This is a genomic window from Mycobacterium heckeshornense (assembly GCF_016592155.1).
Lineage (GTDB): Bacteria > Actinomycetota > Actinomycetes > Mycobacteriales > Mycobacteriaceae > Mycobacterium > Mycobacterium heckeshornense.
The window spans coordinates 3,952,754-4,066,386 of the sequence record NZ_AP024237.1 but is presented as its reverse complement, the minus strand read 5'-3'; the positions used below and the strand labels follow the sequence as shown (position 1 = coordinate 4,066,386).

Genomic DNA, 113,633 nt, shown 5'->3' with positions numbered 1-113,633 from the left:
ATGCGCTTGTACGATGACGTCAGGAAAGCGTTGGGGGACAATCCCATTCCATACTGTTTCCCGACGAGCCGTTTCGTAGCCTGCGGCACCGCGGAAGAAGGTCTTACCGGCAACGTGAAAGGTCATTGTTTAACATCGGTTTTGGCTTGATGACGTGTTGCTGACAGGTAGTCTGCGATCTGCTGGGCCAGCGGTGTGGCGGCGCGCCGGATGGCGCGCAGTGGGCCGTTGGGCGGAATCCCGTATCCGATCGCGAACATTCCGGCACCGAGGTGCGAGGCGAAGCCGCCGCGCGGGTTGCCGTGTTCGTCGAGAACGCCGAGGTGGCCGACCAAGCCCTCGAGATCCGGCCGAAAGCCGGTGGCGGCGATGATCACCTGCGGCGTTACCGAACTGCCGTCGGCGAGGATCACGCGTTCGGACTCAAGCGCCTGCACGGCGGCGACCACATGCACCCGGCCGGTCCGCACGACGTCGATGAGTTCGTCGGCCAGGGTGGGGATCCGGCCTCGCTGTTCCACCGTGGCCTTTAGCCCGAGCGGTGGCCGCCGGAACCCACACTTCGACAGATCGCCCCATATAAGGTGGTTGACGCGCTCGATCAGCGGGTCGACCTTGTCCGCAGGCACCCGCGCGAACAGCTCGAGTAAGACATCCGCCGGGACCGGACCCAATGCGCGCCGCACCAGGTGCGGTGGAGTGCGCACGGCAAGCCAGATTCTGCGCGCACCGTCGTAGGCGAGCTGGACCGCGATGTCGGCAGCCGAGTTGCCCGCGCCGACCACCAGGACGTCGCGGCCCGCAAAGGGCCACGCGTTGGTGAACTCGCCGGAGTGGATGAGTTCGCCGTTGAACTGACCAAGGCCCGGCCATCGGGGGATGGTGGGGGTGCGGTAGTTGCCGGTAGCCAGGACGATCACCGGGGCAAGGATTTCCCCCGACGATGTGTCGAGTCGCCAGCCCTGTGCACTGCGGTCGATATGGTTGACCTCGCAGCCGAGCCGAAGCGCGATGTTCTGCACGCGCACGTAGCGGTCGAAATAGCGGACCATGTCCTCTTTGGTCGGCCAGCGGCCCGCGGTCACCGGAATCCGTTGTCCGGGAAGGTGGGATAAGAAACCGCTGGTATTGAGGCGAAAGTCGTCGTAGCGCGTGCGCCAGGCGATCGCGGGAGCCAAAGCTCTTTCGAGGACAAGCGTCTTGATCCGGTGCCGGTGCTCGAGCTGACGCGCCACGGCCAGACCAGACGGCCCTGCCCCGATGACAACAACGGTGGTCGTTGAAGACCCGGCGAGGCCGTGGTGGTTACTCATCAATGGCGGCACGACTCCTTACCCACGGCTTTGGCAACTAACACGGCGCGAAGACGCGCGGGGTTCACCGCGAATAGGTCAGCTTTGCCGTGCGGTGAACTGGAAGCGCCCGCGAGTCGTGTAACCGGTATGCCAGCGAAGCAACGAGTGGTTGACCACATCGTCGAGCACCTCGCGGCAATCGGGGTTGGCCACATCTTTGGTGTCGACGGGGCCAACATCGAAGATCTCTACGACGCCGCATATTTCCGGTCAGATATCACTGCGGTACTCGCCAAGCACGAGTTTTCCGCTGCCACCATGGCCGACGGGTACAGCCGCTGCGGGCAGAAATTGGGTGTGGTGGCCGCCACGTCGGGCGGGGGAGCGCTGAACCTTGTGCCCGGGTTGGGGGAATCGCTGACCAGTCGGGTACCGGTCCTGGCATTGGTGGGCCAACCGTCGACGACGATGGACGGACGGGGCAGTTTTCAGGACACCAGTGGCCGCAACGGATCGCTCGACGCCGAGGCGTTGTTTTCTGCGGTGTCGGTTTTTTGCCGCCGGGTGGTCAAGCCCGCCGACATCATCGCGGCTCTGCCCGCCGCGGTCGCCGCGGCACAACGGGGCGGACCCGCTGTCTTGTTGTTGCCCAAAAACATTCAACAATCAGACGTTGGCGCAAACGGTTACGGTGAGCAGTGTTTTGAGCCGTCGCGCACCGTCGGTGATCCCCACCCGATCGTCAGCGCCCTGCGCCAGGTGAGCGGGCCGGTCACGATCATCGCCGGCGAGCAAGTGGCTCGCGATGACGCTCGCGCTGAGGTGGAGTGGCTGCGCGCCGTGCTGCGCGCGCGGGTGGCGTGTGTGCCCGACGCGAAAGATGTCGCCGGCACACCGGGATTCGGGTCGTCGTCGGCGCTGGGAGTGACCGGCGTGATGGGCCATCCCGGCGTTGCCGAGGCGCTGGCCAAGAGTGCGTTGTGCTTGGTGGTGGGCACCCGGCTGTCGGTGACCGCACGCACCGGACTCGACGACGCGCTTGCTGCAGTTCGCGTGGTGTCGATCGGGTCGGCGCCGCCGTACGTTCCCTGCACCCACGTGCACACCGACGACCTGCGGGCGTCGCTGCGTATGTTGACAACCGCGCTATCCGGTCGGGGGCGGCCAACGGGTGTGCGGGTGCCCGACGCGGTGGTGCGCACGGAGTTGACGCCTCCGCCATTCGACGGTCCCGGTGTGCGCTACCGCGACGCGATGAGCGCGGTGGACGCCGTGTTGCCCGACGGCGTCGACGTCGTGGTCGACGCGGGCAATACCGGCGCGGCGGCCATCCATCACTTGCCGGTGCGACGCGGGGGCCGGTTCCTGGTCGCCCTCGGCATGGGCGGCATGGGCTACAGCTTCGGCGCCGGTATCGGAATGGCGTTCGCCCGCACCGGCGAGCAGTCTCCGGCCCGACGGGTGGTAGTGATCGCGGGCGACGGTGCGTTCTTCATGCACGGCATGGAGGTGCACACCGCTGTGCACTACCGGTTGCCGATCACGTTCGTGCTGCTCAACAACAACGCCCATGCCATGTGCGTGACCCGCGAGCAGCTCTACTACGGCGATAGGTACAGCTATAACCGCTTTGCGCCCAGCCGGCTGGGTGCTGGGCTGGCAGCGATGTTTCCGGGGCTGCCGTCGGTCGACGTCAGCGACACCGACGGGTTGGCTGCCGCGTTGCGCGCGACGCTAGATGTCGACGGCCCGTCAGTGGTGAGCGTGGAATGCGCAGCCGATGAAATCCCGCCGTTTGCACCATTTCTCAGCGCTTCCTCAGCCAAACACGCTGTAAGTCACGAAAGCTCGACCACAAAGGAGAACCGCGCAGATGTCGCTGCCAGCGCTTGACGATATCCACGCCCACACCGGCACAAGCGAGCCGATCGACGGAGTGGTCCGCATCGAGACCTCGCCACTCGAGCAGACTGCTCCGATCTTCCTGGCGAGAATGCGCTCGGTGTACTCGCACGACGAAATGTTCGGTCAGTACTGCACGGTCAATGACTACGTCGACTGCCCACCGGACGAGCTGTTCGAGTACATGGCCGACACCCGCAGTCTCGAGGAGTGGACCTATACGCTGCGTGGTTTCACTCCGACCGACGAGCCAGGGCTGTGGGTGGCCTACGACCGGTTGCTCCCGGAGACCAAGATCTATACCCGCACGCATGCCAACGCCGAGGCCCGCACCGTCGACTATCACTGTGCGTGGGACCAGGGCAAACACCTGTGGATGATCTATCTGATGCGGGTGCTCGACGCGCAGGTGGTGCTCAACAAGCCGGGTTCCGTTGTGCTGTGGACTAATTGCCGCCATCCGTTCTACAACGACAACCCCTACCCGGAGGCGGCGCCGCCACAGCGTTCCGGCTGGGTGGGAGACTTCTGGGACATTTTCGGTCCCGGTCATGCGTTGGAGCTGAACAACCTCAAGACGATCGCGGAATACCGCCACCGCAACGGCCTGCCGATCACGCCGGCGTGGATGCGATGAGGAGGAGCGCCGCCATGATGTGCGGCGGCGACGATGCAGAGCGAAGCGATGAGGAGGAGCGCCGCCATGACTGAAGTCAGCCTCACCGACGTTTCCACTTACCTGCCGGGCGAGCCGATCAGCGCCGATTACTACGCGCAATTCGCCGGATCAGATGAGTTGCGTGACAACCTGATGTTCCGCGCGCCGAGGTTTCGCCATCACGTCGGACCCGACGAGAGCGCGATCGACATGGTCGAGCATGCCGCGCAAGGACTGATCGAGCGGCATGGCCGCGATGTCATAGAGCATATTGACGTGTTGATCACGCACACCCAGATGCCGGATATGCCTTTCTATGGTGCGGGCGGTGGCATCGCGCACCGCTTAGGCATGCGGCCGTCGTGGGTGCTGGATCTTCACAACGGCGGATGCGCGGCATTTGTGCTCGGGCTCAACGTCGCTCGTAAACTACTGTCGTCCGGCGAGGGGCGCACCGCGCTGATCGCAATTGCGCAAAACGCGGCGGGGCAAGTCTTCGATCAGCCGGGTGTTCGGCGCATGGCGCAGGCTGCGGTCCCCGGCGACGGTGCCGCAGTCGGATTGGTCACGCTGTCGGATCAATCGCCGATCCTTGATGTCGAGTGCCGCACCTACGGCGAATACGCCGGAGACATGACGCTCGCGATCGATCCTCCGCGCAAGTGGTGGCAGCCGGGACGCGGAGAAGGCTGCATCGGGTTCACCGAAACCAAGATCACCAAAGTGCTGGCCCGCGGCAACCGCCAGGTTCCTGAAGTGGCGCTCGCGGTTTGCGATCGAATCGGCTTGGCGTCCAGGGATGTTGACCTGCTCGTCACCAACCAGCCCAACCGGGTATTCCTGCGCAATTGGCGAGAAGCGCTCGAAATACCGCCCGAGCGTCACCGCGATACCTTCGACGAGTGCGGCAACCTGTTCGGTGCCGGTATCCCGATCAACCTCGATCGCGCTATCTCGGACGGTCAGATCAACGCCGGCGACGTGGTGCTGATGGCCGCCTTCGCCCACGCCGGTGACTTCGCCGGAGCGGCCGCAATGCGGTGGGGTGGACGCGGCTAATGACGATTGCCGCGCAGAGGAACTCGATCACCGCCGAGATCCTCGGCGCATTGCCGCAGGCGGTCGATCCGCTGGCGTTGTCGTTGAATGAGAATCCGTTCCCGCCGCTGCGGGCGGTGCGAAAAGCGTTGGTCAAGTCGATCGACGCAGTCAATCGGTACCCGGAGTTCCTGCCCGAGCGGCTGCGCCGCCTGATAGCCGATCACATCGGGGTGCCCGAGGATCAGGTGGTACTTGGTGCCGGTGCAACCGGTGTGGTGATGCAAGTGTTGCAGGCCCTGACCTATTTGGGTGACACCATCGTGATGGCATCACCCACGTTCGACGGGTACCCGATCATCGCACAGATCGCGCGGCTGATCCCGGTGACGGTTCCGCTCGACGAACGCGGTCATCACAATCTCGATGCGCTGGCCGACGCCGCAGCCGCGGCGCGGGTGGTGGTGCTGTGCCGCCCACACAATCCAACTGGCACAATGGAGCCTGCCGTCGAGGTGATGCGGTTTCTGCGGAGGGTGGCGGCGGACACCGTGGTGTTGCTCGACGAAGCGTATATCGAATTCGCCGGGGCGGAGCAGCGGATCAACGCGGCTTCATTGGTCGCCCGCTTTCCCAATGTGGTTGTGGTGCGGACCTTTTCCAAGGCCTACGGGCTGGCCGGGCTGCGGATCGGTTACGGAATCGGTTCGCCGGAACTGACCAGGGCGCTGTGGACCAAGCAGTTGCCCTTCGGCATGGCCAGCACCGCATTGCTCGCGGTCGCGGCCTCCTATGCCGCCGAAACCCAACTGCTCAAGCGGGTCCGGCTGATCACCGCCGAGCGGCGCTATCTGCAGAAGCAACTGCGCGCAATGGGAGTCCGCAGCACCGACGCGCACGCCAATTTCGTCTACCTGCCGTCGAGGGATCGGCCGTGGAGCGACGTGCTGGCGGGCAGTGGTCTGCAGGTCCGGCACTATTCGGACGGCGGCGCGCGGATCACCGTCGGCAGCCGCGCATCCAGCCTCGCGGTCCTCTCGGTGGTGGACAAGGCGCTGGGGTGACGGCCGCTTTTGATGTCGTAGCTGTGGCGCACGACATCGTCGTTTCCCGTCGGCGCCACCACCTGGCACGGCGTTCCTGCGCGCAGCGGCGAACGGGATCCGCCCGGGCGCGTTGGCCCGGAGTGCGGTAAGAAAGGGCGTGGCCGCCAACCAACCGGACAAGCGATCCGACCGCCGCGACCCGATCGCCCAGGCCAGGGCCAACTGGGAGCGCGCCGGATGGGGTGACGTCGCGCTGGGCATGGTCGCCGTGACGTCGGTGATGCGCGCCCACCAGATTCTGCTTGCCCGGGTCGAAAACGCCTTGCGCCCCTACGATCTAAGCTTCTCCCGCTTCGAGCTGCTGCGCCTGCTGGCGTTCAGCCGGACCGGGGCGCTGCCGATCACCAAGGCCTCCGACCGGCTTCAGGTGCACGTCACCAGCGTCACTCACGCGATCCGCCGGCTGGAAGCCGATGGGCTGGTGCAGCGCATACCGCATCCGACCGACGGTCGCACCACGCTGGTGCAGATCACCGCTCTCGGCCGCTCGACGGTCGAAGACGCCACCGTCACACTCAACGAGCAGGTGTTCGCCGACATCGGGATGGCGGACGCCGAAGCGCAGGCATTGGTGTCGTCGATCGAAACGTTGCGGCACAACGCTGGCGACTTCTGAGCGCGAGCAGACGCAGAATCGCCCTAAACGCTGATGAATAGGGCGATTCTGCGTCTGCTCGCGCTACTTAAGGGTCGGGGGCAGCGGAATCGTCGCAGTCACCGCCGTTCCGGCGCCGGGCCGCGACCGGATGTTGAGCCGCCCGCCGACCAGCTCCGCGCGCTCGGCCATCGACAGCACACCGTAGCCGCCCATCTCGTCGCCACCCAGCGGATTCTCGAAAGTGTCGAAACCCACTCCGTCGTCGACGATTTCCAACCGGGCGATGTCGCCGTCGACCCCGAACCGCAGCCGGGTTCTGGTGGCGGCGGCGTGCTTGACGACGTTTTGCAGGCCCTCCTGCGCGATGCGGTACAGCGCAAGCTCGATGTGCTCGGGCAGCCGGGCATCGGACAGGTCGAGCTCGGTGTCCAGCTGCGGCATCGACCGCGCCAGGCTGGCCAGCCCACCCGCCAGACCCAGGTCGTCGAGCACCGGCGGTCGCAGCCCGCTGATCGCGGCGCGCGCTTCCTCCAGCGTCAGCTCAGCGAGTTCGCGCGCCTCGTTGAGGTGCCGGGAGGCTTGGGCCGCGTCGTCGTCGCCGACGGCCCGCGCGGCCGCATCCAACCGGTATGACAGCGTGATCAGCCGCTGCGAGATGCCGTCGTGGATGTCGCCGGCCAGTCGCCTGCGTTCGATTTCCTGCGCCTCGATCACCTGCTCGACGAACAACTCGTGGGCGCGTTCCCGAGCCACCAGCTGGCGGTGCAGCCGCGCCTGATGCAGTGCCCCGGCAATCAACCGGCCGATAACGCGCAACAGTTCGACGTCGTCGGCGGTGAATTCGCGTCGCTGCACGGTGTGCACGTTGAGCACCCCGACCAAGCCGCCGGGGTCGGTCTCCATCGGCACCGACACCATCGACGTGAAATCCCGCCCCCGCAGCGACTGGATCGGCAAGTACCGCGGGTCGGCCTCCTTGTCATGGGTGATCACCACCGGCTCGCGATGGCTGGCCACCCAGCCCGAAATGCCGGAACCCAGCGGCAACCGGATTTTTCCCACCTGCCCGTCGAATGGTGGCGTCGCCCCGGCCAGGGTAAGCGAGCGGTCGGTGTCGTCGAGCACATGCACGAAGCAGACGTCGGTACCGGTGGCCGCGGTGATCATGCGCGCGGCCGCGGCTGCCAGCGGTTCGACACCGGGGCCGCTGGAGGCGGCTTGAATGAGTTCGCGCAACAGCGCCAGTTCACGGTCGGCGCCGACGACGTCGCGCACCGCGTTGGGCCCATGAGTGCTGTCGGTCAATGGTAGATGCCTTCGCGCAGCGCGGTGGCCACCGCTCCCGTGCGGTCGCTGACGCCGAGCTTGCGGTAGATCGAGCGCAGGTGGCTTTTGACGGTTTCCTCACCGATCACCAGCTTGGTGGCGATGCCGCGGTTGGATAACCCGGTCACCATGTAGGACAGGATCTCGCTTTCGCGTTGGGTCAGTCCCTGCCGCGCCCCCGGCCAGAATTCGTCACGCTGCATCCGCGCCGCGGTGTCGACGGCGCGGGCCGCCATTCCCGGGTCGATCACTGTTTCGCCGTGGTGGACCAGTTCCAGCTGGCGCACAAGCTCGTCGCTGCTGATGCTCTTCAACAGATAGCCGCGGGCGCCCACCCGCAACGCCTGGAACAGGTATTGCTCGTCGTCGTAGACCGACAACATGACGACCTTGCGGTCCGGGTCGCGTGCGCGCAGTTCCCGGCACAGATCCAGGCCGCTGGAACCTTGCATGCGGACGTCGCACAGCACGACGTCGGGCTGCAGGTCATCGATTATGCTGACGGCGCGTTCGGCGCCCACCGCGTGCCCGACCACCTGCACCCGGTCCTGGAACGCGGCGAGCATCGCCTTGAGTCCTTCGATGACCATTTCGTGGTCGTCGACGAGCACAAGCCGGACGGGTTCGGTGGCTCGACCAGTGCCTGGTTGGATGCCGGCAGCCGCCATGGCATCACCTTAGAGCTGTGCGCACCGACGCACCGGGAGATCGCCACGCGGAATCCCCCTAATGGGGGACGCCCACCGGGCGACGCCCGGCCACGCTGAGAGTGTGACCATGCCGGCGGGCACCTTTCGGCGGCGGACGTTCTGGTGGGACCGGGCCCGGCCCGTCGACGCCGATATTGCGCCCCTGCGTGCGGTGATCTTCGATGCCGACGACGCGCTCGCCGAGGCGGGGTGCGCCGGCGATCTGGCGCCGCGTGCCGGTCTGATCGACTTGGTCATGAACTTGTTCGTCGCCGGCATCTGGGTCGGTGTGGTCAGCACCCGTGCGCGGGCGTGGGCGGAAACGCTGGTGCGGCAACTCATCGGCGAGGGACTGGTCGAGACCATCGTTACCGCCGACGACGTGGAGCGACCCGACGGCAATATCGACCTGTACCGGCTGGCATTGTGGGAGTTGGGAATAACGCCTCAGGATGCCCTTGCCGTGGCGGGCTCAGCGCATGGAGCACGGGCAGCCACCGCTGCCGGTTTACCAGCATTGCTCGTCGCACCTTGCGCCGCAGCGGAATTCACCGGCGCAGCAGCTGTGCGTTGCGGTTACGACGGTGCGACGCCGCTGCTGGCCGCGGGCTGCCGAGAGCTGCACCGACGATGGTGGATCGCCCGCAGGCGGTCGCGGCTTGTGGCCAGCAGGTGAAGCTCAGGACTGCCGAAGCATCTCGATTACCGCGCTGAAGTCTTTGTCGGCGTGGTCGACCGCGAACTTGGCATAGATGTCGGCGGCATGGCTGCCTAACGGCGCGGCTGCGCCGGTCGAGGCCACCGCCTCCATCGCCAGGCTCAGATCCTTGTTCATCAGCGCGGTGGCGAACCCCGGCGCGAAGTCGTTGTTGGCCGGCGATGTCGCAACCAGGCCCGGCACCGGGCAGTTCGTGTGCACCGCCCAGCAGTTGCCGGTCGCGCCGGTGATCACGTCGAACAGCGACTGCGCCGACAGGCCGAGCTTTTCGGCCAGCACGAAGGCTTCGCCGATGACGATCTGGTGGACGGCCAGCACCATGTTGTTGCACAGCTTCGCGGCCTGACCGGCACCGGCCGCGCCGCAGTGAATGACCTTGGCCGCCATGGGTTCTAGCACCGGCCGCGCCCGCTCCAGCGCCGACTCGTCGCCACCGACCATGAACGCCAGCGTTCCGGCGACGGCGCCGCGCACCCCGCCGGAGACCGGTGCGTCGAGTTGGGCGAAGCCCCGCGATTCCGCCAGTGCGTGCACCTCGCGGGCGTCGTTGACCGAGATGGTCGAGCTGTCGATGAACAGCGCGCCTTGCTGTGCGGCGGGCAGGATCTCGGCGTAGCAGCGCTTGACCACGTCGCCGTTGGGCAGCATGGTGATCACCACGTCGGCGTCGGCGACCGCGTCCGGGCCGCTGTCGAACACCGCGACACCGGTTTTGGTGGCTGCCGCCGCGGCGGTGGGCAATGGGTCGAAGCCACGGACGAAATGGCCGGCGGCCACCAGATTGGCCGACATCGGGCCGCCCATGTGGCCTAGCCCAAGGAAAGCGATCCTGGAAATTTCAGTCATCGCCGTGGCCTTCCTGTGCGGTGGCGTTATGCGGTGGCGCGGGCCCGCGCGGCCTCTGCCCGGCCGATGACCACCCGCATGATTTCGTTGGTTCCTTCCAGGATGCGGTGCACACGCAGGTCGCGGACGATCTTCTCCAGACCGTACTCCCGCAGATAACCGTAGCCGCCGTGCAGCTGCAGCGCCTGGTCGGCCACCTCGAAGCAGGCGTCGGTGACATAGCGTTTTGCCATCGCGCACAGCTCCACCTTGTCGGCGGCGTCGTCGTCCAGCGCGCTTGCCGCCCGCCACAACAACATGCGCGACGTCTCCAGCGCAGTGGCCATGTCCGCCAGGGTGAAGCGGATGGTCGGCTCGTCGAGCAGGGTGCTACCGAAAGCCTGCCGGTGCAGCAGGTACGATGTCGCCTTGTCGAAGGCGGCCCGGGCGCCGCCGAGCGAGCATGCCGCGATGTTGAGACGGCCACCGTTGAGGCCGTTCATCGCGATCGAAAAGCCGGCACCCTCTCCGTCGGCGCCGCCCAGCATCGCATCCGCCGGCACCCGCACCCCGTCCAGCACCACTTGGGCCGTCGGCTGCGCGTGCCAGCCCATCTTCTCTTCCTGGGCACCGAAACTCAGCCCGGCGAGGCCTTTTTCGACGATGAAGGCCGAAATGCCACGGGATCCCTCGCCGCCGGTGCGCGCCATCACTACGTACACGTCCGAGGCGCCGGCCCCGGAAATGAACTGCTTGACCCCGTCGAGGACATAGTCGCCGCCGTCCCTGACGGCCCGGGTGCTCAACGCGCTGGCGTCCGACCCCGCGCCCGGCTCGGTCAAACAGTAGCTGGCGATGGCATCCATCGACGCCAGCCTCGGTAACCACCCCTTGCGCTGTTCTTCGGTGCCGAACGTGTCGATCATCCATGCGCACATGTTGTGGATCGACAAAAACGCGGCCGTGGTGGGATCGCCGGTGGCCAACTCCTCGAAGATTCGAACCCCGTCGAGCCGGCGCAGCCCGCTGCCGCCGACGTCCTCGCGGCAGTAGATGGCCGCCATGCCCAGCCCGGCCGCCTCACGCAGCACGTCGACCGGGAAATGGTTGGTGGCGTCCCACTCCAACGCATATGGCGCCAGGCGTTTCTCGGCGAACGCAGCCGCCGTCTGGGTGATAACCCGCTCGTCGTCGTCGAGACCGAAGAATGGCATCGCGCAGCTATTTCATTGTCGGGATGACGAATTCGGCGCCATCCTTGATGCCCGACGGCCAGCGCGACGTCACCGTCTTGACCTTGGTGTAGAACTGGATCGATGCCGGGCCGTGCTGGTTGAGGTCGCCGAACCCGGAGCGCTTCCAGCCCCCGAACGTGTGGTACGCGACCGGCACCGGGATCGGCACGTTCACACCGACCATCCCGACCTGCACGCGCGAGGTGAAGTCGCGGGCGGTGTCGCCGTCACGGGTGAAGATGGCCACGCCGTTGCCGTATTCGTGCTGAGAAGGAAGCGCTAGTGCTTGTTCGTATGTCGTGGCGCGCACCATGCACAGCACCGGCCCGAAGATCTCGTCGGTGTAGATCGACATGTCGGGGGTGACGTGATCGAACAGCGTCGGCCCGATAAAGAAGCCGCCCTCGAGGTTGGCGTCGCCGAACGCCAAGTCGTCGCTGGCGCGGTCTCGCCCGTCGACGACGATTTCCGCGCCCGCGGCCACGCCTTGGCCGATGTAATCGCGCACCCGTTTGAGCGCAGCCTCGGTGACCAGCGGACCGTAGTCGGCCTTCGGGTCGAGGCTGTGGCCCACCCGCAGGTTGTTGACTCGCTCAACCAGCCTGCCGCGCAACCGTTCTGCGGTCTGCTCGCCGACCGGTACCGCAACGCTGACCGCCATGCAGCGTTCGCCGGCACTGCCATATCCGGCGCCGATCAGCGCGTCCACCGCCTGGTCGAGGTCCGCGTCGGGCATCACGATCATGTGATTCTTGGCGCCGCCGAAGCATTGCGAGCGCTTACCGTGCGCGGCCGCCGTCGCGTAGATGTACTGCGCGATATCGGAACTGCCGACGAAGCCGACAGCCTTGATGTCGGGATGGGCCAGGATGGCGTCGACGGCTTCCTTGTCACCGTGCACCACCTGGAACACACCCGGGGGAAGACCGGCTTCGATGAACAACTCCGCCAGTCGCACCGGGACTGACGGGTCGCGCTCAGAAGGCTTGAGGATAAAGGCATTTCCGCATGCCAGGGCAGGACCGGCCTTCCATAGCGGGATCATCGCCGGGAAGTTGAACGGGGTGATGCCGGCGACCACACCCAGCGGTTGGCGAATCGAATAGACGTCGATGCCCGGCCCGGCGCCCTCGGTGTATTCGCCCTTGAGCAGATGCGGGATTCCGATGCAGAACTCGATCACCTCGATGCCGCGCTGGATGTCACCGCGGGAGTCGGCCAACGTCTTGCCATGCTCGAGCGAGAGCATCTCGGCCAGCTCGTCGGTGTGCTCGTTGACCAGCTCGATGAAGCGCATCATCACCCGCGCCCGCCGCTGCGGGTTCCACGCGGCCCAGCCCTTCTGCGCCTCGACGGCCGATGCCACCGCGGCGTCGACCTCCCTCGTTGTCGCCATGGGAACCAGGGCCTGGACTTGGCCGGTGTTGGGATTGAACACGTCGGCGGTGCGCGGCGAGTCAGCGGCAGTACGCCGACCGTCGATGAAATGCGGAATCCGTGAAGTCATAGATGCCCTCGTCGTACGCGAAACGAACAGGTGGTTTACTAGGACATCCTAGTAAATGGAGGGGATGGCTGACAACCCGGGGTCGCTGGCCCGGCGGCACCGGCCCCGGCAGGCATGTCGCCTACCTCCGGGCTTTTCGGCTTCTCCGAGAGTGGCTGAGCCGTCACGGCGATCAGCGTGGCGGGCGACCTTCTGGCGGTGGCGGTCTCGGGCCGACACGGTTCACCGGTGGTGAACTTCTCGCCGGCCTCCAGCGTGTTAGCAGCAGGAGGTCGAGATGCCGATACCGCATGCCCCGTCGACTCGCCCGCTTCGGATCCTTGTCGTCGGCGCGGGTGTGGGCGGCCTGTCGGTGGCTCGGGGCTTGTTGCGCGACGGTCATGACGTCACTGTGTTCGAACAGCGGCCTCATCTGACCCCGGGCGGCGGCGCCGTGACCATCTGGCCGAACGGCGCGACGGTGCTGCGGCAGCTGGGTGTCGACATGGAGGGGACCGGCCAGCTGATCTCCACCGTGCGGGTCCACACACTTCGGGGATTTGCGATCACATGTTTGGACGTGACGGCGATCGCGGACCGGCTGGGCGAGCCCGTGCGGATGGTGCCCCGGCGAGTCCTGCTGGAACGGCTGCTGGACGGCTTTCCGGCTGACCGCGTCCGATGCGATGCCCGCGCCGTCACGGTGCTCGACACCGGCACCGGCGCGCGGATCGAGTTCGCCGACGGCAGCTCGGCCGAAGGCGACGTGCTGATCGGCGCGGACGGGGTGCACTCCGTGGTGCGCGAACTCGTTGGCGCACCACGCGCCAGGCCCACCGGCTGGTGCAGCTGGCAGGGACTGGTCACGCTCCCAAACATCGCGGACAAGCACATCGCGCTGATGATGATCGGCGAACACGGAAACCTTGGCCTGTGGCCGGCTGGAGGTTGGGCCGTGCAGTGGTGGTTCGACCTGCCGTGGTCTGCGGACTTTGTCCGACCGCAACGTCCACTCGACATGATCCGATCCAACTTCACCGGATGGGCCGATTGTGTCGATCAGGTACTTGCCACATTGACCGACGAGGATTTGGCCCCGTCGCCGTTCCCGCATTTCCGGCATCCGGTTCCCCATGCGGGCCAAGGCGCGGTGACGTTGCTCGGCGACGCCGCGCATACGATGCCGCCAACGCTTGCGCAAGGAACCAATCAGGCGCTGCTCGACACGATGGTGTTGTGCGAGGCGCTGTCGGATTCCCGTGTCGATGTCCAGGGCGCGCTGCGCTGGTATGAAAACACCCGGCGACGCAAAGTCAAGGCCGTTTCGTGGCTGACCACCCAGCAGGTATCTCACAGCGAAGCTGCGCTGAAACCGATGGCGATGGTTCCGGACCGGTTCATGACGTGGGCACTGACCACATTTCTGCGCTGGACCAGTCACGCCAAGATGTCGGCGCGGATCAGCCGAGACCTCTACACCCGCGACCACCATCCCGTCGTGCCCCTGGTGTCGACGGCGATGAACCAGTCAGGAGGTGTCGAGCATGGAACCGGTGAGCCACCCGGATGAGCCCGTCCGGGTACGAGGTGGTATCGACGCGCCGTCACGCTGGCTCTGGCTTTTCAAGTGGTGCGTGCTGGCCGTGCCGCACTATCCCATCTTGATCCTGCTCTACCTGGTGTATCTGCTGCTGACGGTTGTCGCCGGCGTCGCCGTCTTGTTCACCGGCCGCTACCCGCGCCCTATCTTCGACTTCAACGTCGGGGTGCTGCGCTGGTCGTGGCGAGTCATGAACTACCGATTCCCGATGAACAGCACCGACAAGTATCCGCCTTTCACCCTCGCGTCTCGGCCCGACTACCCGGGCGATCTCGAGGTCGACTACCCGCAACGGCTCAAGAGGTGGGGTGTGCTGGTGAAGTGGTGGCTGTTGGGGCTCCCCCAGATACTCGTCTGCTGGGCGATGGAGCCGCTGCTGCAGCTGGTTTGCGTTATCGCCCCGGTGTGGTTGTTGTCCACCGGCACGGTCTCGCAGGGCATGTTCGATTTTCTGATGGGCATGGTTCGCTGGAGATATCGCGTGGCCGTGTATGTCTCGTTGATGCGTGACGAATATCCGCCGTTCCGAATGGATCTGGGCAGCAGATGAGACGGCGTTATTCGGCGCTGATCGCCGCGATGATGTTCAGCCGGGCGGCGCGCAACGCGGGCGGCACCGACCCGAGCAGGCTGAGCACCAGCGCGCCCGCGGTAAAGGCGACCGCCGCCGGGCTCGGCCGGAAACCTACCGCGAAGTTCATGATGTCCCCGCTGACCAGGCTGTAGAGCCACTGGTCAACCAGGCCGAAAACCAATCCCGAGACGCCACCGACGACACCGATGCCGGCGGCCTCGGCCAGCACCATTCGCAGCGTGAACCGGCGGCTAGATCCCATCGCCCGCAGCACGCCGAGTTCTCGGCGCCGGTCCAGCACCGAAAGCGTCAACGTGTTGAGGACCGCGACGGCGGCGACGAACACCACGATCACCAAGACCGCGTTGGCGATGAACATGCTCTGGTGCAGCGGCGCCTCGAGGCCGGACAGCGCAACATGGCCGTCGTACACATAGTTGGGCGCCGGCACGATGCGGCCCACGTCCGCCAACAGTCGCGCATGATCTACCCCGGGTGCGGCGAAGATCTGCAGTGTCGTCGGCGCCGGTCGGTCGAACCAGGCCCGCATGTGGTCGAGGTCCATCCCGACGGTGCCGATAACGGTCGAGAAGTACGGAACCACGGCCAGCACCGTTGCCCGCCGCGGGCCGTGGGGCGTGGGTAGCCGCAAACCGTCGCCGACCCCGACACCCAGGGTCTTGCCCAGATTTTGGGTGAGCACCACGCCGCGGCCGGCCAGCACCTCGTTGCGTACCTGTTCATCCAGCGCGCGATAGAGCGCATCGTGGCTTCCGCGGGCAAACCCGTCAAGCAGCACGCGCGTGCCACCGACCTCAGCGAACCCGCATGCGCCCTCGACGACCCGTGCTACGCCCGGAACTGCGGCCAGCTTCCCCGTAACACCTTGCGGCAGAACGTCTGTGGGATAGCGGTCAGGAGGATCCGCGCTGACCCACACATCGACACCTGCGACCGGCGCGAAGATGGCCCGGGCTGAGCGGATCATGTCGGTGTTGGTGCCGGTAATCACCACGGTGGTAACGACCGCGATGAGTACGGTCATCACCGTGGCCCATACCCGCCGCGGCGCACGCTCGATCGTGGCCGCCGCCAGTGCCCCGACCGATCCGAACCGTCGAGCGGCCGCGGCGGTGGCCTTGACGATCGGCCCGGTGAGAGCGAAGCCGAGCGCGATCTCGGAACCAAGCAAAGCGAGCGCTGCGACGAACGGGAATGTGCAGTGCCGGCCGAGCGCGAGCAGGATCGAGGCGGCCAGCACCGCGACGGCGCCACACCCGCTTGCGATCCGCAGCCACCGTGGCACGCGGTCGGCAGCTGAAACCCCGACCGGCGCCAGTGCCTCGATCGGGGACACCCGGTATACCTGGCGCGCGGCCATCGCCGAGGCAGCCACGCTGGTGAGCACGGTCGCCGCGAGGGCGGCTGGTATCGCGTGGCCGGGCAGCCAGTACTGCACACGCGCTTCGAGCCCTTGAGTCATTGCCGGTGGCAATCGAGCAATTGCGGTGCGGCCCATGACAATCCCCATACCCGATCCGACAGCGCCGCCGATCAGCCCGAGAACCGCGGCCTCCAGCAGCATGTCACCAACGATGGTTTCGCGTCGCCCGCCGATCGCACGCAGTATCGAGATGACCGGCCGGCGTTGGGCAATCGCCATCGTCATCGTGGTGTAGATCAAAAACGCACCCACCACCAACGCGACCGCCGCGCCGATCAGCGACATGTAGTTCATCAGCTTGACACCGTCGCCAGCGCGGGTTGCCCGCATGCTCGGATCTGCGACGATTGCCCGGCCGTTCACCGCGTTGGTGATCGCGGCGCGGACCGCGGCGCGATCCACGCCCGGTTTCATGGTGACCAGTATCGAGTCGAGTTGGCGTGGCCGACCGGTAATCTGCTGCGCCAAGGGAAGCGGAGCCAGGATGTAGTGTCCGCCGTTGAGCTCTGCCAGTTGCTTTCCCTCCAGCACGGCCGCGACGGTGACCTCCGCTGAGCCCAGCCGAAAGCGCTCGCCTTTCGCATAGCCGACTCCCGGCCCGACCTGGACACCGTTACTCACGCCCGGCGGCGCTGCCGGCGGTGCCCCGACCACATCTTTCAGGGCGCCGCGCAACGCGGCACTCTTCTCGTCCGCGCCGAACAACAACACCGGTCCCGATGGTGTGGACGCAGACGTGCGGATCATCGGTGCCGCGGCGGCAACGCCGCGAACTGCGGCGACATCGGCCGCGACGGTGTCCGGGAATCCCGCGTCGGTGATACCCGATATCTCGAGTGCGGCGATCCCGGCAATCGCGTCGGCCAACCGGTTAACCGACCCGGTGATCGACCCGAAGATGCCGAACACCGCGACCAGATACGTTGCGGCTATTGCCATCACGGTCATCGATGCGATCGTGCGCCGACGGTGTACGACGAGTTCGCGAACGCTGAACAGCCGCAGTCGGCTCCCTGCGGCGATCACCCCGGCGCGGCGTTTGACCACGGGATCACCCGATCGGCGGCTCACGGCCGCGCCGCCCGATCGCGGCGACGTCGACCGTTGGTGGCCCAGAATCGGCCTAGCCCGAGGCGACCCCACACAACGGTGAACTCGTCGGAACCGAGCCGACCGTCCCGCAGGGTGATCACCCGATCAGTCGCCGCGGCGGCGTCTACGTTGTGGGTCACCATCACCACCAGCTGGCCGCGGCCGTCCTCATGCGCCACGTCGGCCAGAAGCTCCAATATCGCGGCACCCGTTGCCGAATCGAGATTGCCGGTCGGTTCGTCGGCCAGGATCAGCGGCGGGTCCATCATCAACGCCCGCGCTATCGCCACCCGCTGCATCTGGCCGCCGGACAGCTCCGCCGGCCGGTGCTCGACGCGGTTGCCGAGCCCGACCCGGTCCAGCAGCCGAACCGCATCGGCTTTGGCCTTGCCCAGCCGCACACCGTCGAGCAGTTTCGGGACCGCCACGTTCTCCCACGCCGACAACGACGGCAGCAGGTTGAAGAACTGGAAGATGAACCCCACGCGGTGATGCCGAAACAGCGACCGCTGCTCGTCGCTGAGACGACCGATCTCCTCGCCGTCGAAGGTGATCGACCCCCAATCGGGGCAGTCCAACGCGCCGAGCAGGTGCAGCAGGGTGCTCTTGCCCGCCCCCGACGGTCCGACCACCGACACGAACTGCCCGCCGCACAGTCGCAGGCTGATGTCGTCGAGTGCCCGCACCGATTGACCGCCGACCCGGTATTCGCGCACCACATTGCGCAGTTGGATGCTCAGCTGGCGGGTTGGCGGATCCGCGTGACCGAACCGTCGCACGGCTCTCCTGCGGTGACGCCGCGCCATTGCGTCCACCATGGCCACGCCTCCTGCGCGATCGACCGTCAGCCTCACGCGAACCCCGCGCCGCAAGGCGCCGGTATCGGATACCACGAGCCGCGCGGGTCCTCGGTTCGACAGCGCTGCGGGGCCGCGGTGAACTCACCACGATCGCCGGTCGTGTTACAGGCATCGTCGCGAAGGAGAACGGGACCGATGTCGCTACCCGCACTTCAGGACATCGTCGCTCACACCGGTACGACCGACCCTATCGACGGTGTCATCCGCATCGAGACCAGCCCCCGCCAGAAGGCCACCCCGATCATCATGGAAATGATGCGGTCGGTGTATCCGCACGACCAGGTGTTCGGCGAGTACTGCACGGTCAACGGATACATCGAATGCCCGCCCGACGAACTGTTCGAGTACATGGCCGACACCCGCAGCCTGGAGGAGTGGACCTACAGCCTGCGTGGTTTCACGCCCACCGACGAGCCCGGCCTGTGGCTCGCCTACGACCGGCTCGGGTCGGAGACCAGGATTTACACACGCACGATTGCCAACGCGCAGGCCCGCACCGTCGACTATCACTGCGCATGGGATCAGGGTAAGCACCTGTGGATGATCTACATGATGCGGGTGGTCGACGCGCAGCTGGTGTTGGACAAACCCGGCTCGGTGGTGTTGTGGACGAACTGCCATCACCCGTTTTACGACCACAATCCCTATCCGGAGACCGCGCCGCCGCAGCGTCCGGTGTGGGTCGGTGACTTCTGGGACATGTTCGGCGCCGGGCACCGGCTGGAGCTGAACAACCTCAAGGCGATTGCCGAATACCGGCACCGTCACGGCCTGCCGATCACCCCGGCCTGGATGCGATGAGCCCGGCGTGAACCCCGCAAAACCGCCGCCCGCAATCTTGGCCCGGGTGCTCGAGCGCATTCGCCACCACCTGTTCCGGCTCTATCAACGCCTGACGCCTGCGCCGGCGGCGATGATGGAGATGATCGTGGCCGCCTGGGTGTCGCAGGCGATCACGGCGGCGGCCCAACTCGGTGTGGCCGATGCCCTCGCCGGCGGCCCGCTGGTCATCGACGAATTGGCGGTGCGGGTGGGCGCGGACGCCGATGCGCTGCGTCGACTGCTGCGGGCGTTGATCAGCCGCGGCATCTTCCGTCACCGCGGTGACGGTCGCTACGAGCTGAATTCTCTTGCCGACACCCTGCGTTCGGATGCACCGGCGTCGATGGCGTGCGCGGCGCGGTTCTACGGCTCGCACGAGCAGCGCAAACGGTGGACCCTGTTGGTGGATTCGGTTCGAACCGGCACGACGGTCGTGCCGACATTGCACGGCAAGGCGAGCTTCGACTACTTCGCCGAGCAGCCCGAGCATGCCGACCTGTTCAACCAGACCATGACAAGTATTTCGGAATTGACGACCGCACCGGTGGTCGCAAGCTATGACTTCAGCGCCTATCCGACGATCGTCGACGTCGGTGGCGGCCAGGGTCAACTACTGGCCGCCATCCTGGCGGCGACCCCGGGTTCGCGGGGCATCCTCTACGACCTGCCGTGGGTGGTTGCGAGCGCCTCGAACCTGTTGCGCGAGCGCAATGTTGCCGACCGGGTATGGGTCGCGGAAGGATCTTTTTTCGACAGCGTCCCATCCGGTGCAGACGCCTACATTCTCAAAAACATCATCCACGACTGGCCCGACGATAAGGCGGTGCAGATCCTGCGCAACGTGCGCGCGGCAGCCGTCCCGGGGACCACGGTATTGCTGATCGAGCTGGTCATTCCCGAGCATGACCGTGACTTCCCCGGGAAGTGGGCGGACCTGGAGATGCTGCTGAATTTGGGCTCGCGCGAACGCACCGCGGCCGAGTACCGGGAGCTGCTCAGCCAAGCTGGATTTCGGATGACACGGGTGGTGCGCACCGCCGCGCCGCTTAGCGTGGTGGAGGCGAGGGCGGGTGACGCCCGGCGCCGTCGGCCTACCCACCAGCGCGCAGCGGCAGATCGTCAGCCACACCAGGCGCGAACGTCGGGCGGGTAGTCATCGAGCGGCCCAAGACCGACACAGCGCTGCCCCGGGGGGTAGTTGACACGGGCGTTGAGCAGATCGCAGGGAATGTAGACCTGTTTGCCTTCGGGAATATTGCTCAGACACAGCGTCGGTGGCTGGGCAGGAGCCTGGGCGGGGGTGACGAGCGTCAGCGCTAACGCGCCGACCACCCCTGCAACACCGCGATAGATCATGGGGACAAACTCCTTTTTGGTGCGGGGGGTGTCTGCGGGTTCGACGGTGCTAACACGATGATTTTGATCGAATCTGCTGGTCGGGTGCGTCGGCCACAGCCTAGGTGGCCCGCAGGTCGGCAATGAACGCCTGGGCGTCGTCCCAGGTGGGCAAGAGTCCGGCCGCACCGACTTCACCAAGCGTCGGCGCGGCGGCGTCGCGGTCTGACAACAGCAATTTGCGGTCAGGCGTTGGCCAGTCGATCGCCAGCGCCGGATCGGTGGCGCAGATGGTGTGCTCACGCTGCGGATTGTATTCCGCAGAACACAAGTACATAACTGTCGAATTGTCCTGCAGTGCAAGGAATCCGTGCGCGAGTCCTTCGGAGATGTACACCGACCTGCGGTCTCGGTCGTCGAGTAGCACCGAGACCCAGCGGCCGAACGTCGGTGAGCCGACGCGGATGTCGACGACCACATCAAATACCGACCCGGACAGGCATGTCACATATTTGGCCTGGCTTGGTGGCAGCTGGGCGAAGTGGAGGCCTCGCAGCACCCCGGCTGATGACACCGAGCAGTTGGCCTGCCGCACGTCGAGGCGGTGGCCGGCGAACGCCGTGAACTCATGGTCGGTGAGCCACTCGAAGAACACGCCGCGCGAGTCGGCGTGCAGCTGCGGCGTGATCTCCCAAGCCCCGGGGATGTCGAGTTCGCGTACCCTCATTGACCGCGTTCTTCGTATCGGGCCTCGACGGCGTCTTTCAGCGGGCCCCACCACGATTCGTTGGCGCGATACCAGTCGATGGTGGCACGCAAGCCTTCCTCGAAGTCGGTATGCTTTGGCGCCCAGCATAACTCGTCGTAAAGCGGTGACGGGTCGATGGCATAGCGCAGGTCGTGTCCAGCGCGGTCGGGCACATGGTCGAAGTCGTCGGGATCGCGGCCCATTATCTGCAACAGCATTCTCAGCACCGACAAGTTGTCATGTTCGCCCTCGGCGCCGATGAGATAGGTGCGCCCGGTTTGGCCCCGTTCCAGGATCCGGCGCACGGCGTCATTGTGGTCTTCGACGTAGATCCAGTCACGGACATTGGCGCCGTTGCCGTAGAGCTTGGGCCGTCGCCCGGTGAGCACGTTGGTGATCTGGCGCGGAATGAACTTTTCCACGTGCTGGTATGGCCCATAGTTGTTGGAGCAGTTGGAAATCGTCGCCCGCACGCCGTATGAGCGCACCCAGGCCCGCACCAGCATGTCGGCTGCGGCCTTGGTCGCCGAGTAGGGGCTCGACGGGTTGTACGGGGTGGATTCGGTGAACCGTCGCGGCTCATCGAGCGCGAGATCGCCGTAGACCTCGTCGGTGGAGACGTGATGCAGCCGCACTTTGTGACGCCGCACCGCCTCTAAGACGGTGAACGTTCCCACGACATTGGCACGCAGAAACGGTTCCGGGTCGGCAAGCGCATTGTCGACGTGGGTTTCGGCGGCGAAATGCACCACCGCGTCGGATTCGGCGACCAACCGGGAAACCAGCTCCGCGTCGGTGACGTCACCTTGCACCAGCCGGATGTCGTCTTCGACCGGAGCCAGTGACTCGCGGCTGCCGGCGTAGGTCAACGCGTCGAGCACCGTCACCGTGTCGTCGGGATGCTCGCGTACCGTGCTGTGCACGAAGTTGGCGCCGATGAAACCAGCGCCCCCGGTGACCAGCAACCGCATGACCAAACCCTAACGAGCCGGTCAGCCCTTCGGCGTCAATCCGAGCGGTCGGGCCAGTTCGCGCAGCGCGCCCACCAGTTCGTCTTCGCCGCCGGCCCCCAGCACCTGGATGGCCACGTGGTCGGCGCCGGCGTCCACATGCTCGTTGAGCCGCGCGGCGATGGCCTCGGGGGTGCCGTATGCGACGACGGCGTCGATCAGCCTGTCGCTGCCGGGCTCGCGCACGTCGTCGTCGCCGAATCCCAGCCGCCGCCAGTTGTTGACGTAGTTACGCAAGCCCAGGTAGAAGCCGACGGTTTGGCGGCCGATGCGGCGAGCTTTATCGACGTCGTCGGTGAGTACCACTTTGTGTTCGGGGGCCAAGAACACCGAGTTGCCGACCAGGTCCCGCGCCGCGGCGGTGTGCTCGGGGGTGGTCAGATACGGGTGGGCGCCCGCGCTCCGCTGCGCTGAGAGTTTCAGCACCCGGGGACCCAGGGCGGCAAGCACCCGTCGGCTAGTGGGCACCGATGCGGCGTCGAGTTCATCGAGATAGTCGACCAGCGCGTCGTAGGGCTTGCGGTAGTTGTCACTGTGCTCGGGGTGACCGACCCCGATGCCGAGCAGGAATCGCCCCGGGTAGTTCGCCTCGACGCGGTGATAGGACTGCGCGACGGCCGCGGCGGGTGCCGACCAGATATTGACGATCCCGGTGGCCAGCTGCAGTGAGCTGGTCCGGGCCGCGGCGGGTTCGACCCATGCCAGATCCGCGTCCGGTGAGCCGCCGACCCAGGCCGCGCCGTAGCCCAGCGCTTCGATCTGCTCGGCGAGGTCGGCGGTGATACGGCGGGTGCCCAGCCACACGCCGAACCGGCCAACCGCGGGTTTGAGGGAAACAGCGTCGGTCATAGCGCTCCTGGTTAAGCGTCGGGGGCCAGGCCGAGCGGCCCGGCGAGTGCGGCCAGCGCCGCGACCAGCTTGTCACCCCGGGTGAGGACCTGGACGGCGACATGGTCGGCACCGGCGTCGAGGTGCTGCTTGAGCCGTGCAGCGATGACGTCAGGGGTGCCGTAGGCGACCAGCGCGTCGACCAGCCGGTCGCTGCCCGGGCGGGTGATGTCGTCGTCGCTGAAGCCCAGCCGCTTCCAGTTGTTGCGGTAGTTTGCCAGGTTGAAATAGATGTCGAGCGCCTTGCGCCCGACCTGACGTGCCTGGTCAGCGTCGGTGGTCAGCACCACCTTGTGCTCGGGGGCCAAGAACGCCGACGGGCCGATCAGCTCGCGGGCCTGCGCCGTGTGTTCGGGAGTGGTCAAGTAGGGGTGTGCTCCGGCGCTGCGCTGTGCGGAAAGCTTCAGCACCCGCGGACCCAGCGCAGCCACCACCCGGCGGTTTGCCGGCACGCCGTGCCGCTCGAGCCGGTCCAGGTACTGCGTCAGCGCCTCGTATGGTCGGCGATATTCGGCGTGCGCCTCGGGGTGGCCGACACCGATACCCAGCAGGAAGCGGCCCGGATAGGCACTGTCGATGCGATGGAACGACTCGGCGACCGCGTCGGCGGGCGCGGTCCAGATGTTGACGATGCCCGTGGCCACCCGCAGCGTCGTCGTCTGCTCGAGAATGGGTTCCACCCACTCCAGCTCCGCGGGCGGTGAGCCGCCCACCCACACGGCTCCGTAGCCGAGCGACTCGATTTCCTTGGCTTGCTCAGGGGTGACGCCGCGACCGAAGGATCCGAAGCGACCGAGGTTGGGTTTACCGGCTGCAGAGTTGGTCATGGTTGCTCCAACCGGTGGGCCGAGGAGCGATATTCCGCCCAGGTCGCAGGCCGTAGCAGTCCGCCGCACCCGGTGGGCGCCAATTTTGTTCCAGCGCGACAAAGCGAGTATCGTTGAATTCCGGTGCGGCGTCCGTACCGGCTCTTTGCTGTGCGCAATCTGGGAATTTCGCCGGAATTTCCTGCGATCGGCTCACGTTTTGCAGTCGGTGCCGATGCTGCACCGAACGGGCGGAGCGATGAGGAGGATCGCCGGAAGCTTATGGCGAAGAAAGACGGTGCCATCGAGGTCGAGGGCCGGGTGGTCGAACCGTTGCCCAACGCGATGTTTCGCATCGAGCTGGAAAACGGCCACAAGGTGCTCGCCCACATCAGCGGCAAGATGCGGCAGCACTACATCCGCATCCTGCCCGAGGACCGGGTGGTCGTGGAGCTGTCGCCCTACGACCTGTCCCGGGGCCGCATCGTGTACCGGTACAAGTAACCCCGCGCGCCCGAGACCCCACGTCAACGACCGAGAACGACAGAACAGGATCGACAACGCCGTGAAGGTGAACCCGAGCGTCAAGCCGATGTGCGACAAGTGCAGGGTGATCCGCCGGCATGGGCGGGTCATGGTGATCTGCCCCGATCCGCGCCACAAGCAGCGGCAGGGTTAGCCGCGTCAGACAACTGAATGCAGACCTCCCAGTACCTGTGAGCGGACGGGCCGCTCATCGCGCCCGGACGGAGGCCGGGCCCCGCAAGCTGGCGGGATGGACTGGGACCAGACCTCCGCGAAGAAACGAGGAATGCCACCCATGGCTCGACTTGTCGGCGTCGATCTGCCGCGCGATAAGCGCATGGAGATCGCCCTGACCTATATCTACGGCATCGGCCGGAGCCGCTCCAACGAGATCCTGGCCGCGACCGGCATCGACCGGGATCTACGCACCAAGGACCTCACCGATGACCAGCTGGCCAAGCTGCGCGACTACATCGAAGGCAACCTGAAGGTGGAGGGCGACCTGCGCCGCGAGGTGCAGGCCGACATTCGCCGCAAGATCGAGATCGGCTGCTATCAGGGCTTGCGTCACCGGCGCGGGCTGCCCGTGCGCGGCCAGCGGACCAAGACCAACGCGCGCACCCGCAAGGGACCCAAGCGCACCATCGCCGGCAAGAAGAAGGCCAGGTAAACCATGCCACCGAAGAAGACCACCGCGGCGCCCAAGAAGGGCCAGAAGCCTCGCCGGCGGGAGAAGAAGAACGTTCCGCACGGGGCCGCACACATCAAGAGCACGTTCAACAACACCATCGTCACGATCACCGACCCGCAAGGCAACGTCATCGCGTGGGCGTCCTCGGGCCACGTCGGCTTCAAGGGCTCGCGCAAGTCGACACCGTTCGCCGCCCAGCTGGCCGCGGAGAACGCCGCCCGCAAAGCCCAGGAGCACGGGATGCGCAAGGTCGACGTGTTCGTCAAGGGCCCGGGCTCGGGCCGGGAGACCGCGATCCGATCGCTGCAGGCCGCGGGCCTGGAGGTCGGCGCGATTGCCGACGTGACTCCCCAGCCGCACAATGGCTGCCGTCCACCCAAGCGTCGCCGGGTCTAGCAGGAGAGACGTAGGAGATGGCTCGTTACACCGGACCTGTTACCCGCAAATCGCGCCGGCTGCGCACCGACCTCGTCGGCGGCAGCCAGGCCTTCGAGAAACGCCCTTACCCGCCCGGCCAGCACGGTCGTGCGCGGATCAAAGAGAGCGAGTATCTGCTGCAGCTGCAGGAGAAGCAGAAGGCCCGCTTCACCTACGGCGTGATGGAAAAACAGTTCCGCCGCTACTACGAAGAGGCAGTGCGCCGTCCGGGCAAGACCGGCGAGGAACTGCTGCGGATCCTGGAGAGCCGACTCGACAATGTGGTCTACCGCGCCGGGCTGGCCCGGACCCGCCGGCACGCCCGCCAGCTGGTCAGCCATGGCCACTTCCTGGTCAACGGGGTGAAGGTCAATATCCCCAGCTACCGGGTCTCGCAATACGACATCATCGACGTGCGGGAGAAGTCGCTGAACACCGTGCCGTTTCAGATCGCCCGCGAGACCGCCGGGGAGCGGCCGGTTCCCAGCTGGTTGCAGGTGGTGGGGGAGCGCCAACGCATCCTGATCCACCAGCTGCCGGAGCGATCGCAGATCGACGTCCCGCTGTCCGAACAGCTCATCGTCGAGTACTACTCGAAGTAATACCTGCCGCACCGCCGGTGCGGATTTAACGGCATCAAATGGCGGGTGCCGAGAAGGAGATGAAAGAACACCATGCTGATCTCACAGCGACCAACCCTGTCCGAAGAGGTCATCAGCGACAACCGTTCGCAGTTCGTCATCGAGCCCCTAGAGCCGGGATTCGGCTACACGCTCGGTAACTCGCTGCGCCGCACGCTGCTGTCGTCCATTCCCGGCGCGGCCGTCACCAGCATCCGCATCGACGGCGTGCTGCACGAGTTCACCACCGTGCCCGGCGTCAAGGAAGACGTCACCGACATCATCTTGAACCTCAAGGGTCTCGTGGTGTCCTCCGAGGAGGACGAGCCGGTGACGATGTATCTGCGCAAGCAGGGTCCCGGTGAGGTCACCGCCGGTGACATCGTGCCGCCGGCCGGTGTCACGGTGCACAACCCCGACATGCACATCGCGACGCTCAACGACAAGGGCAAGCTCGAGATCGAGCTTGTCGTCGAACGCGGGCGCGGCTATGTGCCAGCGGTGCAGAACAAGGCGTCGGGTGCAGAAATCGGTCGCATCCCAGTCGATTCCATCTACTCGCCAGTGCTCAAGGTCACCTACAAGGTGGAGGCCACCCGCGTCGAGCAGCGCACCGACTTCGACAAGCTGATCCTGGACGTCGAAACCAAGAGCTCGATCACCCCGCGGGATGCGCTCGCCTCGGCCGGTAAGACCCTGGTCGAATTGTTCGGGCTGGCACGCGAACTCAACGTCGAAGCCGAAGGCATCGAGATCGGACCGTCGCCGGCGGAGGCCGACCACATCGCGGCGTTCGCGCTGCCGATCGACGACCTGGATCTGACGGTGCGCTCCTACAACTGCCTCAAGCGGGAAGGCGTGCATACTGTCGGCGAACTGGTGTCGCGTACGGAGTCCGACCTGCTTGACATCCGTAACTTCGGCCAGAAGTCGATCGACGAGGTCAAGGTCAAGCTGCACCAGTTGGGTCTGTCGCTCAAGGACAGTCCGGCCAGCTTCGACCCGTCGCAGGTCGCCGGCTACGACGCTGCCACGGGCACGTGGTCCAACGACGGCGGCTACGACGATCAGGACTACGCCGAGACCGAACAGCTCTAACGGACACACACCAAGGGAGCCCAGCAATGCCCAAGCCCACCAAGGGTCGTCACCTCGGCGGATCGTCGTCGCATCAGAAGGCGATCCTGGCCAACCTGGCCACCGCGTTGTTTGAGCATGGCCGGATCAAGACCACCGAACCAAAGGCGCGGGCGTTGCGGCCATACGCCGAAAAGCTGATCACCCACGCCAAGAAGGGCACGCTGCACAATCGGCGCGAGGTGCTCAAGAAGATCCGCGACAAGGACGTGGTGCACACCTTGTTCGCCGAGATCGGGCCGCACTTCGCCGACCGCAACGGCGGCTACACCCGCATCATCAAGGTCGAGCCCCGCAAGGGCGATAACGCCCCGATGGCGGTGATCGAGCTGGTGCGGGAGAAGACGGTGACCGCGGAGGCTAATCGGGCCCGGCGGGTGGCTGCTGCGCAGGCCAAGACCAAGCAGGCGGCGGCCGCGGCGGCTCCACCGGCGGCGGTCGAACCGGACGCGGTTGCGGACACCCCGGCGCAGGCCGCTGACAGCCAGCCCAAAGCTGAGGAGCCCCCGGCAGATTCCGGGGAGTCCTAAAGACACGATGAACGTGCCCGCCATCGATGATGGTAGCGGCCACGTTCGCCTTCGGCTCGATATAGCCTACGACGGAACCGATTTCGCTGGCTGGGCGGTGCAAGCGGGTCAACGCACCGTTGCCGGCGTGGTCGGCGAGGCGCTGTCGACGGTATTTAGGACGCCGGTGCGGCTGCACGGTGCCGGGCGGACCGACACCGGTGTGCACGCGACCGGACAGGTTGCCCACGTCGATGTCCCGGTCGACGCGTTGTCCCATGCCTACCCGCGTTCGCCGCGGCGCAGCGAACCCGAATTCCTGCCGCTGGTACGGCGTCTGGGCCGGTTCCTGCCCAGCGATGTGCGGGTCCGCGATATCGGCCGCGCGCCAAAGGGATTCGACGCCAGGTTCTCAGCGCTACGGCGTCACTACCGCTACCGGTTGTCGACGGCACCCTACGGGGCGGAGCCACAGCAAGCTCGATATGTCATGGCGTGGCCGCGTGAGCTGGACATCGACGCCATGGCCGCGGCGTCGCGAGAGCTGGTGGGGCTGCACGACTTCGCCGCATTCTGCCGCCAGCGCGCCGGTGCCACCACCATCCGTGACCTGCAGCGGTTGGACTGGTCACGCGATGGGCATCTGATCACCGCGGATGTCACCGCTGACGCCTTCTGCTGGTCGATGGTGCGTTCCCTGGTCGGGGCGCTGCTGGCGGTCGGTGAACACCGGCGCAGCACCGCCTGGTGTCGCGACCTGCTGACATCGACGCGCCGGGCGAGCGATTTCACCGCCGCTCCGGCTCGGGGTTTGACGCTGGTGGGAGTGGACTATCCGCCCGACGACGAACTCGAAGCGCGCATGCTCGTCACGCGCGATCTGCGTGATCCGGACGAGCTTGGCTAGCGGACTCCTGCGGCGGCGGCCCGGCGCAGGAGGCCACCGTCGGCCACGGCTAGAGCCTTGCGGCGATGAAATCCGCTGCCTGATCGACCATTCCGGCTTTGATGTAGGCGGGCGCCAGATGCTCAGGCCAGTTGTTGGACCAGGTTTTGGGATCGGCCGGGTTGCAGACAGGGTCGGCGCCGTGGCACAGCTCAATGGTCCGGTCGTTGTAGATCGGGTTGAAGGTGGTGATCGGTCCCACCCATTGGGTCCCGTTGCCGAACAGGGCGACCGCGGCGACGTGCTCATCGGTGCCCGGCGGGAGGGGATTGGTGAAACCCAACATCGGACCGGGGGCCGCGAGCACAACGTCGGTGACGGCAGCGCCAAGCGAGTAACCGCCGAGCACCAGCCGCGTGTCCGGGCAGTTGGCGGCCATGTATTGGACGTGGGTGCTCATGTCGTTGGCGCCGCGGACCACATCGGCATTCGCCGCATAGTTGACCGCATAGACGCCGATGTTCTTGCCGGACACCCGCGACCGCAGCGCGCTGACCAGCGCGGTGCCGATCTGGCCGGTGCCGGGCGGCTCGAGACGGCCGCGGGCGAACACGACCTGAACATCCGGGCACGATGCGGCGTGAGCCGACGGTATGAGTGCGAACGGTGGGATTGCCAGTGCGGCTGCGATCAGCAGCCACGGCAACGCCGAGGCCGGACGAAAACTCATGCCCGATCTATCGGACACCTCGACCCGCGCGTTACCGGACGCCAGTTGGCGACGAGACGTTGGATCCCATGGCCGAACCCGGGCCCGGCGGCGCCGCCGGGCCGGGCAGGGTGCTCGGCCCGGGCAACGAGCTCGGGCCCGCGGTGAGGAGCTTTGCCGCGATGTACGTCGCCGCCTGGGTGGTGTACGTGGGTACGTAGCCGTCGGTGTGATCGCTCCATTCGTTGCCCGGACCCGCGTGGCAGATCGGGTCGCCGGGGTTGCACAGGTCGATGGCCTTGGACCCCAGCAGTTGGCTCTGGCTGGAAATCGGGCTGCCCGATCGGTCGGCGATATTGCCGAAAGTGGCGAGCGCCGCGATGTTATCGACGTACTGCGGAGGCAGCGAACTGCCCCAGGTGACGCCACCCACCGGCACCCCGGCCACGATGTCCATCACCGACGCACCCTGCGAGTACCCGCCCAGCACGATCTTGGTGTTCGGGCACGCTTGGACCACGTCCTTGACGCGCGAAATGGTGTCGTTGGCGCCGTCGCCGCCGCCCAGCTGGAGCTTGCCGGCGGGATACTTCACCCCGTAGGCATCGACGTTCAACCCGGTCTGCTGCCTCAGCGAATCGACCAGCGCCTGGCCAACGCGCCCGACACCGGGCGGCTCGCTGGTGCCGCGGGCGAAGATCACTTCGACGTCCGGGCAATCCACTGCGACGGCCGAGGGCACCGTGCGCGGACCCGGGGCCAACAGCATGACACCGGCCGCCAGCACGGCAGTGGCGCCCAGCCCGGCCCAGTGAACGGCCGACCGCCGACGGTGCCGAGATAAGTCGCGGTTGTGCACGGGAAGATGCTACCGGGTGAGTGCAACCGCGGCTGCCCGAGCCGCTCGACGGCCCGCCTTGTGGATCGGCGCGACGGCCGTCGCCGGCGTTTTGCCTATCGTGGCGGGGAACCGGAGTGGAGGAGATCCACATGGCATGGCAACCGACAACGCGGCTGCACGTCAGCGGATATCGATTCCTGCTGCGCCGCCTCGAATGCGCGTTGCTGCGGCGGAGCCTGTACGCGGTCAACGAACCCATCCGCGCACGCCCGGCATCGCTGGCGCTTGGCTGCCTGCTGGCGGCCATCATCGCGGCCGCATGCGCGGTTCTTACGCTCCTGCGGCCACAGCCGGCGCTCGGTGATGCGTCGGCGCCACACCCCCCGAGGGGCCGGAGCCCAGCCGAGCAGATGCTTCAGCCACGCGTGATGTCGTCGTGGCCACCCCTGGTGTGGCCCGACTGGGTCCGCGGCCGAGGTAGCCGCGCCGCCACGGCGCCGGTGCTGACCGCCGCCGTCAGCACCAAAAAGCAGATTGTCGCGCCGGTGAGCGCGACGCCTTTTGCGACGCGGTCAGCCGGCGGCGGGATCGTGGTCGACCGCTCACGCGGCCTGCTGGTGGCAGTCGGCGGCGCATCGGTGCTGACCGCGGCCACCACATCGATAACCCCGTTGCCCACCACGGGATCCCATCCGCCTGGCGGGTGATGTGCGGTGGCCTCGATGCGTTGGACGACCTGTCGTGCGGTCAACGCCGGGAAGCGCGCCCGGATCAGCGCCGCCACCCCGCTGACCACTGGGGCGGAATAACTAGTACCGGATAGTGGCGCTGGACCATGTTGCGCGGCAACGCAATTCACTACGCGGTCACCGACAGTGCCAAGCGATGTCACCGCTTCCCCCGGGGCTGCAACATCGACCCACGGGCCGGCCAGGGTGAAGGCTGACGGCGCACCACGCGCGTTCACCGAACCCACCGTCAGGACATACTCGTCGTACCAGGCCGGGCTGACGGCGACCGCGGCGGTGTCCCAGGTTGGTTGGGCCGATTGCGCGGGGCATTGCCCTGTGCTGCCGGTGTTTCCCGCTGCGGCGACCACCACGGCGTTCTTCACGTCGACCGCGTAAGCCAGCGCGGCCCCTAACGACCGGTCGTCGAGCGCGGCCCCGGCCGGCAGGCAAGCGACCGAGGAAATGTTGATCACCGACGCGCCCAAATCGGCCGCGGTCCGCACGGCCCTGGCCATGGTGTCCACGTCGCCGACACCGATGCCGGATCTTTCAGCGACCGGACCGTACTTGGTGCTGGACTGGCGGATGCTGATAACCGTGGATTCCGGTGCCACACCGCTGAGCTGGTCGCGAGCTTTGGAATCTGGTCGTGCCGCGATGATTCCCGCGACAATGGTGCCGTGCCCGTCGCAGTCCTGTGTGCCGTCGCCGGTGAACACGTAGTCACCACCGGCCACCAGGTGGGGTAACCGGTGGTGCGGCGAGACGCCGGTGTCGATGACGGCAACCCGCTGCCCGGCGCCACGCGTGAGCTTCCAAACCTGCGGTAAGTCAAGGCCCGCCAGCTGATTGGACTTATCCACACTGCCGAGGCGAGGGTCTGCGCCCGGCACCGTGCACAGCTCGCGCTGCACGGTGGGCTGCGGCGGCGCCGGCGGCGCGGAATCGGGCAGCCGACTGTGGTCGATCGGTGCCGGCGAGACCGCGTATGCCGGAGATGCCACACCTGGGCAAAGTGCAACCAGCGCCATAAGAACGGCAATGCGTTGCACCCTTGCACTCATCGCAGGCTCAGGCCTCGCACGGCGCTGTACAACCCGCACAACCAGCAGGCCAGCGGCACGATCGCGGCTAGCGCGAGGTACTCCAGCACTTCGACGCTGCGCCGCGCGACGGGTGAGGGTGTAACTGACGGCGCGACGAATCCGAGGTACAGCGCGGCGGCGACCAGCACCGCTGCGGTTGCGGTGATCCATTCCAGCCGCGGTACGGCAGCGGCGGCAGCAACGAAAGCTGCGGTGAGCGCCACAGTTCCACTCACGACGAGCATCAGGGTTCGGACCAGGTCGACGTCGGAGCGGGCCCGTGAGAGCAGCGCCGCTGCGGTGAGCACGGCGAACGTGATGCGAGCGATGGGCATTTCGCCGACCTCGTGTACGCCGATCACCGCACCCGCCGCCGCCGACACCGACGACGCGGCGACCAGGCTGGTCAACCAGTCGTCGGCGCGAATCGCCCTGTCCGACAGTCGATCCGGCAGCGTGCCGGTGGCAGCGTCGTCGCGTGAAGGCAGTCGCGGCGATAACCCCGCCACCGCGATCGATAGCCGCGGCGACGCCTCGAGCAAAGCCAGCGACACCACGGCCGACGCCGCTGCGACCGCGGGCCGAGGTGTTGACGTGATCACACACACCAGTGCGCTCACGGCGCAGCCGATGGCGCAACATGCGGTGGCGGTGAACGCCACGGCGCCGCATCCGGTTACCCGCAGCGCGAGCCCCGCGGCAGCGGCCGCCGCCGCCGCGGCGAGCAGCAGGTTTGGTGCCGCAGGGCCGTTGGGTACGGCGAGTAGTCCTGCGGCGGCCGCAAATCCGGTTGCTATCAGACCGAGAGTCAGTGCGGCGATGCGATCGCGGTACACGCGGTTGGCTATCGCCGCCGCCAGCAGCGCGGCGCAACTGACGAGCACCGCAACGCCGGCCGCGACGAGGCTGCGCTGGGCGTCGTTGGCGGTGAAGGCGGCGCGGACCAGCGCCAGGGCGCCGATGGCGGCCAGCCAGCCAGCGGTCAAGGCCGCGGTGAGTCGGCTCGCCTGCCGTGTCCACGATCGCCCCGTCTCGGCAAGCGTGCACGCTGCCGCCTCCGCCGCATCGTCGAATCGCGGCGGCGGCAGCTCGGCTGCCGAACGCGTCAGGACAAGCGCGGTCCCGTCCCGAATGCCGTACTGGGCCAACGTCTTCGACGAAGACATCACCGGTCCGCCCACGCGGGAAAGCTGGTAGCGGACCGCGGTCGTGGGGTCGTGCCGGCCATCCGGGGTCGCCACCATGTCCACGATCGGCGGTATGAGCGTCGCGATGGGCTGAGCCGCCGGCAACGCCAGGTCGACGTCGACGCCGTCGACGTGCACCGAAACCCGGCACAGGCTGGCCTCCGACACCACCATTCCCTTCGCATCACGTGTTCTCGTCGAGCCGGGACGGTAGTGCGTTAGCCGTCTCGATGCGTTCAGTCATTCACAGCTGACTTGTCGAGGGTCGAGGTGCCGCATACGGTGTGGGCCACTCGGCGGGGGAAGGCGGCGATGGGTCAGCGCGACACCACAAGCACGACGGCCTTTGCGCCGGCGCCACGGCTGGCAGCGCCGTCCTATTCGACCGAGCAGATCACGGTGGCGCCGCCGCCGGCGGTCGCCGGGCCGGCGCGAAATAGCCTGCTGGTCCGCTTGTTACCGACGGTGATGGCCGTCGCCACCGCCGCGATGATGGCGGCGGTTTTTGGTTCGCGTCCGGGCGGTGGTAATCCGATGTTGCTGGTCTTGCCCGCGATGATGCTCGTGTCGGTGGTCGTCACCGCTGCGGCCGGGCGCACCGGCCAGCACGCCGCCGAGCTGAACGGCGACCGCGCAGATTACTTCAGCTACTTGACCGGCCTCCGCAGCTCGGTGGCCGAAACAGCCGCGGCTCAGTATTTGTCGCTGATCTGGTGTCATCCTGAGCCCGATTCGCTGTGGACGCTGGTCGGCAGCGCGCGGATGTGGGAGCGGCGTCCTACCGACTCGGACTTTTGTCTCGTTCGAATCGGCACCGGATCCCGGCCATTGGCCCGCCCATTGCTCGCACCCGAGACCGGGGTGGCCGAGCGGACCGATCCGGTCACCGCGACCGCGTTGCGACGCTTCCTGCACACCTACGCCGCGATCGCGGATGCGCCTGTGACGATCGGGCTACGCGACCTGGATACCGTGACGATCCGCGGGGACCCCGCTCGTGCACGCGCACTGCTGCGCGCGATGATCTGCCAGCTTGCCGTGTTGCACGCCCCCGACGGTCTGCGGATCGCGGCGGCGATCAGTGATTGCCATAGGTGTCACTGGGAGTGGCTGAAGTGGCTACCGCACCACCAACATCCGACGGCCAGCGATGGTGGCGGGCCTGCCCGGATGGCGTATCGGACCCGCGCTGAGGCCGAAGCCGCCGCCGGTGCGCTGTTGAGTCAACCGGTGGTCGTCGCCGTGATCGATGACGACACCGAAACCACCGGGTTGACGGTGCTCGGGACCGGTACCGACGACGGACATGCCAGATGCGTCAGCCTGCGGGTGAACGGCGCGGAAGTCACCGTCCACGACACCGATGGTCAGGCAATGCCGGTCCGTGCCGACCGATTGGATGCGGCTGAAGCGCTGGCGTGCGCCCGGCGGCTTGCCGCATACCGCCCGCACAGATCGGGCAGCGACTGCGCGCGGACGGGTGGAACGCGGTGGCAGGACCTGCTGTGCATCGACGACCTCACCGCGCTGTATCCGCCGGGGCGGTGGGTTGGGTTGAAACACCGTGAACGCCTGCGGGTTCCGCTCGGAACTACGGTCGACGGCAGACCGGTCGAACTCGACATCAAGGAGGCTGCCGAAAACGGCATGGGGCCGCATGGGCTGTGCATCGGCGCAACGGGCTCGGGCAAGTCGGAGCTGCTGCGCACCGTCGCGCTGGGCATGATGACCCAGCACCCGCCGGACATGCTGAACCTCGTTCTCATTGACTTCAAAGGCGGTGCAACGTTTCTCGGTCTGGAGCGAGCTCCACACGTGGCCGCCGTCATCACCAACCTCGCCGATGAAGCGCCGCTTGTTGCCCGCATGGGTGACGCGCTGGCCGGTGAGATGAACCGGCGCCAGCAGTTGCTCAGGACGGCGGGCAATCTCGTCAGTCTCGACGCCTACGCGCGCGCCCGCCGCGCCGGCGCACGTTTGCCCGCACTTCCGGCCTTGTTCATCATCGTCGACGAATTCTCCGAACTGCTCAGCCAGCATCCCGATTTCGCGGACACCTTTTTGGCGATCGGCCGTCTCGGCCGCTCCCTGGGTATGCACCTGTTGCTGGCCAGTCAGCGACTCGACGAGGGCAGGCTGCGCGGGCTGGAATCTCACCTGTCGTATCGGGTGTGCCTGAAAACCCTCTCCGCCAACGAGTCACGCATCGTGCTTGGCGGCCCGGATGCTTTCGAGTTGCCGACCACGCCAGGCGCAGGATTCCTCCAGACGGCAGACGGCGAGTTGGTCCGATTCCAAACGGCGTTTGTCTCCGGTCCCTATCCGCCGCGCACGCCGCGCGCCGACCCGGGTGACGACCAGACCCGGCCGGTGGTGCGGCAGTTTACTGCCGCACCGATGGGTCCAGTCACGGGTGCCCCGGTCGAACGCGGCGCAGATGCGTCCTGCCTTACAGTTCTGCAAGCCGTGGTGGACGAACTGTCACGCTATGGCCCGGCTGCCCACCAAATATGGCTGCCGCCACTGGCCGCTGCGCCGCCACTGGACGCCGTGCTGCGCGACGCCGGGCTCGCCGTTGGCGAACCGATATCGTCAGACCTGACCGTGCCCATCGGCGTCGTGGACCGCCCGTACGAGCAGCGGCGCACACCGTTGAGCGTCGACCTGTCCGCCGCGGCAGGCAACGTCGCCGTGGTGGGTGCCCCTCAATCAGGCAAATCGACCGCCGTACGCGCACTGGTCATGGCACTGGCCGCGACACATGATCCGCGGCGAGTCCAGTTCTACTGCTTGGATTTTGGCGGTGGTGCGCTCGCGCCCCTGCATTCGCTGCCGCATGTGGGAGCGGTCGCCGGCAAGACCCAGCCCGACCTAGTCGCGCGCACGATCGACGAACTGGAGTCGATCATTCGATCGCGTGAGGCGCTTTTCCGTGAGCACTCGATCGACTCGATGGCCCAGTATCGATGTTTGCGCGCAGAGCCACACACGAGCTCAGTCGCCGATCGCTTCGGTGACGTTTTCCTGGTCGTCGACGGGTGGGCCAGCATGTGTCAACACTTCCCCGGCCTGGAAGCTGCGTGTATCGTCCTTGCCGCACAAGGCTTGTCGTTCGGGGTGCATGTGGTGATCTCGGCGTCACGCTGGGCCGAGATCAGGCCGGCGTTGAAGGATCAGATCGGTACCCGTATCGAGTTGCGGCTAGGCGATCCCGCAGACTCTGAACTGGACCGCAAGCACGCGCAACGGGTGCCCAACGACAAGCCGGGTCGCGGCATCACGCCCGAGGGCTTGCACATGCTGATCGCGCTGCCACGGCTCGACGGCGTGCAATCGAGCACGGGACTTGCGCAGGCCTGCATGCAGTCGGGCGAGATGCTGCGACGGTCCTATGGCGATGCCGTCGCGCCCACCGTGCCGCTCCTGCCCGAGCTCATCGAGCATCATGCCGTATTGCAACGGGCGAGCGGTGCACTCGGCGGTCATGTCCTCCTGGGTCTGGAGGCGCGCCGATTAGCAGCCTGCCCGGTCGACTTCGACCACCACCAGCATCTGCTGATCATCGGGGACGGCGAATGCGGCAAAACCTCCGCATTGCGGACATTGTGTCGTGAGATCACCCGGACCAAGACTTCCGCCCAGGCGCGGGTGGTCATCGTCGATTTCCGGCGCGGCCTGCTCGGTGTCGTCGAGTCCGACCATCTCGCCGGCTATGCCATATCGGCAACGGCGCTGGAGGGCCTACTGCCCGAACTGCTGACCGTGCTGCGGCGAAGGATGCCCCCGCCGCAAGCCACCCGAGACCAATTGCGAACCAGGTCATGGTGGTCTGGACCGGAGTTGTATCTCGTCGTCGACGACTATGATCTGGTCGCCAACGCTGCGGCAGGCAACGGGCTTGAGAAGATCGCCGAATACTTGCCGTACGCAAAAGATCTGGGCCTTCACCTCGTGGTGGCGCGGCGCAGCGGAGGTGCGATGCGCGCCATGTTCGAACCGCTGCTCGCCAGGATGCGGGAGTTTGGTTGCATGGGGCTGGTGATGAGCGCCGACCCCGACGACGGCCCACTCTTCGGCTCCGTTCGCCCGGCGCCGCTTCCGCCCGGACGTGGCGTTTTGGTCACCCGCGGCGACCTGCAGCGGGTTCAGGTCTCGTGGAGCCCGCCCCCATGACCGATCCGGCAATCATCGAGGCAGGTCCTGGGACCATCCGCCGATTAAATTGCGCACCAGCCCATGCCGATGCCCAGTTGGTGGCGGACGCACTGGAGGCCATAGACGACACCGTGGTCTTGGTCGGCGAGCGGCCGGTTAGCGTCGAATCGCTGTGGTCCACGGTATTGCGGTCTCTGCTCGGTGGCTGTCAGCGCTCGGTTGCCGTCGTCCACCCATCGTGGTGGGCGACCTCGCGCGTTGACGTGATCACGGCCGCCGCCCGGCAGCTGGCCGACACCGTGACAACGCGGCGGCGGTCGTGGTTGCTGGCCCGGGCGTCCCCAAATCCACCGCATACCACGGTGATTGTCGAGATCGCAAGCAGTGTGGTCGCCGTCATCGCCAGTACGGTTGGTGCTGAGCCGCGGCGCGGCCAGCCGGCCTCGGTCGCCGAGGCGGTGGCATGCGCCGTCGCGGCGACGGCGCCGCAGGCGGCGGCCGTGGTGCTCGACGCGCCCAGCACCGTCGCCGGAGCTGCCGCATTGGGCCAGATGATCGCCGAACGCCTGCGGCGCAGTCGCGCCGATCTGACGGTGGTGCACGTCGATGATGCAGTGCTGCAGCGGCTTGCGGCGGGGCCATGGTCCGTTCGTGGTGACCATGACGCGCGCCAGGCCCCGCACGCGACGGGGCGAAACACAAAACACACGCGCGCAGCTTTTCTCGTTGTTGCAGCAGCGGCGGCGATACTTGGTCTCAGCATAGGGGGACGTCACCGGGTGAGCGCACCCAACGAAATCCCGATGACCTTCCTGGTGGAGGGCCGGGTCACGCTGAGCGTGCCGGCGCATTGGGCTGTCAAGCGTGTCGTCGCCGGGCCCGGGTCGGCGCGTGTGCAGCTCACGTCGCCGACCGATTCCGAGGTGGCGCTGCACGTGACCCAATCATCGGTTGCCGACGAAACGCTTGCCGTCGCCGCGGAGTCGTTGAAACGCGCTATCGACGCTGAGCCGCCGGGCGTGTTCGTCGATTTCAATCCGTCGGCGACCAGCGCCGGGCGGCCCGCGGTGACGTATCGGGAAGTGCGCGCCGGGCACGACATCCGCTGGACGGTGCTTCTCGACGGCCCGGTGCGGATCAGCATCGGCTGCCAGAGCCGGACCGACAGCGCAGGCGCCGTCCGTGACGTGTGCGAGCGGGCCGTGCGGTCGGCCCACGCGCTGCGCTGACGAAATACCCCATCGCGTGGAACCACATCGGCGGGGCCGTCGTCGTAGATGATGTGAGCACACCGAACACACTCAGCACCGACTTCAGCCTGATGCATGCCGTCGCTGCCAAGACCGACGCCCGCAACGAGGAGATCCGAGCCATGCTGGCGGCGTTTATCGGGCGTGTCAGCTGCGTGCCGCCGACGGTGTGGAGCGGGCTGGCGGCTACTCGATTCAAAGACGTGGTGCAACGCTGGAACACCGAATCGATGAAGCTCTACCACGCCTTGCACGGCATCGCGGAAAGCATCCGCTACAACGAGGCGACGCTGCGTGAGGCGGGCCAGAACCACGCTCACCGCATCGGCACCGTCGGCGCAAACATCTGAATCGGCCGCGCCCATGGACCCGGTACTGTCATACAACTTTGCCGAAATCGAATACGGCGTTCGGCAGGAGATTCACACGACGGCCGGCCGCTTCAACGCCGCGCTGGAGGACCTGAGAGCGCAGATTGCTCCGCTGCAAGAGCTCTGGACCCGCGAAGCTGCCGCCGCCTACCGCGTCGAGCAGCTCAGGTGGCAGCAAGCGGCCAGCGCGCTCAACGAGATCCTGGTCGATCTCGGCAATGCCGTCCGCGACGGCGCCGACGACGTCGCCAGCGCTGACCGCCGGGCGGCCAGCGTCTGGAGGCGATAGGGCCAACGGATCCTCAAAACAGACTCTGTGTTGTCCCGATGGAGGAGAGCCGTCGGGACACACAGCCATGCACAGGTGCCGCACCCCCGGTAGCGGCGTTTTGACCTGCGCGGATAGCCGCCGGTAAGCTGCTCGGTTGGCGTGCGGTCTGCCGGGGCCCGGGTCAACGTCGGTCGCCGAGAGCACCCCGATCCGTCGACGCCTGACCGGCACCCGGTTCGCACCGGGATCCAACCCGAGAGAAGAAGGTAAGCGCTGTGCCTACATACGTGCCGAAGGCCGGTGACACCACGCGGACGTGGTACGTCATCGATGCCACGGACGTGGTGCTCGGCCGCCTCGCCGCGGCAGCAGCCACGCTGCTGCGCGGCAAGCACAAGCCGACGTTCACTCCCAATGTCGATGGCGGCGATTTTGTCATCGTCATCAACGCCGACAAGGTCGCCGTCAGCGGCAACAAACTGCAGAACAAGCCGGTCTACCGCCACTCGGGTTATCCCGGCGGTCTGCACAAGCGCATGCTGGGCGAGCTGATGCAAAGACACCCCGATCGGGTCGTTGAGAAGGCGATCGTCGGCATGCTGCCCAAAAACAAGCTGGGCCGACAGCTCAGGCGCAAGCTGCGCGTCTACGCCGGCCCCGACCATCCCCATGCCGCTCAGCAGCCGATCCCGTACCAGATCAAGCAGGTGGCCCAGTGACCGCGCCGACGATGCTGAGCGCAGCGATGACAAGGGGCGGCGCCGGTGAACCGCAGCCGACGACGATGCAAGGCGATGACAAGGAGCGGCGTTGATGACCGAGACCGCAGAGACCGACACCGGCGACACCGCGGCCGCCGAGACTTCGGCGCCTGCCGCGACACCGCCGCCGGAAACGCAAGCACCGTTCGTCGTCGAACGCCCTATCCAGACGGTCGGTCGCCGCAAGGAAGCCGTCGCGCGGGTGCGGCTGGTCCCTGGCACCGGCAAGTTCGACCTGGACGGCCGCAGCCTGGAGGACTACTTCCCCAACAAGGTGCACCAGCAGCTGATCAAGGCTCCGCTGGTGACCGTCGACCGGCTCAACAGCTTCGACATCTATGCCCACCTGGGCGGTGGCGGTCCGTCCGGTCAGGCCGGTGCGCTGCGCCTGGCCATCGCCCGGGCCCTGATCGTGGCCTATCCGGACGACCGGCCCGTGCTGAAGAAGGCGGGTTTCCTCACCCGCGACCCGCGGTCCACCGAACGCAAGAAGTACGGTCTGAAAAAGGCCCGCAAGGCCCCGCAGTACAGCAAGCGCTGATCGGTTACGGTCCGGTACCGGTTGGGAGCCGGAATGGGTGATTATCCCGTCGCACGGGCAGCTGGCCGTCAATTGTGAGAGGTTTGTCCGCATGGGTCGACTGTTCGGCACCGATGGCGTCCGCGGGGTCGCCAATCGCGAGTTGACGGCCGAGCTGGCGCTGGCCCTGGGTGCCGCGGCGGCCCGGCGGCTCACCAGCACGGGCATCGGCCGCCGCCCGGTCGCCGTGGTCGGCCGCGATCCGAGAGCCAGCGGCGAGATGCTGGAAGCCGCGGTGATCGCCGGGCTTACCAGCGAGGGCGTCGACGCGTTGCGGGCCGGGGTGCTGCCCACGCCGGCGGTGGCGTATCTGACCGGTGCCTACGACGCCGACTTCGGGGTGATGATCTCGGCGTCGCACAACCCGATGCCCGACAACGGGATCAAGATCTTCGGGCCCGGCGGCCACAAACTCGACGATGCCACCGAAGACCAGATCGAAGAACTGGTCGCTGCCGGGCCCGGACTGCGCGCGATCGGCGCGGGCATCGGGCGGGTCGTCGACGCCGACGACGCGCTGGAGCGCTACCTGCGTCACCTGGGCAAGGCCGGCACCGTCCGACTTGATGGACTCACCGTGGTGGTCGACTGCGCGCACGGCGCGGCGTCGGTGGCCGCGCCGCGCGCCTACCGGGCCGCCGGCGCTCGTGTCGTCGCGATCAACGCCGAACCCGACGGACTCAACATCAACGACCGCTGTGGGTCGACGCATCTGGAGTCGCTGCGGTCGGCGGTGTTTGCTCATGGCGCCGACTTGGGCTTGGCGCACGACGGCGACGCCGACCGGTGCTTGGCGGTCGACGCCGACGGCGAGGTGGTCGACGGCGACCACATCATGGTGGTGCTGGCGTTGGCAATGCAGGAAGCGGGGGAGTTGGCCGACAACACCTTGGTGACCACGGTGATGAGCAACCTCGGGTTGCATCTGGCGATGCGCGCGGCCGGCGTCACCGTCCGCACCACCGGCGTCGGGGACCGTTACGTGCTCGAGGAATTGCGGGTCGGTCGCTACAGCCTTGGCGGTGAGCAATCCGGCCATATCGTCATGCCGGCGTTGGCCACCACCGGCGACGGCATCCTCACCGGCCTGCGCCTGATGTCGCGTATGGCCCAGACCGGTTCGTCGCTGGCCAGCCTCGCCTCGGCGATGCAATCCTTGCCGCAGGTATTGATCAACGTCGAGGTCGCCGACAAAGCAGCTGCGGTGGCGGCGCCACAGGTGCAGGACGCGGTACGCGAGGCAGAAGCCGAGCTAGGTGACACCGGGCGAATTCTGTTGCGCCCCTCGGGAACTGAGCAAGTAATCCGGGTCATGGTGGAGGCCGCCGACCAGGAGGTTGCTCGTCGGCTCGCCTTGCGCATCGCCGGGTCGGTAAACGCCTGAGATTTCGCGGAACCACCGTTGTCGCGCCCGCGTCGTAGCGGTTATGGGACAAGCCTTCATCGATGTCGCCGCGCTGCGGTCGGTGGCTAGCCGGTTCGACCAGGCCGCAGAGGTCATCGACACCGCTCGCACCCACTTAGGCGGGTTGACCTTTTCGGGCGCCACCGCCGGACGCGCACACCAAGCCCGGGGCGATGCGCTGCGCAGCGCGCTGGATCACTTGTCGGCCGAGTTGTCGCAGTGGTCGCGCGCGACCGTTGCGATCGCTGCTGCGCTGCGCGCCACCAGCGCCCGCTACGCTGACGCCGAACTGCGGGCAGCGGCGCGCATCGGATGACCCAGTGGGCCGCTTCGACGTGACGGCGCGGCTGGCTGAGGGCCGGCCCGCGGTTCAGCACACCCAAAACTACGTGTGGGCCTGCCACGTTCTGGGTTATCAGCATCCCGACCTGACAGCACACAGCTGCCAAGTCCAGGACTGGTACGACAGCGAACACGGCCTGGACCTCACCGCCCTTGGCGACGACTGCACCAAGCTGTGGGCAGCGGTACACGCGATCGAAGAAGCGCTGGCAATCCAGCGCGGGCAGCTGGCTGAGCTTGCCGCCGTGTGGGCCGGAGATGGGGCCGGCTCCGCGATAAATTTCCTTGAACAGCATTGTAATTCGGGAATGGTATTGGCCGGTGTTGTGCACGCGGCCGCCCGGCGATGCGCGGCTCTGCGTGACGACTTGTGGCAGCTGGTTGACGCCAAAGCTGCGGCGGCGACGGCTATCGACGATCGCCGGCTGACGGAGCGGCCGGCCTGGCTATCGGCCGCAGCGCTGGTCACAACCGGCAGCCCCGGCCGGGCGGCGGCCGCCGAGCTGATCGAGCAGCAGGTAAAGCCCTACGTGGACACCGACATTCGCATTGACTGGCTTACCGCGATGCGCTCGACGACAGCCTCGGTCGAGGCGGCGTACCAGGCGGTCATCGACGCGTTGACACCGGCACCGGCGGCGCGCTTCGAGTCTCCGGGTCAGTTCGCGCTGGGCGCACAACCACTCGGCGAGCCACCGGCGCCGATTGCGCCGGTTGGTTTTGCGCCCGCTGCTGCAGGGCCGTCGGGCGGCAGCGATGTCTTGGCGCCCGAGGCCACCGAGTGCCCTCCACCCGATGCATCGCCTTGCATGCCAAGCTATCCCACAGCATCGACAAACCCGGTACCGCCGGCTTCTCCGTCACGCGCCCCCGACGGGCTGGCTCCCCTGCCGCCGTTGCCGGGGTTGGACGCTCCGCCGTGGGATGCCGCCAGCCTGCCCCTGGGCGACGTAGGCGACCTCGGCGGCCTCGGCGGTGGCGGCGTGGGCGGAGGAGCGGGGCTGGGCGGCCTGGTCGGTCTGGCAGGACGGATCATCGACGCAATCGGGGGTCTGGTGGGCTCGGTGACAGACGGGCTCGGCGATGCGTCGGCGCCCGATGCTCCGCTCGATGCCGGGAACGCGCTCGGCGAGTCCGACGACCGGGCGGATCAGCAGACCGGCGACCCAGCCGGCCTTGACGGGTCGGACGACCAGGAGACGGACCAAGCCGACGACGGGGTCGCCGACAACGCCGAGAACGGCGAAACTACGCCCGATATGGGCAAGGACGCTTCGCCGGACGACGCCGCGGCCCCCGTGGCCGAGGAAGTCACTCCCGCGCCGAGCGACCCGCCGCCCGCCGGGGAAGTGCCGCCCGCCCGACCGGCACCGCAGCCCACGCCACCGCCGGCGCCACCGCCCGAAGGATCGACGCCATGTGAGATCGCGGCCGACGAGCTCCCACAGGCGGGGCAATGACCGACACCACGGGCGCGCGGGGGTGCAGTCAAAATCTCGACGGCAGCGCACTCACCCGCTTCCACCGCGCCGTTCACCCACCCGGCCCAGCGATGCGCGGTTTCCACACCAGCCCAATGGATTCCGCCTACCGGCGTTGCCATGGCTGTTGTCGCAGTTGTCGAAACACCAGGCGAGCGTGCCCGGGTATTTTCGCCTTGCGCATTTCGAGGCTGTCGGTATCCGGGCGCGCCACGGCTCCGTTAGCGGTGGTCCCGAGAGCCCCACCGACGACAGCGACCTCAATCGCGCGTCACGGCAGCAGTTCTAGCAGAGCTTCGACATAGCGCACGGATTCGGCGCGGTCAGTCGCCAAGGGGGCCACCAACAGCGTCGTCACGCCCGCTTCGGCGAAGGCTGCTACCCGTTCGGCGACGAATCCGCGCGGACCCACCAGTGAAATGCCGCGCACCAATTCGTCCGGGATGGCGGCGATGGCCTCGTCCCTGCGGCCGGACAGGTACAAGTCTTGAATCCGGTCGGCAACCGCGCCGAACCCGTAGCGGGTGGCCAGATTGTGGTAGAAATTACGGCTTTTGGCACCCATGCCGCCGATGTACAGCGCCAACTGCGGTTTGGCCCACGCCAGGCGCTCGTCGACGTCATCGCCGATGGCAAGTGATGCACCCACCATAACGTCCAGGACCCCCAATTTCGGATCACGTTTGGCGCGGCCGGCTTTCAGGGCAGCGCCCCACACCGACCCGGCCTTCTCCGGATAGAAGAACACCGGCTGCCAGCCCTCGGCGATTTCTGCGGTAAGTTCGACGTTCTTGGGTCCAAGTGCGGCGATCGATATCGGAATCCGTTCGCGTACGGGATGATTGATCAGATGTAGCGATTTCCCCAGGCCGGTTCCGCGATCCGGCGGCAATGGGATTTGGTAGTGCTTGCCGCGGTAGTCGAGTTGTTCCCGCCGCCATACCCGCCGACAGATGTCGACGACCTCCCGGGTGCGGCCCAGCGGCGCGTCGAATTCCACGCCGTGAAAACCCTCGACCACTTGCGGTCCAGAGGTCCCTAGACCCAGGTGAAATCGGCCGTCGGATACGTAGTCCAGCCCGGCAGCGGTCATGGCCAGCAGTGTCGGGGTACGGGTGTAGATGGGAAATATCCCGGAGCCGAGCGTGATGGTGCTGGTCTTGGCCGCCAAATAGCCGAGCTGGCTAACAGCGTCATACGAATACGCCTCGGCGACCAGTGCGATGCCGACGCCCACTTTCTCCAGCTCGACGACATGCTCGGCCGCGTCCTTGAACCCGCCGGAGTAGCTCAGAGTTGTCCCAACGCGCATCAAGACGTTATAGCAGCCAACCGGTTGGTTGGTCTATTCAGCCCTTCAGCAACGCCACGACTTTCTCCTCCGGGCTCGCCGGCGCCAACTCTTTTGGCGCGGCCTCGGTGTGCGGCAGATGCACATCGGGATCGGCGAAGTCGCGATACTTTTTGTCACGGCCAAGTGCATGCAGCAGATAGCCGGTCAGCAGCGCCCGAACTGCCTTCTGCGTCTTGCGATGTGGACCGCTGAGGCCGAACGCCGTCGCGAGGCGGCGGCCCTCGACCAGTCCGTGCGGCTTGGCTTTGCTGACCACCCTCAGCGTGGCGCCTTCCCAGGCTCGGGCGAGCTGAATAGCGTTGGACTGCAGAGTCTTTGCCTGGCCCGGAGCGCTGAAAACTACACCTGGGACCTGCAGCGTTGAGGCGGGCTGCTCTGCCGGCGGGTTGGTGACTGTGGGGAAAATCGCCGCCACCGCCCTCGGCTTGTCCGGCATGCCCGCTGCGGCGAACACCGCTGCGGCGCCGCCGAAGCCGTGGCCGGCCAGGCCGAGCTTGGTGGGATGCACGCTGATCTGTCCGGGCCCGAGCCGCACGCCGGCGACGATGTCGAGCGCGGTGCCCAGGTCGAACGCGAGTTTCAGCACAGACGGAGCCAGTCCTCGCTCGGTATCCGGAGCCGCCGCGACGACGCCCCACGACGCCAGGTGTTCCAGCAGGCCGCAATAACGCTGGACACCGGTCAGCCAGTCATGGCCGAAGGCGATCGCCGGCAGGTTGAGCCCTGACTCGGGGGTGTACACGACGCCGGGCAAGCCAGCGAATGCGAGATCCCCCCGTAAAACACGGTACGGGCCGCGACGGGTGAGGGCGCTGAACAGTGTGCGGGTGCGGGCCACCCGTTGAACCTAACGCACCGTATCTGGTTGCGGTGCTTGCCCGTGCTTGCCCGAAGGAAAGCGCTGGGCAGCGCGGGATGCGCAAACGGCAATTGACAGGAAACTCCCAGGACGACCGGCCGAGGTATCACGCTTCGACCGGCTCCGGGTTTGATAACAACGAAAGAATGAAAAGCTACCTACCTGTCACGGTGTCAGCTCTTGCAATGACGGCCGGTTTCGCGCTCGCGGGTCTCGGTGCGGCGAGCGTCGCCCATGCGCGACCAACGCCATTGCCCAACTACCACTGGTGTCCCGGCCAGCCCTGGGATCCGGGCTGGGGAAATAACTGGGACTGGAATCGCTGCCACGACGACAACTACTACGACGGCGACCCGCACGACCCCGACCACTGGCATGGCCCGGGCGGGCCCGGTGGATGGCAGCCCGGCTACCGTGCCGCCTACCACTGGTGTCCCGGCCAGCCCTGGGATCCGGGCTGGGGAAATAACTGGGACTGGAATCGCTGCCACGACGACCACTATTACGACGGCGACCCGCACGACCCGGGCCACTGGCACTGAGGTCATGCAGCGGGCCCGCGATAGCCACGGACAGCCCGTGCCCTAGGTAGCCTCTTGCGCAGCCATCCGCCAGCGGCCGCCTGCACTACGCTGAGTGGCTATGTGCGGAATCGTCGGCTACGTCGGCCAGCGATCTGCCTACGACGTCGTCCTCGATGCGCTGCGACGGATGGAGTACCGCGGCTACGACTCTGCCGGCATCGCACTGCTCGACGGCCGCGGCAAGCTCACCGTGCGCCGCCGTGCCGGCCGATTGTCCAACCTGGAGAAGGCGCTCGAGGACACCGATCCCGCAGCGCTGAGCGGCAACACCGGCCTGGGACACACCCGGTGGGCCACCCACGGCCGTCCCACCGACCGCAACGCGCACCCACACCGTGACGCCGCCGGCAAGATCGCCGTCGTCCACAACGGCATCATCGAGAACTTCGCGGTCCTGCGCCGCGAGCTGGAGGCCGCCGGGGTGGAGTTCGCCAGCGACACCGACAGCGAGGTGGCGGTGCACCTGGTGGCGCAGGCCTTTCGGCACGGCGAGACCGCCGGTGACTTTGTCGGCTCGGTGCTGGCCGTGCTGCGTCGGCTGGAAGGCCACTTCACGCTGGTGTTCGCCAACGCCGACGAGCCTGGCACGATCGTGGCCGCGCGCCGCTCCACGCCGTTGGTCGTCGGGATCGGCGACGGCGAGATGTTCATCGGCTCTGACGTGGCGGCGTTCATCGAGCACACCCGCGACGCGGTCGAGCTGGGTCAGGACCAGGCGGTGGTGATCACCGCCGATGGGTATCGGATCAGCGACTTCTACGGCAACGATATGGCCGGCGAGGCTCGCGCCTTCCACATCGACTGGGACCTGTCGGCCGCCGAGAAGGGCGGCTACGAGTACTTCATGCTCAAGGAGATCGCCGAGCAGCCGGCCGCCGTGGCCGACACCCTGCTCGGCCATTTCGTCGACGGTCGGATCGTGCTCGACGAGCAGCGGCTCTCCGATCAGGAGCTGCGCGAAGTCGACAAGGTCTTCGTGGTTGCCTGCGGCACGGCATATCACTCCGGGCTGTTGGCCAAGTACGCGATCGAGCATTGGACCCGGCTGCCTGTGGAAGTGGAACTGGCCAGCGAGTTCCGCTACCGCGACCCGGTGCTGGACCGCAGCACGCTGGTGGTGGCCATCTCCCAATCGGGGGAAACCGCCGACACCCTCGAGGCGGTGCGGCACGCCAAGGAACAGAAGGCCAAGGTGCTGGCGATCTGCAACACCAACGGCTCGCAAATTCCGCGGGAATGCGACGCCGTGCTCTACACGCGGGCCGGGCCCGAGATCGGGGTGGCGTCCACGAAAACCTTTCTGGCGCAGATCGCCGCCAACTATCTGCTGGGGCTGGCGCTGGCGCAGGCCCGGGGCACGAAGTATCCGGACGAGGTCGAGCGCGAGTACCGCGAGTTGGAATCCATGCCGGAGCTGGTGGCGCGCGTGCTCACCGCCATGGAACCGGTTGCCGAGCTGGGCCATCGGTTCGCCGGCTCGTCGACCATTCTGTTCCTCGGCCGCCACGTCGGTTACCCGGTGGCTCTGGAAGGCGCCCTGAAACTCAAGGAACTGGCCTACATGCACGCCGAGGGCTTCGCCGCCGGCGAGCTCAAGCACGGGCCGATCGCGCTGATCGAAGACGGTCTTCCGGTGATCGTCGTGATGCCCTCGCCGAAGAACTCCGCCACGCTGCACGCCAAGCTGTTGTCGAACATCCGCGAGATCCAGGCTCGCGGTGCCATCACCATCGTCATCGCCGAGGAAGGCGACGACACCGTACGTCCCTTCGCCGATCATCTGATCGAAATACCAGCCGTGTCAACGCTTTTTCAGCCGCTCCTGTCGACGATTCCGCTGCAGGTGTTCGCCGCTTCGGTGGCACAAGCCCGTGGTTACGACGTCGACAAACCGCGCAACCTGGCCAAGTCCGTCACCGTCGAATAGCGCTGTTAACTGGGCTTGGGCAGAACCGGTGCCGGAAATGAGCCCATAGGCGGCCGATCCGCGACCGCCGAGTCACCGTTCGTCGTCCGACGCGGAGCACGATCCGGGTGCGGGGTTGCCCGCGGCCGAATCGGTCGACCGCTCGGACGCCGGCGGACTCTTAGCGGCCACCAGAACCAGGTGCCCAGCAGCACGGCGATTGCGGGTGTCATGAAGGTCCGCACGACCAGGGTGTCGAACAACAACCCAAGCCCAATGGTGGTACCCACCTGACCAATGACCCGCAGATCGCTGAACACGAATGAAGACATGGTCGCAGCGAACACCAGGCCGGCCGACGTCACCACCGCGCCCGTACCGCCCATCGCGCGGATGATTCCCGTTCTCAGGCCGGCCGCGACTTCCTGCTTAAAGCGTGAGATCAGCAGCAAATTGTAATCCGATCCCACCGCCAAAAGCAGGATCACCGACATCGGAAGCACCATCCAGTGCAACTCGATGCCGAAGATGTCCTGCCACACAAGCACGGAGAGCCCGAACGAGGTGCCCAACGAAATCAGAACAGTGCCTACGATCACCAAAGCGGCAACCGCGCTTTGGATAATGATCAGCATGATGATGAAGATCAGGCTGGCCGCCGCTATCGCAGCGATAAGCAAATCGTACCGAGAGCCGTCGCGCATGTCCTTGTACGTTGCGGCGGTGCCGCCGATATAGATTTTCGCGCCCTCCAAAGGAGTTCCCTTGATGGCCTCTTTCGCGGCTTGCTCGATCGCATCGATGCGTGAGATGCCTTTGGGTGTCGCGGGATCCCCGTCGTGGAAGATGATGAAGCGGGCGGCTTTGCCGTCCGGAGACAGGAACAGTTTCAGGGCCCGCTTGAAATCCGGGTTATTGAAAACCTCGGGTGGGAGGTAGAACGAGTCATCGTTTTTGGCGGCGTCGAAGGTCCTTCCCATGGCTGTCGAATTCTGGCTCATGACGTCGATCTGGTCATAGAAAGAGGACATGGTGCTGTGCATGGTCAGCATCATCGTCTTCATCGTATTCATCACGGCGATTTGCGGAGGGATCTGCGCGAGCATTTGCGGCATCAGCGAATCCATAACGTCCAAATTCGCCGTGAGATCTCCCAGCTTAGCGGTCAGCTGGTCCACATTATCAAGCGCATCGAATATAGATCTCAGCGACCAGCATATAGGGATATCATAGCAATGTCTTTCCCAGTAAAAATAACTGCGAATCGGGCGCCAGAAGTCGTCGAAATCGGCAATGTGGTCTCTCAAGTCACTGGTGATGGCGAGCATATCATGTGTGTCGCCGTCCATGCGATGTGTGGTGGCGACCATTTTTTGCATGATGTGATACATTCGCTCCATAATGTCGATTGATTGCTGGAGCGCGTTAGCCTGCGTCAGCATGTCGGCCATCCGATCCTTTAAATATTCCATGTTGCCGATCTGCGCAGTGTTCTGCATACTGATCAGGAACGGTATCGAGGTATGTTCGAGAGGCGTCCCCCAGGGTCTCGTTATCGCCTGCACCCGAGCAATACCGGGAATGTGAAAGACTGCTTTAGCCACCCGGTCTAAAATCAGCATCCCTGTCGGGTCGCGCATATCGTGGTTGGTTTCGACCAACAGCAGTTCTGGATTCATCCGCGACTGAGAAAAGTGTCGGTCCGCAGCCTGGTATCCGATATTGGCAGGCACGTCGGCAGGCATATAGCGGCGGTTCTGGTAATTGGTTCTGTAGCCGGGCAGGGCGAGGAGACCGATTGCGGTGACCGCGATCGTCACCGTGAGGATGGGCCGCGGCCAGCGAACGATGGCAGCCGCAAGTCGCCGCCATCGATCGGTCGGCATCCCTCGCCTCGGGTCGAAGAGGTGGCAGAGACCGCCAATGGCCAGCGCGGCCGGGGCGAGCGTCAGCGCGGCAATGACGACGACCAGCATGCCGACTGCACAGGCAGGGCCCAGGCTTTGGAAGTAGGGGAGCCTGGTGAAGGTCAGGCAGTACATCGCACCGGCGATGGTCAGGCCCGACCCCAACACGACGTGGGCGGTGCCGTCGAACATCGTGGCGAACGCCGCCGTCCGATCCTCACCCGCGTGGCGCGCTTCCTGGTAGCGACCGAGAATGAATATCGCGTAGTCGGTACCGGCCGCGATGGCCAGCAACACAAGCAGGTTTACCGCGTAGGTGGAAAGCCCGATGATGTTGTGGCAGGCGAGCAATGCAACGATTCCCCGGGCTGCGGCCAGCTCGATGCCCACGATGACGAAGACGAGACTCACGGTGATGATGGAGCGGTAGACCCAAAGCAGCATCACAAAGATCACCACGCTCGTTATCGCGGTTACCTTCGCGATGCCTTTGTCTCCGGCATCTGCTCCGTCGGCGGTTACCGCCGCGCCTCCAGCGACATAGGCCGTGATTCCGGGGGGTGGCGGTGTGGTATTCACAATGTGTCGGACCGCAGCGACGGATTGGTTGGCCAGGGTCTCACCCTGCTTGCCGACGAGGTATAGCTGGACGTAAGCCGCCCGTCCGTCGGCGCTTTGCGAGCCCGCCGCGGTCACGGGATCGCCCCAGAAGTCCTGGATGTGCTCGACGTGCTTTTTGTCATGCGAAAGCCTGCGGATCAGCTCGTCGTAAAACCGGTGCGCGCGATCGTCGAGGGGCTTGTCGCCCTCGATCACGATCATCAGCGCGCTGTCGGTGTCGAACTCGTGGAACACCTGACCGATGCGCTTCATCGCCCGCATCGACGGCGCAGCGGCCGGGGTGAGCGATACCGTGTGCGCTCTTCCGACCGTCTCCAGCTGCGGTACAACGCTATTCACGATGGCGGTGAGCCCCAACCAGAACAGCACGATGGGTACCGCATACCGCCGGATGATCCGTGATAGGACCGGCGGCATCAGCGTCCACATCGGTGTATCACTCATGCCGCTTTCACCAGGCAGAACGTCTGAGCGTTCACGCCGGTTGCGGACCTCTCGTCCTTGACGACACCGTTCACGGTGATCCGGCAGCCGATCTCGTCGGTGTCACCTTGCGCCACGACGTTGACGGTTACTGCGGGCTGTGTCGTCGTCGCGAACAGCGACCAGGGGAGCGCGGCGCCGTCGACGCGTTGCGGCTGCCCGGTGACATCCAAATAGTTGATTTTCGCTATCGTCCCCGCGGGCCCGAAGACTTCATAGGTCACGTGCTTGGGGTTAAACGGCTTGATGTCGTCGGCAATGACGCTGATGTCGGGCACGGAGTCGGGGACGCCGAAAATCCCCCGGAGCCGATACACGCAGAATGCCGCGACAGCGACGATGACCACGACGATCAGCGGCACCCATATTCGCTTCATGACGCCGGTAACCAAAGCAACCTCACCCCACCGTCTAAAGCCAATAGAGCCCCTGATGACCGGCTCCGATGTTGCAGGCACTTTGTTATTCAGCACATGTAGCATAGATGCGAGCCACCCATTTGCGGGGCGAAATTCGCGAACCACAAATCCCCAACAACAATGTTTGCTGCCGTATGCGCCTCGGAGGGCGTCTGGGGATAGGGGCGCGGCACATCAGTTCTCTGTGTGTTGCCCGCCTGTCCGCCGGCGGCCATGCGATCGTGGACACGATGTCACCACCGAAGGCCTGGCCGACGGCGGTATGGCGATACGTCGCCGGCGCGCCGTTGACATATCTGTGGCTGACCGTGTTGCTTGTCACCACGGTCATCCAGCACCAACTGAGCAGGCGCCAGCTGCACAGCCTGCTGGTCCACGGCTCGACCAATCTCTATCACTTGGCCAGAGACCCGCTGGAAGTGCTGTTTACCAGCCTGCTGTGGATCGACGGCCGCTACTGGACGCCGTATTTGGTGTTGTTCACACTTTTCCTAGCGCCGGCCGAGCGCTGGCTCGGCCAATTGCGCTGGCTCACCGTCGGATTGACGGCACACGTCGGTGCTACGTACCTCAGCGAGGGCCTGCTGTATCTGGCGATCCAGCTCCACCTGGAGCCGGAAAAGATGGTGCACGCCCGCGATATCGGGGTCAGCTACTTCATGGTCGGGATAATGGCGGTGCTTGCCTATCACATTGCCCAGCCCTGGCGATGGTGCTATCTGGCAATACTGGTGGTTGTCTTCACCGTGCCGCTGATCGTCCACGTAAACTTCACCGCGATCGGACATTTCGCGGCGATCTGTATCGGGCTCTGCTTCTACCCGATGGCGCGGGCGGCGCAGCTCAGGGATGCCGGCAGGTGACGCCGCCGTCGACCACCAGATATGTGCCGGTGATGAACGATGCCCGGTCGGACATCAAAAACGCCACCGCCTGTGCGACCTCCGCCGGTTGGCCGATGCGGCCCAGCGGCGAAGCCTGCACGAAACCCGCTCGGACCTCCTCGATGTCGAGCGCTGTCTGCAGCATCGGGGTGTCGATGAACCCGGGGCACACGGCATTGACCCGGATCCCGGCGGGGCCCAGTTGCGCGGCCATCGACCGGGTCAACCCGAGCAGTCCGGCCTTCGACGCGCAATAAGCCGGAATGAACGGATTGGCGGTCAGTCCCTCGATGCTCGATATTCCCACCACCGCCGGCGAACGGCCTTCGCGTGCGGACTTTTCCAGATGCGGCAGCATCAGCTGCACCAGTATGGCCTGGGCACGCAGGTTGACGTCGACGATGGCGTCCCACGACCGGCCGGTATAGGCGCCGACCGGCTCGGCGAGCACCCGTCCGGCGGCATGGACCAGCCCGTCGAGACCGTCGAGCGCGGAATCGGCGGCGGCGACGGCATCGGCCAGCGCGGTGTCGTCGCAGACGTCGACGACCGAGCCCGGCATGCCCATGTCGCCGGCCACCTGCTGCACGGCCGGGGCGATGTCCCACAACGCAACCCGTCGGCCCTCGGCCACCAACGCCTGCGCGCACGCCCGGCCGATTCCGGATGCCGCTCCGGTGACGACGACCCCGCTCACCGCGCTGCCTTGCGCACGATGAACTGCGACCAGTCGGGCTCGCGCACCGCGGCCCAGTATTCATTGAGCCGCCATGGACTTACCGTATGGATTTCACCGTCGGGATTCTTGAAGTACGAGTGCTTGACCAACGGATGCGACCACACCATCTTCTTGATCTCGGCTTGTGTCCGTCGATGCCACTCGGCGGCGGCCCCGGGCGTCGGCTCGAGGGAACGAAGACCGTCTCGGACCAGCTTCGCCAGACAGCTATTGATGTAGCGCATCTGCAGCTCGGAGTTGAAGATCAGACTGCCACCATGGGCCAGATGGGCACCAGGTCCGTAGATGAGGAAGAAGTTGGGGAACCCGGGAACGGTGATCCCGAGGTAGGCGTAGGGCCGCTGCCCCCAGAGGTTGCGCAAGTCAGTTCCGTTGCGGCCGATGATCTTCAGCGGCCACAGCACTTCGGTGTGTCGAAACCCGGTGGCGTAGATGAGCACGTCGACGTCGTGGTTGACGCCGTCGCTGGTGACGACACCGCTCGGGGTGATCCGCTGTATCGGAGTTCGCACCAGTTCGACGTTGTCCCGGCGCAGCGTCTGCAGCCAGCTTCCGTTGTCCTGCAGGGTGCGTTTGCCGGTGGCCGGGTAGTCCGGCAGTACCTTGGCCAATAGGTCCTGGTCTCCGCCCACCTGATTGGTGATCCAATCGGTAAACATCAGCCGGGCGGCGGCGTTGATCTCGCTGACCGCGTAGTCCTGATTGGGGTAGTTCGGGTCGACCCGTGCCGCGTCGAGCCCCTTGTCGGCGCCGGGCCACATCACCAAGAACCGGTACCAGCGGCCATAGAACGGAAGATGATCCATCGCCCAGCGCACACCGTCACCCACGGACTCGTGATACATGGGATTAGGGAACATCCACTGCGCACTGCGCTGAAAGACCGTCAGATGCTCGACGCCGTCAGCAATCGCCGGGGCGATCTGAAAACCGCTGGCACCAGCGCCGATCAGTGCGACCCGCTTGCCGGCCAGGTCGACCGAGTGATCCCATGCCGCTGAGTGAAACGACGGCCCGCCGAAGCTGTCCGCGCCGTCGAAGTCCGGTATGTAAGGCCGATTCAGCTGGCCGACCGCGGTGATCACGGCGCGGGCCCGCATGCCGGTGATCGTGCCGTCGTGCGATCGTGCGGTGACCGTCCACATGCAGTCGTCGTCGTCCCACTCGGCCGCGAGCACCTCGGTTTGCCACCGTACATGTTCCCCGAGCCGGTATTTGTCCATCACCATGGTGAAATAGGCTTGTAATTCGGGCTGTTCTGCAAAGAAGTGCTTCCAGTCGTTGCTGGGCTCAAAGCTGTAGCAGTAGAAGTGGTTGGCGACGTCGACGCGGGCGCCGGGATAGCTGTTCTCCCACCAGGTTCCACCCGGCCCAGCATTCTTCTCCAGGATGGTGAACGGAATGTGGGCCTGTTTCAGCCGGATTCCGGCCAGGATACCCGACTCGCCGCAGCCGACGACGATCACCGGAATCTGTGCCGCCCGCTCGGGCTGCAGCGGCGCCGGGCGACGCGGATCGACGCCCTCGAAGTCCAGCTCCTCGAACAACAACGGGAGGTAGTCGTCGGGCACCGTCTCGCAGGCGGCCCAGTCCATCATTTCCTTGATCAGCGCGCGCGGCAGCGCCGCCGGTTCGGGGCAGCCGCGGTCGCGATAGTCGGTGATCACCGGCAGCGCGGCCGCGCGGGCTCGGGCCTTGTCCTCCTCGGACATAAAACCCTGCACCTCGTTGAGGAATATGCCCGCGGGCTTGAAGTCGCGGATGAAACGCGGGTCGCCGCTGATATGGACCAGCGAGAGCAACAGGGTCGGGATGCTGACCTGCTCGAGCGCGGCGGCGATCTGTGCGGTGGGCGTGGTGAAGGGTTTGCCGGCGTAGCGGCTGCGCATCAAGCCCGATCCTTCCGCCTATTACGCTACTCGTCGTTTCGTAATAGTCCGATACGATACGCGCGGCGTCGAGGCCGATCAAGGGCCATGCCGGCGTCGCCCTACCTCGGCGCACAGCGGAGCAGGAGGATTCGCACCCGCCGGGCAGCGGCACGACCATCGAGATCACTGGTCGCGGCAAGGTTCACGCGCTGCACGGCACGGCATGCAATCCTGGCTCTGATGCGCCAGTACTACTCCGTCGACACCATCCGCGAGGCCGAGGCGCCGCTGCTGGCCCGTCTGCCGGAGGGCGCGCTGATGCGGCGTGCGGCGTTCGGGCTGGCCACCGCGATCGTCCGGGAGCTGACCGACCGCACCGGCGGGGTCGCCGGTCGTCGGGTGTGCGCGGTCGTCGGCTCGGGCGACAACGGCGGCGACGCGCTGTGGGCGGCGACCTTCCTGCGCCGCCGTGGCGCCGCCGCCGACGCGGTGCTGCTCAATCCCGAGCGCACGCACCGCAAGGCGCTTGGGGCGTTCACCAAGGCGGGCGGCCGTGTCGTCGAACGGGTCGCGACGGCAACGGATCTGGTCATCGACGGGGTGGTGGGCCTGGCCGGATCGGGCCCGCTGCGCCCGGCGGCCGCCGAGGTGTTCGCCGCGGTGGACGCCGCCGGAATCCCAGTGGTCGCCGTGGATATCCCCAGCGGCATCGACGCGCACACCGGCGCGGTCACCGGCCCGGCCGTGCACGCCGCGCTGACCGTGACATTCGGCGGGCTCAAACCCGTGCATGCGCTCGCCGACTGCGGGCGGGTCGCGCTGGTCGACATCGGGCTCGACCTGCCCGACGCCGACGTGCTCGGCTTCGAGGCCGCAGACGTCAGGGCGCGCTGGCCGGCGCCCGGACCGCACGACGACAAATACACCCAGGGCGTGACCGGCATCATCGCGGGCTCATCGACCTATCCCGGTGCCGCCGTGCTGTGCACCGGCGCCGCGGTCGCGGCCACCTCGGGCATGGTCCGCTACGCGGGCAGCGCGCTGGCCGAGGTGCTGTCGCACTGGCCGGAAGTCGTCGCCGCACCCACGCCCGCGGCAACCGGGCGGGTGCAGTCCTGGGTCGTCGGGCCGGGGTTGGGCACCGACGACACCGCCGCCGCGGCGCTGTGGTTCGCGCTGGACACCGGGCTGCCGGTGATCGTCGACGGCGACGGCCTGACTTTGCTGGCGGCTCATCCGGACCTGGTCACAAGGCGGACGGCGCCGACCGTGCTGACCCCGCATGCCCGGGAGTTCGCGCGCCTCGCCGGGGCGCCACCGGGTGACGACCGCGTCGGCGCAACCCGCAAGCTGGCCCAGGCGTTCGGCGCCACGGTGCTGCTCAAGGGCAACGTCACGGTCATCGCCGAACCGGACGGTCCCGTCTACCTCAATCCGGCCGGCGAATCGTGGGCAGCCACCGCCGGCTCCGGGGATGTGCTCTCGGGGATGATCGGCGCGTTGCTGGCGGCCGGGCTACCCGCCGGCGAGGCCGCCGCGGCGGCGGCGTTCGTGCATGCCCGCGCGGCCAACCTCTCGGCCGCCGACCCCGGACCTGCCGGCACCCCGACGTCGGCGTCGCGAATCCTCGGTCACATCCGGACCGCCTTGGCCACCCTCTAGCAGCCCTGTCGAAAGGATCCGCCGTGCCGCACCACCCATCCGTTCCGTCGCATGCGATCGCCCCCGCCTACACCGGTCGGTTGTTCACCGCGCCGGTGCCGGCGCTGCGGCTACCCGACGAGTCGATGGACCCCGAGGCCGCCTACCGGTTCATTCACGACGAGCTGATGCTCGACGGCAGCTCGCGGCTGAACCTCGCCACGTTCGTCACCACCTGGATGGATCCCGAGGCCGAGACGCTGATGGCCGAGGCATTCGACAAAAACATGATCGACAAGGACGAATACCCGGCGACCGCGGCCATCGAGCAGCGCTGCGTATGCATGGTGGCCGACCTTTTCCACGCCGAGGGGCTGCGCGACGACGACCCGCACAGCGCGACCGGGGTGTCCACGATCGGGTCGTCCGAGGCGGTGATGCTGGGCGGGTTGGCGCTGAAGTGGCGGTGGCGCCAGCGGGCCGGCAGCGAGTGGAAGCGGCGCACGCCGAACCTGGTCATGGGCTCCAACGTGCAGGTGGTCTGGGAGAAGTTCTGCCGCTACTTCGACGTCGAGCCCCGTTACCTGCCGATGGAGAAGGGCCGCTACGTCATCACCCCCGAGCAGGTGGTCGAGGCCGTCGACGAGGACACCATCGGCGTGGTGGCGATCCTGGGCACCACCTACACCGGCGAGCTGGAGCCGGTCGCCGAGATTTGCGCCGCGCTGGACAGGCTGGCCGCCGCCGGCGGGGTGGACGTCCCGGTGCACGTCGACGCGGCCAGCGGCGGCTTCGTGGTGCCGTTCCTGCACCCGGATCTGGTGTGGGATTTCCGGTTGCCGCGGGTGGTGTCGATCAACGTCAGCGGCCACAAGTACGGGCTGACCTATCCCGGCATCGGGTTCGTGGTGTGGCGCGGTCGCGAGCACCTGCCCGAGGATCTGGTGTTCCGGGTCAACTACCTCGGCGGCGACATGCCGACCTTTACGCTGAACTTCTCGCGGCCCGGCAACCAGGTCGTCGGCCAGTACTACAACTTCCTGCGGCTGGGCCGCGAGGGCTACACCCAGGTGATGCAGTCGCTGTCGCAGACCGCGCGCTGGCTGGGCCATCAGCTGGCGGCCGGCGAGCATTTCGAGCTGATCTCCGACGGGTCGGCGATTCCGGTGCTGGCGTTTCGGCTGGCCGGCGACCGCGGCTACACCGAGTTCGACGTGTCCCACGAGCTGCGGACCTTCGGCTGGCAGGTGCCGGCCTACACCATGCCGGACAACGCCACCGACGTTTCGGTGCTGCGAGTCGTGGTCCGCGAAGGGCTGTCCGCGGACCTGGCGCGCGCCCTGCACGACGACACCGTCACCGCCCTGGCCACGCTGGACAAACTCAAACCCGGTGGACACTTCGGGGAGCAGCACTTCGCGCACTGACCGGTATGCCGATCGCGCAGCTTCATCCGCGACACGCCGGGTCGAGCCTAATGTGCACGGTCGGCGGGCGCGGCGGCGACGCGGGCGGAGTCTGGGACAATCGAGGGCGATGCAGCCGACTCCGTTGATCCCGAGGTCCGCCGACTTGCTCGCCGAGGCGGTCGTGGACCTCGACGCTATCGCCCACAACGTGGCGGTGCTGCGCGAACGCGCCGCCGGCGCGCAGGTGATGGCCGTGGTCAAGGCCGACGGTTACGGGCACGGGGCTACCCGCGTCGCTCGCACCGCATTGGCGGCCGGTGCGACCGAACTCGGCGTGGCCACCATCGACGAGGCACTCGAATTGCGGGCCGACGGCATCACCGCACCCGTGCTGGCGTGGCTGCACCGCCCCGGAACCGACTTTGCCCGTGCGCTGGGCGCCGACGTGCAGATCGCGGTGTCCTCGGCGCGCCAGCTCGACGAGCTGCTCGACGCGGTTCGCCGGACCGGTACGACGGCGACGGTAACCGTCAAAGTCGACACCGGCTTGAACCGAAACGGTGTCGGTGCGGCGCAGTACCCGGCCATGCTGACCGCGCTGGGCCAGGCCGCCGCCGACGGCGCGATCCGGTTGCGTGGCATCATGTCGCATCTGGTCTACGCCGACGAGCCTGACCATCCCACCAATGAACTGCAGTACCAACGCTTTTGCGACCTGTTGGCCCAGGCGCGAAGCGCCGGTGTGCGGTTCGAGGTAGCCCACCTGGCCAATTCGTCGGCGACTTTGACCCGGCCGGATTTTGCCTTCGACATGGTGCGGCCCGGCATCGCTATCTACGGGCTAAGTCCGATCCCCGAACGTGGTGACATGGGGCTGATACCGGCGATGACGGTGAAATGCGCTGTCGCGCTGGTGCGTTCGATTCGTGCCGGCGAAGGGGTTTCCTACGGGCACACCTGGATCGCTGACCGCGACACCAACCTGGCGTTGCTGCCCATCGGTTACGCCGACGGCGTGTTCCGCATGCTGGGCGGGCGTCTCGAGGTGTTGATCAACGGCAAGCGACGACGCGGCGTGGGCCGGATCTGCATGGACCAGTTCGTCGTCGACCTCGGGCCCGGTGCGCCGGATGTCACCGAGGGTGATGAGGCGATCCTGTTCGGCCCGGGTACTCTCGGTGAACCCACCGCGCAGGAGTGGGCCGATCTGCTTGAGACCATCCACTACGAGGTGGTGACCAGCCCGCGAGGGCGCATCACCAGGACCTATCGCGGAGCCGAAACCGTTGAGCGGTGACCACGAAGGGCATGCGCGCAAGGCACGTTGGTTGGCCGGAATGGCGGGACTGGGGGCGGTTACGACGATTGCGGCGGTGTCGGTGGCGCGGTCGATGACCCGGCGTGCCGACGCCGACGACCCTTATGCCGACCAGGATTTCGAGGCGCTGGACACCGACCGGAGCTACGTGGTGACCACCCCGGACGGGGTACCGCTGGCGGTGCGGGAGGCGGGACCGGCGGATGCGCCCCTGACGGTGGTGTTCGCTCACGGCTTCTGTTTGCGCATGGGCGCTTTCTATTTCCAGCGCATGCGGCTGAGCCAGGAGTGGGGCCCGCAGGTCCGGATGATCTTCTACGACCAGCGCGGCCACGGCCGCTCCGGCGAAGCTCCGCCCGACACCTACACGGTGACCCAGCTCGGCAGGGACCTGGAAACGGTGCTGCAGGTGCTCGTTCCGCAGGGGCCGGTAGTGCTGGTCGGTCATTCGATGGGGGGCATGACGGTGTTGTCGCATGCTCGCCAGTACCCCCACCACTACGGCGACCGCGTTGTCGGTGCGGCGTTGATATCGTCTGCTGCCGAAGGGGTTTCGAGGTCATTGTTGGGGGAGATCCTGAAAAACCCGGCGCTGGAGGCGGTCCGGTTCACCGCACGGTCGGCGCCAAAGCTGATGCATCGGGGCAGACGTGCGACGCGGTCGCTGATCAAGCCGATCCTGGTGGCCGCGTCCTACGGCGACGAGAAGATAAGCCCGAGCGTGGTGGCGTTCTCGCAGAAAATGATGTACGGCACGCCAATCCCCACGCTGGTGGGATTCCTGCACGCCTTGGAAACGCTGGACGAAACCGCGGCGCTGCCGACGGTGGCGAGAATCCCGACGCTGGTCGCTTGTGGCGACCGTGATCTGCTGACGCCCGCCGAATACTCGCGCGAGATGGCCGCCGCCCTGCCGGACTCTGAACTGCTTATCGTCGAGGGGGCCGGTCACCTGGTGCAACTGGAGAAGCCGGACATCATCAACGACGGATTGGTCAGGCTGGTCAAGCGGGCCACCCCGCCGAGCAGGCTGCAGTCGCTGACGCGGCGGTGGCGCGAGCGAGCACGCCGCCATGGTTGAGCTGGAATCAGGCACGGCGACCCTTGAACGGGCCGAGGACACCTTCGCGCTCGGAACGCGGCTCGGTGAGCAGCTGCGCGCCGGCGACGTGGTGGTGCTCTCCGGGCCGCTCGGCGCCGGTAAAACCGTGTTGGCCAAGGGAATAGCCGAGGCCCTGAACGTCGACGGACCGGTCATCTCGCCGACGTTCGTGCTCGCGCGGGTGCACCGAGCGCGCGACGCCGGCGCACCGGCAATGGTCCACGTGGACTTCTACCGGTTGTTGGATCACGACGACGCCGATCTGCTGGCTGAACTCGACTCGCTGGATCTGGACACCGAACTCGACCAGGCGGTCGTGGTGGTGGAGTGGGGCGAGGGGATCGCCGAGCGGCTATCCGAGCGGCATCTTGATGTTCGCCTTGAGCGCGTCAGTAACTCCGACGTGCGGATCGCGACCTGGCGGTGGGCCGCATGACCCACGCTGCCGACGTGCTGGTGTTGGCGCTCGACACCGCCACCCCCGCGGTGACGGCCGGGATCGTGCGGCGGTCGTCTGCAACCGATCTCGACCTGGTCGCCCAGCGGATCACCATCGACGCCCGGGCGCACGCCGAACGACTCACCCCCAACGTCGTGGCCGCGCTCGCCGATGCCGGATTGACCATGGCCGACCTCGACGCTGTCGTGGTGGGTTGCGGGCCGGGCCCGTTCACCGGCTTGCGGGTGGGCATGGCCACCGCGTCCGCCTACGGGCATGCGCTGGGTATCCCGGTGCATCCGGTGTGCAGCCTGGACGCCATCGGTGTGCAGACCCAAGGTGAGACGCTGGTGGTCACCGATGCCCGTCGCCGCGAAATCTATTGGGCCCGTTACCACGACGGCTTTCGGGTCGACGGTCCCGCCGTAAACGCCCCTCGCGACGTCGACCCCGGCCCGGCGCGGGCAGTGGCCGGCTCACCCGAGCATGCGGCGGCGTTCGACCTGCCGCACTGTGGGCCGGTCTACCCGACGCCGACGGGGTTGGTCGCCGCGGCGGCCGACTTGTCAGCGAAACCGGCGCCGCTGCTGCCGCTGTATCTGCGTCGCCCCGACGCCAAGGTCCCTGCCAACCAGGTGGTTTCGCGATGACGGCCTACGACGCCGAACCGATCACCATCGACGAGTTGACTCTCGCCGACGCCGAGCGGTGCGCGCAGTTGGAGGCCCAGTTGTTCCCCGGCGACGATCCGTGGCCGGTGGCGGCCTTCGCGCGCGAACTCGCCGCCACGAACAGTCACTACGTGGCCGCCCGCACCGCCGACACCCTCGTCGGTTACGGAGGTATCGCACGGTTGGGCCGCCGGCCGCCCTTCGAGTACGAAGTGCACACCATCGGCGTCGACCCCGCCTACCACGGCCGCGGCATCGGCCGGCGGCTGCTCAACGAGTTGCTGCGCTTTGCCGCCGGGGGAACCGTCTACCTCGAAGTGCGCACCGACAATGCCGCCGCGATCGCCTTGTACCGCAGCGCGGGATTCGTCAACGTCGGCCTGCGCCGGCGCTATTACCGGGTAAGTGGTGCCGACGCCTACACCATGCGGCGGGATCCGCGATGAGCATCATCCTGGCCATCGAAACCTCTTGTGACGAAACCGGTGTCGCCATCGCCCGGCACGACGACGGCGCGGTGACATTGCTGGCCGACGAGGTGGCCTCCAGTGTCGACGAGCATGCGCGGTTTGGCGGTGTCGTCCCCGAGATCGCCTCGCGGGCGCACCTGGAAGCACTTGGTCCGACCATGCGCCGCGCGATGAAGCGCGCCGGTGTGCGCAAACCGGACGTGGTCGCGGCGACCGCCGGGCCCGGGCTGGCCGGCGCGTTGCTGGTGGGAGTGGCTGCGGCCAAAGCGTATTCGGCTGCCTGGGACGTTCCGTTCTACGCGGTCAACCATTTATGTGGACACCTGGCCGCTGACATCTACGAACATGGGCCGCTGCCGCAGTGCGTGGCGTTGCTGGTGTCGGGCGGACACACCCATCTGCTGCATGTGCGTTCGCTTGGTGAGCCGATCGTCGAGCTGGGCAGTACCGTCGACGACGCCGCCGGCGAGGCCTACGACAAAGTCGCTCGATTGCTGGGCCTGGGCTACCCGGGCGGCAAGGTGCTTGACGAGCTGGCCCGCACCGGTGACCGCGACGCGATTGTGTTCCCGCGCGGCATGACCGGACCCGCGGACGACCCGTATGGGTTCAGTTTCTCCGGGCTCAAGACCGCGGTCGCGCGCTACGTGGAAAGCCACCCGGATGCGTCGACGGCCGACATCGCTGCCGGTTTTCAGGAGGCGGTCGCCGACGTGCTGACCATGAAGGCCCTCCGCGCCGCCGCCGAAGTGGGCGTGTCGACGTTGCTGATCGCCGGTGGTGTGGCGGCCAATTCGCGGCTGCGCGAACTCGCCGAGCAGCGCTGTCGCGACGCCGGTGTGAACCTGCGGATTCCGCGACCGCGGTTGTGCACCGACAACGGCGCGATGATAGCCGCCTTTGCCGCGCAGCTGATCGCCGCTGGCGCCCCGCCCTCACCGCTGGATGCGCCCAGCGACCCCGGCCTGCCGGTGGTGCGCGCACAGCTGCCCTGAGGACGACGGCGGGCGTTATGCGTTGCTGGTTTGCTCGGTGACGATGAGCAGGTCGTTGCTGGTCGCCCACGCTTTCGTGAAGGTATCCATAAGGATCTGCTCGTCACGTCCGTTGGGAGTGCCGCTGTCGTTGAGGTGGACGACGTCGGCGCGGGTGTCGACTCCGGTAACGACGACGGCATGGTCGGCGTTGGTGCGCTGACCCTTGCCGGGAGGGTAGTTCCAGATGGTTTCGGCGTTAACTGCGGCGATGACTTTGTGCCCGCCGGCCAGGTCCTGCTCCAGCCCGTCCATGGTGTTGCCGGTCGTGAGGTCGGATTGGATGCCGTATTTGCCCAGCAGCATGACCATATCCTGCGGCGAGGTTCCGTCGAACAGGTAGACGGGCCCGCGGTGGGCTTCGCTTTTGGTGAACACCCCGCGCAGCTCGATGCCGGTTTGGCTGGGTTCTTTGCCGGTGAGCTGGCCGACCACGTCGGCCACCGCCATCAGGCCGCAATCTTCTCCGTGTTGGTAGCGCCAGTAGGGGGCGGCGGCTTGCGGGTTACCGTACATTCGGCCGTTGGGGTCGGCGTGGGCGATGCCGGCGAACGCCGGCAAGGCCGAAAAGACCGCCGCGGCCGCGCTGGCAATGCGGGTCGCGTTGAACATGCTCTCATTACTAACATTTCGTCCTTGACGCAGCCTGAGAAACGACCGCCCAGCGGTGTCTTGCTGCGGCTGCTGGGCACGGGCGACCAGACACCGAGCCCGGGCAGTGATCGGCGCCGCGATCCGGGATGGTTGGCGCGGTCGGTTGTCGGCAGGAAGCAGCCGGGCGGCCTTGAGTGCTAGCACTCTCATGTATAGAGTGCTAGGTGGCAATCGGACAATCCCCGTGTCGGCACCCGCGACGACGACGCGAGGGTACGGACGGCTGCCGAACACCTGATATCCGACGGCCCGGGGACAGCCCGGACCTGCTACCCACAGCGTCCAGGGCGACGGCCCGGGACTCGAGCGAACTAAGTGGAGGGCTCTAATCGTGGCGAGCGTGAACATCAAGCCGCTCGAGGACAAGATCCTCGTACAAACCATCGAGGCCGAGACCACGACCGCATCCGGTCTGGTCATTCCCGACACCGCCAAGGAAAAGCCGCAGGAGGGCAAGGTCGTCGCCGTCGGTCCCGGCCGCTGGGATGAGGACGGCGAGAAGCGCATCCCGCTGGACGTGTCCGAGGGCGACACCGTCATCTTCAGCAAGTACGGCGGCACCGAGATCAAGTACAACGGCGAGGAGTACTTGATTCTGTCCGCTCGTGACGTGCTGGCCATCGTCAACAAGTAGAAACGGTTTGCCGCCCCGGCGATCCCCGCGGTGCCCGCGGGCGATTTCCGGGGCGGCTACCCCTGCGTCGGGACAGGAATTGAGCCATGAGCAAACTGCTTGAGTACGACGAAATCGCGCGCCGCGACATCGAAACCGGTGTCGACAAGCTCGCCGACACGGTACGGGTGACGCTGGGGCCGCGCGGCCGCCATGTCGTGTTGGCCAAGGCATTTGGTGGGCCGACCGTCACGAACGACGGCGTCACCGTGGCCCGCGACATCGACCTGGAAGACCCGTTCGAGAACCTGGGCGCCCAGCTGGTGAAGTCAGTGGCCACCAAGACCAACGACGTGGCCGGCGACGGCACGACCACCGCGACCGTGCTCGCGCAAGCGGTGATCAAAGGGGGCCTGCGGCTGGTGGCCGCCGGCGCCAACCCGATCGCGCTGGGCTCGGGGATCAGCAAGGCCGCCGACGCGGTGTCGGAGGCATTGCTGGCGGCCGCCACCCCGGTATCCGGCAAAACCGCGATCGCGCAGGTTGCCACGGTGTCGTCGCGCGACGAGCAGATCGGCGAATTGGTTGGCGAGGCAATGACCAAGGTGGGCCACGACGGGGTGGTCACGGTCGAAGAATCGTCGACGCTGTCCACCGAGCTGGAGTTCACCGAGGGTGTCGGGTTCGACAAGGGATTCATCTCGGCGTACTTCGTCACCGACTTCGATGCGCAGCAGGCCGTGCTCGAGGACGCGCTGATCCTGCTGCACCGGGAAAAGATCAGCTCGCTGCCGGATCTGCTGCCGCTGTTGGAGAAGGTCGCCGAAACCGGCAAACCGCTGCTGGTCATCGCCGAGGACGTCGAAGGGGAGGCGCTGGCGACGTTGGTGGTCAACGCCATCCGTAAGACGTTGAAGACGGTCGCGGTCAAGGCGCCGTACTTCGGCGACCGCCGCAAGGCGTTCCTGCAGGACCTTGCCGTGGTCACCGGCGGCCAGGTGGTCGACCCCGATGTCGGACTGCTGCTGCGCGAGGTCGGGCTGGACGTGTTGGGCACCGCGCGGCGCATCGTGGTCACCAAGGACGACACCGTGATCGTCGACGGTGGCGGCAGTGCTGAAGCTATTGCCGAGCGTGCCAAGCAACTGCGCGCCGAGATCGAGACGACCGATTCCGATTGGGACCGCGAGAAACTCGAGGAGCGACTGGCCAAGCTGGCCGGCGGGGTTGCCGTCATCAAGGTTGGTGCGGCGACCGAAACCGCGCTGAAGGAGCGCAAGGAAAGCGTCGAGGACGCCGTCGCCGCCGCCAAGGCCGCCGTCGAGGAGGGCATCGTGCCGGGGGGCGGGGTCTCGCTGTTGGCGGCCCGCGAGGCGCTCACAAAACTGCGTGCGTCGCTCAGCGGCGACGAGGTTCTCGGTGTCGACGTGTTCTCCGAAGCGCTCAGCGCGCCGCTGCACTGGATCGCTGCCAACGCCGGGCTGGATGGCTCGGTCGTGGTGAACAAGGTCGCTCAGCTGCCGGCCGGGCACGGCTTGAACGCCGAGACGCTGACCTTCGGCGACCTGGCAGCCGAGGGGGTCATCGACCCGGTGAAGGTCACCCGGTCGGCGGTGCTCAACGCGGCGTCGGTGGCCCGGATGGTGCTGACCACCGAGACGGCTGTTGTAGAAAAGCCCGAAGAACAAGCCGAGCACGACGAGCACGGCCACGCGCACTAAAACCACCCCCCGGCACGGCCCCGGCCTCGCCGACCGGGGGGCTCATGCTTTGAAGGGAAAGTCCTGCCCGATAAAAGTTTTCAGCCTCGGCGCGGCGGTGCCGACTCGATCACAACTTGGCACCCAGTCCCGCGATCAGGTTGATGGTGACCGCCAAGACGACCGCGCCAAGGAGGTAGGACAGCAGCGCGTGCCGCAACACCGTCGCCCGGATGGACGTCAACCCGATCTCGGTGTCCGACACCTGAAACGTCATGCCCACGGTGAAGGCCACGTACGCGAAGTCCCGGAAGCAGGGTCGCTCGGGGTCGTGGAAGTTGATTCCGCCCGGCTCGCCCGAGTAGTAGAGCCGTGCGTAGTGCACGGTGAACAACGTGTGCACGGCGAACCAGGATGCCGCGACGGTGAGCAGACCGACCATGGCGGCCTCGACGGCTCCCGGGCCTGAGCGCGATGCGGCGGCTACCACGTAACCGACCCCGCCCAGGCTCGCGACGCTTGCCGAGACGATGACCGCGTCGGCCACCCACCGGGTGGGGTCCTCCTTGGTCACGTATTCGCGGGTTTGATCGGCATCCATTCCGGCCAGGACGAGCCGCGTCCAGACCACATAGACGGCGGAGGTAACGACCCAGCCGACGATCGCGAATCGCCAGCCGACCGTGTCACCCACCGCGACAGCGACGGCGACGCCGAGCGCGGCGGCGACCACGAGCCGAACCGCGACCGTCTCGCGGGACAACGTAACGAGGGATCTCACAATCCCGACCTAAGCACGAGCGCACAGCCATGTGCCAACGGCCACACACGTCCCGGACGTCGGGCGTGGTCGCCCCGTGGTGGCCCGGGAGCGGCGGCGCCGGGATTAGGCGCTGCGGCGGGCGCGGCCCAGATCGCGTTTGAGCAACATGTCGCGCTCGGTCTCCGACAGCCCGCCCCAGATGCCATACGGTTCAGCGACCGCCAGAGCGTGATCGCGGCACTGCTGGATCACCGGGCAGCGTCGGCACATCTCCTTGGCCCGACGCTCGCGTTGCAGACGGGCCCGGCCACGCTCGCCGTCGGGATGGAAGAACACCGACGAGTCGACACCCCGGCACAGGCCGCGCAGTTGCCAATCCCAGATATCGGCGTTTGGTCCAGGTAGCTGCTCCGGCTGCGGCATTTAATTCCCTCTCTACACGTCCATGGGCAAGCGAGTACAACCAGCGCTTGGGCCATGTAACTGATTCGAGCGGAGTCGGCGATGACTACTCGTCAGCAATAAAGTAGGGGCGGCGCCGAATTTCAGTCAACACAGACCCGGCTCATCGAATGCGTAACCGCAGGTTGAGAATTTACTTCACGTTCATCCCTGTGATGCAGTATCCGTACCGAGCATGCTAATGCGAGGTCGCCGATGCTGGTATTTCAGTTTCTACCCGGTGGCGCGTGCACGTTAATAAGGCGACCGGTATGCGGTGGTTAATATTGCGGTAACTGAGAAACCACAAACTTTTAACTAATGTGCCCCGCGAATACCGAACGCCGTCTATTGACTGAATCGACTCTGAGCGCCGCCGCATTCGGTGACCGGCCGGGCTGTTGGCCGCTGCCGTCGGCGACCACACCTTACCAACGCTGGCTGCGCGCGGTCGCAGCCGGCGGGCAGGGTCGCTACGGCAGCGCCCTGAGCGACTTGGCGCCGCTGCTGCGCACCACAACAGCGGGACGGCTGGCCTCGCTGGCGCACAGCACCCGGGGCTCGTTCCTGCGTCAGCTCGGCTGGCATGCGCGAGCGCGCCGGTGGGACGGCGCAGCGTTGGCGCTGGCCGGCGACGACGCCGAGGCTGCTGGCGACGCGCTGATTGGGCTGGCCGCCGACGCCCTCGGGGTGCGCCGGTTCGCCGCCGCCGACACATTGCTGCGCCGGGCCGACAAGGCGCTGGCCGCCGGCGGGCCCGGGGCGCAGCGCCCGGCCGTGCGCCGGGCGTGGGTGGCCGCCGAGCTGGCAATGGCCCACGGTGAAGGCCGCCGCGCGGTGCGTCATGCCGAGCAGGCCGTCGAACTGGCGCAGGCCATATCCGCGCGGCACCGCGTCAAAAGCGACATGGTGTTGGCCGCCGCGCTGTGCAGCGCCGGCGACATCGACCGGGCTCGTGCGCTCGGCGACGACACGCTGGATGCCGCCGCGCAGTTGGGTTTAGTGCCGTTGCGCTGGGCGCTGGCTTGCCTGCTGATCGATATCGGAAGTGCCAGGCGCACAACGCAACAACTGCGCAGTCTGCGGCACGCGTGCGCCGAACACGTGCGCCGCGCCGGCGGGATCTGGCGCGAGCGTTAACGGTTGAAGCGCCGATCGGCCATTATTGTCGAGCCGTGCAACAAGACCGGGATGTGGCCGGTTCGTAACGTTGGAGAGACCGCGGCCGATGACAATTGACGGAGAACGTCTCGACGCTGTCGTTGCCGATGCCGTGGCAGGAGATCGAGATGCGCTTCGGGAAGTGTTGGAGACCATCCGGCCGATCGTGGTTCGATACTGCCGCGCGCGGATCGGCACCGCGGAGCGGGGCGGTCTTTCGGCTGATGACGTGGCACAGGAGGTGTGCTTGGCCGCCATCACGGCGCTGCCGCGCTACCGGGACCAGGGACGCCCGTTTCTGGCCTTTGTGTACGGCATCGCCGCACACAAGGTTGCTGACGCGCACCGCGCGGCCAGTCGCGATCTGGCCTACCCCGCCGACGAGCTGCCCGAACGCTGCGCCGATGGCGCGGATCCCGAACAGGTGGCCCTCGAGGCGGAATCGGTGACCCGAATGAACGAATTGCTTGAGGTCCTGCCCGACCAGCAGCGCGAGATCATCATCATGCGTGTCGTCGTGGGTTTGAGCGCCGAGGAAACCGCCACCGCTGTCGGCAGCACCCCCGGAGCGGTTCGAGTGGCCCAGCACCGGGCGCTGACCCGGCTCAAGTCCGAAATCGTCGCAGCGGGGCGTGATTATGTCTGATTTCAGGTCAGCCGCAGATCAGCCGTCGCTGGACGCGATCGCGCGCAGCGACGGATTCCTCGACGCGCTCGCCACCCGGGAGCGGGTCGACGTCGCGGATCACGACGACGAGGTGCTGGCTGAGCTGCTCGAGCAGTGGCGCGACGATCTGCGATGGCCGCCGGCAAGCGCGCTGGTCTCGGAGCAGGAAGCCGTCGCTGCGCTGCAGCACGGGCTGGCGGCCCGCCAGCGCGCCCGCCGGGCGCTGGCGTTGGTCGGATCTGTGGCCGCGGCGGTGTTGGCGCTCGGCGGGTTTGGCGCCCTGGTGGGAACCGCTCATCCGGGCGACGCACTTTACGGCGTGCACACCATGCTGTTCGGGGAGCCGCCGTCGGTCCACGACGACGAGGTGGAGTTGGCCGCGAAGAGCGAATTGGCCAAGGTTCAGCAGATGATTGCCCAAGGCCAATGGGACCAGGCCCAAGGCAAGTTGGCCGCCGTCAGCGACACCGTGCAAAGCGTCAACGACTCCACCCGCAAACAGGGCCTACTCGATGAGGTCAATCAGCTCAACGCCAAGGTGGCCAGCCGCGATCCCAATGCCACCGTGCCGCCGGGCTCGCCCGCAGGCCCCGCGCCCGTTTCGTCGGTCGGCTCGGCTTCCACTTCGGGAGGGTCGACGACGGCCGAGTCAGCCCTGCCGGAGACCACCTCGGGCAGCGCCACCAGCGCGTCGACCGAGGCGACCACAAGCACCACCATCAGCAGCAGCCCGGCCGCACCGTCCACACCGTCCTCGCCGGCGCCGCAGGCCGCGTGGGCAAGCACCTCGACGAGTTCTGCTCCGGTGCAATCACCTTCGCAAGCCGTCGGCGTCACCCCCACAACGACGGCGGCGATCCCAGCGACCAGCCCGAGCCTGTCCAAAGCCGGCGACACGGCGGCGCAGACCACGCCGGGCCCGCCCGTCAGCAGCGCGGCGCTGTCAACACCGCGCAGTCCGGTCGGCACCGGATAGCGGGACGGCTGCCAGGGCAGCGTGAACTGCGGCTGGGCCGACGGGCTCAGCGGCGCCCGTGATAGCCCTCGGAGTCGGAGGTCGCCTCGTTGAGTGATGCGTCGGCGTATCCGCGGCAATAGTCCCAGGTGACGTAGGCGTCCGGTTCCGGGTCGTAGGCCGGCTCGTGAGGGCGGACAGTGCCGTCGACGAGCAACTGCAGCAAGTTGGCGCGCAACATGTCCCAGTCGTGGTAGTGGTCCTGCTGGCATTCGTCACAGCAGACCACGAGACCACGAATCCCCTTGTGCGCCAACAATGCCTCGTATACGGCCAGGTCGGCCAGGTCGGCTTCGACCGCCATCCGCTCCTGCGGGTCCAGCGGCTGGGCCGGTTCGACGTCGTCCAGCGCCGCCGAAGGGTCGCACGGGTCGTCGGCAAACGGGTCGGGCGGCAAACCCGGTGGTAGATAGTCGCGCACGTCTCCACATTACGCAGCCCGGCCACCATCACGCCAGCGGAACCACCGGGCGGTACCGACCTGTCACGCCGCCCCGGCGCGCGTCGTCACCGGGCTCACACTGAGCCGATAGACATCCCAGGGTCGTAAGTTGTCAAGCGGCTTGGGTGTCGTGGGTGGTTTGGCGGTGTGCCCAGGCCTTGTGTTCGTTGTAGATGGTGCGGTGTCGTAGGCAGCCGTGGAGGATGCCGACGAGGCGGTTGCCCAGGGCGCGTAGTGCTTGGTGGTGCAGGTCTCCTGCGGCGCGGCGATGGTCGTAGTAGGAGCGTGCGCCGGGGCTGGTTGATAGGGCGCAGAACGCCCATTGGTCGATCGCGTCATACAGGCGGCGGTTGCGAACGTGGCGGGCCAGCACGGCGCGTTTCTTGCCTGAGGCTACGGTCAAGGGTGACGTTCCGGCGTAGTTCTTGCGAGACTTGGCGTCGGTGTAGCGGTTCGGGTCATCCCCGAACTCACCGAGCACCCGGGCGCCGAGCACAACACCGAGTCCTGGCAGGGAGAGGTAGATGTCGGCGTCCGGGTGTTTCTCAAAATGTGCGGCCAGTTCGGTTTCGAGCTCGGCGATCTGGCAGTTGAGTTCGACGATGATGCCCACCGCGGCGCGGGTGGTCGCTCCGAAGGCTGCGGTGACCGCGGCGGGGGCGGTGAGCTGTTCGGTGCGCAGCAGGGCTGCGATCTGTTGGGCGCGGGTGTCGAGGTTACGTTGGCGCCCAGCGGCTTTGAGGGCCGAACGGATTTTTGACAGGCTCAGATGTGCGGCTTCAGCGGGAGTTGGAGCGCGGCCCAAAATGGCAAGGGCATCACGGTCTGACAGGTCGTCGAATGCCTCCAGTGCCGCCGGGTAATACTCACGCAAAGCGCTGCGCAGCGCGTTGGTCTGTCGAATACGGGCCCAGATCAGGTTTTGGTGTCCGCGTGCCAATACCTTGACCGCTTCGGCAATGGGGGTGTCACCCGCGACCATGCGGTGATTGTGCCGATCGGTGCGCACCAGATCGGCCAGTAGCTTGGCGTCGCCGGCATCAGATTTCGCCCCGGAGACGTGGTGGCGGTCGCGGTAGCGGGCCACTGCGAGCGGGTTGACCGCATACACCTGGTAGCCGGCCGCGGTCAGCGCCTCGACCCATAAGCCGCGGTCGGTTTCGATGCCGACCACGACGTGGCCGGGTTCTTCAGCGTGGGTGGCCACCAGCTCGTGGAACCCGCGGATACCGGCGAGTCCTTCGGGCAGTCGCCGCGAGGCCAGCCGAGCGCCGTCGGTGTTCATCAGGTAAATGTCGTGGTGGTCTTCGGCCCAGTCGTCTCCAATGAAGATCAGTGAAATCGCCTCCTTTGTCCGAAGTCTTGCTGTTTCCCATTGAGCCCAAGGGACACCCGGCGGCGACCTAATGGATTCAGTGCTCGAACGGCACGACACCCCATCAGCGCTACAGGCGACCCTCACCAACCGGCAGGGGCACGATCTATCGCTAGGAATCGACGAACACACTCCCGGGTGAGCCAGTGCTCACCTACCGGCGGCTCGGTGACCAGCCTCCCCGATCCAGGCCATTACCTAGTCAACGGCGCGCTGATCGGTTCCCATTAGGATGGGCTTCTGACTCCGCATGAGGAGGGCCTCACCGATGTCCCATGGCGTCTACGAAGGCAGCGCCGATCTGATCGCCAGTCCCTACGCCCGGCTCGGTGGGCTGGCCGACGACGCGGTCCCCACCGGTGGCGATGATCCCCACAAGGTGGCGATGCTGGGGCTGACGTTCGACGACGTGCTGCTGTTGCCCGCAGCCTCGGACGTGGTGCCCGCCAATGCGGATACCTCCAGCCAGCTCACCAAGAAAATCCGGTTGAAGGTGCCACTGGTCAGCTCGGCGATGGACACGGTCACCGAGTCACGGATGGCCATCGCGATGGCCCGGGCAGGCGGTATGGGCGTGCTGCACCGCAACCTGCCGGTCGCTGAACAGGCCGGCCAGGTCGAGACCGTCAAGCGATCCGAGGCCGGGATGGTCACCGATCCGGTCACCTGCCGACCGGACAACACCTTGGCCGAGGTCGACGCGCTGTGCGCCCGCTTCCGTATCTCCGGGTTGCCGGTGGTCGACGACAGCGGCGGGTTGGTCGGCATCATCACCAACCGCGACATGCGCTTCGAGGTCGACCAGTCCAAGCCTGTCTCGGAGGTGATGACGAAGGCTCCGCTGATCACCGCCCAGGAGGGCGTGTCCGCCGACGCGGCGCTGGGCCTGTTGCGCCGCCACAAGATCGAAAAGCTGCCGATTGTCGACGGCCAGGGGCGGCTGACCGGGCTGATCACCGTCAAGGATTTCGTCAAGACCGAACAGCACCCGAACGCCACCAAGGACAGCGACGGCCGGCTGCTGGTCGGCGCCGCGGTCGGGGTCGGCGACGACGCCTGGGCGCGCGCGATGACGCTGGTTGACGCCGGCGTCGACGTCCTGGTCGTCGACACCGCGCACGCGCACAACCGGCTGGTGCTCGACATGGTCGGCAAGCTCAAGGCCGAAGTCGGGGAGAAGGTCGAGGTGGTCGGCGGCAACGTCGCGACCCGCGCGGCCGCCGCGGCGCTGGTCGAGGCCGGCGCTGACGCGGTCAAGGTCGGGGTGGGCCCCGGCTCGATCTGCACGACCCGGGTGGTGGCCGGTGTCGGGGCGCCGCAGATCACGGCGATCCTGGAAGCCGTCGCGGCCTGCGCCCCGGCGGGCGTGCCGGTGATCGCCGACGGCGGCCTGCAGTACTCCGGCGACATCGCCAAGGCGCTGGCCGCGGGCGCGTCGACGGCGATGCTGGGATCGCTGTTGGCCGGCACCGCCGAGGCGCCCGGTGAGCTGATCTTCGTCAACGGCAAGCAGTACAAAAGCTATCGCGGCATGGGGTCGCTGGCCGCGATGCAGGGCAGGGGCGAAGGCAGGTCGTACTCCAAGGACCGCTACTTCGCCGACGACGCGCTCTCCGAGGACAAGCTGGTGCCGGAGGGCATCGAGGGCCGGGTGCCGTTCCGCGGGCCGCTGTCGAGCGTGATCCACCAGCTCACCGGCGGCCTGCGCGCGGCGATGGGCTACACCGGGTCGGCCACCATCGAGCAGCTGCAGCATGCGCAGTTCGTCCGCATCACCGCGGCGGGGCTGAAAGAAAGCCACCCGCACGACATCACGATGACCGTCGAAGCGCCGAACTACTACGTGCGGTGAACGGGCCGTTCATGCGTGACATGGTCGAGATCGGCATGGGCCGCACGGCACGGCGCACTTATGAACTCGATGACGTCAACATCGTGCCGTCGCGGCGGACCCGCTCCTCCAAAGACGTGTCCACAGCCTGGCAGCTCGACGCCTACCGGTTCGAGATTCCCGTCATCTCCCATCCGACGGACGCGCTGGTGTCCCCGGAGTTCGCGGTGGAGCTCGGTCGGCTGGGCGGGCTGGGCGTGCTCAACGGCGAAGGACTGATCGGCCGGCACGCCGACTACCGGGCCAAGATCGCCCAAGTCATCGAGGCCGCCGAGAAAGAACCCGAACCGGCGGCGGCCATTCGACTGCTGCAGCAGCTGCACGCCGCGCCGCTGGATCCCGACCTGCTGGGTGCCGCGGTGGCCCGTATCCGCGAGGCCGGGGTGATCACCGCGGTGCGGGTCAGCCCCCAAAACGCTCAGGCGCTCACCCCCGCCCTGATCGCCGCAGGGATCGACCTGCTGGTCATCCAGGGCACGATTGTCTCCGCCGAACGAGTAGCCAGCGACGGCGAGCCGCTGAACCTCAAAACCTTCATCGCCGAGCTCGACGTGCCGGTGGTGGCCGGTGGCGTGCTCGACCACCGCACCGCCCTGCACCTGATGCGCACCGGGGCGGCGGGCGTCATCGTCGGCTACGGCTCCACCCAGGGGGTGACCACCAGCGACGAGGTGCTGGGCATCAGCGTGCCGATGGCCACCGCCATCGCCGACGCCGCCGCCGCCCGCCGCGAATACCTCGACGAAACCGGTGGCCGCTACGTGCACGTGCTGGCCGACGGCGACATCCACACCTCGGGCGACCTGGCCAAGGCCATCGCCTGCGGTGCCGACGCGGTAGTGCTCGGTACGCCGCTGGCCGAGGCCGCCGAAGCGCTCGGCGACGGCTGGTTCTGGCCGGCCGCGGCCGCGCACCCGTCGCTGCCACGCGGGGCGCTGCTGCAGGTCGCCGTGGGCGAGCGGGCGCCGTTACGCAAGGTGCTGGGCGGCCCGTCGGACGATCCGTTCGGCTCGCTGAACCTCGTCGGCGGGCTGCGCCGGTCGATGGCCAAGGCCGGCTACTGCGACCTCAAGGAATTCCAGAAGGTCGGCCTGACCGTCAGCAGCTGACTCTCCGCGCGAGCAGACACAGAATCGCGTTACCGCGGCCGCTTTTGTGCGATTCTGCGTCTGCTCGCCGTAGGCTGGGGCCGGTGGAGCCTGATTACGACGTGCTGATCATCGGTTCGGGTTTCGGGGGCAGCGTGACCGCGCTTCGGCTGACCGAGAAGGGGTATCGCGTCGGGGTCCTCGAAGCCGGTCGCCGGTTCGCCGACCACGAGTTCGCCAAGACCTCCTGGAACCTGCGCAAGTTCCTGTGGGCGCCCAAGCTGGGCTGCTACGGCATCCAGCGCATTCACCTGCTGCGCAACGTCATGATCCTGGCCGGCGCCGGCGTGGGCGGCGGATCGCTGAACTACGCCAACACGCTGTACGTGCCGCCGGAACCGTTCTTCAACGACCGGCAGTGGTCGCACATCACCGACTGGCGTGCGGAGCTGATGCCGCACTACGAGCAGGCGCAGCGCATGCTCGGCGTGGTGCGCAACCCCACGTTCACCGACGCCGACCGCATCGTCAAGGAAGTCGCCGACGAGATGGGCTTCGGCGACACGTGGGTGCCCACCCCGGTCGGGGTGTTCTTCGGCCCGAACGGCGAGAAGGCGCCGGGCCAGCGGGTGCCCGATCCCTACTTCGGCGGGGTAGGGCCCGAGCGGGTCGGCTGCCATGAATGCGGATGCTGCATGACCGGCTGCCGCTACGGCGCGAAAAACACCCTGGTGAAGAACTATCTCGGGCTGGCGGAAAGCGCTGGTGCACAAGTGATTCCGATGACGACGGTCGTCGGCTTCGAGCAGCTGGCCGACGGGGTGTGGCAGGTGCAAACCGTGCGCACCGGCCGCTGGGTGCGCAAGCAGAAGAAAACGTTCACCGCGACGTATCTGGTGCTGGCCGCCGGGACATGGGGCACCCAGCGGCTGCTGTTCAAGATGCGCGACGAGGGCAAACTGCCGAAGCTGTCCGACCGTCTCGGCGTGCTCACCCGGACCAATTCCGAATCCATCGTCGGCGCCGGAAAGCTCGACGTGTCGCCGGATCTCGACCTCACCCACGGCGTGGCGATCACGTCGTCGATCCATCCCACCCCCGACACCCACATCGAGCCGGTGCGCTACGGCAAGGGCTCCAACGCGATGGGGCTGCTGCAGACGCTGATGACCGACGGCCCCGGCCCCGAGGGCACCGACATGCCGCGCTGGCGACAGTTCATCCACAACGCCCGCCAAGACCCGCGCGGCACCCTGCGGCTACTCATCGTTCACCGGTGGAGCGAACGGACGTTGATCGCGCTAGTCATGCAGCACCTGGACAACTCGATCACGACGTTTACCAAACGCGGAATGTTCGGGCGCCGACGGTATTCCAGCAAGCAAGGGCACGGCGAGCCCAACCCGTCGTGGATCCCGATCGGCAACAAGGTGACACGGCGGATCGCCGAGAAGATCGGCGGCGTCGCCGGCGGCACCTGGGGGGAGCTGTTCAACATCCCGCTGACTGCGCACTTCCTGGGCGGCGCCGCGATTGGCGACAGTCCCGAGCACGGGGTCATCGACCCGTATCAGCGGGTGTATGGCTACCCGACGCTCTCGGTGCACGACGGCGCTGCGATCTCGGCGAATCTCGGTGTCAACCCGTCACTTTCGATCACCGCGCAAGCCGAACGCGCCGTGTCGCTGTGGCCGAACAAGGGACACAAGGATCTGCGGCCGGCCCAAGGCGAGCCCTATCGCCGGCTGGCGCCGGTCCCACCCGAGCATCCAGTGGTCCCGGCCGATGCGCCCGGCGCGCTGCGCTGGTTGCCGATCGAACCGGTCAGCTCCGCGGGCTAGCCCGCCACGGCAAGCGGCGCTCCGGCGATCACGCGGCTGCGCTGGCCGTGCACGTCGACGGGCACATCGCCCATCAGGGTGACCCGGTGCATGAGCCGAGGCTGGTCGTCGTAGTCGTCGACGGCGCGGTGCTGGGTGGCGCGGTTGTCCCAGATAGCGACGTCACCCGGCTCCCAATTCCACCGGATCGTGTTCTCCGGCATGGTGATTCGACGTTGTAGCAAGTCCAGCAGCACATGCGACTCATGTTCGTCGAAGCCGACGAAGCCGCGCACGAAATCGCCCGCAACCAGGGTCCGTTCACCGGTCTCCGGATGCACCCGCACCACCGGATGCTCGGTGCGAAAGTCCGGCTTTTCGAACGCTTCCCGAAACGCGCGCTCTCCCTCGCTCAGCGCTTCGGCACCGACGTAGTCGTAGCGGTTGCTGTGCAGCGCCCACAGGTTTTCCGCGAGCCGCTTCAGCGGCTCGGGCAGCGCCTCATAGGCCGCCGCGGTGGAGGCCCACAACGTCGATCCGCCATAGCTTGGCAGCGTGACCGCTCGCAGGATCGAGGCCGCGGGGTAGTTCGCGACAAATGTGACGTCGGTGTGCCAGCGGGTCGCCTTCCCGTATTCGGAGTTGATCGGTGTGATCACGGGCGCGTTCTCGACGGCGAGATACTTCGCGGCCGGGTGCCCGATCGGGGTGCCCAGCAGCCGGGCGAACGCGAGCTGCTGGTCGTCGTCGAGGTGATGCTGGCCGCGGAAGAAGATCACCCGGTGCTTCAGCAGCGCCCGGTGGATCGTGTCGAGCGTGGCGGGGTCGAGATCACCGCCGAGTCGCACCCCGTCGAGGCGCGCGCCGATGCGGCTGCCGAGCCTGGTCACCGTGGTTGTCGAAGAAGTGGTCATCGGATCCCTCGGAGTAGCGTATGTAGTCAATTGACTACATACGCTACTGTAGTCGTATGACTACGCCGGTGTCAAGGGGTGAACCAGGCCGGGTGCCCGTGGGGCGCGAACAGGTTGCGGCCGCGATCCTGGCGGCCGCGGCCGACCTGTTCGCCGAGCGGGGTCCGGCCGCGACCTCGATCCGTGACATCGCCGCTCGGTCGAAGGTGAACCACGGGTTGGTGTTTCGCCACTTCGGCACCAAGGAGAAGTTGGTCGGCGCCGTGCTCGATCACCTGGGCATGACGACGACCGCGTTGCTGCAGAGCGGTGCGCCGGCGACCGAGGTGGAGCGGGCGTTCGACCGGCATATGCGGGTGATGGCCCGCGCCCTGCTCGACGGCTATCCGGCCGGGCAGTTGCAGCGCCGGTTTCCCGGCGTCTCGCAGCTGCTGGATCAGGTGCGGCCGCGACACCGCAGCGACCGCAGCGCGCGTTTGGCTGTCGCCAATGCGGTTGCCCTGCAACTGGGTTGGCGGTTATTCGAGCCGTTCTTGCGATCCGCGGCGGGTATCGACGAGATGACCGACGACCAGCTGCGGCAGGCGGTGGCCGCCGAAGTGGCCCGGATCGTCGAGCCGCCGCCGGTCAGCTGACCGCTGCCCGGGCCGACGAGCTGGGCTGGGCCTGAAGTCTGCGTGACGCCACCGTGCGCCGGTGCACCGGTTCGCGGCCTGGGGGCTGCTGCGGCGGCGGCAGCAACGGCTCCCGGATCCGCACCGGGACGGTCGTAGGCGCTTCAGTGCTGAGCTTGAGCTCTTCGCCGGCATGGCGGATCGTCAGCTCACCGCCGGGCCCGTCGCGCAGGGTGTAGGTGACGTCCTCGTGGGTGGCGCACACGCTGACTCGAAATCCTCTCCAGCGCAACCGGAACCGCAGGCAGGCGATGGCGTCGGGCAGCTGCGGGTCGAGCGAGAGGATACCCTCGTCGTCGCGCAGGCCCCCGAAGCCGCCGACCAGCGCGGTCCAGGCCCCGGCCAACGACGCCATGTGCAGCCCGTCGCGGGTGTTGGCGTGCAGGTCGCGCAGGTCGATCAGCGCCGCCTCGTAGGCGTAGTCGTGAGCCAGCTCCAAGTGGCCCACCTCGGCGCACATCACCGCCTGGGTGCATGCCGACAGCGACGAGTCGCGCACGGTGCGCCGCTCGTAATAGTCGACATTGCGGGCCTTCTGTTCAGGCGTGAACGCGTGGCTCTGCCACTGCATCGCCAGCACCAGGTCGGCTTGTTTGATCACCTGCGCCGGGTAGAGCCGCACATACGGCGCGTGCAGCAGCAACGGGTACGTCGCGTTCTTGTCGAAGTCCCACTCGGCAAACGTCGTGAAGCCCTCGCACTGCTGGTGCACGCCCAGCTCCTCGTCGTAAGGGATGTGCGCCGCGTTGGCCGCGTCGCGCCAGGCGGCGGTTTCCTCGGTGCTGACCCCCATCGCGCGCGCCTTCTCCGGATGGCGGGCGCACGCCTCGGCGGCCACGCGCAGGTTGTGCGCCGCCATCAGATTGGTGAACACGTTGTCACGCACGACCGCGGTGTATTCGTCCGGGCCGGTGACGCCGTCGAGGTGCCAGACGCCGTGCCGGTCGTGGTGTCCGAGCGACCGCCACAGCCGGGCGGTTTCGATCAGCACCTCCAGCCCGCACTCTTCCTCCAACGACTCGTCGCCGGTGACGATGCGGTAGCGCTCGAACGCCGCCGCGATGTCGGCGTTGACGTGAAAAGCCGCCGTGCCGGCCGGCCAGTACCCCGAGCACTCCTGGCCGCGGATGGTTCGCCACGGGAACGCTGCGCCCTGCAGATCAAGTACGGCCGCCCGCTCGCGGGCCAGGTCCAGGGTGGCTGCCCGCCAGCGCAGGGCGTCGGCCGCCGCTTGGGGCGCGGTGTAGGTGAGCACGGGAAGAACGAATCCTTCGGTGTCCCAAAAGGCGTGGCCGTCATACCCGGTGCCGGTCAGTCCTTTGCCCGGGATGGCGCGCACTTCGGCGCGCGCGCTGGCTTGCAGGATGTGAAAGAGCCCGAATCGCACCGCCTGCTGGATCACCGGGTCACCTTCGACCTCGACGTCGGCGCTGTCCCAGAACTTGTCGAGGTATTCGCGCTGGGCGTCGAGCAGCCCCTGCCATCCGTGGTAGCGGGCGCCGGTCAGCGCGGCCGCGGCCTGGTCACGCAGCGCGGGCCGCGACCGCAGGCTCGACCACCCGTAGGCCAGGTACTTGACGATGCGCAGTTTCTGTCCGGGACGAAGCCCGCAGATTACCGTGGTGCGAGCCAGGTCCGGACGTGTTTCGGTGTCGAACTCGACGCGTCCGGGCACGTCGATTTCGTGGTCCATCACCGCCGACATCATCAGGCCGCTGGCCCGGGTGCGATGCATGAGCATCGCCCGACATTCGCGTGAGTCCTGCTCGACGGGCTCCAGCGGATTGTCCAGCACCGCCGCCACCCGCGGATCGCCCGACATCTGCGGCAGATCCTCGTTGGCAACAAGCTCGGATTGCACGGTGACGCGGGTGAATTCGTCGATCGCCTCGACCACGTACTCGATGGCGGCCACGCTGCGCTGGGCCAGCGACACCAGCCGGGTCGACACCACTTTCACCTGCTTGCCCGCCGGTGAGCGCCAGTGCGCGATCCGGGTCAGTGTGCCGGCGCGCAGGTCGAGCGTGCGCTCGTGGTCGATCAGTTCGCCGTAGCGGACGTCGAACGGCTCGTCGTCGACCAGCAGCCGGATGATTTTGCCGTTGGTGACGTCGACGATGGTCTGCCCGGCCTCCGGATACCCGTACCCCGCCTCGGCGTAGGGCAGGGGCCGGACTTCGTAGAACGAGTTGAGGTAGGTGCCCGGCAGGCCGTGCGGCTCTCCTTCGTCGAGGTTGCCGCGTAATCCGATGTGCCCGTTGGACAGCGCGAACAGCGATTCCGACTGTGCCAACAGGTTGAAGTCCAGCCGGGTTTCGCGGACCTGCCAGGGTTCGACGGGAAAGGCTTCTTCAGTAATCATGATCGTTCCCTACAGCAGTTCCGCGAGGTCGGTGACGACGATGTCGGCGCCGTTGCGGCGCAAGTCCTCTGCCTGGCCCAGCCGGTCGATGCCCACCACATAGCCAAAGTTTCCCGCCCGGCCCGCCGCCACGCCGGACAGGGCGTCCTCGAACACCGCCGCCGCGCCGGGTTCGACCCCGAGCAGGTCGGCCGCGCGCAGGAACGAGTCCGGGGCCGGCTTTCCGGCGAGGTTTTCCTCTTTCAAGGTCACGCCGTCCACGACCTGCTGGACGAACCGGTCGAGGCCGGTGATCTTCAGTACGTCTCGGGTGTTGGCGCTGGAGGAAACCACCGCCACGGCCAGACCGGCATCGGCGACCGCCTCCAGATAGCGCTGGGAACCGTCGAACACCTCGACGCCGTCTTTGTGCAGCGTCTGCTGAAACACTTCGTTTTTACGGTTGCCCAGGCCGCAAACGGTTTCCGCGTCGGGCGGATCGTCCGGGCTGCCTTCGGGCAGTTCGATACCGCGGCTGGCCAGAAACGAGCGGACCCCGTCTTCGCGTTTCTTGCCGTCGACATATTGCCGGTAGTCCGCGGCGGGATCGAACGGCACGAACTTTTCGCCGGTGCGGTCGGCGCGTTGGCGAAGATAGTCGTCGAACATGGCCTTCCAGGCCTTGGTGTGCACGCTGGCGGTGTCCGTCAGCACACCGTCAAGGTCGAACAGACACGCGTGCACCGTATCTGGCAGACCCAGCACAGGCCACCTCGCTTCCGGCTGAGGGCAATCACGGCGATACCACTTCACCATGCCATGCATCGCCAGGCGGCGCTTTCGCGTGCACGAGTGCAAGTCGATGCTTGTGGCGCGGTCGGGTGCCCGTGTCGCACCTAGACTGAGCCGGTGGAATCCGCATCATCTCGGCCCGTGCTGGTGGTCGACTTCGGTGCGCAGTATGCCCAGTTGATCGCCCGACGGGTGCGCGAAGCGCACGTGTTCTCCGAGGTCATCCCGCACACCACGACAGTCGCAGAAATCAAGGCGCGCGACCCCCAGGCGATCGTGCTCTCCGGCGGACCGGCCAGCGTCTACGCCGAGCGCGCCCCGCGGCTCGACCCGGCGCTTTTTGACCTGAACGTCCCGGTGTTCGGTATCTGCTACGGCTTTCAGGCCATGGCGCAGACCCTCGGCGGGACCGTCGCGCGTACCGGCACCAGTGAGTACGGCCGCACCGAGCTGACCGTCACCGGCGGCGATCTCCATGCCGACTTGCCCGCCACCCAGCCCGTGTGGATGAGCCACGGTGATTCCGTCATCGCAGCACCCCAGGGATTCGCGGTGGTGGCCACCAGCGTGGGTTCTCCGGTGGCCGCGTTCGAGGACCGCGCCCGACGCCTTGCCGGGGTGCAATACCACCCCGAGGTGATGCACAGCCCGCATGGGCAGCAGGTACTTAGCCGGTTTCTGCACGAGTTCGCCGGCATCGGCGCGGACTGGACGCCCGCCAACATCGCTGACACGCTCGTCGAACAGGTGCGGGGCCAGATCGGTACGGGGCATGCGATCTGCGGCCTGTCCGGCGGGGTGGATTCGGCCGTGGCCGCCGCACTGGTGCAGCGCGCTATCGGTGACCGGCTGACCTGCGTGTTCGTCGACCATGGGCTGCTGCGCGCCGGAGAACGCGCACAGGTGCAACGCGATTTTGTCGCCGCCACCGGCGCCAACCTCGTCACCGTCGACGCGGCGGCGACCTTCCTTGCGGCGCTGACCGGGGTGACCAGCCCCGAGGGGAAGCGCAAGATCATCGGCCGGCAATTCATCCGGGCCTTCGAGGGCGCGGTGCGAGACGTGGTATCCCGTGATACCGAGGTCGAGTTCTTGGTGCAGGGCACTCTGTATCCGGACGTGGTGGAGTCCGGTGGCGGCAGCGGCACGGCGAACATCAAAAGCCATCACAACGTCGGCGGGCTGCCCGGCGACTTGAAGTTCAAGCTTGTCGAACCGCTGCGGCTGCTGTTCAAAGACGAGGTGCGCGCGGTGGGCCGGGAGCTGGGGTTGCCGGAGGAAATCGTTTCGCGCCAACCTTTTCCGGGTCCGGGTCTGGCGGTTCGGATCGTCGGTGAGGTTACGGCGGCGCGGCTGGACATCCTGCGGCGTGCTGATGCGATCGCGCGTGAGGAGCTCTCTGCGGCGGGTCTGGACAGCCAGATCTGGCAGTGCCCGGTGGTGCTGCTGGCCGACATCCGCTCGGTTGGGGTGCAGGGCGATGACCGGACCTACGGGCACCCGATCGTGTTGCGCCCGGTGTCGAGCGAGGACGCCATGACCGCCGACTGGACCCGGGTGCCCTACGACGTGCTGGAGCGCATCTCCACCCGGATCACCAACGAGGTCGCCGAGGTCAATCGCGTGGTGCTGGACATCACCAGCAAGCCGCCGGCCACCATCGAATGGGAGTAGCGGGCTTTGAGCGATACCCAACCAGTTGGCTTCAGCCCCGGGCGAATCCGCGCGCCGTGCCGGCCCACCGCAACACCATTTGCCTCACCTGTATCGATGGCATAAAGCGGCCCCTTTTGTTGCTTGACGGTTGTCGGTGGGCAGGTGTTGACTCACGGATGATCGAACATATATTCGAGAACCGGTGAGTTACCTATGACAGCGGTTGCAGTTCAAGACCGCGCTGAGCAGCTGAAACTGCTGCGTCGGCAGATGGCGGCGGTGTCTGGGAAGGGCGAGTCGAGGGACTTGCTGCCGGAGTCGGAAACCACGCTTCCTCTCCCGCGGCTGCTGGCCGAGACGCTGCCCGGCGCGCTGCCGCGTGGAACGGTCGCGGTGGTCTCGGGAGCCCGGTCGCTACTGCTGGGCATGGTGGCCGCGGTGACGGCTGCCGGCGGGAACGCGGCGATCGTGGGCCAGCCGGACATCGGTTTGCTGGCCGCGGTGGAGATGGGGACGGACCTGAGCCGGCTCGCGGTGATCCCCGATCCCGGGACCGATCCGGTGGAGATCGCCGCGGTGCTCATGGACGGGATGGACCTGGTTGTCCTCGGCCTAGCTGGACGCTCGGTGCCGCTGACCCGGGCACGGGCGGTGACGGCCCGCGCCCGTCAGAAAGACTGCACCCTGCTGGTCACCGACGGCGATTGGCACGGGGCGTCGATGCGACTGGAGGCCCGGGTCTGTGGTTACGAAACCACCTGTGGCACAGCCACTCCCGGATTCGGACGGATCAGCAGGGTCCTGCTCGACGTGCACACCCGGGGCCGCGCGATCAGGGCGCGGACGGGGTGAGGCGGGCCGGTGTCCTCCCGGGTGCTGGCGATCTGGTGCATGGACTGGCCTGCGGTCGCCGCGGCGGCGGCCGCAGGCCTACCCGCGACGGCCCCGGTCGCGGTCGCCCTGGCCAACCGGGTGATCGCCTGCTCGTCGGCGGCCCGGTCGGCGGGGGTGGTGCGCGGCCTGCGGCGGCGGGAGGCGGCGGCCCGCTGCCCGCAACTACACGTGGTAACCGCGGACACCGACCGCGATGCCCGCTTGTTCGAGCGGGTGATCGCGGCGGTGGACGATCTGGTGCCCGGCGCCGAGGTGCTGCGGCCTGGGTTGGTGGTGTTATCGGTGCGCGGGGCGGCCCGCTATTTCGGTTCCGAGCAGCAGGCGGCCGAGCGGTTGACCGACGCGGTGGCCGCGGCCGGCGCCGAGTGTCAGGTCGGCGTCGCCGACCAGTTGTCCACCGCGGTCTTCGCCGCGCGGGCGGGCCGGATCGTGGAGCCGGGACAAGACGCGCGGTTTTTGTCGGCGCTGTCGATCCGTCAACTGGCCACCGAGCCCAGTCTGTCCGGCCCGGGCCGCGAAGAACTGGTGGACCTGTTGTGGCGGATGGGAATTCGCACCATCGGGCAGTTCGCCGCGCTGCCGCGTACCGACGTGGCATCCCGGTTCGGCGCCGACGCGGTGGCCGCGCACCGATTCGCCCGCGGAGAGCCGGAGCGCGCTCCGTGCGGGCGTGAACCGCCCCCCGGACCTCGACGCCGTGCTGCACTGCGATCCGCCGATCGAGCGGGTCGATGCCGCGGCATTCGCCGGGCGCTCGCTGGCCGCCACACTGCACCAGACGTTGATGGCTGCCGGGATGGGCTGCACCCGGCTGGCCATCCATGCCGTCACCACCAACGGCGAAGAGCTGCAACGGGTGTGGCGGTGTGCCGAGCCGCTGACCGACGATGCCACCGCCGATCGGGTGCGCTGGCAGCTTGACGGGTGGCTGAACAACCGGACCGCCGGCGAGCGGCCGACCGCGCCGGTGACGCTGCTGCGGCTGCGGCCAATCGAGGTGGTGTCCGCCGAGGCGCTGCAGTTGCCGTTATGGGGCGGTCTCGGTGAGGAAGACAGGATGCGGGCGCGCCGGGCCCCTGGTGCGGGTGCAGGGCCTGCTCGGCCCGGAGGCGGTGCAGGTGCCGGTGCTGTCCGGGGGTCGCGGGCCCGCCGAACGCATCACGCTGACACCGCTGGGCGACGAGCCGGTGGCCCGGGCCGACCCACGCCGGCCATGGCCCGGTCAGCTGCCCGAGCCGTCGCCGACGGTGCTGCTCGACGATCCGGTGGAACTGCTTGACGCCCAGGGAAATCCGGTGCGGGTGACCAGCCGGGGGCTGTTCTCGGCTGATCCGGCACGGTTGACCGCTCACGGTCGTGACGACAGGCTGCGGTGGTGGGCCGGACCCTGGCCCGTCGACGAGCGGTGGTGGGATCCAGAGCAGACCCGGGGCCGCACCGCCCGTGCCCAGGTGCTGTTGGAGAGTGAGCGCGCGCTGCTGCTGTGCTACCGCCAAAGGCGTTGGTACCTGGAAGGAATCTACGAATAGCCGGATCGAGATTCCACGGCGCAGCTCAAGGCCGGTCCCGTCGCACCGAACGTGTAGCCATGGCGGAAAATCGCGAAAATCCCGCCATCAGTGCACGTTCGGCGTCAGCCGAGCTGTCGTGCGAACAGACTCACCCGGTCGATGAACCGGTCGAAGAACTTCGTCGGATCGACACCAATACCGATGAGTGCGTTAGGTTTTCGGCCCCAGCTACCCGACCAGTCGGTCACCGTCATACCGCGGGTCAGTGTTCCGGTCAACTCGACGTCGACCGTGGCCGGCTGTGTCCGTATCAAGCCGGGGTCCAGCGCGACCGCGGCCGCCAGCGGATCGTGCAGGTGCGCCACATAGCCGTGGCCCTGGTCTACGTGGGCCTCGAAGTAGAACCGCATCGCGTCTTCGATCACCCGGATCAGCGGGTTGGATGCCGACGAACGGAGGCCACGTCGGTCGTCAGGACTCATTGCCGTGGTCGTCGAGTCCGCGGCGGCCGCCAGCCTGGCCAAGGTCTCGGGCGTCATCACGATATGCCGGGTCAAGTCCAATCCGCACAGGATCGGAAGTTGCTGCGGCTCAACGCACCAGCCAGCGAAGACCTCGGCCGCGGCCTCGGGGTCCACCTTGATGTTCCACTCGGCCACCGGATTGGTGTTGCCGCGGTAGTCGTAGGCGCCGCCCATGATCACCAGCCGGCGCAGCAGCCTCGGCAGTGCCGGCTCGGCGCGCAGGGCCAGCGCCAGGTTGGTCAGCGGCCCGGTGGCCACGCCGATCAGCTCTCCGGCGTGGGCCCGCGCGGCCCGGACCCACGCCGTCGCGGCGTCGTAGTCCGTGAGCCGGCGATCGCCAGGGGGCAACTCGGCGTACCCTAAGCCATTGGGGCCGTGAGCTTTTCCCGGCTTACTCAACGGAGAACCCAGCGGCTGGCCGGCACCCTTGGACACCGGCACGTCGTCGGCTCGGCACAGCTCGAGCAGACCGAGGTTGTTGAGGCAAACCTGGTCTACCCCAACGTTTCCTCCTGTCGAGGCAATGCCGACCAGTTCGGCGTCCGGGCTGGCCAGCAGATAGACCAGCGCGATCGCGTCGTCCACGCCGGTGTCGACGTCGGCGAAAACCGGTGACACTGCGTTCATCACGGCAACGATACCCCGGGGCCGACCAGGCCGGAGCAGGGGTGATGCTCAGCACGTCATCCAGCGCGGGTGCGGCGCAGACGACCGATGCCGGTCACTACCAGTGCAACCCCGGCACCAGCCGGACCGCCCGCTTGAGCGGTCGAGGTGCCCGCATGCGGGTGACAGCTCGGACCGGCCGCTTGGGTCGACGACGCGAGGACTCTTGCCTTGCAACCGGTTCGGGCGGTGCCAGCCCAAGCGCCGCCGGCGAATCCGGGTAGCCGAGATAGAGCTGATGCAGGACTCGCCGCGACAGCTTCGGCGCGAAGTAGTGGCCGGTCTCGGCGAGCGTGCCCAGCGGGGTGTCGATACGGGCCGGCTTCTCGATCAGTGCCCGCACCACCATCGCCGCCGCGTGCTCGGCGCTGATCGGCGGCACCGGATTGAGCCGCCGCGACGGCACGATCATCGGCGTGGCCACCAGCGGCATGTGGATGTTGGTGAACGTGATGTGGTCTGACAGCGTCTCGGAAGCGACCACCTCCGAAAAGGCGTCCAGCGCGGCCTTGCTCGGCAGGTAGGCGCTGTACTTGGGACTGCGGGCCTGCACACCTCCGCTGGAGACGTTGACGACGTGGCCGAACCGGCGTTCGCGCCAGTGCGGCAGCAGCGCCAACACCATCCGCACCGCGCCGAAGTAGTTGACCGCCATCATCCGCTCGTAGTCGTGCATCCGGTCGCATGCGTTGACCACCGAGCGGCGGATCGACCGGCCGGCGTTGTTGACCAGGTAGTCGACGTGGTCGAAGCGGCCCAAGATGTCCTTGACGGTGTGCTCCACCGACGCGGCATCGGTGACATCGCAGGTGAAGGCGTACGCTTGGCCTCCGGCCGCGCGGATCTCGGCGACCAGCTCGTCGAGCGCCTCGGCGTTGCGGGCCAGCGCGAACACCGTCGCACCCCGTGCCGCCACCGCGATCGCCGAGGCCCGGCCGATCCCGCTGGACGCCCCGGTGATGATGACGTGCCGGCCCACCAGCGGTCCGTCCGGGTCGCCTCGACGGGCCCGGTCCGGGTCGAGATGCTCAGCCCAGTACCGCCACAGCTTAGGCGCGTATGTCGCAAACTCGGGCACTTCGATACCGCTGTCGCGCAACACCTTCCGTGTCTCGTCGGAGATGAAGGTGGGTTTCAGGTCGACGACGTCGAGGACCTCGGCGGGAATACCCAACTGCGCTGCCATCATGTTGCGCACCACCTTGGCGCGACCACGGGCCTTGAGCACCGGGGTGGCGACGGAGCGCGGCAGCGACCCGCGCAGCGGCGGCAACCCGGCCGCCTCGGCAACGCCGCGGTAAATCCCGTGCAGTCCAACGGTTTTCGGTGCGGTCAGATGGAATGTCTGCCCGTCGCGGCCCTCGGCGTGCATTAATTCCACCAGCGCGTTGGCGACGTAGTCGACCGGCACGATGTTGGTGCGCCCGGTGTCCGGCAACATGATCGGGGTAAACCGCGGCAACACCGCAAGCTTCGCCAGCGCCGGAAAGAAATAGTAGGGGCCGTCGATCTTGTCCATCTCCCCGGTGCGTGAGTCGCCGACCACCACCGCCGGGCGGTACACGCGGTAACGCAGCCCCTTCGTCGAGCGGACCAGCAGCTCAGCCTCGAACTTGGTCTGGTGATAGGGCGTCGGCAGCCGCTGACCGACGTCGAAATCGGCTTCGGTGTACTCGCCAGGGAACTCGCCGGCCACCGCGATCGACGACACGTGATGCAAGGTTGCGTCGAGCCGGCGCGCCAGCTCGGTCACGGCCCGGGTGCCCTCGACATTGGCGGCCCGCTGCGCGGGCTCGTCGGCGCTGATGTCATAGACGGCAGCGCAGTGCACCACATGGTCGACGTTTCCCAGCTCGGCCACGGCGCGGTCCGTCAGGTCCAGGTTGGCCGCAATCAGGTCGCCGACGAGGGGTTTTGCCCGCTCACCCCAGTCGGCGGCCAGGTGTTCGAAGCGGCTCAGTGACGGGCGGCGCACCAGCACCCACACCTCGGCGTCCGGCCGGGTGTCCAGCAGTCGTGACACCACCCGCCGCCCGATAAACCCGGTACCGCCGGTAACGACATATCGCATGCGAGCTATCGTGGCCGGTCGCGCCCGGCAACGTCAACACCGTGTGACGGGATCGTCAGTGCTCTTAGTTGAACTGGCGGATGCCGTCCCAATCGACCAGTGTCCAGCCGGTTGCCGGGCTGCCGGTCAGCACCACCTTGCCGATGTTGGGCAGCGGATGCTCGGTCATCAGGCTGTTGCGGCCGTTCTTGGCATTCATCAACGTCCACACCATGATCGCGTAGCCATGCGAGAAGGCGATCGGCTTGCTGTTGCCGCTGTCGTAGATCTTCTGGACCGCCGCGCCGAACTCATTGTTGAATCGGTTGCCGTCGATCGAGCCCGGGATGGCGTCTTTGCGGTCGCCGTTGAGCCAGTCCTTCGGTGCCAGCAGATAAGTCGAGTCGGCCATTGACTGCGGCTCGCCGTCGTACCAGCCGGCGTCGATCTCCCGCAGCCCGGGCAGGACCTCCACCTGCTTGCCCAGCTCCGCGGCCAACGGTGCGGCGGTCTGTTGCGTTCGGGCCATGGTGGAGGCGTAGACCCCGTCGTAGCCGTTGCGGGCGAGTTGGTGGGCCAGCCGCTGGGCCTGGTCCTGGCCGTCGTGGCTCAGGCCGGGGCCGGGCACGGTGGTGTCGATGACCTTGTTGGCATTGTTCTCCGCCTGTGCGTGCCGGACGAAGGTCAAGGTGATGGTGCGCACGTGCGCTGTTCCCCCGGAACAGGCGCCGACGGACATGGTCGCGACGAGTACGGCCGCTGCCTTGCAGATGACGGTGCGGATGCGGTTCGCCATGGCGATAGCCTGCCTTGTCAGCGGGGTCGGCGGGAACGATTTGGTGGAATGGCCTCGGCCCTGCGGACGTGAGCGAGAGGAGGCCGTGATGGCGATCGACCCCAATGCCATCGGTGCGGTGACAGAGCCGACGCTGTTCGAGTGGACCGACCGCGACACCTTGCTGTATGCACTGGGTGTCGGCGCTGGGACCGAGGATCTGTCGTTCACCACGGAAAACAGTCACGGCATCACCCAGCAGGTGCTGCCCACCTACGCGGTGATCTGTTGTCCCGCCTTTGGCGCCGCGGCGAAGATCGGAACATTCAACTGGGCCATGCTCTTACACGGCTCGCAGACCATCCGGCTGCATCAGCCGCTGCAACCCGCGGGAAAGCTGTCCGTGGTCTCCGAGGTGGCCGACATCCAGGACAAGGGCCCGGGCAAGAACGCGATCATCGTCCTGCGCGGCCGCGGCACCGACCCCGACACCGGGACACTGGTCGCCGAAACGCTCACCACGCTGGTCATCCGCGGGGCCGGGGGCTTCGGCGGAAAGCCGGGTCAGCGCCCGGCCGCGCCGGACGTTCCCGACCGCGAGCCGGACGCGCGAATCTCGTTGCCCACGCGCGAGGATCTGCCGTTGATCTACCGGCTCTCCGGCGACCGCAACCCGCTGCACAGCGACCCCTGGTTCGCCCGGGAGATGGCCGGCTTTCCCAAGCCGATCATGCACGGGCTGTGCACCTACGGCGTGGCGGGTCGCGCGCTGGTCGCCGAGCTGGGCGGCGGCGACGCCACCAGGATCACCTCGATCGCCGCGCGGTTCACCGCGCCGGTCTTTCCCGGTGAGACGCTGACCACCTTGATCTGGCGCACCGAACCCGGCAAGGCCGTGTACCGCACCGAGGCTTGTGGCGGCGACGGCGCCGGGGAGGGGGCCGCGCGGGTGGTGCTCGACGACGGCGCGGTGGAATACCTGAGCTGATTTCGGCGCGGTGGTGTGCGGTCAGCGACGATGGCGTTCGCACTCACCGGTGCGACGGGCAGGAGACCGACCGTCCTTAGCGCCCCACCTCGACGTCCGGCGCGGTGCGGTCGCCGTAGGGCCGCCGTCGAGCCGTCTCGCGCGGGGACGAGGACGAAAAGACCTGACTACCTCACGGGCGGGGCATCGTTGGGGGCCATCTCGGCGCCGATCTTGCGGAACAGGGTCTCGGCTTCGTTGCGGTAGCGGCCCTGGGCGTCGAACGCGTCAGGACGGTAGGTCACCGCGACCGCGATCGCGATCTTTTGCGACGGAAGGTAGGCCTCGACGGCTGCCTGCCCGGCGAACATCGGATTTTGCAGCAGCCAATCCCCGGAGATCACGATCCCGAGCCCGTAGGTGTCGCCCGGCGCTTTACCGCGCAGGGCTGGGGAGACCATCGCCTTATAGGACTGCGCCGACAGCAGCTTGCCCGAGCCGATGCCGACCGCGGTGGCCTCCAGATCGTAGATATTGGTGGTCTGCACCGCGCCCCGCGCCATGGTCCAGGACGGGTTCCAGTACGTCGAATCTTCGTAAAATGGTGTGCCGGAAGGTATTCCAAGCGCCCTACGGCGTTCCGAGGTGAATGTGTGCAGCGTCGGAACGGGGATGTCGGGGGTGTATGAGTTGGCGGTGTTGACCAAGGCAAGCGGACCGAGCACCCTGTCGCGCAACAGTTTCGGCAGCTCCTCACCAGTGGCTTTTTCCAGCGCCAGTCCCAGCAGCACGTAGTTGGTGCGGGCGAAGTTCCAGTTGGTACCGGGTTCGTAGAGCAACGGCTTGGTGACCGCGTAGCCGAGCAGTTGCTCAGGGGTCCATTGCCGGAACGGATCGGCGGCTATCGCCGCGTTGAAGTCAGCGTTCGCGTAGTCCGGGTAGCCGGAGGTCATGCGGGCCAACTGGCCCAGGGTCACCCGGTCGGCGTTGGGGATATCGGGCAGCCATGTCGACAGTTTGTCGTCCAGACTCAGCTTCTTGTCGTCGACGAGTTTGAGCAGCAGCGTGGCGATGTAGGACGTCGCTACCGCGCCGTTCCGGAAGAACATGCTCGGCATGGCCGGCACACCGGTCATCGACTCGCCGAGTGCCTGGGTGACGATTTCCTTGCCGTCCACGGTGACACGGACGATCGCCGCCTTGAGGTGGGCCTGTGCCATCGTGTCGCCGACAATCCTCATCACCGCCCGGGCCTTGGCCGGATTTGCGGAGGCGCCCCACCACGGGGCGGCGGGTGCATTGCCTTTCGGTGAGCAGGCCAGCGCGGCCACGGCGAGAAGGCATACCACTGAACCCAGGTGCCGGGAGATGGTCATGACCGATCCTGATCTGATGTTTCGGCACTCGCGCGGATGTGGCGGGCCAGCTGCTCGGTGAACTGCACGACCTGTCGCGGGCTGTCCAGCCCGTAATGCGCTGCGGTGGGACGGTCACCGTCCTCGCCGTGGCGCACCACGATTGCGATTCCGTCGCCGCGCACCGCGTCGAATGCGTCTTCGTCGGTAATATCGTCGCCCAGGTAGATCGGCAACAACTGCCCGGGGGCCGCCTCACGGATATGGCCGAGCACCCAGTGCAGCGTCTTTCCTTTGTCCCAGTCCACGTCTGGGCGTAGCTCGATGACCTCACGCCCGGTCGTCACCCGAAGCGCGTTGCGCCGGCCGGCGGCTCGCACGGCGGCCAGCACGTCGCCGACCCGGTCGCGGGCTGCGTTGCGGTAGTGCACGGCGACACCGAATCGCTTGTGTTCCACCACGACGCCGGAGAGATCGTCAAGCTGCGCGCCAAGCTCGGCGGCCGCGCGCCGCAGCACCGGGATCGCGGTGGCCGCCTCGTCGTTTTGGTGGTGCTCGCCATCGGGTGCGGTCAGCTCGAAACCATGACTGCCCGCATACCAGATGCCCGCCAGCCCGATCCGCTGGCGCACATCGGCCAGGTCACGGCCGGACAGCACGGCAACCGGGCACTGCGCCGTCAACAACCTCAGTGCCTCGGCCGCACCCGCCGTCAGCTGGGCGGCGTCGGGATTGTCGACAATGTCTGAAAGGGTTCCGTCGAAATCGAAGAACACCACTGGCGGCCGCGCGGCCACCACGCTCAAGGCCTGCAGCCCGTCGGGCAGCTCCGACATCCGCCTATCCCCGGCGCGCACGCGGACCTCGCCGAGCCCGGTGACCACCGCGTCGGCACCGTTGCGGCGCAACTCGTCGGCGTCCGCACCGACGCCGACCACCAATGCGAATCCGCCGGCCCGGGCGGCCGCGACAGCGGGTCCGGTCGCCGCGACGACCACGCACCGGCCCGGGCGCGCTCCCAGCCGGTCGGCGGCGTCGACGAACGTGGTGGCCTCGGGCGGTCCGGCTACGTCGCCGGCGCGCAGGCCGACGTCGCCCAGCCGGCGTCGCAGCGCCGCCATGGCGTCGGTCGCCAGATTGTCGAGGTCGAACAGCACTGCGTCGTGACGACGCGGGTCGATGATGACCGGCATTGACCGCCTTCCGTGGTGAACGCTTCGCTGGCCACGCTAGTCACGCCGGTGCGGTCAGCATCGCCCCGGCCATTATTATTCGAACATTAGTTCGATATACTGCCGGGCATGGGCTGGGGCAACGGGCCGCCCAGTTGGGCGGAGATGGAGCGGGTGCTCGACGGCAAGCCGCGCCGGGCCGGCGCGCCGGTGGCCGCCGCGCCGGCCGACGACGCCCCGTCGTCGCGGCGGCGCGGGCGATACCAGCCGCCTGCTGAGCCCCGGCCGGGGCGTTCGTCGGTCGGCTACGCCGAATTGCATACGCATTCGGCGTTCAGCTTCCTCGACGGGGCCAGCACACCCGAGGAGCTGGTCGAAGAGGCTGCGCGGCTGGATCTGCGCGCCATCGCGCTGACCGATCACAACGGCCTCTACGGCGCGGTCCGATTCGCCGAAGCAGCCGCAGAACTAGGCGTGGCTACCGTGTTCGGCGCCGAACTGTCCTTGGGGGCCGGTGCCCGCACCGACGAGCCGGATCCGCCGGGCCCGCACCTGCTGGTGCTGGCCCGCGGTCCGGAAGGCTATCGACGATTGTCACGGCAGCTGGCCGCGGCGCACCTGGCCGGCGGCGAGAAAGGCAAGCCGCGCTTCGACTTCGATGCACTGACCGACGCGGCGGGCGGTCATTGGCACATCTTGACCGGTTGCCGCAAAGGCCATGTGCGCCAGGCGCTTTCCGACGGTGGGCCGGAAGCAGCGGCGAAGGCGCTGGCCGACCTGGTGGACCGGTTCGGGACAGAGCGGGTCAGCGTCGAGTTGACCCACCATGGCCAGCCCGTCGACGACGAACGCAACGCCGCACTGGCGGCGCTCGCCGGGAGGTTCGGTGTCGGCGTGGTCGCCACCACCGGCGCGCATTTCGCTGCGCCGTCGCGTGCCCGGCTGGCGATGGCCATGGGCGCGATCCGGGCCCGCCAATCCCTGGACGAGGCCGCCGGGTGGCTGGCTCCGCGGGGCGGCTCACACCTGCGCTCCGGGGAAGAGGTGGCCCGGCTGTTCGCGTGGTGCCCCGAGGCGGTGACCGCCGCGGCGGAACTCGGCGAGCAGTGCGCTTTCGGGCTGGCGCTGATCGCTCCGCAGCTGCCGCCGTTCGACGTTCCAGCCGGGCATACCGAAGACAGCTGGCTGCGCGAGCTGACACTCACCGGCGCCCGGGACCGCTACGGGCCGCCGGAAAAAGCACGTCAGGCCTACGCGCAGATCGAGCACGAGCTGAATGTCATTGCCCAGCTGAAGTTTCCGGGTTATTTCCTGGTGGTCTACGACATCACCCGGTTCTGCCGGGAAAACAACATCTTATGCCAGGGCAGGGGATCGGCGGCCAACTCCGCGGTCTGCTACGCCCTGGGTATTACCGCCGTTGATCCGGTGGCCAACGAGCTGCTGTTCGAGCGTTTTCTGTCGCCCGCCCGTGACGGACCGCCCGACATCGACATCGACATCGAGTCCGACCAGCGCGAAAAGGTCATCCAGTACGTCTACGACAAATACGGCCGGGACTATGCCGCGCAGGTCGCCAACGTGATCACCTACCGTGGCCGGATCGCGGTGCGCGACATGGCCCGTGCCCTGGGCTTTTCGCAGGGCCAGCAGGACGCGTGGAGCAAGCAGATCAGCCACTGGGACGGGCTCGCCGATTCCCCCGATATCGAAGGCATCCCCGAGCAGGTGATCGAGTTGGCCACCCAGATCGCCAACCTGCCGCGGCACATGGGGATTCACTCCGGCGGCATGGTGATCTGCGACCGCCCGATCGCCGACGTGTGCCCGGTGGAGTGGGCGCGCATGCAAAACCGTAGCGTGTTGCAGTGGGACAAAGATGACTGCGCGGCAATCGGTTTGGTGAAATTCGATCTGCTTGGGCTGGGCATGCTCTCCGCGCTGCACTACGCCATCGACCTGGTGGCCGAACACAAAGGCATCGACGTGGACCTGGCCAAGCTCGATCTCTCCGAGCCGGCGGTTTATGAGATGCTGGCACGTGCCGATTCCGTCGGGGTGTTCCAGGTGGAGTCGCGCGCGCAGATGGCCACCCTGCCACGGCTGCGGCCGCGGGTGTTCTACGACCTGGTGGTCGAAGTCGCGCTGATCCGTCCCGGGCCTATCCAGGGCGGCTCGGTACATCCCTACATCCGGCGGCGCAACGGCATCGACCCGGTGGTCTACGACCACCCGTCGATGGAGTCCGCGCTGCGAAAAACGTTGGGGGTGCCGCTGTTTCAGGAGCAGTTGATGCAGCTGGCGGTCGACTGCGCCGGGTTTTCCGCTGCTGAGGCCGACCAGCTGCGCCGGGCCATGGGTTCCAAGCGCTCCGCCGAACGGATGCGACGGCTGCGCGGCCGGTTTTACGACGGTATGCGCGCGCTGCACGGCGCACCCGACGAGGTGATCGACCGGGTGTACGAAAAGCTGGAAGCGTTCGCCAATTTCGGTTTCCCGGAAAGCCACGCGCTCTCCTTCGCGTCGCTGGTGTTCTACTCGGCGTGGTTCAAGCTGCACCACCCGGCGGCGTTCTGCGCCGCGCTGCTGCGCGCCCAGCCGATGGGCTTCTACTCACCGCAGTCGCTGGTGGCCGATGCTCGCAGGCACGGCGTGGTGGTGCACGGCCCCGACGTCAACGCCAGCCTGGCCCACGCCACGCTGGAGAACGCGGGCACCGAGGTCCGGCTCGGGTTGGCCGGTGTGCGCCATATCGGAGAAGGCTTGGCCGAGAACATGGTCGAGGAGCGAAAAGCCAACGGCCCGTTCACTTCTCTGCTGGATTTGACCTCACGGGTGCAGCTTTCGGTGCCGCAGGCCGAGGCGCTGGCCACCGCGGGAGCGCTGAGCTGCTTCGGGCTGTCCCGGCGCGAGGCGCTGTGGGCGGCCGGGGCCGCCGCCACCCAACGACCGGACCGCTTGCCCGGTGTCGGGTCGTCGTCGCACATTCCGACGCTGCCGGGAATGAGCGAGCTGGAGCTGGCCGCCGCCGACGTGTGGGCCACCGGCATCTCCAGCGACAGTTACCCCACCCAGTTCCTGCGGGCGGACCTGGACGCGCTGGGCGTGCTGCCCGCCGAAAAGCTGTTGAGTGTGCCCGACGGCGATCGGGTGCTGATCGCCGGGGCGGTGACCCATCGGCAGCGGCCGGCGACGGCGCAGGGGGTGACGTTCGTCAACCTCGAGGATGAGACCGGGATGGTCAATGTGCTGTGCACACCGGGGGTCTGGGCGCGGCACCGCAAGCTGGCGCAGACCGCGGCGGCACTGCTGGTCCGCGGTCGGGTCCAAAACGCCAGCGGCGCGGTCACCGTTGTGGCGGAACGGTTGGCGAAACTCACCTTGAGGGTCGGCTCGAAGTCGCGCGACTTCCGCTGACGCCACCGCAGCTCAATACGGGGCGGCCGCGTTTGCTTTGGCCCAGGCCAGCTCCGCCTCGGATTTTGCCGGCGGCGGGATCAACCCGTTGATCATCCACAGATCTTCGCTGGTCTCGTCGACGTGAAACTCCCAATGCAGATCGGCCTTGTCTTTCAGATACGGCTGCAGCATGTCGTTGATCCATCGCGCGGTGCGCCGTCGACTGGCCTGGTCGGGATTGTGCCGGGCGATGTGATCGATGACGATGCGAACGCCGACCGGGACCTGCTCGCCGCCGACATAAAAGTCCTCGGGCCGGGTTTCGTTGAACACCGTTACGACATAAAACCGCGGAAGCCCCACCCGCTCATAGTGTTCGGTGATCCAGGCGGCCAGCTGGCGCTTCTCCTCGCCGGTGAAGGTTCCGGGCGTGTGGTAAATCGTCCAGAGCGGCACGGTGATAACGCTCCTGTCGGTCAGCGGGCCAGCGCGAAGGTCAGGTTCTCCACCGGACCTGACAGCGCGGCTTTTGCGGCAACGGTGACATCGTCCGCGAGCACCTCGACGGCGCCGTCTTCCAACGCGTCGATGATGCGCTCGGCCACTACGTGCGGTGGAGTCTTCGGCAAGTTGATGTCGGCCACCATGGCGGTGTCGATGAAACCCGCGTGAACCCCGAGCACCTGGGTGTTCTGCTGCTTCAGCTCGGCACGCAACGAGTTGGTGAGCGACCACGCCGCCGCCTTGGAGGCGCCGTAGGCGCCGCTGCCGCCGAGCCAGGACAGCACGGAGTGGACGTTGACGATCGCGCCGCCGCCGTTGCGGGCCAGGATCGGGGCGAACGCGCGCACTACCCGCAGCGGGCCGAACACGTTGACGTCGAACGTGGCGTCGACGTCCTCCATGCGTCCGGTCAGCAGCGAGTCGGGCAAGAGGATGCCGGCATTGTTGATCACGATCTCGGCGTCGCCCGCCTCGTCGGCGAGTGCTGCGACCGAATCCTGCGAGCGCACTTCGAGCTCGCGCGTCACCACACCCGGACGCGTATCCGAATAGGCTTCCCGCGCAGTGGAATACACCTTCCGGGCGCCTCGCTGGCGTACCTCGTCGACCAGCGCCGAGCCCAGACCGCGCCGGCCGCCGGTCACCACCACCACCTTGTCCGCTACCGCAACCATTCTTCCGACCCTTTCTCTGACTAACGACAACGTTAGCTAGATCAAAGCACGACTAGCTGAGTAATGCAAACGTTAGTTATGCTGACGGGGTGGCGATGCAGTTCGAGAAGCGGTTGCAGGACCGCGGCAGGTGGAAGCCGGACGCCTGCTCCGCGGCAAAGGTCTTGGATCTGCTCAGTACCAAGACGAGTTTCTTGGTCGTCCGCGAGTGCTTCTACGGCACGACTCGCTTCGAGGATTTCGTCGATCGGGTCGGGGCGTCGGCCCCCGCGATCTCGCGGGCACTCAAGCAGTTGGAGTCGGCGGGGATCATCAGCCGCCTGCCGTATCGGGAACCGGGCCAGCGGGCTCGCGACGAGTACAGGTTGACCGCGGCGGGCGAGGATCTGCTGCCGGTGTTCCTCGCCCTGGTGCAATGGGGGGACACCCACCTGCAAAACGGCCGCGGCCCACTGGCATTCGTCGACGCGGACAGCGGCCGCGAGGTCCGCGTCTGCGTCACTCCCGACGGTGATCGCGCGCCGTCGCGATCGAGCGACATCCAGATCCGGGCCAACGCCCAACGCGAGGGTGCATAGAATGGCTCGCCAGGAAAAGCGCCTAACCGGTCGGCGTCGTCCACACCCGGGTTGGGTTGATCTTCAGTCGGGTGCTGTAGGCACCGAGTGCATCGGTCAAGCCGAACGCCGCGGCGTCCTCGCTGTACTTGGCCCAATACGGCCCGTCCTCGCGGCCGTCGACTTCCGTCGCGTCCACCCTTGCGGTTCCTCCGACGACGATGATGCCCCCGCCGTTGCCGTCGGAGTCCAGGTTCAGGCTGACCCGCGGATGCGCCTTGATGTGCGCGATCTTGCCGGCCTGCGGCATGGAGTACACGGTCAGCTCGGCGCCGTCGAAGTAGAACCACACCAGCCGCGGCACCGGCTGGCCCGACTTCGCGACGGTGGTGAGCCATCCATAATGGTCGGTCCGCAGTCGTTCGGAAACCTCTTGCGTCAGTTCGATAGGCATGCCGTGACTGTAGTCTTCGCCCATGACCTTGAACCTGTCCGTCGATGAAGTCCTCACCACCACCCGTTCGGTACGCAAACGCCTCGACTTCAACAGGCCGGTGCCGCGCGAGGTGCTGACGGAATGCCTGGAACTGGCGCTGCAGGCACCCACCGGCTCCAACGCGCAGGGTTGGCAGTGGGTGTTCGTCACCGATGCCGACAAGAAGAAGGCGATCGCCGAGATCTACCTCAGCAACGCACGCGGGTATCTCAGCCTGCCGCCACCGCACTATCCCGAAGGCGACACCCGTGGCGAGCGCATGCCCCGCGTCCGCGAGTCGGCAACCTACCTCGCCGAGCACATGCACGAGGCGCCGGTGTTGCTGATTCCGTGCCTGCAGGGACGGGTGGAAAGCGAACCGCAGCTGAGCTCGTCGTTTTGGGCATCGCTGTTCCCGGCGGTGTGGAGTTTCTGCCTGGCGCTACGCTCCCGGGGCCTGGGTTCGTGCTGGACGACGCTGCATCTGCTCGGCGACGGCGAAAAGCGGGCCGCCGACGTGCTCGGCATTCCCTACGACGAGTACAGCCAGGGAGCGCTGCTTCCGATCGCCTACACCAAGGGCACCGACTTCAAGCCTGCCAAGCGCCTGCCCGCCCAGGCCGTCACGCACTGGGACACCTGGTGACTAGTGTGCGCCGGCGAAGCCGTGCTGGCGCCACGCCTCGTAGACGGCGACCGCGGCGGCATTGGACAGGTTCAATGACCGCCGCCCGGGCAGCATCGGTATGCGCACCCGCTCCGTGATGTGCGCGTCGGCCAAGGTTGCGGCATCCAGCCCGGTGGGTTCGGGCCCGAACATCAACACGTCGCCGCTCTGGTAGCTGATCTGGGTGAACAGCGTGGTGGCATGGGCGGTGAACGCGAACACCCGCTGCGGCCGCAGCGCAGCCCACGCGGCGTCCAGGCACGGATGCACGCACACCGACGCCAGGTCGTGGTAGTCCAAGCCGGCGCGGCGCAGCTTGGGCTCGGACAGGTCGAATCCCAGCGGCTCCACCAAATGCAGTTCGGCGCCGGTGGCCGCGACCATGCGGATCGCGTTGCCGGTGTTAGGCGCGATGCGCGGCGAGACGAACATCAGTTTGAACACAACACTGCTAGCCTCCCTGCCATGGCACCCAGCAAGAAGCGACCGGCCTAAGGCCGACGGGTACTAGGTGTTCTTCACGGGCAGGTTGTAAACGCGTAGGCGCTCGATTGGTGTCTTTCCGCCGATGCCGGTGTGGGGTCGGTGGTGATTGTAGTGATGCAGCCAGTTCTGGTAGGTACTGGCTCGGTCGGCCTCGGATAGATAGGTCTGGGCGTAGGCCCACTCGGTAGCCAGGGTGCGGTTGAACCGCTCGACTTTTCCGTTCGTCTGAGGTTATCCGGCCAATCCGGGTCGCTCGTGGTTTGTGGTCGCGGTGTGGTGGGCTATTTGGCTCGGTTGGAGCGGTGGAGTTTTCGGAGTTGCTCTTCGTGGCGGCGTGTCTTGGAAGCGACGGCTTCTAGGCCGAAGTTGCGGCAAGTGAGGTAGACGGAATCTACGGCTGAGCTCAGATTCTGTCGGTTTGCGGATTGATAATGTAGCCAGTGAATATCGTGTGTCGATTCACAATATGCTTGAGTTGATCTATTACCATTGAGTGGTGGCGAAGCCAGCGCGGATGCACGTAGCCCGAACACCGAGCAAGTATGTGGACAAGGCGGGCAACGTTCGCCGCTATGAGTCGGTCCTGGTGCGCCGCACCTATCGAGACGGCAAGAAAGTCCGCCACGAGACGCTGGCGAACCTGTCCAAGCTGCCCGCCGACGTGATCGCCGCGGTTGAGGGCACGCTCAAGGGCCAGGTGCTGGTGCCGGCCGGGTCTGAGTTCACGATCACCCGGTCACTGCCGCATGGGGATGTGGCGGCGGTAGCTGCGATGGCCCGCCAGTTGGGGTTTCCGGCGTTGTTGGGGCCGGCGTGCCGGTCGAGGGATCTGGTGTTCGCGCTGATCATCTCCCGGGTGATCCAACCGGCCTCCAAGCTGTCCACGCTGGCCTCGTGGGCCGATTCCACCGTGGGGGTCGATCTGGATGTGGCCACCGCATCCACCGACGAGATCTACGCTGCGATGGACTGGCTGGCCGACCGGCAAGACACGATCGAAAAGAAGCTGGCTGCCAAACACTTAGGGCCACAGGCTAATCCCTCGCGGATGGCGTTGTTTGATCTGACCAGTGCCTGGATGACCGGACGGTGTTGCGAGCTGGCCTTGCGCGGGTATTCGAGGGACGGTAAAAAAGGGCTACCGCAAATCGAATACGGCATCCTCACCGATCCAGCCGGCCGCCCGGTGGCGGTGCGGGTGTTTGCCGGTAACACCGCCGACCCGGTCGCCTTCACCGACATCGTCGAGGTGGTGCGCACCCAATTCGGGCTTGATCGGTTGGTGCTGGTCGGTGATCGCGGCATGATCACCTCCGCGCGTATCGACGCAATCCGTGAACTCAATGACAACCCAGACACCGCAACTGGTTTCGGATGGCTCACCGCGCTGCGCGCCCCCCAGATCGCCGTGCTGGCCGCCGATGACGGGCCGCTGCAGATGAGCTTGTTCGATACCCAGGACCTCGCCGAAATCACCCACCCCGACTATCCCGGCGAACGGCTCATCGCCTGCCGCAACCCCGCCCTGGCCGCCCAACGCGCCCGCAAACGCGCCGCCCTGCTGGCCGCCACCGAGATCGACCTGGGCGCCATCGCCGAACGGGTGGCTGCCGGCCGGCTGACCGGAGCCGGCCGCATCGGGGAAGCCGTCGGCAAAATCATCGATAAATACAAGATGGGCAAGCACTTTGAGCGCACCATCACCGACACCAGCCTCACCTACCACCGCAACCAGGCCGGCATCGACACCGAAACCGCCCTCGATGGCATCTACGTGCTACGCACCAGCGTGCCCGCCACCGACCTCAACGCCCCAGGCGTGGTCGTCGGCTACAAGAACTTGGCCCACGTCGAACGCGACTTCCGCAGCATCAAAACCGACGACCTCGACCTACGACCCATCCGCCACCGGCTCACCGAACGGGTCAAAGCCCACGTGTTGATCTGCATGCTGGCCTGCTATGTGACCTGGCACCTGCGCCAGGCCTGGGCGCCGCTGACCTTCACCGACGAACACCCACCCCTACGCGACAACCCCGTCGCACCGGCCCAACGCTCCCAAGCTGCCCAAACCAAAGCCGCCACCCGCCACGCCCCCGACGGCACCGCGCTGCGCAGCTTCCGCGGCCTGCTCACCCACCTGGCGACCCTGACCCGCAACGACATTCGCTACCACGGCACCAACACCACCGTGCCCACCCTGGCCGAATCCACCCCCGAACAGCGCCGCGCCTTCGAACTCATCAAGACCCCCATCCCCCTCCAAGTGGCGTAGCCAGAACAACCGACCCGACAAATCAACAAAACACCAGCTCAATCAGTAAATCCGACCGACAAACCGCCGCAACTTCGGCCTAGGGCGAGGCGGAGCTGGTCGATTTGGACTTGTAGTCCTGTGAGAGTGAGTGCCTCGCGGCCGTGTTGGCGATGTTGTTCGACGATGGCGCGCAGTTCGGGTCGCCGGTAGAGGGTGGCGCGGCCGATGCCGGTGTGGGCGGCCACGGCGTCGAAGGTGATGGGCTCGCCGGTAGTCAGCAGTGCCTGACAGGCGCGTTCAACGCGAACGGCGGGTTCGTCGGTCACGGCGTGTCCGTTTGGTTCATGACCTGGTCGAGGCGTTCGACCAAACGGCGGTGGCGAGTGGCTTCGGCGCCCCAGCCGCGGGCGTCGGCGTCGGCGGCCAGTGCGGCGGCGTCGGCGCGTTGGGTGGCCAGGATCGATAGGAAGGTCGATTCGGTGCGGAAGTTCGGGCAGTGCTCGCAGATGTTGGCGTAGGCGCAGGCTCCTTGGGCGGGGGTGCGCAGGCAATATCCGCCGGCCAGTCGCGCCTTGATCGTGGGGGTGTCCTTCCAGTCATTGCTGCCGTTGCTGATGTCGGTGATGGGCAGCTGGGTGCGCTCGGGCAGCACGGGCCCGAGTTGGGCCTTGGCCTGGATGAGTGCGCGTTCGTAGTCAGCGCGGACGGTTTCGTCAAAGAGCCGCCCGTAGCGCAGGCTCATTTCTGCAGAAACGTGTTTGATATACGGGTGATCTTCGGCGTGTCTGCCGTGATCCAGCGGGGTGGGCGCGGATGCTGGCGGCAGGAGGTTGCCGTGTTCATGCCGTGCCTGGTCCGTCACCATCGTGGGGCGGAGTTGGCCGCGATCACCCTGGGGCATCCGCTGCTGGATGACTACCTGGCCTTCGTTGCGGCACGGGCCCGAACGAACACTTGGCTGGCGGTGGCCTCGGATTTGAAGATCTTCTTCGGTGTGGTTGCCAAGGAACCGACCCAGGTGAGCGCCGCAGATGTGTTCGCGTTCTTGGCGTTTCAACGCACTGCCCGTTTGGGTGAGCGGGTGGTGCGGTTGGAGGACGGCGAGCCGGGCCTGGCGGCGCGCACGATCGCCCGCCGGTTGTCCAGTGTGCGTGGCCTGTATGCCTACCTCGCGGCCCGCGGTGACACCGGCGTAAGCCGCAACCCGGTGCCGACCAGCCTGGCCGCCCGCCGCCCCGGTGCTCGGCGCGGGAAGGGCGGGATGGCGTTGATCCGCACCCCGCGTACGCTGCCCCGGGTGCTGGCGCCAAGCGAGGTCGACGCGCTGCGGGCGGCGCTGCGCACCCACCGCGACCGGGCCATGGTCGAGGCGATGCTGCTGGGTGGACTGCGACGCTGCGAGGTGCTGGGCCTGCGCCTCGACGACGTCAACGCCGGCGAGCGGCGGGTGTTCGTGGCCGAAGGCAAGGGCGGTCGGCAGCGGATGGTGCCGGTATCGGCGCGGTTCTTCGCATCGCTGGGGGACTATCTGGATCAGGAGCGGCCGCGGACGTCGACCGATCGGGTGTTCGTGGTGTTGAAGGGGCCCCGGCGTGGCGAGCCGTTGTCGGCCGCCGGTCTGGACGAGATCCTCGACGGTGCGCGCGCTCGCGCCGGGCTGACCCAGGCGACGTGCCATCAGCTGCGGCACACCTGTTTCACCCGGCTGCGGGAGGCGGGGATGGCACTGGAGGCGATCCAAGCCCAGGCCGGCCACGCCTCGATCGACTCCACCCGCATCTACCTGCACCTGGCCAACGACTGGTTGGAACGGGAGTACCTGCGGGCCGCCGAAGCGATCGAGGCGCAGGTCGTCGCCTCCGGTGAGGCGGCCGAGGCATGAACCGCTCACCAGCACATCGCCCCGACATCGAAGAGCTCGTCGAGGCGTATCGGGCCGACCTGGTTGCGGCCGGGATGTTCGCCGGACATCCGGTGACCTCGGTGGCCCGCACGTTCTTCACCCGCGTGGGTGTGGCGGGCTGGTCTGCGTTGCCGCTGGCAACCCAGTGCGCTTTGCCGCTGAAGGATCGACGGGTGGTTGGTTGGCTGATCGTGACGGGACGGCTGCGGCCCAGCCCGGACTATCTCGTGGCGTGCCGGCCCTACCTCGGCGAAGTCGCCGCCCATCATCACCGCGGATTCCACCAACGGTTCGTCGCGACCTCCACCGAGCTCGGGTTTGATCCCATCGTGACCCGCCTGCAGTGGTCGGCGCTGGCCAAGGTGGCCGCGCTGGCCGGGCTGACTCCCGAGCAGCTGACCCAGCCGGTGATCGATGAGCAGCGAAAAGCGTTGAGTGCCGCGATAACTCGTCACCGACCCGGCAGCCACGGCGCCAAAGCACTGAGCGCGGCGCTGTTCGGTGCGCAGACCACCCTGTTCCACCTCGGCGTCCTCGACAGCGCGCCCCGCAAGACCAGCCCAAACCGCTCGGCTGAGCGGGCCGCCCAGTGGGCGGCGGTTCCGCCGCGGCTGGCGGCCACCCTGACCGGTTACATCGCCCAGACGCGGCTGTCGCTGCGGGCCTCGACGATGGTGCGTGTCGAGGGCGTGCTGCGGGAGTTCGCCGGCTGGCTGGCCGCGAACGCCCCCGAGGTGGTCTGTGTTGCTGACCTGCGTCGGGCACACATCGAGGCCTACAAGCTGCACCTGGCCACCCGTCCTTCGGCGCGCGGCGGCCGGTTGTCCAAGATCAGTCTCGCCGAACATCTCGGCACCCTGCGCACCTGCTTCGACCGGCTCACCGAATGGGACGGCGACGATATTCCCGCCCGCGTGCTCGTGTTCGCCGGCGACCTGCCGATCCGCGACGAGCCGCTGCCCCGCTTCCTCGACGACGCCGCGTTCACCAAGCTGCTGCAGGCCGCGCGCGCCGCCGACGACCCGTTTGTCCGGCTGTGCGTGGAGTTCCTGGCCCGCACCGGCCTGCGTAAGGGCGAATTCCTCGATCTCACAGTCGATTCCGTGGTGCAGATCGGGGCCGCGTACTGGTTGCACGTGCCGCTCGGGAAACTGCGCAACGACCGGTACATTCCGTTGCATCCCCAACTCAAGGATCTCCTCGACGAATGGCTCGCCGCCCGACCCGTCAGCCTGCGCAGCCGCTACCTGTTCGTTGAGTACGGCCAACGCATCGGGGAGGGCCGCGTCGATCGGGCCGTCGCTGAAACCGCGAAAGTGGCTGGCATCGGCCGTGTTTCGCCCCATCGTCTCAGACATACCTTGGCAACCCAGGCGATCAACCGCGGTATGTCGCTGGAAGCGCTGGCCGCGCTGTTGGGTCACCGATCTATGCGGATGACGCTCGTTTACGCTCGAATCGCCGATCGCACCGTCGCCGACGAATACTTCACCGTCAGCGAAAAGGTCGAGGCCCTCTACGATCAGCCGCGCGCACTTCCCGCCGACGCCGAAGGCGCCGAAATGCGAAAGCTCCGCGCCGAGATGCACCGTCGGATGCTCGGTAACGGCTACTGCGCCCGACCCGTCGGCCTGGACTGCCACTTCGAATCCATCTGCGAATCCTGCACCTTCTTTCAGACCACCATCGCCTTCCGGCCCACTCTGCAGGCACAACGCGACGACGCTGCCGAAAAAGGACAGCTCGGCCGCCAGAAAGTGTTCGACGGACTGCTCGCCCGACTCGATCAAACCGCCTCCTGACAAGACGCACTTGACAAGATCACCCGCATAATGGCCGAGCATCGCCATCAGCGCCTGCAGCGACACCCCGCAGTTGATCAGCGCGGTGGCGTAGGTGTGTCGAAGTTGGTGTGGTGTAACGGATTTCAATCCTGCTTCGGTGGCGGCGCGGGCAAGTTCGTTGCGCAGGACGTCCACCGATATGCGGCGCCCCTGATGAGTGAGCAGGAACTGGACCGGCTTGCCGGTGCGTGGGTGTGGCAGTGGCTTGCCGGGCGAGCGGTGCGCGACGATGCGGTCGACCAACTCGAGGGTCTCGTCGTCGATGGGCACCATCCGCTCGGTGTCGAGCTTGCCCAGCGGAACCTTCAACCAGGCCCCGGCGCCGGGAACCTCATGCACACAGTCCAGTTCCAAGTCGAGCAGTTCGCCGATGCGCATCCCGGTGGCGCGCAGCAGCAGTAGTGCGTCGGCGCGCAGCCGGTTCGGCGAGGCGTGCAGCGCCTGCGACAGCCGCCGATCGGCGTCCGGGGGCAGGTAGCGGGGCAGCGCCCTGGGCAGTCGGGGCACATCGCGGGCAAACACGAGCTTGCGGCCGGGCGCCTCGGCCCAGCCCCATTCGTTGATGTCGTCGATTAGCCGCCCGACGGTCAGCACCCGCGAGCGCCGTTCGGAGGCCGACAACACCGCGCCGGTGCGCGGGTTGGTCGCGGCGGCCACGGCGGCTAAGTAAGGCTCAATGTGACGTTGCCGATCGAGGTCGGCCAGGCTGATCAACGCTGGATCGTGGTCGGCGAGGAACTGGGCGAAATGGCCCAGGCGGCTAGCGATGCCCAACACGGTCGATCGGGTGCGAGTGCCCGAGGCGCATTCCAGGTAGGCGACCAGCGAATCAGCCAATCCGGTTGGAACACTGGCGAAGTGACGACGCCACGGCCAACGCAGATGCGCGGTGTTTTTCGCAGTTGGGGTGACCTGCCCACCCAGGTGATACAGAACAGCGCGGGCGGCATACAACGCGGTCCGGTAGTGCTGGAGTGGCCGCTGATGTGCTTGTTCGCGGGCGGTGATCGCGGCGCTGAACTCGGCGATATCGGTATCGTCAAGCTCGGTAAGCGGGTGGCCGGTCTGGATCAGCATGCGCACCGCGACCTGGCTGGCCAGCCCCGCCGCTACCCGGGGTGTGTAGCCCAGTTCGGTTGCTGCGGAAAGGAATCGGGTCACATAACCAGCCAAGGGGCTTGTGTGTGCCTCCCGTAGGATGGCAGCCAGCTTACGTTCGAGCAGATAGTCGTAGCCCGGGCGCAGATATCCGGACAGCATCAGATAATTCAACAGCGGCCGAACCGTCCAACCGGCCGACAACCGCACCGACAGCGGCAGCTCGGCCCAGGCCTGTGGATCGGGCCAGCGGGTCAGAAACACGCGGGCCGTTGCCAGTAACGATCGATTCCCCGCACCACGGGCCGCCAACGCGGCCACATACCCCGACAGCAACTCCTCGCCGCGCGGCGCTGGCCGCCGCGCGGCAACAGCCCCCTCAGTGGGAGCGCTGGCGATCACGGGCGGCATCGTAGGCGGCACGCACATGCGTCGGGGACAGGTGAATGTAGGCGGCCGAGGAGTCGACGTGGTCGTGGCCCATCAGCGCCTGTAGTACCGATAGGTCAACTCCCGCCTCGGCCAGCGCGGTGCCAAACGAGTGCCGCAGCGCATGCGGATGCCCGGCAGGCACCCCGGCCTTCGCCCGGTGGTAGCGAAAGATCGTGCGCAATCCAGCCGGGGTCAGCGGCTCGCCCCGGTTGGGGCCCTTTGCGACCAGAAACAATGTGTCGCAATCTGATTCGGGCCGCTCGGCGAACAGGTAGGTCTGGATCAGCGCGGCCACGTCTGGATCCAACGGAACTCGGCGCTCCTTGTCGCCCTTGCCGATGACCCGTACCCAGCCGCCGATGTCGATATCGCGGACCCGAAGACCCAGCACCTCGGCCGAGCGCAACCCGCAGAACAGCATCAACCCCGCGATCGCGCGATCCCGGTCGGTGCGCAGGCTGCCCACCAGCGCCGTCGTCTCCTTGCGGTCCAGGCCGCGCGGCAACCGCCGAGGCTCCCGCACCCGTAACCGCGAGCGCTGCTTTGGCTTTCGCAGGTGAGCCAGCAGACCGCTAGCCTCCCCGGCTGCGCGGCGTGCCGGACCCCGCGCGGTACCGGGTTGTCCGCCGATCCATCCCGCATCTGCCGATAGGAATACAACCCCGAGATCGCGGCGAGCCGCCGGTTGATCGTCGTCGGCGCGTAGCCGACGTTGCGGCCATCGCGGATCGAGTACACGTTGCCGCCCGGCCGGACCGGCGGCAACGCCGACCGGCAGAACGCCAAGAACCGCAGCAACACCTCCGTGGTGACCTCGTTGACCCCAAGGCGCTCGGCGGCCAGCCACCGCGCGAACGCCAGCAGGTCGAACGCGTAGGCGCGCACCGTGCGCGGCGAGTAAGCGCGATCGGCCAGATAGCTCAGGTAGTCGTTGACCAGATCCATGCCAGCCGGCCCGCCCCGACCAGCGACCAGCGCCCCTGCCGCTCGACTGCACACAACGACTCGACCGTCTGCTCTGCTGCCATGGGACTCACATATGCCTAACGTCTCAACGCAAATCAAGCACCCCAGGAAAAACGGCGTGTCGTAGCCAACAACCAGTAACCATTAGCCGGTTAAGAGAGGACGATAGGGGCGGGTCCGCTTGTGGCAAATCTGGCTTCCGAGGGCATCGGCGAAGGTCTTTGAGCGGTAGCAGTTTCCATTGTCAGTCAGCACTCGCTTGACCACAATTCCGTGCTCGCAGAAGAAGACGTTAGCTCGTCTCCAGAACTCCGCAGCGGTGTCTTTTCGCTCATCGTTGAGGATCTCGGAGTACGCCAGCCGAGAGTGGTCGTCGATGGCGTGGTGCAAATACGCATAGCCCGCCCCGGCCCGGTTGCGTCGGCCTGCCTGGCGTCCCAGCTTGCGGTGGCCCCCGCCGTCAGGGATGCGCCCGAGCTTCTTGATATCCAGATGGACCAGATCCCCGGGTGCGGAGTGCTCGTAGCGGCGTGGCCGTGGCCGGCGCACCGGAAGCCCGCTGACCTGGTCCAGGTCACGCAGCAGCGGCATCCGGTAGCGGCGCAGGACCGCCTCCACCGTCGAACGGGCCAGTCGCAGATAGGCGGCGATGCGATGCGGACCCCAGCGGCGGGTGAAGCGCACCTTGATGATCCGTCGCTCGCGGCGCTGCGACAGCCGCCGCGGGCAGCGGTGCGGGCGACTGGACCGGTCTACCATGGCCTCCGGGCCACCGGCGCGGTAGCGGTCAGCCCACTTCTTGGCCGTCGCCGTCGAACACTGGAACCGCTCAGCCGCCCGCGCGTAGGTCCATCCGTCCTCAACGACACAGCGCGCCAGCCGCAACCGGCCCTTGGGAGTCAACAAGGCATTAGCGTGAGACAGGAGCACCTCTCGGTGATCGGAGTGCCTGTGGTAACCACACCGATACCGAAGGTCCTCACCTACATTGCGCTAGCCACGCCGTTCACAACCTGTCAAAGAGTTACACCTAGGCCGACTCCGTCTGTCGAGGTTAACCGAGGAATCCACGTCGATAGAACGTCAGCGGGAAGTGATCCAGCAGTGGGCCGACGCCAACGGCCACGAGGTCATCGGCTGGGCCGAGGACGTAGACCTTCCCGGGTCCGTCGATCCCTTCCAGGCACCAGCCGTCGGGCCGTGGCTCAACGAACGGGCACCGGAGTTCGACGTGATCGCGGTGTGGAAGCTGGACCGTCTGAGCCGATCCACGATCAGCCTCAACAAGCTGATCGGCTGGTGCATGGACCACGACAAGATCGTGGTGAGCGCATCGGAGGGGATCGACCTAAGTACACCCGTAGGCCGTCTGATCGCCAACGTCATCGGCTTCTTGGCCGAGGGTGAGCTGGAAGCCATCCGGGAGCGTGTCAAGGGCTCCAGGCGCAAGCTCCGGGAGCTTGGACGCTGGCCTGGAGGTAAACCACCGTTCGGATACAAGGCCATCCCCCGCGACGGCGGGGGCTGGAGGCTGGTGATCGACCGCGAGGCAGCCTGGGTCGTTCGTCGTGTCGTGGACGACCTTCTAGACGGCAAGCCGTTGACCCGCATTGCACGGGAACTGACCTCCGAAGGTGTGCCTACCCCAGCCCGGTATTACGCCCTTCTGCGCGGCTCCTGGCGGGAATCACAGGGTGCCGGCGCCTGGGGCACCACCCCGATCAGGAACATGCTGAGGAGTCCGATGCTGCGAGGTTTCGCCCACCACAACGGTCAGATTGTCCGCGACGATCAGAGTATGCCCGTACAGCTCGCCGAGCCGTTGGTCACCTTGGACGAGTGGGAGCTGATACAGGCAGCTCTGGACCGGACCCAGGAGGCCCGAAAGGACGCCAGGCGTACCGAGGCCAGCCCGTTGTCAGGGCTGGTGTTCTGTGCGGGGTTCCGGCATAACCCGGATTGCCCGAACAGGGAGAACCCAGCGGCGTTCTGCGACGACTGTCCCCGGTGCGAGGAACCCCTGCACCATGACTTGAACACGGTCAGGAGGGCGGCCAAGACGTACGAATATCGTTATTACCGTTGCCGATCCCGTGAACACACGATGATCCCAGCCGAGGAGTTGGAGGAGATGGCCGAGGAGGACTTCCTCCGTGAGCTGGGGGACCAGGAGGTCCGGGAACGGGTCTGGGTTCCGGGTGACACAAATGAACAGGCTTTACGTGAGGCTGTGACAGCCTTCGACGAGCTATCGAAGGCTGCTGGCCGTGCTGTCTCAGCGACGGCTAAACAACGGCTACAGGCTCAACTAGATGCACTTGACGCGAGGATCGCGGAGCTGGAATCCGCTCCCACCCAAGAGGCCCGGTGGGAGTACCGGGCCACCGGAGGGACATACCGGGAGGTCTGGGAAGCGGCGGACACGGCTGCCTGCAGGGAGCTACTGCTCAAGTCCGGAATAACGTTCACCGCCCGGGTCGTCGGAGGACGGGGGAGCAATGCGAGGGAGTTCCAGACCCGTATCCCAGAGGAACTGGAGCGGCGAATGGGCATACCTCCTCGACCCCCTCGGGTGCCTGAGCCGCCAGAGCGGTACGGCACTGTGGGCGCTGGTCTTTTCTCGCACGGAGAGGGCTAACGCGGTCGGTTAGACCGGGGTGAACAAAAACGGACTTGTCAGATCTCGGACTTACCACACCTGAGCGAGGCCAAGCGGCTCGCCGTTGGGCTGCGGGTTCTTTTCCATCACACAGCAGACAGGAACCCCCGTGGCTCGCATGCGCTGATCAACCAGCTTGGGCTTCAGGACAGGCTGGCATGGGTGGATACTGCCGGACGACCGAACCCACGGAATCTGTTCCCTGAGTTCGGTCTGATCCAACACGGGATAACCATCGACGACGGTAAAGCGGAACCGCATTATGGTGCGCCACTGGACGACTACCTGCCCGGCCCAATGGGGACAACGATCATCCTGCCTCGGGGTTCTCGGGTGCATTTCGAGATGTGGTGGACGCATCCCGTAGTCAAAGATGTTGACGGGACACTCTTTTCACGCAAGGACTTCGTCCTGGCCCTGGTCGATAAAGAGGGCGGCGCCCACGTCGACCCCGAAATTGAGGAGTCGTACAACAAGATTGCGAACTTCAACTCGCTAGGTTGGACTTACACAGAGGGGCCAGAAGGGAGGCAGCTCATCAGTGCCCCGATTCCGGTCGGCCAGGGTGCGGCACAGAGTACTTCAGCGAACTTCGTACCGAAGCCCCAGGAAGGTTGGACCGATCCAATCCCCCTCACGAACCCGGTTCCTTTGCACGGTTCGCCAAATTGCCCATGAGGTAGTGAAATCAGTTCAAGCCCAGCGTGACAGGATCAAGTGAGTCACCGGCTAGGAGCGTGGGTCAGTAACACGCCGGACGGGGTGGGCGGTTTATCGGCCGGTGCACGCGATGATGGGGTGTGCCTGATGATCTCGATAGCGGCGGGTTGTTCGAAGTTGAGCCCGTCGAGTGGGTAGAAACGGATTCTGCGGCGGCGAAGCCGCCGGTGGACAAGACCTTCCGGCGGTTCGATCCGGATCAGGGGTTGTTGTTGCCGCCGTCGTTGGATGATTGGCTGCCGGCTGAACACCTGGCCCGGTTCATCGCCGAGCTCGTTGATGAGCACCTGGACCTGTCGAGAATCGGCGCCGCTTACACCGAGGGGCGCGGCGGGCCGCCCTATGACCCGCGGCTGATGGTGCGCATCCTGCTCTACGGCTACACCATCGGGGTGCGCTCGTCGCGGGTGATCGAAACCAAATGCGTCGACGACGTGCCATTTCGATGGTTGGCGGCGGGAGCCGCTCCGGATTACCGGGCGATCGCCCGGTTCCGCAAACGACATCTTTCGGCATTGGGGCATTTGTTCGTCCAGGCGTTGGCGTTGTGCCAGGCCGCGGGCATGGTCTCACTGGGCCGGGTCGCCCTCGATGGCACCAAGGTGCGGGCCAATGCCTCCAAACGCAAAGCGATGAGCGACGCCCGGATGTCGGAGAAGGAGAAGGTCCTCGCCGAAGAGGTTTCGGCATTGTTGTTGGAGGCCGAGCGCATCGATAAGGCCGAGGACACCAAGTTCGGCAAGAACCGCGGTGGTGATGAGCTACCTGAAGGTCTGCGCCGCCGCGAGTCGCGCCTGGCCAAGATTCGCGAAGCCAAAGCCGCCCTAGAGGAAGAGGCCGCACAAGCCGCCCGCGTCAAGGCCGAAAACAGCGCCCGCGAACGCGGCGATGACGATGACACTGTCACCAGTAAGGGCGAAGCCGCCGCGCAGCAGGCCGTCCCGAAGCCCAAGGCGCAGCGCAACTTCACCGACCCGGATTCAAAGATCATGCTGACTGGCGATGGGGCGTTTCACCAGTGCTACAACGCCCAGGCCGTGGTCGACGCCGATCATCAGGTGATCGTGGCGACCGACGTGAACACCAACGCCTCTGACGTGGGCAACCTGATGCCGATGACCGAACAGGCCGCCGCCAGCACCGGTGCGACGCCCAACCAGGTCCTTGCCGACGCCGGGTACTGCTCGGCCGATAACCTCGACCAGGCCGCCAGCTATGCCACCGAACATGGCACCGAGTTTTTCATCGCCACCGGGCGCCACCACCGTGGCGACCCACCAGTAGCTTCCCGCGGGAGGATTCCAGCCGACGCCACCGAAAAACAGCGCATGGCCCGCAAACTCACCACGAA

The 113,633-nt window shown here is 66.9% G+C and carries 105 protein-coding genes and 6 pseudogenes (2 of these 111 running past the window's edge); 62 read left to right on the top strand and 49 right to left on the bottom strand.

What is annotated here, in order from left to right:
• A protein-coding gene (locus tag MHEC_RS19600) for an FAD-binding oxidoreductase (protein WP_048890237.1) crosses the window boundary here: on the bottom strand, window positions 1-126 show its 5' portion. 1,215 nt of this gene lie to the left of the window's left edge; 126 of the gene's 1,341 nt are visible here — the first part of the coding sequence; the start codon lies at window positions 124-126; its stop codon lies beyond the left edge, outside the window.
• Window positions 123-1,313, bottom strand: coding sequence for a flavin-containing monooxygenase (locus MHEC_RS19595; protein WP_071700267.1), 1,191 nt, complete (start codon window positions 1,311-1,313; stop codon window positions 123-125). Before MHEC_RS19595 ends, MHEC_RS19600 begins: the two co-directional genes overlap by 4 nt.
• A gap of 129 nt (window positions 1,314-1,442) precedes the next feature.
• Here MHEC_RS19595 and MHEC_RS19590 point away from each other — a divergent pair, with 129 nt between their 5' ends.
• From MHEC_RS19590 to MHEC_RS19570, 5 genes are all read left to right on the top strand, one after another.
• Entirely contained in the window at window positions 1,443-3,188 is a 1,746-nt protein-coding gene (locus tag MHEC_RS19590; protein WP_099868719.1) for a thiamine pyrophosphate-binding protein, read from the top strand.
• Entirely contained in the window at window positions 3,169-3,834 is a 666-nt protein-coding gene (locus tag MHEC_RS19585; protein WP_048890235.1) for a hypothetical protein, read from the top strand. The genes MHEC_RS19590 and MHEC_RS19585 overlap by 20 nt, the downstream gene beginning before the upstream one ends.
• Before the next feature lie 66 nt (window positions 3,835-3,900).
• Complete coding sequence (locus MHEC_RS19580; RefSeq protein ID WP_048890234.1) at window positions 3,901-4,914, top strand: 3-oxoacyl-ACP synthase III family protein; 1,014 nt, start codon at window positions 3,901-3,903, stop codon at window positions 4,912-4,914.
• On the top strand, window positions 4,914-5,957 hold the full coding sequence (locus tag MHEC_RS19575; RefSeq protein ID WP_048890233.1) for a pyridoxal phosphate-dependent aminotransferase: 1,044 nt from the start codon (window positions 4,914-4,916) through the stop codon (window positions 5,955-5,957). Before MHEC_RS19580 ends, MHEC_RS19575 begins: the two co-directional genes overlap by 1 nt.
• Before the next feature lie 139 nt (window positions 5,958-6,096).
• Complete coding sequence (locus MHEC_RS19570) at window positions 6,097-6,615, top strand: MarR family transcriptional regulator (protein ID WP_048890232.1); 519 nt, start codon at window positions 6,097-6,099, stop codon at window positions 6,613-6,615.
• A gap of 63 nt (window positions 6,616-6,678) precedes the next feature.
• Here MHEC_RS19570 and MHEC_RS19565 read toward each other — a convergent pair whose 3' ends face one another.
• Entirely contained in the window at window positions 6,679-7,902 is a 1,224-nt protein-coding gene (locus tag MHEC_RS19565; RefSeq protein WP_048890231.1) for a GAF domain-containing sensor histidine kinase, read from the bottom strand.
• Window positions 7,899-8,591 (bottom strand): response regulator, encoded by a 693-nt coding sequence (locus tag MHEC_RS19560; protein WP_048890230.1) that lies wholly within the window; start codon window positions 8,589-8,591, stop codon window positions 7,899-7,901. The genes MHEC_RS19565 and MHEC_RS19560 overlap by 4 nt, the downstream gene beginning before the upstream one ends.
• A 109-nt stretch (window positions 8,592-8,700) precedes the next feature.
• Between MHEC_RS19560 and MHEC_RS19555 the strand changes: the two genes are divergently transcribed.
• The gene (locus tag MHEC_RS19555) at window positions 8,701-9,288 is read left to right on the top strand and encodes an HAD hydrolase-like protein (protein ID WP_048890360.1); all 588 of its coding nucleotides are present in this window, start codon (window positions 8,701-8,703) and stop codon (window positions 9,286-9,288) included.
• A 3-nt stretch (window positions 9,289-9,291) separates the two neighbouring features.
• On the opposite strand, the gene mmsB is transcribed toward MHEC_RS19555, so the two are convergent.
• The 3 genes from mmsB to MHEC_RS19540 are packed head-to-tail and all read right to left on the bottom strand — an operon-like array spanning window position 9,292 to window position 12,897.
• A complete protein-coding gene (mmsB, locus tag MHEC_RS19550; RefSeq protein ID WP_099868778.1) occupies window positions 9,292-10,167 on the bottom strand; it encodes a 3-hydroxyisobutyrate dehydrogenase in 876 nt (291 codons plus the stop codon).
• 35 nt (window positions 10,168-10,202) lie between these two features.
• Entirely contained in the window at window positions 10,203-11,369 is a 1,167-nt protein-coding gene (locus tag MHEC_RS19545) for an acyl-CoA dehydrogenase family protein (protein WP_048890228.1), read from the bottom strand.
• 7 nt (window positions 11,370-11,376) lie between these two features.
• Complete coding sequence (locus MHEC_RS19540; protein ID WP_048890227.1) at window positions 11,377-12,897, bottom strand: CoA-acylating methylmalonate-semialdehyde dehydrogenase; 1,521 nt, start codon at window positions 12,895-12,897, stop codon at window positions 11,377-11,379.
• Window positions 12,898-13,174: 277 nt separating this feature from the next.
• Between MHEC_RS19540 and MHEC_RS19535 the strand changes: the two genes are divergently transcribed.
• Together MHEC_RS19535 and MHEC_RS19530 are read left to right on the top strand one after the other, a co-directional pair.
• On the top strand, window positions 13,175-14,446 hold the full coding sequence (locus MHEC_RS19535; protein WP_071700268.1) for an FAD-dependent oxidoreductase: 1,272 nt from the start codon (window positions 13,175-13,177) through the stop codon (window positions 14,444-14,446).
• Window positions 14,421-15,026 (top strand): DUF4389 domain-containing protein, encoded by a 606-nt coding sequence (locus tag MHEC_RS19530; protein ID WP_048890226.1) that lies wholly within the window; start codon window positions 14,421-14,423, stop codon window positions 15,024-15,026. Before MHEC_RS19535 ends, MHEC_RS19530 begins: the two co-directional genes overlap by 26 nt.
• A 7-nt stretch (window positions 15,027-15,033) precedes the next feature.
• Here MHEC_RS19530 and MHEC_RS19525 read toward each other — a convergent pair whose 3' ends face one another.
• Window positions 15,034-17,565 (bottom strand): FtsX-like permease family protein, encoded by a 2,532-nt coding sequence (locus MHEC_RS19525; RefSeq protein ID WP_082169595.1) that lies wholly within the window; start codon window positions 17,563-17,565, stop codon window positions 15,034-15,036.
• Window positions 17,562-18,314 (bottom strand): ABC transporter ATP-binding protein, encoded by a 753-nt coding sequence (locus MHEC_RS19520; RefSeq protein WP_372507329.1) that lies wholly within the window; start codon window positions 18,312-18,314, stop codon window positions 17,562-17,564. The genes MHEC_RS19525 and MHEC_RS19520 overlap by 4 nt, the downstream gene beginning before the upstream one ends.
• Window positions 18,315-18,581: 267 nt before the next feature.
• Here MHEC_RS19520 and MHEC_RS19515 point away from each other — a divergent pair, with 267 nt between their 5' ends.
• Both MHEC_RS19515 and MHEC_RS19510 read left to right on the top strand, forming a co-directional pair.
• The gene (locus MHEC_RS19515; RefSeq protein ID WP_048890225.1) at window positions 18,582-19,247 is read left to right on the top strand and encodes a hypothetical protein; all 666 of its coding nucleotides are present in this window, start codon (window positions 18,582-18,584) and stop codon (window positions 19,245-19,247) included.
• A 7-nt stretch (window positions 19,248-19,254) separates the two neighbouring features.
• Window positions 19,255-20,421 carry an acetylserotonin O-methyltransferase gene (locus MHEC_RS19510; protein WP_235434739.1) on the top strand — a complete coding sequence of 389 codons (1,167 nt, stop codon included), beginning with the start codon at window positions 19,255-19,257 and terminating at the stop codon, window positions 20,419-20,421.
• Here MHEC_RS19510 and MHEC_RS19505 read toward each other — a convergent pair.
• From MHEC_RS19505 to MHEC_RS19485, 5 genes are all read right to left on the bottom strand, one after another.
• On the bottom strand, window positions 20,388-20,624 hold the full coding sequence (locus MHEC_RS19505) for a hypothetical protein (protein WP_048890224.1): 237 nt from the start codon (window positions 20,622-20,624) through the stop codon (window positions 20,388-20,390). The two genes, MHEC_RS19510 and MHEC_RS19505, sit on opposite strands and share 34 nt — an antisense overlap.
• A gap of 100 nt (window positions 20,625-20,724) precedes the next feature.
• Window positions 20,725-21,330, bottom strand: coding sequence for a dTDP-4-dehydrorhamnose 3,5-epimerase (gene rfbC, locus MHEC_RS19500; protein WP_048890223.1), 606 nt, complete (start codon window positions 21,328-21,330; stop codon window positions 20,725-20,727).
• Window positions 21,327-22,322: a dTDP-glucose 4,6-dehydratase gene (gene rfbB / locus MHEC_RS19495; protein ID WP_048890222.1), complete on the bottom strand. Its 996-nt coding sequence runs from the start codon at window positions 22,320-22,322 to the stop codon at window positions 21,327-21,329. Before rfbB ends, rfbC begins: the two co-directional genes overlap by 4 nt.
• Window positions 22,323-22,343: 21 nt before the next feature.
• Window positions 22,344-23,210 (bottom strand): LLM class F420-dependent oxidoreductase, encoded by an 867-nt coding sequence (locus tag MHEC_RS19490; RefSeq protein ID WP_048890221.1) that lies wholly within the window; start codon window positions 23,208-23,210, stop codon window positions 22,344-22,346.
• An 11-nt stretch (window positions 23,211-23,221) separates the two neighbouring features.
• Window positions 23,222-24,076, bottom strand: a complete 855-nt coding sequence (locus tag MHEC_RS19485; RefSeq protein ID WP_048890220.1) for an LLM class F420-dependent oxidoreductase — start codon at window positions 24,074-24,076, stop codon at window positions 23,222-23,224.
• Window positions 24,077-24,337: 261 nt separating this feature from the next.
• Here MHEC_RS19485 and infA point away from each other — a divergent pair, with 261 nt between their 5' ends.
• The 8 genes from infA (at window position 24,338) to truA (ending at window position 28,861) form a co-directional block, all read left to right on the top strand.
• Window positions 24,338-24,559: a translation initiation factor IF-1 gene (gene infA, locus MHEC_RS19480; protein ID WP_003418601.1), complete on the top strand. Its 222-nt coding sequence runs from the start codon at window positions 24,338-24,340 to the stop codon at window positions 24,557-24,559.
• 61 nt (window positions 24,560-24,620) lie between these two features.
• Complete coding sequence (gene rpmJ, locus MHEC_RS19475; protein ID WP_048890219.1) at window positions 24,621-24,734, top strand: 50S ribosomal protein L36; 114 nt, start codon at window positions 24,621-24,623, stop codon at window positions 24,732-24,734.
• 141 nt (window positions 24,735-24,875) lie between these two features.
• Window positions 24,876-25,250: a 30S ribosomal protein S13 gene (rpsM, locus tag MHEC_RS19470; RefSeq protein WP_003919292.1), complete on the top strand. Its 375-nt coding sequence runs from the start codon at window positions 24,876-24,878 to the stop codon at window positions 25,248-25,250.
• A gap of 3 nt (window positions 25,251-25,253) precedes the next feature.
• Window positions 25,254-25,667, top strand: coding sequence for a 30S ribosomal protein S11 (gene rpsK / locus MHEC_RS19465; protein ID WP_048890218.1), 414 nt, complete (start codon window positions 25,254-25,256; stop codon window positions 25,665-25,667).
• A 17-nt stretch (window positions 25,668-25,684) separates the two neighbouring features.
• A complete protein-coding gene (rpsD, locus tag MHEC_RS19460; protein WP_048890217.1) occupies window positions 25,685-26,290 on the top strand; it encodes a 30S ribosomal protein S4 in 606 nt (201 codons plus the stop codon).
• A gap of 72 nt (window positions 26,291-26,362) precedes the next feature.
• Complete coding sequence (locus MHEC_RS19455) at window positions 26,363-27,406, top strand: DNA-directed RNA polymerase subunit alpha (protein ID WP_048890216.1); 1,044 nt, start codon at window positions 26,363-26,365, stop codon at window positions 27,404-27,406.
• 26 nt (window positions 27,407-27,432) lie between these two features.
• Window positions 27,433-27,975, top strand: a complete 543-nt coding sequence (gene rplQ / locus MHEC_RS19450) for a 50S ribosomal protein L17 (protein ID WP_048890215.1) — start codon at window positions 27,433-27,435, stop codon at window positions 27,973-27,975.
• A gap of 7 nt (window positions 27,976-27,982) precedes the next feature.
• The gene (gene truA / locus MHEC_RS19445) at window positions 27,983-28,861 is read left to right on the top strand and encodes a tRNA pseudouridine(38-40) synthase TruA (RefSeq protein WP_048890214.1); all 879 of its coding nucleotides are present in this window, start codon (window positions 27,983-27,985) and stop codon (window positions 28,859-28,861) included.
• 49 nt (window positions 28,862-28,910) lie between these two features.
• On the opposite strand, the gene MHEC_RS19440 is transcribed toward truA, so the two are convergent.
• Window positions 28,911-29,570, bottom strand: a complete 660-nt coding sequence (locus tag MHEC_RS19440; protein ID WP_048890213.1) for a cutinase family protein — start codon at window positions 29,568-29,570, stop codon at window positions 28,911-28,913.
• Window positions 29,571-29,601: 31 nt separating this feature from the next.
• Window positions 29,602-30,318: a cutinase family protein gene (locus tag MHEC_RS19435; RefSeq protein ID WP_048890355.1), complete on the bottom strand. Its 717-nt coding sequence runs from the start codon at window positions 30,316-30,318 to the stop codon at window positions 29,602-29,604.
• A 221-nt stretch (window positions 30,319-30,539) separates the two neighbouring features.
• Between MHEC_RS19435 and MHEC_RS19430 the strand changes: the two are divergent.
• Window positions 30,540-30,746 (top strand): annotated as a pseudogene (locus tag MHEC_RS19430) (type VII secretion protein EccB); the annotation flags it as partial.
• A 59-nt stretch (window positions 30,747-30,805) separates the two neighbouring features.
• Here MHEC_RS19430 and mycP read toward each other — a convergent pair.
• Together mycP and eccD are read right to left on the bottom strand one after the other, a co-directional pair.
• Window positions 30,806-32,185 carry a type VII secretion-associated serine protease mycosin gene (gene mycP, locus MHEC_RS19425; protein ID WP_048890212.1) on the bottom strand — a complete coding sequence of 460 codons (1,380 nt, stop codon included), beginning with the start codon at window positions 32,183-32,185 and terminating at the stop codon, window positions 30,806-30,808.
• Window positions 32,182-33,561 carry a type VII secretion integral membrane protein EccD gene (gene eccD / locus MHEC_RS19420; RefSeq protein WP_160315030.1) on the bottom strand — a complete coding sequence of 460 codons (1,380 nt, stop codon included), beginning with the start codon at window positions 33,559-33,561 and terminating at the stop codon, window positions 32,182-32,184. The genes mycP and eccD overlap by 4 nt, the downstream gene beginning before the upstream one ends.
• 144 nt (window positions 33,562-33,705) lie before the next feature.
• On the opposite strand from eccD, the gene eccCa reads away from it, so the two are divergent.
• The 9 genes from eccCa to MHEC_RS19375 all read left to right on the top strand — a co-directional run bounded on the left by eccCa (window position 33,706) and on the right by MHEC_RS19375 (window position 43,988).
• Window positions 33,706-37,566, top strand: coding sequence for a type VII secretion protein EccCa (gene eccCa / locus MHEC_RS19415; RefSeq protein ID WP_082169619.1), 3,861 nt, complete (start codon window positions 33,706-33,708; stop codon window positions 37,564-37,566).
• A complete protein-coding gene (locus tag MHEC_RS19410) occupies window positions 37,563-38,777 on the top strand; it encodes a type VII secretion-associated protein (protein WP_048890353.1) in 1,215 nt (404 codons plus the stop codon). Before eccCa ends, MHEC_RS19410 begins: the two co-directional genes overlap by 4 nt.
• Window positions 38,778-38,830: 53 nt before the next feature.
• Window positions 38,831-39,148, top strand: coding sequence for a WXG100 family type VII secretion target (locus MHEC_RS19405; protein ID WP_048890352.1), 318 nt, complete (start codon window positions 38,831-38,833; stop codon window positions 39,146-39,148).
• 13 nt (window positions 39,149-39,161) lie between these two features.
• Window positions 39,162-39,458 (top strand): WXG100 family type VII secretion target, encoded by a 297-nt coding sequence (locus tag MHEC_RS19400; protein WP_048890210.1) that lies wholly within the window; start codon window positions 39,162-39,164, stop codon window positions 39,456-39,458.
• Between the two features lie 257 nt (window positions 39,459-39,715).
• On the top strand, window positions 39,716-40,159 hold the full coding sequence (rplM, locus tag MHEC_RS19395; protein ID WP_048890209.1) for a 50S ribosomal protein L13: 444 nt from the start codon (window positions 39,716-39,718) through the stop codon (window positions 40,157-40,159).
• Between the two features lie 94 nt (window positions 40,160-40,253).
• Window positions 40,254-40,742: a 30S ribosomal protein S9 gene (gene rpsI / locus MHEC_RS19390; protein ID WP_053093969.1), complete on the top strand. Its 489-nt coding sequence runs from the start codon at window positions 40,254-40,256 to the stop codon at window positions 40,740-40,742.
• A gap of 91 nt (window positions 40,743-40,833) precedes the next feature.
• Window positions 40,834-42,165: a phosphoglucosamine mutase gene (gene glmM / locus MHEC_RS19385; RefSeq protein ID WP_048890208.1), complete on the top strand. Its 1,332-nt coding sequence runs from the start codon at window positions 40,834-40,836 to the stop codon at window positions 42,163-42,165.
• Window positions 42,166-42,208: 43 nt separating this feature from the next.
• Window positions 42,209-42,502, top strand: a complete 294-nt coding sequence (locus tag MHEC_RS19380) for a type VII secretion target (protein ID WP_048890207.1) — start codon at window positions 42,209-42,211, stop codon at window positions 42,500-42,502.
• A gap of 4 nt (window positions 42,503-42,506) precedes the next feature.
• The gene (locus MHEC_RS19375; RefSeq protein WP_048890206.1) at window positions 42,507-43,988 is read left to right on the top strand and encodes a hypothetical protein; all 1,482 of its coding nucleotides are present in this window, start codon (window positions 42,507-42,509) and stop codon (window positions 43,986-43,988) included.
• A 41-nt stretch (window positions 43,989-44,029) separates the two neighbouring features.
• Here the strand turns inward: MHEC_RS19375 and MHEC_RS24740 are convergent.
• The 3 genes and pseudogenes from MHEC_RS24740 to MHEC_RS19360 all read right to left on the bottom strand — a co-directional run.
• A pseudogene (locus MHEC_RS24740) lies at window positions 44,030-44,149 on the bottom strand (FAD-dependent oxidoreductase); the annotation flags it as partial.
• 131 nt (window positions 44,150-44,280) lie between these two features.
• Window positions 44,281-45,321 carry an LLM class F420-dependent oxidoreductase gene (locus tag MHEC_RS19365; protein WP_048890205.1) on the bottom strand — a complete coding sequence of 347 codons (1,041 nt, stop codon included), beginning with the start codon at window positions 45,319-45,321 and terminating at the stop codon, window positions 44,281-44,283.
• Between the two features lie 37 nt (window positions 45,322-45,358).
• Window positions 45,359-46,201, bottom strand: a complete 843-nt coding sequence (locus MHEC_RS19360; RefSeq protein WP_048890204.1) for a dienelactone hydrolase family protein — start codon at window positions 46,199-46,201, stop codon at window positions 45,359-45,361.
• A 206-nt stretch (window positions 46,202-46,407) separates the two neighbouring features.
• On the opposite strand from MHEC_RS19360, the gene MHEC_RS19355 reads away from it, so the two are divergent.
• Window positions 46,408-46,764 carry a hypothetical protein gene (locus MHEC_RS19355; protein ID WP_201399616.1) on the top strand — a complete coding sequence of 119 codons (357 nt, stop codon included), beginning with the start codon at window positions 46,408-46,410 and terminating at the stop codon, window positions 46,762-46,764.
• Window positions 46,765-46,864: 100 nt separating this feature from the next.
• Window positions 46,865-48,733, top strand: a complete 1,869-nt coding sequence (glmS, locus tag MHEC_RS19350; protein ID WP_048890203.1) for a glutamine--fructose-6-phosphate transaminase (isomerizing) — start codon at window positions 46,865-46,867, stop codon at window positions 48,731-48,733.
• 5 nt (window positions 48,734-48,738) lie between these two features.
• Here glmS and MHEC_RS19345 read toward each other — a convergent pair whose 3' ends face one another.
• Window positions 48,739-51,684, bottom strand: coding sequence for an MMPL/RND family transporter (locus MHEC_RS19345; RefSeq protein ID WP_071700512.1), 2,946 nt, complete (start codon window positions 51,682-51,684; stop codon window positions 48,739-48,741).
• On the bottom strand, window positions 51,681-52,100 hold the full coding sequence (locus MHEC_RS19340) for an MmpS family transport accessory protein (RefSeq protein ID WP_048890202.1): 420 nt from the start codon (window positions 52,098-52,100) through the stop codon (window positions 51,681-51,683). Before MHEC_RS19340 ends, MHEC_RS19345 begins: the two co-directional genes overlap by 4 nt.
• A gap of 272 nt (window positions 52,101-52,372) precedes the next feature.
• On the opposite strand from MHEC_RS19340, the gene MHEC_RS19335 reads away from it, so the two are divergent.
• Entirely contained in the window at window positions 52,373-53,005 is a 633-nt protein-coding gene (locus tag MHEC_RS19335; protein WP_048890349.1) for a rhomboid-like protein, read from the top strand.
• Here MHEC_RS19335 and MHEC_RS19330 read toward each other — a convergent pair.
• Together MHEC_RS19330 and MHEC_RS19325 are read right to left on the bottom strand one after the other, a co-directional pair.
• Complete coding sequence (locus MHEC_RS19330; RefSeq protein ID WP_048890201.1) at window positions 52,986-53,723, bottom strand: SDR family NAD(P)-dependent oxidoreductase; 738 nt, start codon at window positions 53,721-53,723, stop codon at window positions 52,986-52,988. The two genes, MHEC_RS19335 and MHEC_RS19330, sit on opposite strands and share 20 nt — an antisense overlap.
• Window positions 53,720-55,654: a flavin-containing monooxygenase gene (locus MHEC_RS19325; RefSeq protein ID WP_048890200.1), complete on the bottom strand. Its 1,935-nt coding sequence runs from the start codon at window positions 55,652-55,654 to the stop codon at window positions 53,720-53,722. Before MHEC_RS19325 ends, MHEC_RS19330 begins: the two co-directional genes overlap by 4 nt.
• 222 nt (window positions 55,655-55,876) lie before the next feature.
• Here MHEC_RS19325 and MHEC_RS19320 point away from each other — a divergent pair, with 222 nt between their 5' ends.
• The 8 genes from MHEC_RS19320 to tsaD all read left to right on the top strand — a co-directional run bounded on the left by MHEC_RS19320 (window position 55,877) and on the right by tsaD (window position 63,681).
• Complete coding sequence (locus MHEC_RS19320) at window positions 55,877-57,298, top strand: bifunctional ADP-dependent NAD(P)H-hydrate dehydratase/NAD(P)H-hydrate epimerase (RefSeq protein WP_048890199.1); 1,422 nt, start codon at window positions 55,877-55,879, stop codon at window positions 57,296-57,298.
• Between the two features lie 23 nt (window positions 57,299-57,321).
• On the top strand, window positions 57,322-58,704 hold the full coding sequence (locus tag MHEC_RS19315; protein ID WP_048890198.1) for a glutamate decarboxylase: 1,383 nt from the start codon (window positions 57,322-57,324) through the stop codon (window positions 58,702-58,704).
• 109 nt (window positions 58,705-58,813) lie between these two features.
• Window positions 58,814-59,983, top strand: a complete 1,170-nt coding sequence (alr, locus tag MHEC_RS19310) for an alanine racemase (RefSeq protein ID WP_048890197.1) — start codon at window positions 58,814-58,816, stop codon at window positions 59,981-59,983.
• A 40-nt stretch (window positions 59,984-60,023) separates the two neighbouring features.
• A complete protein-coding gene (locus MHEC_RS19305; protein WP_048890348.1) occupies window positions 60,024-61,085 on the top strand; it encodes an alpha/beta fold hydrolase in 1,062 nt (353 codons plus the stop codon).
• Entirely contained in the window at window positions 61,078-61,542 is a 465-nt protein-coding gene (gene tsaE / locus MHEC_RS19300; RefSeq protein WP_048890196.1) for a tRNA (adenosine(37)-N6)-threonylcarbamoyltransferase complex ATPase subunit type 1 TsaE, read from the top strand. The genes MHEC_RS19305 and tsaE overlap by 8 nt, the downstream gene beginning before the upstream one ends.
• Complete coding sequence (tsaB, locus tag MHEC_RS19295; RefSeq protein WP_048890347.1) at window positions 61,539-62,195, top strand: tRNA (adenosine(37)-N6)-threonylcarbamoyltransferase complex dimerization subunit type 1 TsaB; 657 nt, start codon at window positions 61,539-61,541, stop codon at window positions 62,193-62,195. Before tsaE ends, tsaB begins: the two co-directional genes overlap by 4 nt.
• Window positions 62,192-62,662: a ribosomal protein S18-alanine N-acetyltransferase gene (gene rimI, locus MHEC_RS19290; RefSeq protein ID WP_048890195.1), complete on the top strand. Its 471-nt coding sequence runs from the start codon at window positions 62,192-62,194 to the stop codon at window positions 62,660-62,662. The genes tsaB and rimI overlap by 4 nt, the downstream gene beginning before the upstream one ends.
• Window positions 62,659-63,681 carry a tRNA (adenosine(37)-N6)-threonylcarbamoyltransferase complex transferase subunit TsaD gene (tsaD, locus tag MHEC_RS19285; RefSeq protein ID WP_048890194.1) on the top strand — a complete coding sequence of 341 codons (1,023 nt, stop codon included), beginning with the start codon at window positions 62,659-62,661 and terminating at the stop codon, window positions 63,679-63,681. The genes rimI and tsaD overlap by 4 nt, the downstream gene beginning before the upstream one ends.
• 15 nt (window positions 63,682-63,696) lie before the next feature.
• On the opposite strand, the gene MHEC_RS19280 is transcribed toward tsaD, so the two are convergent.
• On the bottom strand, window positions 63,697-64,332 hold the full coding sequence (locus tag MHEC_RS19280; protein WP_048890193.1) for a C39 family peptidase: 636 nt from the start codon (window positions 64,330-64,332) through the stop codon (window positions 63,697-63,699).
• Window positions 64,333-64,705: 373 nt separating this feature from the next.
• Between MHEC_RS19280 and groES the strand changes: the two genes are divergently transcribed.
• Both groES and groL read left to right on the top strand, forming a co-directional pair.
• Window positions 64,706-65,008, top strand: coding sequence for a co-chaperone GroES (gene groES, locus MHEC_RS19275; RefSeq protein WP_003919247.1), 303 nt, complete (start codon window positions 64,706-64,708; stop codon window positions 65,006-65,008).
• Window positions 65,009-65,094: 86 nt separating this feature from the next.
• Entirely contained in the window at window positions 65,095-66,708 is a 1,614-nt protein-coding gene (groL, locus tag MHEC_RS19270; protein WP_048890192.1) for a chaperonin GroEL, read from the top strand.
• A gap of 109 nt (window positions 66,709-66,817) precedes the next feature.
• Here groL and MHEC_RS19265 read toward each other — a convergent pair whose 3' ends face one another.
• Both MHEC_RS19265 and MHEC_RS19260 read right to left on the bottom strand, forming a co-directional pair.
• On the bottom strand, window positions 66,818-67,468 hold the full coding sequence (locus tag MHEC_RS19265) for a DUF1345 domain-containing protein (RefSeq protein ID WP_048890191.1): 651 nt from the start codon (window positions 67,466-67,468) through the stop codon (window positions 66,818-66,820).
• A 105-nt stretch (window positions 67,469-67,573) separates the two neighbouring features.
• On the bottom strand, window positions 67,574-67,873 hold the full coding sequence (locus MHEC_RS19260) for a WhiB family transcriptional regulator (RefSeq protein ID WP_048890190.1): 300 nt from the start codon (window positions 67,871-67,873) through the stop codon (window positions 67,574-67,576).
• A gap of 339 nt (window positions 67,874-68,212) precedes the next feature.
• On the opposite strand from MHEC_RS19260, the gene MHEC_RS19255 reads away from it, so the two are divergent.
• From MHEC_RS19255 to MHEC_RS19245, 3 genes are all read left to right on the top strand, one after another.
• Window positions 68,213-69,031 (top strand): hypothetical protein, encoded by an 819-nt coding sequence (locus MHEC_RS19255; RefSeq protein ID WP_048890189.1) that lies wholly within the window; start codon window positions 68,213-68,215, stop codon window positions 69,029-69,031.
• A gap of 88 nt (window positions 69,032-69,119) precedes the next feature.
• A complete protein-coding gene (locus tag MHEC_RS19250) occupies window positions 69,120-69,698 on the top strand; it encodes a sigma-70 family RNA polymerase sigma factor (protein WP_048890188.1) in 579 nt (192 codons plus the stop codon).
• Window positions 69,691-70,695, top strand: a complete 1,005-nt coding sequence (locus MHEC_RS19245; protein ID WP_071700513.1) for an anti-sigma-D factor RsdA — start codon at window positions 69,691-69,693, stop codon at window positions 70,693-70,695. The genes MHEC_RS19250 and MHEC_RS19245 overlap by 8 nt, the downstream gene beginning before the upstream one ends.
• A gap of 46 nt (window positions 70,696-70,741) precedes the next feature.
• Here the strand turns inward: MHEC_RS19245 and MHEC_RS19240 are convergent, their stop codons facing one another.
• Together MHEC_RS19240 and MHEC_RS19235 are read right to left on the bottom strand one after the other, a co-directional pair.
• Window positions 70,742-71,155 (bottom strand): DUF5319 domain-containing protein, encoded by a 414-nt coding sequence (locus tag MHEC_RS19240; RefSeq protein WP_003919236.1) that lies wholly within the window; start codon window positions 71,153-71,155, stop codon window positions 70,742-70,744.
• Between the two features lie 133 nt (window positions 71,156-71,288).
• Window positions 71,289-72,512, bottom strand: a complete 1,224-nt coding sequence (locus MHEC_RS19235) for an IS110 family RNA-guided transposase (RefSeq protein ID WP_048893892.1) — start codon at window positions 72,510-72,512, stop codon at window positions 71,289-71,291.
• 307 nt (window positions 72,513-72,819) lie between these two features.
• Between MHEC_RS19235 and guaB the strand changes: the two genes are divergently transcribed.
• The 3 genes from guaB to MHEC_RS19220 all read left to right on the top strand — a co-directional run bounded on the left by guaB (window position 72,820) and on the right by MHEC_RS19220 (window position 77,371).
• Window positions 72,820-74,403, top strand: coding sequence for an IMP dehydrogenase (guaB, locus tag MHEC_RS19230; protein ID WP_048893256.1), 1,584 nt, complete (start codon window positions 72,820-72,822; stop codon window positions 74,401-74,403).
• A 20-nt stretch (window positions 74,404-74,423) separates the two neighbouring features.
• Entirely contained in the window at window positions 74,424-75,551 is a 1,128-nt protein-coding gene (locus MHEC_RS19225) for a GuaB3 family IMP dehydrogenase-related protein (RefSeq protein ID WP_099868772.1), read from the top strand.
• 83 nt (window positions 75,552-75,634) lie between these two features.
• Window positions 75,635-77,371 (top strand): GMC family oxidoreductase, encoded by a 1,737-nt coding sequence (locus MHEC_RS19220; RefSeq protein WP_048893257.1) that lies wholly within the window; start codon window positions 75,635-75,637, stop codon window positions 77,369-77,371.
• Here MHEC_RS19220 and MHEC_RS19215 read toward each other — a convergent pair.
• Window positions 77,368-78,264, bottom strand: coding sequence for a TauD/TfdA dioxygenase family protein (locus MHEC_RS19215; protein ID WP_048893258.1), 897 nt, complete (start codon window positions 78,262-78,264; stop codon window positions 77,368-77,370). The two genes, MHEC_RS19220 and MHEC_RS19215, sit on opposite strands and share 4 nt — an antisense overlap.
• Window positions 78,265-78,320: 56 nt before the next feature.
• On the opposite strand from MHEC_RS19215, the gene MHEC_RS19210 reads away from it, so the two are divergent.
• Complete coding sequence (locus MHEC_RS19210) at window positions 78,321-78,899, top strand: TetR/AcrR family transcriptional regulator (RefSeq protein WP_048893259.1); 579 nt, start codon at window positions 78,321-78,323, stop codon at window positions 78,897-78,899.
• Here MHEC_RS19210 and MHEC_RS19205 read toward each other — a convergent pair.
• Together MHEC_RS19205 and MHEC_RS19200 are read right to left on the bottom strand one after the other, a co-directional pair.
• On the bottom strand, window positions 78,892-81,300 hold the full coding sequence (locus MHEC_RS19205; protein WP_048893260.1) for a glycoside hydrolase family 65 protein: 2,409 nt from the start codon (window positions 81,298-81,300) through the stop codon (window positions 78,892-78,894). The two genes, MHEC_RS19210 and MHEC_RS19205, sit on opposite strands and share 8 nt — an antisense overlap.
• Window positions 81,301-81,309: 9 nt before the next feature.
• A complete protein-coding gene (locus tag MHEC_RS19200; RefSeq protein ID WP_071700507.1) occupies window positions 81,310-82,095 on the bottom strand; it encodes a beta-phosphoglucomutase family hydrolase in 786 nt (261 codons plus the stop codon).
• Window positions 82,096-82,188: 93 nt separating this feature from the next.
• On the opposite strand from MHEC_RS19200, the gene guaA reads away from it, so the two are divergent.
• The 3 genes and pseudogenes from guaA (at window position 82,189) to MHEC_RS19185 (ending at window position 86,150) form a co-directional block, all read left to right on the top strand.
• Complete coding sequence (gene guaA, locus MHEC_RS19195; protein WP_048893262.1) at window positions 82,189-83,745, top strand: glutamine-hydrolyzing GMP synthase; 1,557 nt, start codon at window positions 82,189-82,191, stop codon at window positions 83,743-83,745.
• A 195-nt stretch (window positions 83,746-83,940) separates the two neighbouring features.
• Window positions 83,941-84,579: a hypothetical protein gene (locus MHEC_RS19190; RefSeq protein ID WP_048893263.1), complete on the top strand. Its 639-nt coding sequence runs from the start codon at window positions 83,941-83,943 to the stop codon at window positions 84,577-84,579.
• 39 nt (window positions 84,580-84,618) lie between these two features.
• Window positions 84,619-86,150 (top strand): annotated as a pseudogene (locus MHEC_RS19185) (DNA polymerase Y family protein).
• Window positions 86,151-86,254: 104 nt separating this feature from the next.
• On the opposite strand, the gene MHEC_RS19180 reads toward MHEC_RS19185, so the two are convergent.
• From MHEC_RS19180 to MHEC_RS19170, 3 genes are all read right to left on the bottom strand, one after another.
• Complete coding sequence (locus MHEC_RS19180; protein WP_048893264.1) at window positions 86,255-87,283, bottom strand: nucleoside hydrolase; 1,029 nt, start codon at window positions 87,281-87,283, stop codon at window positions 86,255-86,257.
• Window positions 87,284-87,380: 97 nt separating this feature from the next.
• Window positions 87,381-89,393, bottom strand: coding sequence for an SDR family oxidoreductase (locus MHEC_RS19175; protein ID WP_048893265.1), 2,013 nt, complete (start codon window positions 89,391-89,393; stop codon window positions 87,381-87,383).
• Between the two features lie 64 nt (window positions 89,394-89,457).
• Window positions 89,458-90,168: a histidine phosphatase family protein gene (locus tag MHEC_RS19170; protein WP_048893266.1), complete on the bottom strand. Its 711-nt coding sequence runs from the start codon at window positions 90,166-90,168 to the stop codon at window positions 89,458-89,460.
• Between the two features lie 88 nt (window positions 90,169-90,256).
• Between MHEC_RS19170 and MHEC_RS19165 the strand changes: the two genes are divergently transcribed.
• Window positions 90,257-91,135 (top strand): MaoC/PaaZ C-terminal domain-containing protein, encoded by an 879-nt coding sequence (locus MHEC_RS19165; protein WP_048893276.1) that lies wholly within the window; start codon window positions 90,257-90,259, stop codon window positions 91,133-91,135.
• 167 nt (window positions 91,136-91,302) lie between these two features.
• Here the strand turns inward: MHEC_RS19165 and MHEC_RS19160 are convergent, their stop codons facing one another.
• Together MHEC_RS19160 and otsB are read right to left on the bottom strand one after the other, a co-directional pair.
• The gene (locus tag MHEC_RS19160) at window positions 91,303-92,490 is read right to left on the bottom strand and encodes a serine hydrolase domain-containing protein (protein WP_048893267.1); all 1,188 of its coding nucleotides are present in this window, start codon (window positions 92,488-92,490) and stop codon (window positions 91,303-91,305) included.
• A complete protein-coding gene (gene otsB / locus MHEC_RS19155; protein WP_048893268.1) occupies window positions 92,487-93,662 on the bottom strand; it encodes a trehalose-phosphatase in 1,176 nt (391 codons plus the stop codon). The genes MHEC_RS19160 and otsB overlap by 4 nt, the downstream gene beginning before the upstream one ends.
• Window positions 93,663-93,770: 108 nt before the next feature.
• Between otsB and MHEC_RS19150 the strand changes: the two genes are divergently transcribed.
• The gene (locus MHEC_RS19150; protein WP_048893269.1) at window positions 93,771-97,058 is read left to right on the top strand and encodes an error-prone DNA polymerase; all 3,288 of its coding nucleotides are present in this window, start codon (window positions 93,771-93,773) and stop codon (window positions 97,056-97,058) included.
• A gap of 12 nt (window positions 97,059-97,070) precedes the next feature.
• Here the strand turns inward: MHEC_RS19150 and MHEC_RS19145 are convergent, their stop codons facing one another.
• Together MHEC_RS19145 and MHEC_RS19140 are read right to left on the bottom strand one after the other, a co-directional pair.
• Window positions 97,071-97,496 (bottom strand): tautomerase family protein, encoded by a 426-nt coding sequence (locus MHEC_RS19145; protein WP_048893270.1) that lies wholly within the window; start codon window positions 97,494-97,496, stop codon window positions 97,071-97,073.
• A gap of 20 nt (window positions 97,497-97,516) precedes the next feature.
• On the bottom strand, window positions 97,517-98,218 hold the full coding sequence (locus MHEC_RS19140) for an SDR family oxidoreductase (RefSeq protein WP_048893271.1): 702 nt from the start codon (window positions 98,216-98,218) through the stop codon (window positions 97,517-97,519).
• 95 nt (window positions 98,219-98,313) lie between these two features.
• Between MHEC_RS19140 and MHEC_RS19135 the strand changes: the two genes are divergently transcribed.
• A complete protein-coding gene (locus MHEC_RS19135; protein WP_048893277.1) occupies window positions 98,314-98,796 on the top strand; it encodes a winged helix-turn-helix transcriptional regulator in 483 nt (160 codons plus the stop codon).
• A 22-nt stretch (window positions 98,797-98,818) separates the two neighbouring features.
• Here the strand turns inward: MHEC_RS19135 and MHEC_RS19130 are convergent, their stop codons facing one another.
• Window positions 98,819-99,229 (bottom strand): TIGR03667 family PPOX class F420-dependent oxidoreductase, encoded by a 411-nt coding sequence (locus MHEC_RS19130; protein ID WP_048893278.1) that lies wholly within the window; start codon window positions 99,227-99,229, stop codon window positions 98,819-98,821.
• Between the two features lie 22 nt (window positions 99,230-99,251).
• Between MHEC_RS19130 and MHEC_RS19125 the strand changes: the two genes are divergently transcribed.
• Window positions 99,252-99,896, top strand: coding sequence for a nitroreductase family protein (locus MHEC_RS19125; protein ID WP_048893272.1), 645 nt, complete (start codon window positions 99,252-99,254; stop codon window positions 99,894-99,896).
• Here the strand turns inward: MHEC_RS19125 and MHEC_RS19120 are convergent, their stop codons facing one another.
• Together MHEC_RS19120 and MHEC_RS19115 are read right to left on the bottom strand one after the other, a co-directional pair.
• The gene (locus MHEC_RS19120) at window positions 99,897-100,361 is read right to left on the bottom strand and encodes a tRNA (cytidine(34)-2'-O)-methyltransferase (protein WP_048893273.1); all 465 of its coding nucleotides are present in this window, start codon (window positions 100,359-100,361) and stop codon (window positions 99,897-99,899) included. It lies immediately after the preceding gene.
• 63 nt (window positions 100,362-100,424) lie between these two features.
• A pseudogene (locus tag MHEC_RS19115) lies at window positions 100,425-100,634 on the bottom strand (integrase core domain-containing protein); the annotation flags it as partial.
• A gap of 283 nt (window positions 100,635-100,917) precedes the next feature.
• Between MHEC_RS19115 and MHEC_RS19110 the strand changes: the two are divergent.
• The gene (locus tag MHEC_RS19110) at window positions 100,918-102,678 is read left to right on the top strand and encodes an IS1634 family transposase (protein WP_201399658.1); all 1,761 of its coding nucleotides are present in this window, start codon (window positions 100,918-100,920) and stop codon (window positions 102,676-102,678) included.
• Window positions 102,679-102,716: 38 nt separating this feature from the next.
• Here the strand turns inward: MHEC_RS19110 and MHEC_RS19105 are convergent, their stop codons facing one another.
• Together MHEC_RS19105 and MHEC_RS19100 are read right to left on the bottom strand one after the other, a co-directional pair.
• A complete protein-coding gene (locus MHEC_RS19105) occupies window positions 102,717-102,986 on the bottom strand; it encodes a hypothetical protein (protein ID WP_201399614.1) in 270 nt (89 codons plus the stop codon).
• Entirely contained in the window at window positions 102,983-103,402 is a 420-nt protein-coding gene (locus MHEC_RS19100) for a hypothetical protein (RefSeq protein ID WP_200902221.1), read from the bottom strand. The genes MHEC_RS19105 and MHEC_RS19100 overlap by 4 nt, the downstream gene beginning before the upstream one ends.
• Window positions 103,403-103,501: 99 nt before the next feature.
• Between MHEC_RS19100 and MHEC_RS19095 the strand changes: the two genes are divergently transcribed.
• A complete protein-coding gene (locus tag MHEC_RS19095) occupies window positions 103,502-104,542 on the top strand; it encodes a tyrosine-type recombinase/integrase (protein WP_048893843.1) in 1,041 nt (346 codons plus the stop codon).
• Window positions 104,539-106,365 (top strand): tyrosine-type recombinase/integrase, encoded by a 1,827-nt coding sequence (locus MHEC_RS19090; protein WP_048893842.1) that lies wholly within the window; start codon window positions 104,539-104,541, stop codon window positions 106,363-106,365. The genes MHEC_RS19095 and MHEC_RS19090 overlap by 4 nt, the downstream gene beginning before the upstream one ends.
• Before the next feature lie 87 nt (window positions 106,366-106,452).
• Here the strand turns inward: MHEC_RS19090 and MHEC_RS25130 are convergent.
• Window positions 106,453-106,914: pseudogene (locus MHEC_RS25130) on the bottom strand (tyrosine-type recombinase/integrase); the annotation flags it as partial.
• Window positions 106,915-107,085: 171 nt separating this feature from the next.
• On the opposite strand from MHEC_RS25130, the gene MHEC_RS24530 reads away from it, so the two are divergent.
• The gene (locus tag MHEC_RS24530) at window positions 107,086-107,604 is read left to right on the top strand and encodes a hypothetical protein (protein ID WP_236591512.1); all 519 of its coding nucleotides are present in this window, start codon (window positions 107,086-107,088) and stop codon (window positions 107,602-107,604) included.
• Between the two features lie 280 nt (window positions 107,605-107,884).
• Here the strand turns inward: MHEC_RS24530 and MHEC_RS24525 are convergent, their stop codons facing one another.
• From MHEC_RS24525 to MHEC_RS19075, 3 genes and pseudogenes are all read right to left on the bottom strand, one after another.
• Window positions 107,885-108,442, bottom strand: coding sequence for a tyrosine-type recombinase/integrase (locus tag MHEC_RS24525; RefSeq protein ID WP_236591511.1), 558 nt, complete (start codon window positions 108,440-108,442; stop codon window positions 107,885-107,887).
• On the bottom strand, window positions 108,358-108,882 hold the full coding sequence (locus tag MHEC_RS24520) for a site-specific integrase (protein WP_236591489.1): 525 nt from the start codon (window positions 108,880-108,882) through the stop codon (window positions 108,358-108,360). Before MHEC_RS24520 ends, MHEC_RS24525 begins: the two co-directional genes overlap by 85 nt.
• Before the next feature lie 168 nt (window positions 108,883-109,050).
• Window positions 109,051-109,827, bottom strand: a pseudogene (locus tag MHEC_RS19075) (IS481 family transposase); the annotation flags it as partial.
• A gap of 121 nt (window positions 109,828-109,948) precedes the next feature.
• Here MHEC_RS19075 and MHEC_RS19070 point away from each other — a divergent pair.
• From MHEC_RS19070 to MHEC_RS19060, 3 genes are all read left to right on the top strand, one after another.
• A complete protein-coding gene (locus MHEC_RS19070) occupies window positions 109,949-111,541 on the top strand; it encodes a recombinase family protein (protein ID WP_082170041.1) in 1,593 nt (530 codons plus the stop codon).
• Between the two features lie 183 nt (window positions 111,542-111,724).
• Window positions 111,725-112,240: a hypothetical protein gene (locus tag MHEC_RS19065; protein WP_142358665.1), complete on the top strand. Its 516-nt coding sequence runs from the start codon at window positions 111,725-111,727 to the stop codon at window positions 112,238-112,240.
• A gap of 209 nt (window positions 112,241-112,449) precedes the next feature.
• Window positions 112,450-113,633 carry the 5' portion of an IS1182 family transposase gene (locus MHEC_RS19060; protein ID WP_435870360.1) on the top strand. The gene runs 208 nt beyond the window's last position, so the window shows 1,184 of its 1,392 coding nt (coding positions 1-1,184); its start codon is at window positions 112,450-112,452; its stop codon lies beyond the right edge, outside the window.

Bases quoted from the DNA above. Each gene is read 5' to 3' on its own strand.
- MHEC_RS19595 (WP_071700267.1), bottom strand. From the start codon at position 1,313: ATGAGTAACCACCACGGCCTCGCCGGGTCTTCAACGACCACCGTTGTT.
- MHEC_RS19590 (WP_099868719.1), top strand. From the start codon at position 1,443: ATGCCAGCGAAGCAACGAGTGGTTGACCACATCGTCGAGCACCTCGCG.
- MHEC_RS19585 (WP_048890235.1), top strand. From the start codon at position 3,169: ATGTCGCTGCCAGCGCTTGACGATATCCACGCCCACACCGGCACAAGC.
- MHEC_RS19580 (WP_048890234.1), top strand. From the start codon at position 3,901: ATGACTGAAGTCAGCCTCACCGACGTTTCCACTTACCTGCCGGGCGAG.
- MHEC_RS19575 (WP_048890233.1), top strand. From the start codon at position 4,914: ATGACGATTGCCGCGCAGAGGAACTCGATCACCGCCGAGATCCTCGGC.
- MHEC_RS19560 (WP_048890230.1), bottom strand. From the start codon at position 8,591: ATGGCGGCTGCCGGCATCCAACCAGGCACTGGTCGAGCCACCGAACCC.
- MHEC_RS19555 (WP_048890360.1), top strand. From the start codon at position 8,701: ATGCCGGCGGGCACCTTTCGGCGGCGGACGTTCTGGTGGGACCGGGCC.
- MHEC_RS19545 (WP_048890228.1), bottom strand. From the start codon at position 11,369: ATGCCATTCTTCGGTCTCGACGACGACGAGCGGGTTATCACCCAGACG.
- MHEC_RS19540 (WP_048890227.1), bottom strand. From the start codon at position 12,897: ATGACTTCACGGATTCCGCATTTCATCGACGGTCGGCGTACTGCCGCT.
- MHEC_RS19535 (WP_071700268.1), top strand. From the start codon at position 13,175: ATGCCGATACCGCATGCCCCGTCGACTCGCCCGCTTCGGATCCTTGTC.
- MHEC_RS19530 (WP_048890226.1), top strand. From the start codon at position 14,421: ATGGAACCGGTGAGCCACCCGGATGAGCCCGTCCGGGTACGAGGTGGT.
- MHEC_RS19515 (WP_048890225.1), top strand. From the start codon at position 18,582: ATGTCGCTACCCGCACTTCAGGACATCGTCGCTCACACCGGTACGACC.
- MHEC_RS19505 (WP_048890224.1), bottom strand. From the start codon at position 20,624: ATGATCTATCGCGGTGTTGCAGGGGTGGTCGGCGCGTTAGCGCTGACG.
- rfbC (WP_048890223.1), bottom strand. From the start codon at position 21,330: ATGAGGGTACGCGAACTCGACATCCCCGGGGCTTGGGAGATCACGCCG.
- rfbB (WP_048890222.1), bottom strand. From the start codon at position 22,322: ATGCGGTTGCTGGTCACCGGGGGCGCTGGTTTCATCGGCGCCAACTTC.
- MHEC_RS19490 (WP_048890221.1), bottom strand. From the start codon at position 23,210: ATGACCGACGCTGTTTCCCTCAAACCCGCGGTTGGCCGGTTCGGCGTG.
- MHEC_RS19485 (WP_048890220.1), bottom strand. From the start codon at position 24,076: ATGACCAACTCTGCAGCCGGTAAACCCAACCTCGGTCGCTTCGGATCC.
- infA (WP_003418601.1), top strand. From the start codon at position 24,338: ATGGCGAAGAAAGACGGTGCCATCGAGGTCGAGGGCCGGGTGGTCGAA.
- rpsM (WP_003919292.1), top strand. From the start codon at position 24,876: ATGGCTCGACTTGTCGGCGTCGATCTGCCGCGCGATAAGCGCATGGAG.
- rpsK (WP_048890218.1), top strand. From the start codon at position 25,254: ATGCCACCGAAGAAGACCACCGCGGCGCCCAAGAAGGGCCAGAAGCCT.
- rpsD (WP_048890217.1), top strand. From the start codon at position 25,685: ATGGCTCGTTACACCGGACCTGTTACCCGCAAATCGCGCCGGCTGCGC.
- MHEC_RS19455 (WP_048890216.1), top strand. From the start codon at position 26,363: ATGCTGATCTCACAGCGACCAACCCTGTCCGAAGAGGTCATCAGCGAC.
- rplQ (WP_048890215.1), top strand. From the start codon at position 27,433: ATGCCCAAGCCCACCAAGGGTCGTCACCTCGGCGGATCGTCGTCGCAT.
- truA (WP_048890214.1), top strand. From the start codon at position 27,983: ATGAACGTGCCCGCCATCGATGATGGTAGCGGCCACGTTCGCCTTCGG.
- MHEC_RS19440 (WP_048890213.1), bottom strand. From the start codon at position 29,570: ATGAGTTTTCGTCCGGCCTCGGCGTTGCCGTGGCTGCTGATCGCAGCC.
- MHEC_RS19435 (WP_048890355.1), bottom strand. From the start codon at position 30,318: ATGCTGTTGGCCCCGGGTCCGCGCACGGTGCCCTCGGCCGTCGCAGTG.
- mycP (WP_048890212.1), bottom strand. From the start codon at position 32,185: ATGAGTGCAAGGGTGCAACGCATTGCCGTTCTTATGGCGCTGGTTGCA.
- eccCa (WP_082169619.1), top strand. From the start codon at position 33,706: ATGGGTCAGCGCGACACCACAAGCACGACGGCCTTTGCGCCGGCGCCA.
- MHEC_RS19410 (WP_048890353.1), top strand. From the start codon at position 37,563: ATGACCGATCCGGCAATCATCGAGGCAGGTCCTGGGACCATCCGCCGA.
- MHEC_RS19400 (WP_048890210.1), top strand. From the start codon at position 39,162: ATGGACCCGGTACTGTCATACAACTTTGCCGAAATCGAATACGGCGTT.
- rpsI (WP_053093969.1), top strand. From the start codon at position 40,254: ATGACCGAGACCGCAGAGACCGACACCGGCGACACCGCGGCCGCCGAG.
- glmM (WP_048890208.1), top strand. From the start codon at position 40,834: ATGGGTCGACTGTTCGGCACCGATGGCGTCCGCGGGGTCGCCAATCGC.
- MHEC_RS19380 (WP_048890207.1), top strand. From the start codon at position 42,209: ATGGGACAAGCCTTCATCGATGTCGCCGCGCTGCGGTCGGTGGCTAGC.
- MHEC_RS19365 (WP_048890205.1), bottom strand. From the start codon at position 45,321: ATGCGCGTTGGGACAACTCTGAGCTACTCCGGCGGGTTCAAGGACGCG.
- MHEC_RS19355 (WP_201399616.1), top strand. From the start codon at position 46,408: ATGACGGCCGGTTTCGCGCTCGCGGGTCTCGGTGCGGCGAGCGTCGCC.
- glmS (WP_048890203.1), top strand. From the start codon at position 46,865: ATGTGCGGAATCGTCGGCTACGTCGGCCAGCGATCTGCCTACGACGTC.
- MHEC_RS19345 (WP_071700512.1), bottom strand. From the start codon at position 51,684: ATGAGTGATACACCGATGTGGACGCTGATGCCGCCGGTCCTATCACGG.
- MHEC_RS19340 (WP_048890202.1), bottom strand. From the start codon at position 52,100: ATGAAGCGAATATGGGTGCCGCTGATCGTCGTGGTCATCGTCGCTGTC.
- MHEC_RS19335 (WP_048890349.1), top strand. From the start codon at position 52,373: ATGTCACCACCGAAGGCCTGGCCGACGGCGGTATGGCGATACGTCGCC.
- MHEC_RS19325 (WP_048890200.1), bottom strand. From the start codon at position 55,654: ATGCGCAGCCGCTACGCCGGCAAACCCTTCACCACGCCCACCGCACAG.
- MHEC_RS19320 (WP_048890199.1), top strand. From the start codon at position 55,877: ATGCGCCAGTACTACTCCGTCGACACCATCCGCGAGGCCGAGGCGCCG.
- alr (WP_048890197.1), top strand. From the start codon at position 58,814: ATGCAGCCGACTCCGTTGATCCCGAGGTCCGCCGACTTGCTCGCCGAG.
- MHEC_RS19305 (WP_048890348.1), top strand. From the start codon at position 60,024: ATGGCGGGACTGGGGGCGGTTACGACGATTGCGGCGGTGTCGGTGGCG.
- tsaE (WP_048890196.1), top strand. From the start codon at position 61,078: ATGGTTGAGCTGGAATCAGGCACGGCGACCCTTGAACGGGCCGAGGAC.
- tsaB (WP_048890347.1), top strand. From the start codon at position 61,539: ATGACCCACGCTGCCGACGTGCTGGTGTTGGCGCTCGACACCGCCACC.
- rimI (WP_048890195.1), top strand. From the start codon at position 62,192: ATGACGGCCTACGACGCCGAACCGATCACCATCGACGAGTTGACTCTC.
- tsaD (WP_048890194.1), top strand. From the start codon at position 62,659: ATGAGCATCATCCTGGCCATCGAAACCTCTTGTGACGAAACCGGTGTC.
- MHEC_RS19280 (WP_048890193.1), bottom strand. From the start codon at position 64,332: ATGTTCAACGCGACCCGCATTGCCAGCGCGGCCGCGGCGGTCTTTTCG.
- groL (WP_048890192.1), top strand. From the start codon at position 65,095: ATGAGCAAACTGCTTGAGTACGACGAAATCGCGCGCCGCGACATCGAA.
- MHEC_RS19260 (WP_048890190.1), bottom strand. From the start codon at position 67,873: ATGCCGCAGCCGGAGCAGCTACCTGGACCAAACGCCGATATCTGGGAT.
- MHEC_RS19255 (WP_048890189.1), top strand. From the start codon at position 68,213: ATGTGCCCCGCGAATACCGAACGCCGTCTATTGACTGAATCGACTCTG.
- MHEC_RS19250 (WP_048890188.1), top strand. From the start codon at position 69,120: ATGACAATTGACGGAGAACGTCTCGACGCTGTCGTTGCCGATGCCGTG.
- MHEC_RS19245 (WP_071700513.1), top strand. From the start codon at position 69,691: ATGTCTGATTTCAGGTCAGCCGCAGATCAGCCGTCGCTGGACGCGATC.
- guaB (WP_048893256.1), top strand. From the start codon at position 72,820: ATGTCCCATGGCGTCTACGAAGGCAGCGCCGATCTGATCGCCAGTCCC.
- MHEC_RS19225 (WP_099868772.1), top strand. From the start codon at position 74,424: ATGGTCGAGATCGGCATGGGCCGCACGGCACGGCGCACTTATGAACTC.
- MHEC_RS19215 (WP_048893258.1), bottom strand. From the start codon at position 78,264: ATGACCACTTCTTCGACAACCACGGTGACCAGGCTCGGCAGCCGCATC.
- MHEC_RS19210 (WP_048893259.1), top strand. From the start codon at position 78,321: ATGACTACGCCGGTGTCAAGGGGTGAACCAGGCCGGGTGCCCGTGGGG.
- MHEC_RS19205 (WP_048893260.1), bottom strand. From the start codon at position 81,300: ATGATTACTGAAGAAGCCTTTCCCGTCGAACCCTGGCAGGTCCGCGAA.
- MHEC_RS19200 (WP_071700507.1), bottom strand. From the start codon at position 82,095: ATGGTGAAGTGGTATCGCCGTGATTGCCCTCAGCCGGAAGCGAGGTGG.
- MHEC_RS19190 (WP_048893263.1), top strand. From the start codon at position 83,941: ATGACAGCGGTTGCAGTTCAAGACCGCGCTGAGCAGCTGAAACTGCTG.
- MHEC_RS19180 (WP_048893264.1), bottom strand. From the start codon at position 87,283: ATGAACGCAGTGTCACCGGTTTTCGCCGACGTCGACACCGGCGTGGAC.
- MHEC_RS19175 (WP_048893265.1), bottom strand. From the start codon at position 89,393: ATGCGATATGTCGTTACCGGCGGTACCGGGTTTATCGGGCGGCGGGTG.
- MHEC_RS19170 (WP_048893266.1), bottom strand. From the start codon at position 90,168: ATGGCGAACCGCATCCGCACCGTCATCTGCAAGGCAGCGGCCGTACTC.
- MHEC_RS19165 (WP_048893276.1), top strand. From the start codon at position 90,257: ATGGCGATCGACCCCAATGCCATCGGTGCGGTGACAGAGCCGACGCTG.
- MHEC_RS19160 (WP_048893267.1), bottom strand. From the start codon at position 92,490: ATGACCATCTCCCGGCACCTGGGTTCAGTGGTATGCCTTCTCGCCGTG.
- otsB (WP_048893268.1), bottom strand. From the start codon at position 93,662: ATGCCGGTCATCATCGACCCGCGTCGTCACGACGCAGTGCTGTTCGAC.
- MHEC_RS19150 (WP_048893269.1), top strand. From the start codon at position 93,771: ATGGGCTGGGGCAACGGGCCGCCCAGTTGGGCGGAGATGGAGCGGGTG.
- MHEC_RS19140 (WP_048893271.1), bottom strand. From the start codon at position 98,218: ATGGTTGCGGTAGCGGACAAGGTGGTGGTGGTGACCGGCGGCCGGCGC.
- MHEC_RS19135 (WP_048893277.1), top strand. From the start codon at position 98,314: ATGCAGTTCGAGAAGCGGTTGCAGGACCGCGGCAGGTGGAAGCCGGAC.
- MHEC_RS19130 (WP_048893278.1), bottom strand. From the start codon at position 99,229: ATGCCTATCGAACTGACGCAAGAGGTTTCCGAACGACTGCGGACCGAC.
- MHEC_RS19125 (WP_048893272.1), top strand. From the start codon at position 99,252: ATGACCTTGAACCTGTCCGTCGATGAAGTCCTCACCACCACCCGTTCG.
- MHEC_RS19110 (WP_201399658.1), top strand. From the start codon at position 100,918: ATGCACGTAGCCCGAACACCGAGCAAGTATGTGGACAAGGCGGGCAAC.
- MHEC_RS19100 (WP_200902221.1), bottom strand. From the start codon at position 103,402: ATGAGCCTGCGCTACGGGCGGCTCTTTGACGAAACCGTCCGCGCTGAC.
- MHEC_RS19095 (WP_048893843.1), top strand. From the start codon at position 103,502: ATGCCGTGCCTGGTCCGTCACCATCGTGGGGCGGAGTTGGCCGCGATC.
- MHEC_RS19090 (WP_048893842.1), top strand. From the start codon at position 104,539: ATGAACCGCTCACCAGCACATCGCCCCGACATCGAAGAGCTCGTCGAG.
- MHEC_RS24520 (WP_236591489.1), bottom strand. From the start codon at position 108,882: ATGGATCTGGTCAACGACTACCTGAGCTATCTGGCCGATCGCGCTTAC.